This window comes from Olivibacter sp. 47 (assembly GCF_030372825.1).
Classification (GTDB): Bacteria; Bacteroidota; Bacteroidia; order Sphingobacteriales; family Sphingobacteriaceae; genus Olivibacter; species Olivibacter oleidegradans.
On the sequence record NZ_JAUCNR010000001.1, the window covers coordinates 581,938 to 697,280 of the forward strand.

The following is a 115,343-nucleotide window of genomic DNA, read 5'->3' on the forward strand; positions in this document are numbered from 1 at the left end:
GACTACAAAAAACCATCGGACAGCATGATATCGGTGTAATGATTGGTGCGGCAAGCGAATCTGCCAATTACGATATGTTTCGTGCTAAGCGCATCAATTTCGATCAGCAGGAGTCCATGCCGTTGAATTTAGGCAGCGCACAAGACCAATTAGCTACGAGCCATGGTAATGCCTGGACCATCAATTCGTTCTTTTCGCGGGTTAATTATGCGTTCAACAATAAATACCTCCTGGAGGCAACCCTCAGAGCAGATGGTAGTTCGCGTTTTGACCCTGATAGCCGCTGGGGCTATTTTCCGGGTGCAAATGCTACCTGGCGTCTGGCCGAGGAGGCTTTTATCAAAAAGCTGAACTTTTTTGATGATCTGAAGTTGCGGGCTTCCTATGGTGAAATGGGTAACCAGTCTGGCATTGGACCCTATGATTATATCGAGCTAGTGAGCCTTTACGCAGGCTATTATCCCTTCGGTAATGGCCAGCGCGGCCAACTGGCTACACAGTCCAACCTCGTCTCAAAATCAAGAACCTGGGAAACCATTATCTCGAAAAACATCGGTATGGATTTTAGTATGCTGCGCGATCGCTTGTATGGTTCGTTGGACTATTTCTGGAAAAACAATAACAACATGTTGATACCCATTGCCTACCCATCGGCATTGGGTATTGAAGCGCCTACTACCAATAGCGGCAAGCTGGCTGTTCAGGGCTGGGAACTCAATATTGGCTGGCGCGACCAAGTGGGTGATCTCAGCTATTCCGTACGTGCCAATATCAGCGATGCGAAAAATAAAGTAACGCAACGGATCGGTAACAACCTGATTGAGCTTGGCAATAACGCTACACCGGCAGGTTACCCCTTAAATTCTTACTTTGGCTATGTGTTTGACGGCATTATCCAGAATGAGCAGGAGTTGGCCGACTATCGGGCACGTTTCCCCAATGAAGGGATGATCCAAACCCAGGTAGGCATTGGTGATGCAAAGTATAAAGACCTGGACGGTGATGGCAGGTTATCTGAATTAGGCAACGGCAGCCCAGGATCAGGCGATTTAATTTATTTGGGAGACACCAACCCGCGTTATAATTTTGGTATTAACCTCTTTGCTTCTTATAAGGGTTTTGATTTCACGGCATTCATTCAAGGCATAGGCAGACGCACTATGATTTTAGAAGGTGAAGCTTCCATGCCCTTCTATTACCCTTGGTTCCAGTCGGCGCAATATTGGTATGGCAAAACCTGGACACCCGAGCGGACCGATGCCCAATACCCGGCCATTACGCTGACGGATAAACGCTATTACAACTATAATCCTTCTACTAACACCACCCATCGGGTCGGCTATGCCCGGCTTAAGAACCTCCAGATCGGTTATACTTTCCCTAAAAAATTGACCCAGCGGATCAAACTTGAAAAGCTTCGGATCTATTTCAGTGGTGAGGACCTATTCGAAATTCACAATACACCGGGCGGTTGGGATCCGGAAGATAGAGGCAATATAGAAGGTGGTGGCAGCTACACAAGCTATCCTTTTGCACGTAATTATTCATTGGGCCTTAATCTTATTTTCTAAACGTAACATGTATATCATCATGAAAAAATATCCATCAAGAATCTTTACAGCCATCGCGATACTACTGCTTATGGTCAATTGTCAGAAGATCGACTTAAGCCCCAAAGATAACCTAAGCGACAGCCAGTTTTGGAAAGGGCCGAGCGATTTTATGAAAGCGGTCAATCAATTATATACTACTGCTGAATCATTTGACGTGAAAGATGTGGATAGTGATATTGGCTATAATCAAGCTCCAGACGTTTTCAGCAATGGCACCTGGAGCGCTCCTACCAGCGATACTTTATGGAGCAATCGCTTTGCAGACCTGCGCAATTGCAATAAAATCATTGAAAAAAGTGAAAGCTATGCCGGCGATCCAAAGGAAATTGAACGCTATGTTGCGGAGGCGCGCTTTTTCAGGGCCTATAACCATTGGCGCTTAATGAAGCGCTTCAATGACATTCCGATTCTAACGAGTGTTTTGAGCACCGACTCCGAAGAGCTATATGGCAAGCGTCAACCACAGGCGACGGCCGAAGACTTCATTTTGTCGGAACTTGAAGAAGCTGCTTCTAAGCTCCCTAAACAAAGTGAAGTTCAGTCGAGCGAGCTCGGTCGTGTTACTCAAGGAGCAGCCCTTGCCTTAAAAGCACGTGTAGCTCTTTTTGCTGGAACATGGGCCAAATATCACCAGCATCGGGGCGACTACGGTCAGTTATTGGATCAAGCGATAGATGCTGCAAAACGGGTTATCGAAAGCAACGAATACCAATTATTCGAGGGCGCAGGGGACGATAGCTATCGTCAGCTGTTCATTGACCAAGGGGATGACTCACACGAGGGCATCTTCGACAGTCGTTATGCCAAAAACATCCGCATGCATTCTGCCGCGCATTCCGTTTATTGGGGCTGGCGGGGAACGCCGACCAAAAAATTGGCTGATATGTACCTCTGCAAAAGCAGCGGCCTTCCCATCGAAAAAAGCAATTCGGGCTTTCAGGGTTATGAGAAAATCAGCGATGAATTCAGTAACCGTGATCCCCGGATGTCGCAAACTTTTATCATGCCCGGCACCAACTACCGCAATGCTAATGGTCCCGACTCGTGTGTAGCAAAGTTTACCGTTCGCCCGGAAACCCGCACAGGTTACAAGCTATGGAAGTTTATGGGCGAAACGGTTGCCGGTGTTAATGAAGCAATCTATGATTACCATATTATCCGTTATCCGGAAGTCTTACTTATCTTAGCTGAAGCCACTTTTGAGAAAGATGGTGCTATCAGTGATAATGTGCTGAATCAAACAATCAATGTGATCCGTTCGCGGAAAGGCGTGGAAATGCCGGTGCTAAGTAATGCCTTTGTGAACAGCAACGCTTTGGACATGTTGACCGAAATCCGTCGCGAGCGTACCATCGAGTTAGCTTTTGAAGGTTTTCGACGAGACGACCTACGCCGCTGGAAAACCGCCGCGACAGAACTCGTTAAACCTCTACTTGGCATTAAATATAAAGGAACGCAATATGAACAACTCAAGGTATTGAACGACGGTAACCCGGGTAATGTAGATGCGAATGGCTTTCTGATTATCGACCCGGCGAATGCCCGTTTTTTCAGAACACCTAAACATTATTATTATCCCGTTCCGTTGGATGAGTTAACGCTCAATCCTAATTTATTACCCAATAATCCGGGCTGGTAACTTATAACAGAAAAAGAAGGGGGTACGCAACAAGGTTCCCTCTTCAATAAATAAATAAATTCTATGTATACAAAAAAAGCATTCTTTTTTATTTTCCTGATTTTTATAACGAATACAATGTATGACCTCGCCTACGGTCAAGCAAATGATCGAACTGGTAACGAGGCACCCCGAATCATCAATATTGTGAATTTCATCCGTCAAACAGACTACCGGGTACAAGATGCCGATAGTCTCTTGTTCGAAACGGTAAGGAAGCAGATTCAACTTGTCAATCAATATCAGTTTCCGGCTACTTTCTTGTTTCAATACGATGCTTTGATTAATCCGAAATATCAGACGCTCATGAAAAGCCAGTTACGCGAAAACTGTGAAATTGGAGCTTGGTGGGAAATTACGCAGCCGCATGTAGAAGCCGCAGGTATTAAATGGCGCGGAGAACATGCGTGGGTTTCTCATGCTAATATTGCCTTCACCACTGGCTACAGTCCGGAAGAAAGAGAAAAATTGGTAGACGTCTATATGGAAAAGTTTAAAGAGATCTATGGCCAATATCCCAAGTCGGTTGGTTCTTGGTTTATCGACTCACATACACTGGCCTATATGTATGACAAATATGGAATCATTGCTTCCTGTAATTGCAAAGATCAGGTAGGAACAGATGGGTATACGCTCTGGGGCGGATATTGGAATCAAGCCTATTATCCTAGTAAACTGAATGCCTATATGCCAGCACAAAGCAAGATGTCTCAGATTCCGGTTCCGATTTTTCGCATGCTCGGGAGCGATCCTATTTACCAATACGATACCGGCTTGGGAGATTCCCGTCAAGGAGTAATCTCTCTGGAGCCCGTTTACCAGGAGTCAGGTAAGAATAAAAAATGGGTCGAGTACTTTTTGGAATCTGTTGTGAACCAGCCCTGCCTAGCCTTTAGCTATGCACAAGCTGGTCAGGAAAACTCGTTCACTTGGGATGGAATGGAAGCAGGTTTAACCATGCAATTTCCCTTATTTGATTCATTATCGAAAGCCGGGAAAATCCGGATAGAAACATTGGCAAGTTCCGCGGCCTGGTTCAAAGCAAGGTTTGATATGACGCCAGCAACGGCCGTGACAACGATCGATGATGTGCGGGATGAAGGGCGTAAAAGTGTATGGTTTAACAGCCGTTACTACCGTACTAACTTGTTGTGGGAAAAAGAAAGTTTTCGATTCCGGGATATACATCTATTTGATGAAGAATTTGAATCCAGCTATTTGCGGAAAGCAGGTACCGGGAACCAATTTTTTTATTATGCGCTACCCATTGTAGATGGTTTTAACTGGAGTACGAAAGAGGATCGCGCGGGACTCCGCATCGTGAAAATAGGTTCTGGTGGAAGAAAAGTGAGCCTCTCTTTAAAAGACCCAACGGTAACAGAGAAGGAAAAAAATGTATTAGAGGTAAGCACGCGGGATGAAGCGGGAAATATTTTTACGATCATTTTCCACGAAGACCGCTTTGAAGTGAACTGTAAACCGAAAGAAAAAGGATTCAATTGGATATTGGAACTACACACCGCGGTATCTGCGAACCTGCCTTTCCAATCTATTACGCGCAAACAAGTAAAGGCGGAATTTCGAAATTTTTCTTATAGTCTTAATTGTAACAAGGGATCAATTCAACAAGGTGCCGAAACAAATGAGGCGGTTTTCCAGATAATGCCTGCGGCACATCAAATCGTTCTGGATTGCACTAACCCTTAGTATTTTTAGGAGGTGGTGCATTATGGCAGCTTCATTGTAAATAACTTAAAATGAGTGAAACGAGTTCATGCCAAAGGCAGCATGAATATTGTTAGAAACAGACACAAAGAATAAAATAATTACGTTAATGAAAATTACCTTTATAGTATTTCGACTAAGTTCTTTAAAATATTTTCTTTTAGGAGTCGCTCTTGTGTTCATTAATTTAGGAGCAAACGCACAAATAGCTTCTTCTGATACCGCGCTTCAGCTAAAAGGCAATCGCTTTGTCACCTTATGCATCATGATACGCACTACCCCCTGGGAGGTGTCACGTGATGTCAAATTGCATCCACGTGATGAGGGAGATTGGCATACCTTAGAGGGTGTGCGCGCTTTACGGGAAGCCTTTGCAAAGAACAATTCCGATGGCCGTTTGACTTGGGGATTTACATTAAATGCCTTGGAAGACCAACGCGAAAATTTTAAGCGAATACGTGATTATGTAGTCGACTGTCATAAAAAGTATGGTGATGAAGTATCATACTTTCCAGGTTATTTCCCCGCTATGTATCTGCCACGTGAGCGGGTAAATCGCGAAATATCGGAGGCGCTAACACTCATTTCCAATATGGTAGGAAATGGTTATCGTCCACAATCAATCATGGGCGGATTTTTATCGGCAGACAACCTTAAATACCTTGCAGAAAAGGAAAATATTCATGTGGCGCATGCTGTGATATGGAGCCAGCACAATATTGATGGCGGTGGAGCGGATGGTTCACCTTCCTATCCTTTTTATCCTTCTACAGAGCACTTTTGCAAACCCGCGCAGGGGAAGGCTGATTTTATTGATTGTGTAAACTTGGATGGCTGGACGGTAGACTTTATCTGTGCCCGCCAGAGCGGTGCCAATGGTCACGAAATAACCGGCTATAACAGTCGCCGAGGTGTAGGTCCTATTGAGACTTATAAAGGCTGGGGTTTAGACCTCGGACACCGGGAAGTCATGCATACGCAGGCTATTCATTTTGACAAAGGCATGGAGTTAAATGGATTTGGCTGGGTAACCAACATTTGGGAGGCGCAAATGGTGCATGAATTTGGGCGGGAGTTTATCTGTGAGGCGATGGAAAAATGGGTAACGGATACAAAAAAGCGTTGGCCGGATACGCACTTTACCAGTTTCGGCGAATTTGGTAATCTCTGGAGAAAGGAGCATGCCTCAAATGAGGATTGGAATTATCGATTTATAGAAAAGGGTTCTGGATTAGGTGATTCTTATAATAACCTGGAAATTAAATGGTTTATGAATAAATCATTTCGTTTGGCTTTACTCCGTAATTGGCATAAAAAGGAGTCCCCTACCTATGTTATTGATTTTACACGATATGACCTTTCTGCACGGGAGCCGGCAGACCCCTCGCCAAACAAACCAGGTAAAGACTGGAGTCTGATGAATGTGCTGAACCAAAAAGGTTTAAGGCCCCAGGATAAGCCTAAACAACTGAGCGAATTGGCTACGAATGATCAGCAGTTGATTAAAAAATACTATCCAGAGCTTTTTAGCAATTAGACAACTTACCGTATTCAGTTACATGATTTTTTGGGGGCTTTGGACTAAAGACCAAGCCACCAACTGAAAAAAATGTATAATCTTGTATTACTATGACGACTTACCAATACTTTATCTACTTCTTACTTCTCTTTGTCAATGCCTATCCCCTTAGGGGTCAAGTGGCTCAATTGCCTACTCCGTGGACCGAAACGGCAAGCCGGGCGGAAGTCCCTTTAGCGGAATACCCTCGACCGCAATTGCAGCGAGCGGAATGGTTATGTCTTAATGGCAAGTGGGATTATCTCGGGGGAAAGGATGCTCCGGACGCTTTTCAGCCACAAAAACCGGCCGTTTTTGATAACGTAGCGGAGAAAATTCTTGTTCCTTACTGCCCGGAATCGTTTTTGTCGGGCATACAACGGAAACAGGAAATAAACATGTGGTATAGGCGGATTTTTGAAGTACCTGCTGCCTGGAAAAACAAACAGATCATTCTTCATTTTGGTGCGGTGGATCATGATGCAACCATCTTTGTAAATGGAGAGCAAGCCGGCAGCCATGCAGGAGGTTATGATGCGTTCTCTATAAATATTACTCCTTTCCTAAAAAACGGCAAAAACACCCTCATTGTAGCAGCTAAGGATTTAAATGATGGTAAAACACCATCAGGCAAAAACGGTCCGCGGGGCGATTATACCTTCACCTCCGGTATCTGGCAGACGGTATGGCTCGAACCGGTAAATAAACACTTTATACAGGGTATTCGTTTACTTCCGGAGCTTGACCATGGACGACTAAAAATATTTGTAGAAAGTGATGGAGCCAAAAAGATATCCGCGGCTGCTTATGATGGTAAACAACTGATTACCAAGAGTGATGGAGTGAGTGGTTCGTATTTTTACCTGCCCATAAAAATCCGAAGCTCTGGTCGCCAGACAGCCCTTTTCTCTATGACCTAAAGTTAAGTCTTTATGGTAAAGATGGTGGTATCTCCGACGAAGTAACGAGCTATTTTGCTATGCGGGATATTAAACTGTGCAAAATAAATGGTGTGGTAAGACCGCTTCTGAATGGAAAGTTTGTGATGCAACTGGGGTTGTTGGATCAGGGTTATTGGCCGGATGGGATATTAACGGCGCCGACTGAGGAAGCCTTAAAATCCGACATCGAGTATACGAAAAAGGCAGGATACAACCTGATTAGAAAGCATATGAAAACGGAACCGCAGCGTTTTTACTATTGGACGGATAAATTGGGATTGCTGGTTTGGCAAGATATGCCTGCCATTTGGTATCCTAACGAAGATACGACGATATACCGGGAAATGTTCCGAAAGGAACTGAAGGCAATAATTGATGATCACTATAATTCGCCATCTATCATCGCCTGGGTTCCCTTCAATGAAAACTGGGGAGCCTTTGACGTAAAAAACATCACGGATTGGGTGAAACAATACGATCCGTCGCGACTGGTTAATGGGAACTCCGGCTTTAATAATAATCCCAGCTATCAGAAGGCTTACGGCGACCCGGGCAATGGGGACTTTGTGGATACACACATCTATGTGGGACCTTACGGCGCTTCGGTGCCTGACAGCGCGCGGGCAGCCTCTTTAGGTGAATTTGGGGGTGTGGGATTATACACCCGAGGCCATATGTGGCCCGTAGAAAATAATGCCTATGCTTATGAGCCTACGCAGACAGCGCTCACGGACCGTTATATACTACTTCTAGAGCAAGTAGATCAGCTCATGAAGTATAAGGGGCTCAGTGTGGCCATATATACGCAAACAACGGATGTGGAACATGAAGTGAACGGTGTGTTGACTTATGATAGAAAAGTGGAAAAAATGCAACTAGAGCGCATTAAGGAAATTAACGAAGCTGTTATTAAGGATAGTTATGAATTGAATAAGAGTATCGGACAAAATGGACAGGACTGATTACACCCAATATTTTATTGAAAGATTTTGGAAGTCGACCGAGTATGAATATCTTTATCTTATGCATTAGCATTTATACATTAAACCCGAATTAACAGTTATGGAACGCAGGAAATTCCTCCAATCTTCGCTTGTGGCTGCTGCAAGTGCATCAGTAAGTATCAACCCAACAATGGCAAATGATAAAGCGCCGACGCAAAAAGAAGTATACGAATGGCGCGAATATGAAGCGCGATTTGGTTCTGATATAGGTCAGCTGGAAAATTATTTCAAAACAGCCCTTATTCCTGCATTGAATAAATATGGAGTAAAAAAAGTTGGTGTCTTTAAGGAATGGAGACCATCGGATCCCGCCAAAATTTATTTATTGATGCCTTATTCTTCGCTCGATAATTATCAATCCGTTAATGCAAAAGTAAAAGCGGACGTCGATTATATTAAAAATAGCGCCGCATATAACAGTATACCTGCTGATAAACCTGTCTACAATCGCTTTACGTCGTCTTTAATGGTTGCCTTTGATGGATTTCCTACAATGGTTGTCCCTTCAGGTGAGTCACGGATATTTGAATTAAGAACATATGAAGGTTATAGTGAAGACGCCGTAAGAAGAAAGATTAAGATGTTCCATGATGGAGAATTTCCTATTTTTAAACGCGCAAATTGATGCCTGTATTCTTTGGTGAAGTGATTGCCGGTGACAGGCTACCCCGTATCACTTATATGCTCACGTGCAACAGCATGGAAGAACGCGATAAGGGGTGGTCTGCTTTTGGGGCAGACCCTGAATGGAAAAAATTACTAGCAGATCCGCAGTATGCGAATACCATTTCTAAAATTAGCAATAGCTTTTTGATTCCAACTCCTTATTCACAGGTATAGTGTCAACCGAGAACCAATTATTGTTAGATGGCAATTGAATTAATCATTACGGCCATCTAACAATTGGCTGCGTCTCTACTGCACGATACGGAATAGGCCCTTTGTCAGTTCTTTTTTATGTCGTAATCTTTAAAGACTGAATGTGTCCATCTGCGATTTCAAGATGATAGTTTAAAACGACAGGGCTACCGGGAAAGGTTCCTGATACTTCTGCTTTTAAAATACTTGTTGTCTCTTTTTCTTCAAAGTGAAGAGGCTGCATTACGGGTTTGTAATTTTCATTAGCATTGGCAATCCATTGTTCGATGTCTGTTTTTCCTTTATACGTTTTCCCTTCATCAAAGACAGTAGCAGTTTCAGAAAAACAGTTAGCATAAGCAACACTGTCGGCTTGATTTTGTGCTTCAACTAATTTGGTTATAACCTTAGGTAGCTTCATATTCGTATCATTTATGGTTAACTAATTTTTTGTATTTCTTTTAGATGCAATTTCATGCTGCAATTATATGGTTGGGATAGTGCCCCCATCTATGACGTATTCTGTACCCGTTAAATAGCCGGCTCTTGGAGAAACAAGAAAACCAACCAATTCTGCAATCTCTTCAGGTTGAGCTGGTCTTCCATAAGGAATACCACCTAACGCATCCATTACACTTTGTGTAGCTGCTTCGATGGAAATATTTGAGCTTTCAGCAATACGTTCCATCATTCGCGCTGACGATTCTGTCATTATCCAACCCGGGGAAACGGTTAACACACGTACACCTTTAGCGGATACTTCTTTTGACAGCCCCTTGCTGTAATTAATTAGGCCTGCTTTTGCAGCGGCATACGGAAGAGTGGAATCATAGAGCGGCAACCTGCCTTGAATAGATGCGATGTGAATAATTACACCGCTTTTGTTGTTAAGCATCTGCGGTAGAAACGCTTTATCTAAGCGAACCGGAGCGAGTAAATTGGTTTGTATCGTCTCTTCCCAATCCCTGTCAGTTAATGCGACAAAGCCCCCCCCCGGGGTTTCGGAACCTCCAAGATTGTTTACGAGGATATCGAGTTTCCCGAATTTTTCAAACACTTCAGCCGCAACTTTAGCAGCGCCCTCCGGTTTACTTAAATCTACCGAAATAAAATACTGCTCTTCATTGAGTGATTCGGGTCTGTTTCTAGCCGTGATGATTACTTTTGCACCCGCTTGGTTTAAACGTTCAGCAATGGCTTTGCCTGCTCCTTTTGTTCCGCCGGTTACCAAAGCAATCTTGCCTGATAGTTCGTTTTGATAATCTAAATTTTCCATGTTCAATAACTTTCAATGCAAAGTTGAGAAGTATGATACGTCCCTACAAGTACGGCATTACGATTCATATAGGGATAAATTATTCCCCTATTGTACGCCGAGGAACATAGGCTTATTTTTGTGTCATGTACGAAAGAAAAATAATACCTAACTTAAATTGCGGACTTGACCTGGTTGGTGAAGTATTATACGGCAAGTGGAAGATACGCTTGCTTTGGTTTATCAATGAAGGTCATATACGACCAAGCGAATTACAACGCAAAATACCGGATGCTTCGCGCAGGGTGTTGAACATTCAATTGAAAGAATTGGAAGAGCATGAACTTATAAGCAAGAAAATCTACCCGGTAGTTCCGCCAAAAGTTGAATATAGCCTTACTGAATTCGGAAAGAGCTTGATCCCGGTAATTGATACCTTAGGACGATGGGGAGACGAAAATGGAGAGCAGTTAAGAACCGTTATAGCAAAAAGATTTACCCCGTAAACTCGATTGAGAGTAAAAAAAAAGTATTAACCAGATTCGTATCGCAGAGGTTAACATAATTTTTACGATAGATTTACGTTGATATCATTAACTTTACGGATATACGGAGTGGTTTAGCTATAGACAATAATGACCACTTTCATGTTTAACTTCATTAATAAACCAATTGTGCCTGTAATTGAATTAACCACTAATATTCGAGCGGAAATTGATATCTGCTTTGATTTGTCGAGAAGTATTGATTTACACTGTATATCCACCGTAGGAACTGATGAAAAGGCTATAGCCGGTACTACTTGTGGATTGATTGGCTTTAATGAAACCGTCACCTGGCAAGCTAAGCATTTTGGAATACGCCAGCAACTGACCTCGAAGATAACAGCATTTGAACGTCCATTCCATTTCAGAGATGAGCAATTAAAAGGGCCGTTTTCTTACATCAAACATGATCATTTTTTTAGAACAGTTGGCAATTTCACTACGGTTATTGATCATTTTGATTATGGTATTCCTTATGGTGTTTTTGGCAAGTCTTTCGACCGGTTAATTCTCAACAACTATCTTCGCAGGTTCTTAGAGGAACGAAATCGTATTATAAAGGATTATGCGGAATGCGGAAGATTTATGGACCTATTAAAAACAGGTTCATAAGCGTATCGTATTCAGTAGGATACTCTTTGTATGAAGACCGATTGGTCAATTTATCGCTGTCATGCAAAGGTAGAAGCAGGAACCTAACAGCATTAACGATTGAGCTTTAAGCTCTTGTTTATCATATTTGACATGAAGACCTTACACTCACGATTAAAGTTAACAATAAAACAAAGGTTAAAACGAAAACCTGTATTTCGGAAATCACCATGCACAGGATGATCAAAAAAAGTAACATGACAGCGTTTGTTACCACACTCATCAGCCTTGCAAAACGGTTTTTTTCCACCAAGTGAATTAGATTGATACAGCCATTGAAAAACATGGCCAAGCCGCCTGAAAGAAACCACATCACACTTGCGGTTGAGCTTAACCCGGTGCGATCAAAAAGTGGATATAGCAGATGCGCTATTGCAAAAGTAAAAATCAATCCTACCAAGATTTTGTACGAACGAACCATTTCCTTTCTTCTTTTTTACAAAATTGATTATCAACTAACTTTTTCGTATATCGCTTCTGTTAATGCCCCTCCCAAATAGGCCGTTTGTGGTTCTAATACAATGTTCTGCTGACTTGTTGCAAATCGATCACCCATATTCACAACAATGTCGACACAGGTATCAGGATAAAAAACTTCATAAGCTCCGTTCGTACCTTTGAGTGTCCAGTAAGAGTGAATATAGGGTTTCAGCTCTTCACAAGGTTTGAAATATTCGAATGGCATACTAAAGATTGCTTATCCTGCCAAAAGGGCTTCTTCCAAAGTTACATTTTTTAATAACTAAATTTAGTGATGGGCTTACGCCAATTAAAAAACTATCAAAATTAAACGTGCATAACGACGAGCTTACTTTTGTTATTACGAAAACGTCTTCTCATATACTAAGGCTGGCTTAAAACGCTTCGCCAAGGTGCCGGTAGCTTTACTTAGGTCAATATCGACTATCAGCACACCGCTTTCTCCATAGTTCTGCCTAGCTAAGCAAGAACCGTCGGGCGCTATGACAGCACTGGCCGCTTCTTGGTACTTAGCGGCATAATTGACGCTGGCAAAGTAAATGGTGTTTTCCAAGGCGCGCATCATCATTGCTTTTTCGTAATAGGGATTTTCTTTAGCGCCGAACTCGGTGAGGAGCATTCCTTTTTCATTACTGCCGACAAAATGCGGGTGAAAAACGATCTGTGCACCTCGTTGAGCAGCCCACCGTACCGACTCAGGATATCGAAAACCTTCATGACATATGGTGATTCCAAACTTGACCTTGTTCAGCTCAAAAATTTGCCGCTGCTCGCCTGCCGTCCATAAATTATCTTCTGTAGGATCTAACTGATTTTTTGTTTGATAACCTAACAATTCTCCTTTATTTGATATAACATGAGCTAGATTAAACACTTGTGATCCAAGATACCAGTCCATGGGAAGAATAATAGCGATATGATTTCTTTTAGCTATATCGCAAGCCTCTGCCAACGCCCACTTTAATGCGTCAGCTGTACGATCTTCTTTTGAATAACCCATTCCCGGATAACCAGGGATGAAAGATTCAGGGAAACAGACCACTTCTGCTTGTTGCAGCCCAGCATATTCAGCTAAAACACGTAACGAAGCAAGTCCCTCGCGAAGAGATTTAGGAAAAAATGGCGACGCCAGCGCTATTTTCATGAGTTGAATGGAATAATACGCTAAATATAACAAAGTTTTATCATACCTCCTCTATCATAACAAGTGTTCATTCCATCGTTCATTTATTTTTAGAGTAAATAGGACCACCTTCCAATAAACTTATAAAATACCGGCTTTACCACTTCCAAATCGATAACTTAAACCGACCTCGTGAGTGGCATTATCGATTCTTCGTTTAAGTGGATTATCATTGGAGTTAAATTGATAACTATACCCCAGCTTCAATGGCCCCACCATGATTTCAAGCAAGGCAGATAAATCACTATTAGTGCGAGCATTTAACCCCAAACCAGCCTTCTTCTGCACGTATATCATTGCAGAAAAATCTGCCTGTAAGGGCACTCCCGGAATATAACTTGCCAGGAATGCGGGTTTTATGTCAAAACTCTGATCAAGCCGAAGCACAGCACCGCCCATGAGGTGATATTGATTGCTGAAATTATATTGTCGATTTATATCGCCTCCAGATCCTAAATCTGACAGGGCAAGTCTTGGCATGGAAAGACCGACATAATAACCTTCGGGCCGATAAAGCAACACACCGAAACCCATCAAAGCGGTACTTTCGCGAATATCAGAACGAAACGCAGGGTCATTTGGATCTACTTGACTAAAACTTCCGTTATAAAAGCTGACCCCTAAGCTCATGGACATTGCCAAGTACTCGTTCTCCGAAAGCCGAACTGACTTCGCCAGAAAGGCACTTAATTCCGTTGCGTTTTCAATGGCCAGACTTTCATGGCGCACATTTAATCCTATCGCCGCATTAAATTTGTGCCAAGGTGCATGCGCAGTCATCCAATAGGAAGTTGGCGCACCTTCTAGGTTAACCCATTGCTTGCGGCCCAACAAAGCAACCTCGCCATCTGGCCGTAACAAACTTGCAGTAGGATTCAAGGCGGTTGGCTGATTAGCGTATTGATTATACGTGGGAGCCTGTTGAGCTTTTGCGAATGTAAGGTGCAGCAATAGGACCGCAATAACTGATATGAATTTTATACTGTTCATGTTAGCTTATATTTTCGCTGCCTTCATTCTTAAAAAGAAGGCGTCTATCTTTGATGACCACTTAATATCGGACTACGAAATAACCTTTTTCATGCTTCCAAGTTCCGTCCACTTTTACTTCCAGGAGATAATAATAGGTTCCTGGAGGAATCTGGTTATTACCAGGACCAAGCCCTCGGAACACTTTGTCTTCATTATTGTAACCGCTCATCTCTATGATTTGCATACCGTTCCGGTCTACAATGATAAGTTTGTTATCAGGATAGTCTTTAACTCCTTCGATCATCAGAAAATCATTGATACCGTCTCCATTTGGTGAAAGCGCTTTGTGTACTTTTATGGGTAACGCAGCTCCCTTATCTATTACTTGCACCCGGATGCTTACAGGGTTTGCGGCTTCATAGTTGGCGTCTCCTTCCTGGAAAGCCGTTATCATTACGGTACCTAACCGAAGGACATTAAGGGTTGTCCCGGAAACAGTTGCTACCTGTGGATCGCTTACTTCTAGCCGAATCGGCAGGGAGCTGCTTGCACTTACCGTTAACGGGAGACGGCCTACGTTACGGGCTACTTCTCCTAGTTCCGTGAAACTAATTTCTTGCGAAGCTTTTTTAACGATTAGTTTCCTACTTACCGTTGGCTTGTTGTTATAATTAGCGTTATCCGGAACGGTGGCCGTAATAATAGTTTCACCAGCGCCAACAATATGGATACGCCCGTCGACACTGATTGTCGCTACGTTGGTATTACTGCTAATGTAACTAACCGCCTCCCCACTATTAGCCGTAGCCTGTACATTAAAATCGTTATCGCCGTAGGTTTTTTCCGGTAATTCCGCGAAATCGATACTACGCTCAACAGTCCTTATTTGTAAGGTTGCTTTTAGCGTGAGTGGGATATAATTGCTACCGCTTACCTTAGCGGTTACTTCCTGCATTCCAACATCGGTGCGATTGTTATTCTCATAACTGACACTTGTGCCTACTGGCAAAGTCCCCGAGATGGCCAGTGATTTTGCGGTGCCGTCGTATACAAAAGATCCATCTTGGAAACTGATGCCGGTGATAGCGGCCTTGGTTACTGTCAGATTGGCGGTCAACACTAGATCGGTATAATTCGCTCCGTTGATTGTTGCTATTACCTCTTGTGTACCTACATCTGTGCGACCATTGTTTCCATAGCTAACAGTAGTGCCTGCTGGTAAAGTACCTGCTATTGCTAATGACTTGGCCTTACCATCGTAGGCAAAACTTGCATCTTCCAATGTGATACCAGTAATGGTGGCCTTGCTGATTGTTAAGTTTGCTTTCAGCACCAGGGTTTCGTAATTATCACCGTTAATGGTGGCCGTCACTTCCTGTGTTCCTACATCCGTGCGATTGTTATGCTCATAACTGACACTTGTGCCCGCTGGCAAAGTCCCCGATATAGCCAGTGATTTTGCGGTGCCGTCATACACAAAAGCCCCGTCTTCCAACGTTACACCTGTAATGGTGGCCTTGCTGATTGTTAAGTTTGCTTTCAGCACCAGGGTTTCGTAATTATCACCGTTAATGGTGGCCGTCACTTCCTGTGTTCCTACATCCGTGCGACTGTTATTTTCATAACTGACACTCGTGCCCGCTGGCAAGGTACCTGAGATGGCCAGTGATTTTGCGGTGCCGTCATAAACGAAAGATCCGTCATCCAACGTTACGCCCGTAATGTTGGTCTTGGTAATTGTTAAGCGCGCTTTCAGTACCAAGGTTTCATAATTATCACCACTAATCGTAGCACTTACTTCCTGTGTACCTACATCCGTGCGACTGTTATTTTCATAACTGACAGTCGTGCCCATTGGTAAAGTGCCCGAAATGGCCAGTGATTTTGCGGTTCCGTCGTATACAAAAGATCCATCTTGGAAACTGATGCCTGTGATAGCGGCCTTGCTAATCGTTAAGTTTGCTTTCAGCACCAGGGTTTCGTAATTATCACCGTTAATGGTGGCCGTCACTTCCTGCGTACCTACATCCGTGCGACTGTTATTTTCATAGCTTACGCTTGTGCCCACCGGTAAGGTACCTGAGATGGCCAATGATTTTGCTGTTCCGTCGTATACAAAAGATCCATCTTGGAAACTGATGCCTGTGATAGCGGCTTTGGTAATCGTTAAGTTTGCTTTTAATATCAGTGTTTCATAATTATCACCGCTAATCGTGGCCGTTACTTCCTGCGTACCTACATCGGTGCGACTGTTATTTTCATAACTGACACTCGTGCCCGCTGGTAAGGTGCCGGCGATAGCCAGCGATTTTGCGGTGCCGTCATACACAAAAGACCCGTCATCCAAGGTTATGCCCGTAATAATCGTCGCATACTGAAGACTTAGTGTATTGGATGCTAGGTTACCATTGCTACCGACATTAACCGCCATATCAGCTGGTATGTAGATCTGCACAATTCCCCCCGCCGCGGGTGTCACTAAGAACGAATAAGAAATATTATCGTTTGTTTGTAAGTTACTAAGTGTTGCATTGCTTCCTATAATATCCTCAAGTGTAAATCCAGTAACGGCTTCACTGAACGTTGCAATTACGGTGAAAGGACTACTAACTGGAGAACTGGCCTCCGTAGAAAGCGTTACGCTTGGTTGTATGGTATTGACGAAAATTCCTGCTGTACTCGGTACATTATTCAACATAGCGGAAGCCTCATTGCCAGCAGCGTCCTGCATAACACTTGCATTGCCGATAATTCCGGCCAAGGTGATCCCATCTAAATCTAAGTCTCCGCTTTGCACGGCGTAGCTAAACGCAAGCGTGCTAGTTCCTGAACCTGCAACATAGGCCGCCTGAACAAGTGCTGCTCCAATAGTTAGGTTCAGGTAAGGGTTGCCACTAACGGTAACAGGCTCATTGAAATTCACCGTAAAGTTTAGTGAACTTCCCATTCTATAATATCCATTATTTGGTACAATAACCAAGGTTGAAACGGGAGTAACTCCATCAACGACAATATCATGTTGACCGGCAAGGGAGTTTGGACCACCAGTATTTGGCAATGTGAGATCCGCATCAACTAAAGCCCCGTTTCTTATCACCGCACCATTGAGTCTCAATGCGGTGGTTGATAGGTAATCCAGGTCATGACTGAGATCACCTGCTTGCACCGTGTAATTAAATGTTATGGCATCGGTACCCGATCCGGAAACATATTCGGCCTCCCTGTTCACGACACCTGTATTTAATGTCAGCGTGGGGTTTCCCCCTGCCGCTTGAACGACGACAATTTGATTAAAAACAACTACGATACTTATCTCATCTCCTAATTTATACAAACCGTTTGAGGCAGTTGTATTTACCATATTTATTCGTGGGTTTCCAGCAGTTACTGCTATTCTAAGCGTTGCGGTGTCACAAAGTGAAGGCGAGCCATTATCACATACTTGATAGATTACACTATCTTGACCGAAAAAGTCTGAATTTGGCGTGTAGGTAAAACTGCCGTCTGCATTCAGCACGACTGTGCCATTCACAGGCGCCGTCACCAGTGAGGCAGTCAACGCATTCCCGTCGGGATCGTTATCGTTCGTCAAAACGTTACCCGTTGCAGGTTCATTTTCAGTTACAATAATTTCATCATCAACTGCAACCGGAGCGTCATTTGTTGAATTTACGGTAAACTTGACAGTCGCTGTATCGCATAAGGACGGGCTACCATTATCGCATACCTGATAGTTCAGGCTGTCTAAGCCGACAAAATTAGTGTTTGGTGTGTACGTGAAACTGCCGTTAGCATTCAATACCACCGTTCCATTAACCGGCGCCGTCACCAGTGAGACAGTCAGCACATTCCCTTCAGGGTCTGTATCATTCGTCAAAACATTCCCTATCGCTGCTACGTTTTTCGCTGTACTGACAGCATCGTCTACAGCCATCGGAGCGTCGTTCACCGGCGTAATATCTATATTGATAGTACCAACGACTACATTATTTGCACCGCCTGAACCGGTGTTACCGTTATCATTGATGGAAACTTCTACCAGAGCCGCATTGTCGCCTGACAGGTTATGATCAGGTCGGAAATAAATATTACTAGGCACATTGATGTAATTATTAAGATCTATCAGATTTCCCGTCAATGTTAACTTTCCAGTCAAATGGCCCGTTATGGAGATTCCAGTTCCTGCTGCAATATCAAATATTCCGCCAGTGGCGTCCAACGTTAAGGAGACTTGTCCCACACCCGCATCAACATCCATTATTGTCGCCGACGAAATATCCAATGCATCTTCGGTAGCGTCTTCTCGCACGGTAATATCGGCAGGTAGTCCCACAATTACCGGTGCATCGTTTACCGCTTCAATTTGAAAGTGTGCCCATGCTGTATCACATCGAGAAGGTGTACCATTATCGCAAACCTGATATCGTAAACTATCCAAACCATTAAAATTAGCACTTGGTGTATAAGTAAAGCTACCATCCGCATTGAGTACGATCGTGCCATTTACGGGCGCCGTCACCAAAGAGGCGGTCAGGGCGTTCTCTTCCGGATCACTATCATTCGTCAAGACATTCCCAGTGCCGGGTGTATCTTCCCTTACCGATACGGCATCATCCATCGCGACAGGAGCCTGATTAGTCATTACTTCAATATCATCCAACATAACACCTATGTTGAAACCAACTATTTCAAGCTCATCCATATTCGCCAAGAATGGATAGTCGCTTGAACTTATGGCAATTTTATGGATGGGTATAGTGGGTTGATAGTAAGTCCGGATGGTATCAATAAGAACACCATCTCTTTTTACATAAATTTCAATCATCTGGGTTTCATTTTGGGTAGGCCAAATGTTAAATTGCCTTATACCAAAATTATCTCCAGAGGTACTTTTTAAAGTGGCAGAATGAAGCGTAGCGCCAGCCAACGCATCATAACGTAACACTTTTGTACTTAAACTAGTGCCAATTAACACCCTGATTTGACTACCATTGCCATTTCCCGTTGCAATGGCTGAAAAGCCATTACCAACCTCCCAGGTGGCTGGTGCCGTATTTGTGCTAATGGCGTGAACCTCTCCTGCATTAAAGCCCTCCCAGTCATAAACACCGGAATTGAGTACTTGTGCATGTACAATAAGACCACTGAATAACAGTCCGCAAAGCGTTATTAGGTAGTTGAAAAATTTTGTAGGGTAAAAGTATTTCATATATACTTGTTAAAATATCGACTAGACGCATAAGTAAGGATTCTGCCACCCGGAACTATTTTGATAGGCCGCTTGCAGCATCTCAGGGTGCTCCCAACTGATACCTGGATCCTGGTCAATTACCTTATTTTCTACTAGGCCTGTTTTACGATTGATTTGTGAGAGCCGGACATATACCGGGTGACTGGACTGATAAGGCGTCGTTTTAAGGTTGATTTCCCCTCGTGGACCGAGGCAGGTGATCGCTGCCAGCACACTAGCCAATGAATCGCGTGTGATCTTCTTATCTTCATGTCCACGAATCGCTTTTGAAAGACATAAGCCTACTTCGTAACCAAGCATGCTATACACTATCGGTTTCTCGTCATAGTTACTCTCATAAGCCTGTATAAAATCCTGATTAGCGCCTGTTTCTAATGTGTAGGTCCAGGTTATAGCACTGGTTAGATTTGTCACGAATAGATCGCTTGTTTCCAAGCACTCATCCGTCATAAACGGAGCCACACTTAATGCGGTGCGAGAGGATATCTTACTTTCCTGATAATAGCGGAGAAACTGCTCTCCTTCTTTTCCCGATAACATGGCGTGGGTGTGGTTTGGCATCAACATTTGTAATTGATTGATGAGAAGCAGGGTGTTTGGCATGGAAGTCATTCCATTTATAAAATTAAGCTTGACGTGGCTAGCTCCAGCCGCATGTAAGCCATAACGATAACATTCGTGCATATTATACCCTGCCTCATAATACGATAGGCTTACACATGGATCCGCGCCGTATTCCCGTTGCGCCCATTTCCCCATCACCCACTCGCTTTTCCAAAGATCGAGACTCGTATAAAAGAGATAATCTGACCGGAATTGATACGTAGGAACAAAACCACCTAAATTGGCTATCGCGACGGGTATACGGTATTTATTGATGATTTCTAAGCAGTTTTGAGTAACCTTGGTACCTACCACACCAATGATCATATCGACTTGATCGAATAAAGCCAGTTTATTTAGTGCATTTTCGACAAAGGACTGACCGCCGGTTTGAATAAACTCCTCAATAATTTCGATACGGCAGTTTGGTGTCCTTTGCGCCAACGCAAGCATAACACCTTGCTTGAAATCATTGCGAAGATTTTTGAACACCCCTGAATAGGGTATTAAGAATCCTATTTTTAACTTTTGCATATCAAAGGTAAAAGGGGATTATTCTCTCGAAGGAAATACACCTTGCAGTGCAATTACAAAATTGAGTACTTGATAAGGCTGCATGATGTTGAACGGTATATTGCCGCCTGCGAATCCTACAGCTACGTCTCCTCCACCGGTTGCTGATACGCCACCGAGATTGACCAAAGTGCCCGCATTTGCCTGATCGATAAAGCCATTTAATGATGCTGCGTTATTGGGGTCATAGGGTGCTGCCAATACGCTACCAGATGTGGCTACATGTGTTTGTGCTTGGTTCGTGGAAACACCAACGGAAACGCTCCCGGGAGTTGGCGTGAACGTTGCTTGATGTGTATGCATTGGCATTTGGGCCGATGTCAAGGTGATGGTTTCTGTGCCCGCTGTTTGTCCAAGCGTATAATTGGACCCGCCTGGACTTTGTCCTTGGCCAATTACCGCGCGACCTTGCAAGTCCGGCAATGCAAAGGTAGTTGTACCATTCCCACCATAAGTAGTTCCAAGCAGTGCAAACAGTGCGGAGTTTGAACTGATGGCTAAGAGCTGCCCTTGACAAAATGCCCAACCCCTTGGGGCAAAATTGGGCGCCCATATCATTATTTCGCTTAAAAGAGGATCTGCTGCCATAATTTTTGAGTTTAGTATGTGTTACGTATATTGACTGCTATTGTGGATATGAAATATTTCACACAATTTCCACAACAGCACAAAATGAACACAAATTTTGCTCACTTTGTATCCCTCCTTTGGGGGGGATCGCATGTGTGGAAATTAAGGGTTGTGCACTGTGGCTAAGAGGAGGAGCTAGCGTAGCCTGGATATACTTGTTATTTAGTGTAGGAGCTGATACAAGGCATAATTTATTAAACAAAGCTTCTTACACATGAACTATTTAAATTTTCGGCTGATCAATGCATGTCTACTATTGACCTCTAGCTTTTGATAGATATTTTTAATATGATATTTAACGGTCTCTACAGCAATATCCAAACGCAGTGCGACTTCCTTATTAGTTAGTCCTTCCTCAATAGCACTTACGACTTGCTCTTCTCTCGGTGTAAGTTTTTCTTTTGGATCAGGCGTCACCCTGGGGTTGAAATACTCCACCACCAGTCGTGCAATACCTGGCGACATCGGTGCTCCCCCATCGCAAAGTGAAATAACAGACTCTTTGATTTTTTGTAAAGGCGTTTGCTTTAAGAGGTAACCGGAAGCGCCATTGCACAAGGCTTGAAAAACCCTTTTTGCGTCATCATAAACAGTCAGCATAATTACCTGACATTTTGGTGCTCTCTTTTTTATGCGGGAAATCCCTTTAATTCCGGATTCTCCAGGCAGCCCGATATCTGACAAAACCACATCGAGATAAGTATTGTCTGTCCACTGACTCATAAAGTCTTCTACCGAGCCCGCCGCTAAAAGACAAGAAAAACCTTGCTGTTCTTTGAAAAAATTTAACAGGGCTGTACGAATATGCTCGTCATCCTCAATTATCCCTAAACGTATCATGCGTTAAAACTATTTATTATTTTTGGTTCTACATCCCCCCCAATGGGGGTGCATGCATTAGTTTTAAACTACATAAGTATTATATGCACCTGAAAATATTGATTCTCTTCAACAATAGACAACTGTGCATTCATTTTAGCAGCGCGCTCCTTCATATTTTGGAGTCCGCGTCCACCTTGGTGATTTACAAATAATTCCTTAGGATTTGAACAGGTATTTTTAATCGACAAGTGTATAGTATTGTCGATAACCAGCTCGATGATTGCTTCTGAACCATCGCCATACTTGATCACGTTGGTCACAGCCTCTTTAAAAATAAGAAAAAGGTTCTGCCTTACAATTTGTGACAAGCCGTTTGAGGCATAAGCTCCCCGAATCTCAAACTTATACTGAAAATCTACCTCCTCCTGAAGTTTATACAGGTAGTCTTTCATACGGATAACCAGGTCTTTTATTGTATCAAAACGCGAATCGATCGACCAAACCATGTCGCTCATGGTAGATAAGGCTTGCCTACTAGTATCTGCGATTTGTTGCAATTGCTTATTTTCTCCACTCCACCCGTTTATTTTGCTGTTCAGCGAATCGGCTTGGTAATAAATGCGTGTTAAAGAACTTCCCACCTCATCATGAAGATCGCTGGCGATGCTAATTCGTAAACGACGTTCTTTGATTTGTATATATTCACGATATTTAAAGATTGCCCAAATAATGATCGCGAAAAGCAATACGAGCAGGCATTTAAACCAAATTGTTTGATAAAAGGTGGGATTCACTTGAAGTGGCACGATTAGGCTAGCGTTAGTCCACCGCCCATCCGGCAGACGAGAAGCAAGGTGCAGCTGATAACTGCCGGGCGGCGTTTCAACGAAGGTAATTTCCTGCCGACGCCCCAAAGGCAGCCAATCCAAGTGTCCATCCAATCGATAAAAAAACTGTAGCTCTTTGGCCAGCTCACTCACCCCGCCAAAGCCAATCGTAAAATAGCGCGTCCCAGCTTCTATTATAAGCCTTTTATCTTGTTTATACGGGAAGGTGTAATGCCGTTCCAATCCCTGGCCTGCTCGCTCGGTAGTAAAGCTGGTAATATTTAGGGGAGTGGTTTTCGTTAATCTTCTTACTTGCGGCACACGAGGCGCCTCCGCATTAAAATAAAGCAAACCATTGATGGTTCCCAAGTAAAAGGTATTGCCCTGCTGAAAAGCAGCCGCCTGATTAAATTCATTTGCTGGCAATCGATCCAGTCGAGAGTAATTAGCAATCTGCTTTGTCTGTTTGTCAATCATACTTAAACCATTATGGGTGGCTACCGCGACATGGTCTGCCTTGGTTAATATACTATACACAATATCATCAGCCAAGCCATCTTCATTGGTGATTTTCTGCCGTACCGCTCCATTCCCGTCTAATATCCAAACGCCTTCTCCATGTGTTCCTATCCAAAACGTATCATCTACCGGCGTAATACAATACACTGCGTTTCCCAAGGCATTTGTTTGCAAGCTGTTAGTTTGGCAATCCCAGATAAATAGCCCTTCGGGCGTACCGATCCATAATTTTTTTCCAACGGGTGTTACATGTAATATCTTTAATCGTGCAAGTTTAGGGTGTTTCACTACCCGGTATGTTTTTGAATAAGGATTAACCATATATAAGCCTGCATAAGTGCCTACCCATACAGAATCATGCGAAACACGCGTCAACGTTGTCATGGCTTCAACTGGCAGTTTTTCGCTTTTTGCCGCCAAACTAAGCCTAATAGATGAAAGTCGTTTTTTTTTCGATCGAACCAGAGCAAGCCACTTCCTTCCGTTCCTAATAATAAGGTGTCTTTACTCCATGGAAGTATCCGATAAACAAACTGCCCACCGAGTGTTTCCTTTTCTCCGGTCCGCTCGTTTATGGCAATAAATCGATCTTTGTACGATCCGACATAGAGCGTGCCGTCACTGTGCTTATAGATGCTTCGTATACTATTGATTGACGTACCATTGCTAAGGAGCGTATGAAATCGATGATTAGTGGGCAATAACTCTAAGACATGATTGTTAAGCGACATCAACAAGCTATTACCTAAATTTTTAAACCATACGATATGATCATCTTTTAGGTTGTCGGGGTAGGTCATTTCTTGCTTGCTTACATGGTTGGTCGGAAAGTTATATGTAAACAGCTGTTCTTTACCGATACTTGCTTTATTCGTGAATATCAAGATGTGATCATTATTGAAAGGTGCCATATATACGGTACCGTCCTTACCAACCTGATTCCTTTCCAATGCCGGAATTTGGTCAAAAGTTCCGTTTTGAGTATCAAAAAGATACAAACCACGATCTTTAATGTTTAACAAGCATTTTCCCGAGGGATGAAAGTGCACTTGTTCAATCTCTGTATTATTCAATTCAGGTAAGCCAAAGTATGTCGGGGGTGATAAATAACCCTCCCGGATTCGGAGACGGATCATTTTCCCTGCTTTCGTGGATACCCAAAGTTCTCCGGCATAAGGTTCTGAGATGGAAACGATAGAAGGCTTGTTGAAATGGTTTGGATAATCCCGATTGATATCAAGCAGAAGTTTTAGGCTATCACCGTTGACCTGATAGAGTCTACCATCAAACGACCCTGCATATATATTGCCGTTGCGCCCTTGCCCAATACACTCTATATCCGGTTTATGAACATATTGGTCTAATTCCGGGTTTTTTACAAAATTCATTTCCCAACTTCGCAAATCGAAGCGTACGAGGCCATTTTCAGTTCCGATCCAAAGGTTGTTTTGCCTGTCGGGAAAAAGGGTCTTAATTCTACTGTTCGGAATAGCGGGTTTACTTTTATTATTCAGGAAGATAGTTTCGTTTCCGTCGTATCGACATAATCCACCGCTAGTAGCCATCCACAGAAGCCCCGCACTGTCTCTTATAACATCCGTAATAACTTGGCTCTGCAAATTTTCGGGAAACTTGGCATCTCGAAAAATAAATCCCTCTTCTTGGGAGTACACGTACAACATACGTGTAAGCAAAACAATAAGCAAGAAAGGTTTTCTAATATACATGAATAGGTAGAATGGAACACATTCATCTGATCTGGTGCGAAACTTTAATTATAAATTAAGCGAAATATTGTCCATCTTTTTTATTCATTCTGTTCATTTTTTTTACACATAAAAATTGGGTAAAAAGTGTTCTCCAAAGTCTTTCTCCAAACGAATCGATAGAAGAACAGTTTTTTTATTTTCTTTTATACTTTCCTGCGTTTATATTTGTCGGCATCGAATGACCAACAATGAAACGAATTATAAGCATTTTCACTTTCTTTTCACTAACATTATCCTTTAATAACCAGCTGTTTGCTCAATCGCAAAACACCTATCAAAACCCGTTGCCGGTTGCATTTGGTGACCCTTACGTACTGCACGTATCGGGCGACAAATATTATATGTACGGCACGGGTGGAGTTGCAAAAAATGGATTTGCTGCTTATTCTTCGACCGACCTTGTGAATTGGAAAGATGAAGGCCAAGTATTTTATGCCGGTAACCCAAATGGTTGGAGCGATTCTACCGCCGCTTGGAACGGAGCCTACTGGGCACCGGAAGTATATGCGCATAACGGCAAGTTCTACCTATTTTACTCCGCTCAATGGAGCGATAACCCTGGCAAGGAGGTTGAAAATTTTCGCATTGGAGTAGCTGTGGCGGATAAGCCTACGGGGCCATTTGTTGACTTAACCGATAAACCAATTTTTGATCCTGGATACCCTATTATCGATGCGAATGTACTTTTTGATGACAGCGGTAAGATTTATCTTTATTATTCCCGCTGCTGTTATAAGCATCCCGTGGAAAGCGAAGTAGCTACCTGGGCTAAGAAAAAGGGATGGTTTGATACAATAGAGGAAAGTTGGGTGTATGGTGTTGAGTTGAAACCTGATTTCAGCGGCGTTATAGGCGAGCCCGTCTTATTATTAAGACCTCCTGTAGAAATGAGCGATAAACAGGCGGAGTGGGAAAGTCGTTCGGTTACGTCAAAGGAAGTTAATCGCCGGTGGACAGAGGGCTCCGCTATTTTTAAGAAGGGAGACACTTATTATATGATGTACTCGGCCAATTACTTTGGGGGTAAGAATTATGCCGTAGGATACGCGACTTCCAAAAGTCCGCTCGGCCCATTTACCAAAGCGGCTAATAACCCTGTATTGCAGAAGAACAGCGAACGTGGTGGTGTGGTAACAGGAACCGGTCATAATAGTGTGACCTACTCGCCAGACGGAAAGGAAATGTTCTGCGTGTATCACGCGCGGACCTTATCAACGGGTGAAGAACGTGTTGTTTTTATTGATAGAATGAAGATAACAGAAGACGGGAAATTGATAGTAGAGGGACCGACTACGACACCTCAACTAGTTCCAAGCAGATAAAAAAAGGAACCTCCTGCACAGTGGGTTCCCTTTACTTTTGATCAGGAAACGTTGGCTCAGTCTAACGTGTCGAGTTGTTTAAGATCGAAATCATCATTAATCACTTCGCCGTTGGGTTTTACCAAGACAAATCTGGGTAGCTCAGAAAGATATAGGGTATTGATTAAGTCCTGTTGTGCTTCGTTTCTCATTCTATAACTATATTTAAAATCCAGGCCTTCCGTATTCTCTTTCCACTTACTGAATTGGCTTTCCATTGAAATCGGCAATATATCAATTCCTCTTTTCTCCAAAACTGGCACTTCTTGTTCCAATTGCTTAACCGCCTTGGCGGACGCTTGATCTGCACTATTCCAAAATGACAGCAGCAAATATTTACGATCCTTAAAAGAATCCCATGGAATTTCTGAAAGCTGTGCATCGGTTGCGACTACCTGTTTTTGAAGATCTAACCGTTGTATTTTCGTTTGCACCTTTTCGAGTCGTTTGGCAAAGTCTAGGCCATACTTGCTCTGCTTTACCTCAATTGGCGCCTGTTCTAACAGATTCCCGTATGCTTTTGCGTATTGACGCTGTTTTCCCGCCCGTGATAACAAATAAAATGAGCTGATTAATGGCTGGTGTTTTTTGATGAAATCTTCAGTAATTGAAGCAGGACTTTTCGAAAGTTCTTTCTTACCCGAAACTTTGGTGACGCCTGCCCCGCCAAGGCTGTAACTTTCTGTCTGTCCTTCTACTTCCGCTTCAAGTTCGGCAAGTACAGTATGCCATTTATTTAATAACTCTTGTTCTTTTCCACCACCTTGAATCGAAAAGGCAGTTTTGCTTATGGAGCCTGGGTGATTAAAGGGCCGTTGTACAAGCTTCAGATCTGTAGAAGCGGATGCTAAAACCGGGATGGAGGCTTCCCAAACTAACCCACTGGTACCGCGTTTTGTGGACTTTCCTTCTATTTTTATAAAGTAAATTTCGTTAAGATTAGCGGTATCCAGCTTGAGTTTGAATTTCCCGTTCTCAATAGGGACGGATATAACGGAATCCTTCTCATTGTCCTTGAACAAAGAAACTTTTTTTATTTCGGAATTCGCTGTTTCGCTAATAATCGATAGCGCGCCTTTCTCGGGTGTATAAAGATATTTTTGCTTTTTAGTGTCCGTCTGTTTATTTTGTTCGCGGTGTTGGCATGACGATATAGTCAGTAAAAAGCCAATCACAATAACGTAAGGGCTCGATCTAAAGAATTTCATATGCTAATATACCAACATGTAATCATATTGTTTGTGTACTTGCGAAAATTGTAAACATCCATTTAATATTTATATAAGTTTGCACGGATATCTAATTACAGTAACTAAGTTATGATTCAAAAAGAAGACACCGAAATATTTTATCCAATGGATTTGACAGCTTGGCGGGCATGGTTGGAGAAAAACCATCAATCAAAATCATCCGTCTGGCTCGTTCTTTATAATAAATCTTCAGGCAAACCTTCCATTTCCTGGAGTGAGGCGGTAGACGTTGCTTTGTGCTTTGGATGGATAGATAGTAAAAAGATAAAAATAGACCCTGAAAGATCCCATCAGTTTTTCAGCAAGCGAAAAGCTAAAAGCACATGGTCAAAAATCAACAAAGATAAAGTGGAGAGATTGATAGCAAGCGGCTTAATGACACAAGCTGGTTTGGAGTGTATTGAAAAGGCGAAACAGAATGGGTCCTGGACGATTTTAGATGAAGTGGAAGCACTTAAAATTCCGGCGGATTTAGAAGCTGCATTTATGATTCATACCGGGGCAAAATCATTTTTCGAAGGGCTGAGCAAGTCCGCAAGAAAGGCAATGTTACAGTGGTTGGTTCTAGCCAAGCGGCCTGAAACAAGACAGGAACGAGTACACCAGATTGCTGCACTCGCTTCAAAAGGAATGAAACCGAAACCGTTTTAACTTGTACTTACTCGGCATACCTATCAAAATCATTCCGAAATTAATTCCACATCCTTTTGCAAATAACGCACAAAACACTGATAAAAATTAGTGAAAAATAGAGACATATTGTGCAATTCGATTCCGCTTGTTTGTTTTTATTTGCCTACAGAGTGAGGGGTTTCTTGCAAGTTTGTTAAAAACCAATTATGTCCTATAGAACCGGATTGGGGCCTCTTCTAAAATTACGGACAAACGAAGGTGTTCATGAACTGCACCGGTAGCGTATAAAGTACGATTATTTCACCATTATAATGTCCAAATTATGAAAAAGATTACGATCAATTTATGTTATCTATGTCTCTTGCTCTTGTACGCTTGTGAAAAAAACGTTAAGATGCAGCCAAACCCTGAAACAATGGATATGATGGGTTTTATTATAGATAGCACTTTTACCAACCCTATCATACCGCGAGGCGCCGATCCATGGGTGACGCACAAACATGGCTTTTACTACTTTACATACACGCAGGGGGGCAAATTAGTCTTGTATAAAACAAAAAACATGTCTGAGTTGGCATTGGCGAGCGCCCACGATGCGTGGATACCCGAACAAGGTATGCCATATTCCAAAAATCTATGGGCGCCGGAATTACACTACCTTGATAATAAATGGTATATGTATTTTGCTGCAGACAATGGGCAGAATGCAAATCATCGAATGTATGTCGTAGAAAATGCGGCAGCAGATCCTACGACCGGAGAGTGGGTGCTCAAGGGAAAGGTGGCCGACCCGTCCAACGAGTGGGCCATTGATGGTACCGTACTTGAATATAAAGGGCAACGCTATATGTTATGGTCGGGTGGAAACGCCGGTGCTGCTCCGCAACGTATCTATATTGCAAAGATGAGCAATCCATGGACCATCAGTAGCGAAAAGGTGGCTATCTCCAGTCCGATACATCCTTGGGAAATGAATGGTAGTGCGATTAACGAAGGTCCCCAGGTATTAATAAGTCCGAGTGGTCGCGTACACGTGGTATATTCAGCAAGTGGTTATTGGGTTGACACCTATTGCTTAGGTTTACTAAGCCTGAACATAGATGGAGATCCAATGAATCCCGATGACTGGGTAAAAACACCGCAACCCGTTTTTTCTATGAATGCCGAAAGCGGCGCTTATGGCCCCGGCCACAATGGTTTTTTCAAATCGCCGGACGATAGCGAAGACTGGATTATTTATCATGCACGGAGCTTACCTGGAGGTGGGGATGGAAACGGTCGGAATGCCCGCATTCAGCAATTTACTTGGAATGCAGATGGAACCCCCAACTTCGGTATACCCGTTAAGATTGGTGTACCTATTGCAAAACCTTCTGGCGAACCCATTCGAAAAGTATATCGTACTGATAACTGGTCTATTGCAAGCTTTAGTTCTGAGGAGACTGTCAATAATCGTTTGGCTAGTAAATTGATTGATAATGACGTAAATTCGTACTGGATAACGCGATACTCATCCAATCCAACAAACTATCCCGATCATTGGATTACCGTTGATATGGGGGAATCCCTAACAGTGGATGGCTTTATGCTCGCGCAGAAAAGCGGTGATCGAAAAGTTAAAGAAATAGAAATTTTAATAAGCGACGACAACAGTTCGTGGGAAAGTCTGGGAACCTTTGAATTGGCTAATGTAAATTTGGTTAAACAATACTTAAATATAGATGTAAGGCGTACCTGTAGGTACTTTAAGTTAGTCCCGTTGGCTGGTTATGATAGTCAGCAGCAACCCGGACTTGCAGAAGCGGGTGCCTACATTAAAGGAGAGTAAAAATTTAAGTCCCCTGAATTAATCGGGTTGAAAAAAAAATGAAACTATATTGTAAGTTTATATGTCTTTTCTGTCTGCTATTATTGGCAGGCAATTTGCGTGGTCAAGAAAAACCTAATATCATTATTATTCTTACAGATGACATGGGATTCAGCGACATAGGCACTTTTGGAGGCCAGTTTGTTCCCACCCCCCATTTGGATCAACTGGCTAAAGAAGGCACTAAATATACGCAGTATTATAGCGCCGCTCCTATTTGTAGCCCTTCTCGTACCAGTATCCTGACGGGTATGTTCCCTGCTGAATGGAATTTCACGACCTTCCTGAATGATCGGCGAAGCAATGCGCGTGCAGAGCAAGCAAACTATTTGAATGTAAACGCCCCCTCATTGGCCAAAGTATTAAAAGCAGCGGGATACGCCACCGGGCATTTTGGAAAGTGGCATATGGGCGGTGGCCGCGATATTAAAAATGCACCGGGCTTTAAGAAATATGGTTTTGACGAGCACGCCAGCACGTACGAAAGTCCGGATCCTGACCCTGCCCTAACTGCAAGGGACTGGATCTGGTCTGATGAGGACAGCATCAAACGTTGGGACCGAACGGCTTACTTTGTAGATAAAACGCTTGATTTCCTCCGTCGGCATAAGGGTGTACCTTGTTTCGTGAACCTTTGGCCGGATGACATGCACACGCCATGGGTACCGGAAGAAAATCGTCGGCAATCGGGTAAATTCCCAATGAATCCGGACGAAGAGAAGGCTTTTAAGCTGGTATTAGCTGAATTTGACAAACAAATGGGCAGGTTGTTTGACGGCTTAGAGAAACTGGGTTTAGCTGAAAATACGCTGATCATTTTCACCAGTGATAATGGTCCGCTACCGAGCTTTAAGGGCAGCAGGGCGGGCGGCTTGCGGGGCACGAAACTCTCACTCTACGAAGGTGGTATTCGTATGCCTTTTATCGTACGATGGCCGGGCCATACACCTGCGGGTCAGACGGACAGTGTGTCGGTCTTGAATTCAAGCGACTTGTTTCCCACCTTGGCACGTATTGCCGCTGCTCCACTACCACCTAATTACAAAGGAGACGGCGAGGATAGAATGAAGGTATTCTTAGGAAAGCCCTCCTCAAGAGAAAAAGATATGTATTGGGAATATGGGCGAAATGATTATGCTTTTAACTATCCCAAAGGAAGAGACCGGAGTCCGAACTTAGCGATCCGGTCGGGTAAGTGGAAACTGTTAGTTGACTACCAAGGTGATAATGTAGAATTATATAATATCGTGGATGATAAATATGAAACTAACAACGTTGCCGCATGGCATTCGGATATCGTAGCTGACTTAAAAACGAAGCTTATTACTTGGCGGGCTTATTTACCTGAATTAACAGCCGACCGCGCTAATCCTTAACATGAATACGGTTGCTCGATTTTGACGCAAGTCAATGTTTTTAAAAGTTATTTAATGCAACTTTGGCTTGTAATTCACGGTGATGTCTGACATGCTAAAGGACCTTATACAACGAAAAACACAACTTGAAGAAAAGCAAGTTCTCGAGATACTGAGGTATTTCAAGCCACTTGTCGCCAAAAAAAACGAATTATTACTTGCAGAGGGTGCTGTAGCAGATAAGTTGTTTTTTATTGACAAGGGATGTCTGCGGCTCTATTACAATAATGATAACCACGGCGTATCGACAAGATTTATGGCTTTTGAGCATACTTTTTTAACGTCAATTGTTAGTTTTATTTCAAGAACACCGGCACCTGAATATATACAGGCTGTAGAAACTTCGGAATTATTCGTGATCTCCTACCATGATTTTTTTCGATTGCGGACGACGATCCCGGCATGGGACAAAATGTATATTTATATCCTAGAATACGGTCTCACCGTTATTACATCGAAGCTTAGCGGATTACTTACGCAGAGCGCAACAGAACGTTATCGCAACTTACTAAAAAATAACCCGGAACTTGTACAGCGGTTATCAAATGCAAACTTAGCGGCTTATTTGAATATATCACCCGAAACACTCAGTAGGTTAAAATCAAATTTATAATAGTAGAATCAAAGCGGCATACCCGTTTCAGAAACAAAATTGATTTAAGTAAATAAGCAAATCAGTCATGAGAAGTGATGAAGTAAAAAAAGGATACCATAGAACGCCACACCGGTCTTTATTTAGAGCCACCGGATTAAAGGATGAAGATTTCGAAAAGCCCTTTATCGGTGTAGCCAACTCATTCATAGAGATTATTCCCGGACACTTTTTTTTGAACAAGGTGGCGAACATCATTAAGGAGGAGATTCGTGCAAACGGATGCATCCCTTTTGAATTCAACACCATTGGAATTGACGATGGCATTGCTATGGGACATGACGGTATGCTGTATTCGCTTCCGAGTAGAGAATTAATTGCCAGTTCAATAGAAAGTGTAATGAACGCACACAAATTGGACGCCATGATTGCTATACCAAATTGTGATAAGATAGTACCTGGTATGATCATGGGTGCACTACGTGTAAACGTACCTACCATTTTTGTGAGTGGAGGTCCCATGGCAAAAGGTTATAAAAAAGATGGTACTCCCATCGATCTCGCATCTGCATTTGAGGCAGTGGGCAAGCACGAGGCTGGGGTTATTAGCGAGGAACAACTTCGGGATATCGAATGTAATGCCTGTCCAAGTGCGGGCAGCTGCTCGGGTATGTTTACGGCTAATTCTATGAACACCTTGATGGAGGCAATGGGCATAGCCCTACCGGGTAACGGAACTATCCTTGCCCAAACAGTCGAACGGGAGACACTTTATAGAAAAGCGGCTCGACGCATCTGTGAGATTGCAAAAGAAGAGACAGCACGTAAAAAATTCACCCTGAAAAATATATTGAACGAAAACGCCGTTCGAAATGCCTTTGCTGTTGATATGGCAATGGGTGGTAGTTCCAATACTGTTTTACATATGCTTGCTATTGCAAATGAGGCAGGTTTAGATTTTCAACTGAAAGATATTAACGCAATTTCACGGAATGTTTCGCACATTGCTAAAATCTCACCAAGCCTAACGAATGTTCATATGGAAGACATTAATCGGGCAGGTGGCGTTAGTGCTGTGATGAAAGAGATGACCAAAAGGAGTAATAATATTCTTATAGACAATTTAACAATCAGCGGCGAAAACCTTTTACAACTTATAGTAGGAGCCGAAATTAAGGACAAAAATATTATACGTACCATCGATAACCCATACAGTGAAGTGGGTGGCTTAGCAATTCTGTATGGAAATCTGGCCGAACAAGGTGCCGTTATCAAAACCGCAGGGCTTACGGGTTCTAGGGTATTTACTGGCAAAGCCGTTTGTTTTAATGGTCAACAGGAAGCCGTCGATGGCATAATCGGCGGAAAAGTTAAAGAGGGTGATGTGGTAGTTATCCGTTACGAAGGTCCAAAAGGCGGTCCTGGAATGCAAGAAATGCTGACGCCCACAAGCTTGATTATGGGCATGGGCTTGGGAAGCTCTGTTGCACTAATAACAGATGGTAGATTTAGCGGAGCAACTAGAGGTGCCTCCATTGGACACGTATCTCCGGAAGCGGCTGAGGGTGGTATGATTGGTTTAATAGAGGATGGGGATGAAATTCATATTGACGTAGACAATTACATCTTATCGGTTAAGTTAAGTGATGAGGAAATTGGGAAGAGAAAAGCGAATTTTGTGCTCCTCAAAAAAAGCTGCAATCGCGATGGCTTAGCCAATACAGGGCTTTAGTAACAAATGCCAGCAAAGGTGCGGTCTTAAGAAGTGACCTGTAAAGGAAAGGCGATAATTAGACATTGATGAGGATGTAAATGTCCGAATTATAATTTCGGAGTAAAATTGCACTGAAAAATTCTATTTGGTTATTCCGTCCTTTATTTTTGGAGATGCGACATCAGCTTATACGCCATGATCAATTTTGGCGAAAAACGTGGATCAGAAGTTTTTCATATTTTGTATTTTTACTCTATCCAACCCTTAGCAAAGCGCAATTAATTGAACGCGACAGTGCATTTACTTCATCTGAAGCAATTACAGGTCACCCCGGTTTTTCTATACATCGCGATAACTATTTCATCACGGGTATTCCGATGAATCAACAACCAACACGAAATAACTCGGATATTAAGTATCAGATTAGTTTCAAACAACGCTTACGCAAAACACCACTACCCGGTGGCCTATTTCCTTATATTACCTACTCACAAAAAGCATTTTGGGATATCTATCGCGATTCTAAACCATTTGACGAAATTAACTTCAACCCCGGGCTCGCACTAGTAAGACCTTTTTTTCTAAAAGGGCATCGTTTGGCCTACGCTACGCTATCGCTGGAACACGAATCAAACGGACGTGATTCTGTTTATTCACGTAGCTGGAACTTTATGGCCTTTTCCTTGAGATCGCAACTAGATGAACGCTGGATTGTAGGGCTTCGGTTCTGGTTGCCTATGTCTTATAAGGATGACAACCCTGATCTAATGGACTATGTAGGTTATGCCGAGGCTAATGCTACTTATCGAATTAAACCCGACAAATGGTCAGTCGATATAACTGCAAAAAAAGGAAAAGGATGGAATAGACGAGGATCAATCCAAGCTCAGTTGAATTGGCGACCCTTCAAGGATGAAAACCAATACCTCATGTTACAATGGTTTCAAGGTTATGGCGAAAGTTTAATAGACTATCGGGAACATACAAGCATGATCCGCATAGGATTCATGCTGAAAGCAACTACATTGGGGATTTATTAACACCGGTATTAAACTGTGCGGAAATAGGAAAATATGGCAACCAAAACTATGTTTCATAGTCCCTTTATTGAACCCTCAATACCCCTTCTTTTCTTATTGTTACAGCTTGCGTTTACGCACACGTTTGCGTAAATCCACGCAATCGATTGATCTCGAAACCAATTTGTTTTTTTATATAGGCTTGAATATGTTTGCTCACGCAGTAACCAATTTGACCACAATAAACTAGGAAAAATCGTGAACTCGTCTTTACCGTAAGGACGAAGTATTCGACTGAATGATTGTGTGTATTACTAAATTATGAAGAACTATGAGAGAGCGTTAAACTTATTCTTGTAGGCGGACGTCACGCCAAACAAAGCAACAAAATTATTAACAAAAACCCTTAAACTATGCTATATGATTAGTACCGGATTCCTATTGCCTAAAAAAAGGCACATTTCAATCAATCTTTTATATGTTTTCCTTGTTTCATTTTGCACGGCAGGAAGCAGCATATCCATTCATGCACATGCAAGTAAGCGACTATCGACGTTTTTTCGTCAAACAAGTGTATATGGCACAGTCACCGATGAACGTGGCGCCCCCATAGAGGGAGTAACAATTTCTGTAAAAGGAACAACAATAGCCGCTAAAACCAATAGTGAGGGAAGATACCAATTAAACGTGCCCCCTAAGGCTGTTTTGATTTTTAGCAATTTGGGCTTTGAGACACAAGAACTCAACTTCGCAGGAGAACGCGAACTTAACGTAGTATTAAAAGATATGATCAGCGATCTTGAAGAAGTTGTTATTGTTGGATATGGAACGCAGAAGAAAGTAAATCTTACAGGGGCGGTTAGTTCGGTTAACGCCAGGGAACTGACGAATATTGCACCGGCAAATCTGTCTAATACACTAGCCGGTCGAGCCCCAGGTGTAAACGTCACTAATACTTCCGGACTCTCAGGTGCCACTTCCCAAATTAGAATAAGGGGTAGTTTTGGTGAACCACTTTATGTCATTGATGGTATTGTACGAGACAAAGCCGCTTTTGACGCTTTGGAGGCATCTGAAGTAGACCAAATGAGCTTTTTGAAAGACGCTGCAACGGCCTCTATCTACGGATCGAGAGCTGGAAATGGGGTTGTGCTGGCAACGACCCGAAAGGGAATTGAGCAAAAACCTACCTTCAATTTTCAATCTAATTATACAACGTCCAGCCCGACCATGCCACTGCTATCTGACCTCACAACAGCAACGGATGAATTAATTTACCAAAATCGGGTGGCGGAATTTAACGGAACACCTCCACCTAACGGACAAGAAGAGTTCGACTATTTTAAGGATAAAAGCTACAATGTACACGACATGATCTGGCGAAATCCAACTAGTCATCGCCAAGCGTTGAGCGTTAGCGGAGGATCCGAGAAGATAACCTACTATTCATTACTAAGCTATCGCGGCGAGAACGGATCGTATAAAACGGTAGATCATGGTAAATTTAATCTTCGCAGTAATGTCTCGGCTAAAATCAGTGAAAGTATCTCTGTTGATTTGAATCTCTCTGCGTACCAACAAAATCTAGATCGCTTTTATTGGCCTTTTACCGGCGATGATGACTTTGATGTGTCCGATTTATATCGGGTAACCTTCAACTGGCCAAAAACTTATCCTTTCTACGTCGAAGCAGATGGGACACCAGCCAATTATGTAACTCCCTATCCTATCCAGACGCCAATGGGGAGTTGGCAGGCTTGGAGCGTGATCGATCAGGTCGTAGGTGATCGCTATATCAAGACCCGACAACGTCAATTCAATCCGATACTAGCGGTTAACATTAAGCTGGATAAATTTATTCCGGGCCTCTCTACAAAAGTGGTAGGAAGCTATCTGGGTGAAGACTACATGCGAAAAAAATATTTAACGTTCCAAAAGAACTATGTCTTCAATCAAGCAGATCCGGATGGTAATCGCTTTTTGCCTGGGCCTCCTGACCCGAATAAGACAAACACTTTTACCTTCAGCCAAAATCAGCCCTTTATGAGCTATGAACTAACGAACGATTGGAGCTATCAGTTCAACTGGTTTGCAAATTATACGCGGACCTTCAATAAACACAGTGTAGATGCATTATTTGTTTTTGAGCAGGCTGAGAATGGCGGTTATGCATCCTATGCAAGAGCCGAAAATCCGCTAACTTCATTAGATCAGATGTTTGCTTATCCTACCGACAGGCAATTCCGCGAAGCGAACGGGTGGGAAGAAATAGGCGCCCGGCAATCATACATAGGAAGAGTAAACTATAATTTTGACAGTCGATATATCGCTGAGTTTTCTTTCCGTTACGACGGGAATACCTTATTCCCTGAAAATAAGCGTTGGGGCTTTTTCCCATCAGTCTCTGCCGCTTGGCGTCTGTCAGAAGAGAGCTTCTTCAAGAAGTTCACCAATGCTTTTAATGAACTGAAGATTAGAGGTTCTTACGGAACCACCGGGAACGACTTAGACGTCAATAACGAAAAGATAAATCCTTTTTCTTATGTAGCAAGGTACATTAATTCCGGCGGGTATATGTTTGGCGATCGCTTTTACGGAGCCATCGCACCAGGGGCGACGCCCAATCCGAATCTAACTTGGGCAACCTCTACGAGTTATAACATCGGTTTGGATGCGGCAGGTTTTAATAATCGCTTGAGTGGAACGCTCGATCTATTTTTAAGGAAAGAAACGGATATTCTCGGCTCTCGTTTAGTGACTTTACCTGATAATTATGGGCAGGCGCTAGCACCGGAAAATTACGCAGCTAGATCCTGGAGAGGCGGCGAAATCACTTTACAATGGAACGACAATGCGGCCAATAATGAGGTTAACTATTCCATTATGGCAAATGCGGGTTATGCAAAAGACCGCTGGGATATTTTTGACGAAAGTGCGGCTTATGGACCTGGTGGCTATCGCCACTTCGAATCGCGTATTGGACAACCTGCCGAAAGGATTATCGGTCTAAAGACACTGGGAATTATAAGAACCCAAGAACAACTGGATGAATTACTCGCACAAGGTTTTAAACAATTTGGACGTGATCCCTATTTAGGTGGTTTATACTTCGAGGATGTACGGGGTGATGGGTACGCTCCGGGACCTGACGGAAAAATAGACGGTAATGATAATCAGTTGCTCTCGACAAATGCGGCTCCTAGGATTAACTATGGTTTTGGCTTCAACATCGCTTATAAGAACTTCTCTTTACAAGCGCATTTTCAGGGCGTGCTCAATTACGATCGAATTATCAGCAACCAAGAAGGAGCAGGTATGAGGCAGCACGGAGGTACTGTAAGACCTTATTATCCTGTATGGGCATCTGACAAGGTATGGACACCGGAAAATCCAGATGGTGAATATCCTCGCCCAATTGGGCAGAATTGGTATGAATCCGGAACAGGTGCGTCTTCTTTCTGGATCCGAAATGGGGGCTATCTCCGTTTGAGAACACTTAATGTGGGATATAACCTGCCGAAATCTTGGGTATCTGCACTAAAGCTGGAAAACGCGCAATTATACTTTAACGGAACCAACTTATTTGTGCTGTCAGATATGAAGGAGTTTCAAGATCCCGAGCAAAAAAATTACGACTCCTATCCTATTATGAAGACCTTCACTTTTGGTTTGGATGTCAGGTTTTAACGAGGCAAATAATACGGTAACAAATAGAAACAAGATGAAAAGGAATATATATATTATTTTATGCTTTATAGGTGTTTTTGCAAGCTCTTGCAAAAAGGTACTTGATATTGAAGATATCGACAATTACGACCCACAGCAGGTTTGGAATGACCCCAATTTGGCAAACGCTTATATGGCTAATATCTACCCCATGTTCGGCAACTGGAATCCAGGCGCCGATTCGGATAGCGAGCAGTTGATCGGCATTAATTTTTATCCCGATCGGGTGACGATTTCGAATGGCGAGTTTAAATCATGGAATTACAGTAATATACGTTTAATAAATCAAGCTATCAGGGATGTCAATGCCGGTGCTTTAGACCAAGCCACAAAAGACGGCATAACTGGTCAAGCTTTGTTTATGCGTGCTTATGCGTATTTTTGGATGGTAGTATATCATGGCGGTGTACCCTATATCACCGTACCGCAAGATCGCTATGAAGATGACCTTTATGTAGCGCGGAACTCTACAGCCGAGTGCTTCGATTTAATTATTCGTGATTTGGATGAAGCAATTGCTAAGCTCCCGGAGCGCATCGCTACCTCATCTACTGACTATGGAAAAATTGACGCTAGTTTTGCGCTCGCTTTTAAAGCAAAAGTACTTCTTTATAAGGCCTCTCCTCAATTCAATCCTACTAACCCTTGGAACAATTCATACTGGGAAGCCGCTTATCAGGAAAACAAAAAGGCCTTTAATGATTTGCAGGCAAGGGGTTATCGATTGACGGAGGACTATGCGAATATCGCTTTAGTGGAAAAAGGCCCCGAAGTAATCTTTGCCGTGGTAAATTCCTATCCCAATAAAGTCGCCTCATGGGATTATGGTGTCCGACCGGGATCCGAAAGCCGTGGCCCCGCCTATGCATGTCCAACTTGGGAGTTCATAAAAGAATTCCCGATGAAAGATGGCAAACTATATAACGATTCCACGAGCGCCTATCATAAAACGGAGGCTGCCTTTCTCCAGCAATATTGGGAAGATAGAGACCCCCGTTTCGATAAGTCGATCGTTTGGAACGGAAAACCCTATGCTGTTTCCGGCAAAACGGGAAAACGGCAATATACATCACTAGGCATAGCACATGAATTGGATGATTTTGGTGTGAATCCAAAAGCTGGTGTGAATTCAACCAATCTCAATAGGTACAGTGGTTTTTTTATCGAAAAAAATAGTTTGCTGAAACTGACACAGGCGGAGGTGCAACAATATGATGTCGATTTTGTGCTAATGCGTTTCGCGGAAGTTATGCTGAATTATGCAGAGGCCGCTAATGAAACCGGGAGAATCGGTGAAGCGATGGATATTTTAAAGCAAATACGCCAACGGGCCGGTATTGAAGCCGGTGGAGACAGTAACTACGGAATCAAAGCAATAACGAGAGATCAAATGCGTGAGGCGATTCTGGCAGAACGTAATATAGAGTTCTGCTTCGAAGGACATCGCTTTTGGGATTTACGTCGGCTACGGATGTTAAATCGTTTAGACGGCACCACAAAACATGGTGTAGAAGCGATTGCGATTAATGATGATGGATCAGAAATGGCGATGGGACAGGCACGGGCACTTGCCGATAAATACGAACTGATGGAAAACAATTTTAAATATAGCGTTTTACAAGTTCCCCTATCAGGCGTTAAAGTAAACTCGTTACCTGAAAGCTATTATTTCTTTCCGATTCAGGAAAGCATAATCGATAAAAATCCTAAAATTGAACAGAACAATAACTGGGGTGGTACGTTTAATCCGACCTTAGAATAAATCAAATAATGATTTCAATCGGTAAAGTTTCTATATGCAAACTTTACCGATTGAAATCACCTAATTGAACTCTCTTTAGCGTTTCCTTTACTCAAAATTGATCAGTTTCAGAACCGCATTTCTCTTACGGATAATGGTACTATCGGCTTTTTTGGCTAAACGTTCTTTATCGGTAAAATAATACTTATATCGGGCTTTTGTCATGCTAATATTATAGTCAGGTATCTTACCCTTTACATCTACGCCCATTTTAAAAGGGACCGGAGATTTTAGTACCGAGATATGATAATCATAGGACAGATCAATATGTTGTATGCCTCCTACTGCTAGGCGATAACGGTCAATTTCGACCAAAGCGGGTAAAATCTCTAGCTGCCGATCTTTAATTAACATTTCTACGTTCAGCGAATCGATGTATGTGCTGTCTCGTTCCTTGAACTTGAAGGTTTTGGCCAGCTCCCTAAACGCTTCATTGTCTTGCACGGCCAAGTGGGTAGCTCGCAACGCGGCTACACTTCTTACTGATCCGATATCGATCTCCATATCGTTATTCAGATTAGCAGAGCCTTTTATACTGAAATCTGCATTACCTTCCAGTGATTTTATAACAGGGAAAAGAGTGTCTAACGTGGGGGCAAAATCCTTCAATTGATTCATTTTCATGTTACGTACGTCAATCACGTATTGCATTCTAGCTTGACCATTCGCCAGTGGTTTATAACGCAGTTTGGTTTGCAGAGAAGCCTCACCGGATTTTAAACTGAAATCATGTAAATTCAACTGCCCGTTATCAACACGGGCTTGACCTTTAAGATTGTTCAGCATTAATGATCCCATTTTCAATTGCTCTATAAAGGAGTTAAAGGTAAAACGAATATTGGTAGGTAATGTAAAACGAGTAGAGTCTGCTATAGGTGTTACGGGTGGCGCGGCGGTCAACGCTGGCGCCGCCATACGCTCTATAACTCCTGCGTTAGCGCTTTCGGCTTGCAATACGCCCATTAACTCGTCAATATCCAAATAGCGGGCATGCAGATTTAAATCAGCATACAAAAGCGTATCCCGCTTGTCTACCGGAAAGATGTTGCGTACCTCGCCGTCGAGCTTCATCTTGAAGTCGCCAAGCGCCACAAAAGCATTGTTTAGGTGAATATCATGTCCTTTTACAGTAATAAGGGAACGATTAACCGACAGCGGCATACCGACATTAGGAATGGCCGCCTTAAGCTTCGAAAAGCTAAAGGAGCCTATTGGCCACCATTGCTTCTGCTCATTTTTCTCGACATTGAATTGGTAAGACCCTTTATCAACGATCAGTGTCATTTGTCCATAGTGCAGGGCTAAATTCTGCGCGTCGAAGCTCGTAACAAAATGAGGAGCACGTGGCAGCTTACCTGGGCCAACCGCAGCAGCGATGGAAGCTTTCTCAATGCGTACATTCATACTGTCTGTAGATTGATAGTGAAGAGCCGCCAAATTGATCTTCGATTTCAGCGGTAAGCGTTTGTCGACTTTTTTAGATCCTGAAAGCTGCGCATGAAGTGCCTGCACCGTAAGCTTATGTTTTTTTCCGTATTGTAGATTAAGCCTATCTATATCCAATTGTCCGGACAATCCATTCTTTTCATCTCTTTTCAGGCTCAGTGCAGTATAAGGTGTATGAAAAAGAAGCTCCTCTTTAGCCATGTTTATTTGTAGATCCGCGAGCTTAGCATTACCTTGTAATGACAGATCGCGATAATCAAAGCCCGATTGAGCCGTATACGTAATTTTTCCCGCGAGATCTATGAACGCTCTTCCACCGAGCTGCAATCCCTCGACAATAGGAAATGTTGACCCAATTTTTGTAAGATCGATATTTGCTTCGACATCCGGTTCAATTTCCGGGTTATCCAACAGGTTTTGTGCTGATACGCTACCGCTAAGGTGTATGCCCGTTCCTCTTATTAGCATCTTATTGATACGTACTGCGGAACGTTGGCGCTCATTAAAGTCTAAAAGACTTTCTACATCTGCCTCTAGGGCGGTAATTTGGCCCGGAAACTTTTTATAACGCAGAGAACCGCCATGTATTTTAAGCTGTGCCCTTGATACAGGCAGCTTGCCTTCACCGTACACGCCATTTGTCCGCAACACTAAAAACACCCTCCCGCCAACATCAACATCTGTTGTCTTAAGGTATCTTTTTGGCACCATTTTCCATAAATTTGCCAGCGATGGCACCTTCATTTTAGCTTGCAATGCTACATTTACAGCTTTTCTGCCATTGGGTCGTTCAAAGACGCCGTCAAGCAGAAAGTCTATATCGTTCAATTTTAGCGTTCCATTGGTAAAGCTGAGTTTTCGACTTTTCTTATCAAGCTTCATATCTGTATCCAAAAGGCTGTTCAATTGCCGGATAAAGACAAATCCACCCTTCGTGATCGTTAGCTGCTTACTATCTGAATGTAATTTTAACAGGAGGTGATCCTCGTCGTAAACAAACCCAATTTTAAGAGCCAAATGCGGGATTCGGCAATCAAGTCTTGATCCTTTGTCTTCATAGTGAAAACTGGCATCTTCGATGCGAAGCGATTTAATATGAATTTTTTTTATTGCCGATTGGACATCGCTTGTGTCAGTAGCTTCAGCCGTTTCCTTCTTCAGAATATCATAATTTGCGTTGCCGTGCTGATCCACTGCCAAATGAAGTCGCGGCCTGCGCAATGTAATTCGCTCAATATCTATTTCTTTTTTTAAAAGTAATTTAGTCATGTTGACGGCGCCCCGAAAGTCACTGAAAACAACTAGGGTATCTCTCCTGTCTCTCGAAAGAATATATCCGTCATGTAGACGAGCACCGAAACGTGGAAAAGAAGAAAAAAAAGTTAATTCGACGCTTTTACAAAAAACCTGTCCATCCAATTGTTGATTAATCGCCTTAAGTGCTATGGGCGTTATCTTCTCAGGTTTAAAGAGAAAATTAGTAATGAAAGTTATGGCAAGCAGAATCAAAGTGCAGGCTAAGCCCAAGCTAATAAGAATTTTTTTTAGGATGTTCGACATATATTCTATTTCCTGTTCTGCCGCAAGGCGTTTAACCGATTCAGCCTCGGAGAGCTGCAAACAGGCCTTATATTTTGCGTCGCCAAATTTAATACTATTTTCAAAATGCTTTTTAGCACATCAGATACTCCTATACACATAAACGACTTGGTTAACTTTCTGCGGCTTCTTTTGTTACTACATCCCGATGCGCTCTCCCCCAATTAATCATTTCCTGGATAATATTACCGAAAGTTCTACAGTATCCTGTTGGTTCATATTCAATCAATACCGGCGTGTCTACATAAACCGTTCGTTTCACCAATTTATTTAATTCCATCTCCTTCAGTTCTTTAGATAACATACGCGTAGTAATTCCTGGAATACTCCGTTCAATTTCCCGAAAACGCCTGTTACCGTTGCAAATGGAATTAATGATAGGTATCCGCCATTTCCCGCCGATAAAGTATAGGGTGTCTTGCAAAGCCCTGAGTTCTTCTTCTTGATTTCTTTCCATTTTTATTTATGTTACCTGATATACTCTGTTATACTGATTACAAAAGTATACCATTTTCAGCATATCTTTATCAAAAAAATAAAAAAATGAATAATTTAAAAAATAAGATAGCCCTTGTAACCGGCGGGAATAGTGGCATTGGCTATGCAATTGGGAAAGAACTGGTAGCGCAAGGCGCAAAAGTCGTTATTACAGGAAGACGTAAAGAGGCAATAGAGGCCGCTGCCCATGAAATAGGTGCCAGTTCTTTCTTAGCCGACCAAGCGAACCTCGATGACACCATACAATTAACGGCTGCTGTTAAAGAGCAATTTGCTAAGATAGATATCTTAGTTATCAACGCAGGAATTACCGGAACCTTGGGACCGATTGAAGAAGCGAGTGTAGAAAATTTCGATCGTGTGATGAATATCAATTTTAGGGGAGCCTATTTTACGTTGAGCAAGTTCATTCCCTTACTAAATGATGGTGCTTCGGTTGTGATACTTTCCTCTATAGTAGCCGCTACTCATAAACCAAACAGTTCTATTTATCAGGCCAGCAAAGCGGCTTTAAATTCAATCGCAAAAACAGCAGCCGCAGAATTGGCGCCAAGAAAAATCAGGGTAAATATTGTAAGTCCGGGTCCGCATAGAACGGAAATAATGAGGAAAACAGGCTTGGAAGAAATGGCGTTAAAAAGCATTACAGAACAGCTAATCAACGATATTCCATTGAAAAAAATGGGTGAACCGGAAGATGTTGCCAAATTGGTCACTTACTTATGTGATGACGCGGCCTCTTTTATCACCGGTACGGAAGTTATTGTGGATGGTGGAATAACACTTTAACCCAGGTGGCTTATATAAAGTAAAAAAGCAAACCATAAAGGTTTGCTTTTTTACGCTATAGGGAAAATATCGTATATTTTATGGGATACAGTTTTCTAAACTGGATGTAGACCATCGTTAATACGCTAAAAGCAACGAGTGCATCAACCGTAGCAGGAAAACCGATTACACTTATCTTAGAAAAGAAAGCGAAGATAATATCAAAGAACATTCCTGCAAACACCCATTCTTTTAGTCGAATGAGCTTATTAGGAAGCAAGAGTACGGCAACGCCTGAAAGCTTAAAAACACCTAATAGGTAGATAAAATGTGATGGATATCCCAATTGCTGCGTGATACCCCATACAATTGGATTTCTCGTCAGTTCGAAATAGCCACTCGCTCCAAACCAAAGCGACATAAAGATAACTCCTGACCAGTAAATAATTTTTGTTGTTTTCATTTTTTATTTAGTTATTGAATTTAAGATGAGATAGTAATAGCTTCGCCGAGTGAGTTAGCGGCTAGAAGACCGGTTTGTACCCCATGATATAGCTTATTCTTTTTTGCTGGTCTTCCGGCTTATTATTTCCGTTTTGCAGCGTCCCTTTATTAAGCTGATACGATATGGCACCCATTCCATCACTTTCAATCGATTCGACACTTAAGAGTTCACCGTTTATGGTACCTCCAACATATTGGGGATTATCATGCGAACGCCAGGTAACCAAGCGTAAAACACTACCTGCCGCAGGTAAGCTATCGCCTTTTGACAAAGTCTGATAGGCTTTTTCATTACCATATAAGGCAGCCATGGTTTGGTTCTTTTTACTCACGGAAGAGGCAATAAATTTTAAGGCCCCGGGGTCAAATACAACACGACTATAACCCTTGTTTTCCGCTTTGTCGACACAGCTGCTAAGCAACGTACCAATAAGCACTAGCATAAAAATCATTTTATTCATGTCTTATTATTTTTGAGATTAGTTCTTTACGATTTACTTTTAAGGGTACGTCAAAAAGATACCCGGTAGATTCCGCTAGCTGGCGGTGACAGCTGATACAGGATTGCTGTGCAAATAAGGCTGTTTTACCAGTGGGAATTAATTGTTGGCCACTGAATTTGGCAAAGCCCCAACCCTCTGTATTCTTATATTGCTCAGCATCCTTCACCATGAATTGTGCATTGATGAATTTACCTGCTCGGAGTTCGCCGTCGGGCCCTTCTGTTTGCTCCCAAACGGCCTTCACTACTAAACTGCCTTTAGGCCAGGGGTGAAAATTTTCTTCTTCAATCGCTTTTACGGCGATCTCGTTTCCAAAAATTACCCGGATAGAATGGTCAAACAGCGTACTCATGCTGATCACCTTCCAGTTTTTAAAAGCGTCCGTATATTTTATACCATTGGGCGAAACAGAAAACCTTTCTTCCGAAATAGTTGGAATTGCTTCCGGATGTGCGAAAGAGCTATTTGCAGTAGTGTCCTTTCTTGATAAGGATAAAGTGTACGCGTTAATCACTGCTATATCTTTTTTTGAGATTTTTGCGGTAGGATGCAATAAGGTATATGGCGATAGAGGCATTTTCCCAGCCTTTAGCATGTTGAGTATGGCGTACATTTTCCCTTCATGTTCTGCTGGCGAGTATTTTCCCCATTCGGAAAAATTTAATACTTCTCGTGCCCGATTCACATCTTTTTTTACTATCCAAGAAACTGGGGCAGTCCGCTCTAGCCAGTTCAGCTTTTGCTCATTAGAATGACATCCATAACATGACCGCTCGAGAATGGCCCTTACTTCTTTCGGAGCTTCAATAGCACCGGTGATCGGTTTACCCGCTAAAGGTTGGTTAAAAAACTGAATGCCGATAAACAGGCTAATTATCCCGAGTAATGCCAGGTATAATCGCTGTTTTCTCTTTCTTCTTATTGCTTCCATAATCTGTGTTTTTTCTATTTTCAATAGCGAAAATAGTGATGGAAACGTCGGAAGGAAACGAATATCTTGGTGGATTAGGCAAATTAGGGCCTGTAGACGGAATTTTGGGGCTTGGCCAGACTATCGATCTTCCAACCAGTGCAGAAATGCTGCTGTTTTTTCCTTTCCGATTAAAAGCTTTTCGGGTGTAGCGATATGCAAGCGAACAAACAGTTTTCTGGCAAAGTAATGTTCTACTTCTTTTATAGCCGTAAAGTTGATAAGGTATTGCCTATTTAATCGATAAAACTGTCTGCTCGATAACTGATTCTGTATTTGATCCAATGATTGGTTAATGGCATACTCATCTCCTTTGAAAGTAACGATAGATGGAGCGTTATAATTAATATAGATATAGGCAATTTGTTCGGTTTGTACCGTTTGGTATTTATTGTTCTTAAAAACCAAAAAACTTTTTTTTCCATCATCTACATTCATTCTACGAATCAGCTCTTGCAGATTGGTTCCTGTATGTTGTTGAAAGAAATTTTTAAAGTTATCGATTCTTCCAAAAGCTGTTTCAAGATCGGCTTCAGCGAATGGTTTCAGTAGATAGTCAACACCGTTAGCCTTTATTGCTTCTAAGGCATACTCCCCGTAGGCAGTACAAAATATAATAGGACAGGTAATATTCACGGATTTAAAAATCTCGAAGCAAAGTCCGTCGGACAATTGAATATCCATAAATATCACTTCCGGCATCTCGTGATTTGCTAAATAATTTATGGATGCCTCTACACTTTGCAATTTAGCCAATATGCAGATAGAAGGACGCAATTTTACAATCATATTCTCTAAAGATTTGGCCGCTTTGATCTCGTCCTCAATGATGATTGCTTTCATAAATAACTGGTAATTTAATGGTGAATGTGTTATCGGTGACTTCAATTACTATTTCCCTGTCTAAAAGATGTTGGTAGCGCTGGTTAATATTCTCAAGTCCTAATCCGGTGGAAGACTCCGGTTCTCGCTTCAGCTGGATATTGTTTTCTATCACCAAGTAATCCGTATCCAAATAAAGGCGTATTTGTAGGGGCTTTTCTAAGGAGACAATATTATGTTTTATGCAATTCTCTATCAATAACTGCAAAGTGAAAGGTGGAATCGGTGAAGTATGTACTTTTTCCGGCAAGTTGGTCGATAGTTCAATCCCGTTCTCAAAGCGTGCTTTCAACAGATACATATAGGCTTCTAATATCTTTAATTCTTCTGAAAGATCAATCAAATCAAGTTTTCTGCTTTCTAACGTGAAACGATAAAAGTCGGATAGTTTTAAAATAAAATTGACTGCCTGCGGATCTCCGCTTTCAACCATATATTTGAGTGTGTTTAAACTATTAAATAGAAAATGTGGATTTACCTGTTGCTTTAATAATTCGTATTGGGCCCATACATTTGCAGCTGTTGTCCGCTCCAGTTCTACGCTGACCTGTTGATTAAGATAACTTTGATACAAAAGGTGGATAAACATATAGAAGGCACTGCTAATGAGGATACTACGCACCTCAAACATCAGCATCACGGGACCAAAAGGCAGATGTGATAAGAGATATTGCTGTATGCAAGCAAGCAAAAACATGAGCACCAAACCAAAGAAAAGCCCTTTCAGCAGCTGCTTTGTCGAGAAACCACCTTTCGGGTTATTGGCCGTATATCTTGGCAAATTATAGACATTGTAATACCATATAATCAAGGCAAATAGAAAGGTTACGGATGAATCGACTAAAGCCTCGTAAGGGCGAAACTGGTGTTCTGCAATTTTAGGTACGGCCGTGAGCATTCCTAAAAAAAGCGAGCTGAACCAGATGAGCTTATGGGAAATTTTAAATGTCCTCACTGCTTTCATAAAAAACTAAAAAAAAGCTTCATATAGCTAGCTGATTAAATCAGATCGCTAGACAAACAATCTGTTTGATATTTCTTTCGGAAAAAATTGCTATTCATATAAATGGATATGGCATCAAACTTAACAAATTGGATTGATAATACTTCTATGAATTTATCGAAATGGACCGGTTTACATCTGATCTGGACAATACGCAGGCCGAACTAGACAAGTCTAAAACCGGGTACAAACTGCCATTCGAAATAGGTAAAGGAATAAAATAAGTTTGACAATGAAAAATGCCAAATTCAAGACCTAATCTGCCTTATTCAACCATTTAATGATTCTCTGGGAGTTCATCCCGAACTACTTTTGTTCCACTTACCAATCACAAAGCGACGGTAAGGAGTAGTGTTAAATTCATATTTTATCATGATGGAACAAATAGTCAAATATGGGCGTCGGCGCTTTTTAAGCGTCGCTGCATTAACCGTTGTTGCGGCAGAAATGAGCGGCATAGGTCTATTGAAAGCAGAGAACAGTAAAATTCCTTTTTTAACTGAGAATGGCATAAGCCCTCGATTCCGAAATTCATCTTTTGATATAATTAAGCAGGTAAAAGCCGGCGTATTGGACCTTGGTTATGCCGAAGTTGGTCCAACCAACGGTCAAGCAGTTATTTTATTACATGGCTGGCCTTATGATATCCACAGTTATGCGGAGGTTAGCGCCTTATTGGCAAACGAAGGTTATCGAGTTATTGTACCTTACCTACGTGGCCATGGCAGTACAAGGTTTCTTTCCGACCAATCACCCAGAAATGGACAGCAGTCAGCAATTGCGATGGACATTATTGCGTTGATGGATGCACTGAAAATCGATAAGGCTGTTATTGGTGGGTTTGACTGGGGGGCCCGCACGGCCAATATTATAGCTGCCTTATGGCCGCAACGTTGTAAAGCGATGGTTTCTGTAAGCGGCTATCTAATTGGAAGTCAACAAGCAAATGCAAATCCCCTGTCGCCAAAAGCAGAGTTATCATGGTGGTACCAATTTTATTTTGCAACCGAACGTGGCCGCAAGGGCTATGAAGCAAATCGGCGCGATTTTGCAAAGCTTATTTGGCAAACGGCTTCACCCAAATGGGAATTTGATGATACCACATTCGAGCTGTCTGCACCTGCCTTGGATAATCCCGATCATGTTGCAATCGTCATTCACAATTATCGTTGGCGTTTGGGTCTTGCGGCAGGTGAAAGCCAGTACGACTCCCTTGAAAAACAGCTGGCTGAGGGCCCGGTGATAAATGTTCCAACCATTACCCTCGAAGGCGATGCAAATGGCGCTCCTCACCCCGACCCTGCTATATATGCTGCCAAATTTAATGGTAAATACAGACATAGAACTCTTCAGGGGGGTATTGGACATAATTTACCGCAGGAAGCACCTGAAGCTTTTGCCAAAGCCATTATAGAAGCTGATGACTACGGCAAAGCTTCACAATAGCTGATAAATCAACAAATATATTCACGACAAATCTCAAAACAAATGAAAACAATATGTAAATGGCTTAATACCATCAAATTAACCCTTGTAGCTACACTTCTGATAAGCTGTCAATTACTTATAGCCACGGGAAATGCTTATGCACAAGGCGTTCCTGTAAAGAATATCGTACTGGTGCACGGCGCTTTTGCGGATGGTTCGGGTTGGAAAGGAGTTTACGACATTCTTACTAAAAAGGGCTACCATGTCAGTATTGTCCAGAATCCATTGACTTCACTTAGGGACGATGTTGCCGAAACGCAAAGTGTTATTGAAGCGCAGGATGGCCCGGTAATTTTAGTAGGTCATTCTTGGGGAGGCACCGTGATTACCGAAGCAGGTTTACACCCAAAGGTAAGTGGTTTGGTATATGTAGCTGCCTTTATGCCAGATAAAGGTGAAACAACTGGAAAATGGGTTGCAGCCGCGCCTGCAGCACCTGAAGCTGGGTTTACAGCAGCGGACAGGTTTGGGTTTGTATATTTTGATCCGATGAAATTTCATGCTGGTTTTGCCGGTGATTTAAGTAAAGCGCAGAGCGACTTTATGAACGCTTCACAGGTACCGATTATCGGAAAGTGTTTTGAGGAGCCCGTTGAAAACGCGGCTTGGAAAATGAAACCAAGCTACGCCATTGTTGCCACGGAAGATAAGGCCCTCAATCCGGAGACGGAGCGGGTTATGTATAAGCGCGCGCACGCTGATGTCACTGAAATTAAGGGTAGTCATGTAATTTTTATTTCACAAGCGGAAGCAGTAGCAGAGGTGATTATGAAAGCAGCAACTCAGCTATAACAAGTTAACAGTACATATATTAACGATGTGCCGATTCCTTTTCACGAAGTCCAATTTTATTAGCCTATTGCCTTAACTAAAAACAACAATATGAAAAAAATTATCTTATCAGTACTAGTCGCGCTTCAACTATTATCCTGTAAAAAAGAGGACGGTCCGCAAGAAGGCTCCAATATGGATGAAATAGATTATCATCAAACAGCAAGCACCCAATTTATTAAAGTAGGAGAAGTTAAATTTGCTTACAGGGTTTTAGGCAAAACGGATGATATACCGCTTGTTATGGTTTCTCCTTTGGGTAGCTCTATGGATGATTGGGATCCTGCCATTACAAATGGCTTAGCCGAAAAGAATAAAGTAATCTTATTTGATCTTGAAGGGGCTGGCTCTTCAAGCGGCCACACGCCCGAAAATATACCTGATATGGCTAAGGGTGTGGTAGCCTTTATAAAAGCTTTGGGGTATAAGAAAGTAAATCTTCTGGGTTTTTCAATGGGCGGATTTATCAGTCAGCAGATTATATTAACTGAACCTACCCTTGTAAATAAACTGATTTTAACCGGAACAGGACCCAAAGGTAGTGAAGGGCTTTCGAAGTTACCAGAGCTGCTGGAAAGCACGGCAAATCTGAGTCCGGAGGAGAGTTTTTTACATGTTGGTTTCACTAAATCCGACGCTAGCCGGCAAGCAGGAAAACGCGTCTACGAAAGAATTCAAAAGCGTGTAATCGATCGCGATCTTCCCTTGAGTGCACAAAGTGCCACAGCAGAATTAACCGCGGTACTGAAATGGGCTACCCCCTACCCGGATGCGCTGAAAGAGTTGGCAACAGTTAAACAACCGGTTTTGATTGCACAAGGTCAGGAAGATGTTCCCACTCCGGTGATAAATGCTATAAAGATGTCCGAGCATATACCAAATGCGCGGCTGATCGTCTATAAAGATGCGGGTCATGCGGCTGCTTTTCAATATGCACTTGATTTCGTACAGCAAGCAATTGAGTTTTTAAACAATTAAAACGAATGAAAATAATAACTGCTTTCATGTTGGCCCTTTCCTTTAGTGTATCAGCCAACGCCCAATCCTTATCCCCAGGGGGGATAAGGTCATTACAAGAATTGGCACCTAGTAAATTATTATCTATAGGCGTCACAAAATCCGCATTTCCGCAATCGCCGAGCTATATCAGTAAACAAGCGGATTTTGTATATTTTCCCTTTAGCGAACCCGTGGAAATCAACCAATACCCGCCAATTGGCCAGCGCTTGGACTTAATAACGTCTTTTGCAATTGGACGGGAGTCATACGATAAAGCTGCACTCTATAAACAACATTTGAAGTTGCCGGGTAAGTTTGTCTTTAGCGGTTCGCTGGAAGTTATACCCTGTAATGACCTCAGTTATTTTATTCCTGAACCAATTGCTCGGAATTATTAACTTTACTCATTCGTGCTCTCCAAATAACGTCTCTTATTTGTACAGTACCTTGTTATATGAGGTTTAGATTTGTCGTTCAGTAACGACTGAATATAGCGATGGTGAAGATGCATTTTCATTGAGCACGACAATGCCTACGTCATTTTTTACAACAAATTTGTTTGGAAAAATGAACATTCGGTGCGATACACATTAAATTTGACCAATCAATTTTACATTTTTCAACAGATAATTTATACCTTGTACATGTGAAATAATATGCTAGTGTACTTGTATTTTTTCTATAAAAGAACCTTAAGAAGCGGAAGAGAGACAGCTATACGACTTTTATGCAATTCGATGATATTATGTATAAAACAATTTATCTTAGTTTGTAAGTAACTATCGTAACGGAAAGTTAGTGGCATTGTAAACGCACTAAAAAACTGTCGCCAACTATGAAAAAATATAGAATATTACTTTGGGGAGCGGGCACCGTTTTACTTTTTACTTTTTTTACTGCGTTTTCCTATCGTGGCGGTATGCCTTACACCGATGATACAACGATGGGATTTCCGCTTATATTCCTCCGAAAATCAGTTGGTCAAAACGTGGAGACAGGACTTTTTGCTGAAATAAAGGACTTTCACTTTGGGTATCTTTTTATCGACATCGTTTTTTCAGTACTACTTGTTCTCGGTTTATTTAAGCTGTTCCGATTTAAATATACCGTCCCGGATGAAGAGGATAACTGATATGACAGACACTTAATGAAACCCGATATGGAAGGATCAGCAAAATTGAATCGTATTGTAGAGGCGAGAATGAAATTAAAAGCACGTTTCGCAGCAAAAATGAAAGATACGCCCTCTATGGCGGACGACAAACCCATGGGGACGGGTAAAATAAATCGGCATGGGATGCCAACTATTCCTATAGGACAGGTTGTAACTACCAAATGGCCGGTTTTAGACCTCGGTTATCAGCCCGATATTTCGCTAGATCGTTGGCGTTTAAGGATAGACGGCAATGTAAAGCATCCGGTTATGTTAACTTGGGAAGATTTTATGGCACTACCACAGACCCATGACATATCCGACTTACACTGCGTCACTACTTGGTCCAAACTGGATATGAGCTGGATTGGTGTCAGTATGTTGGATTTAGCTGCACTTGTGCAACCTCACGAAGACGCAACTCATATTCTTTGTCATGGCTATGATACTTATACTACTAACCTTTCATTAGAAGAGGCCTTGAAGCCAGACGTGCTTTTAGTGCATACCTTTGAGAACCAACCGCTGGCGAAGGAACACGGCGGGCCTTGTCGTATGATTACACCTCAACTTTATGCTTGGAAAGGCGCCAAATGGATAAAAAGAATTGAATTCCTGAACCAGGACCAACCAGGCTTTTGGGAGGAGCGTGGTTATTCGAATACCGCTTATCCTTGGCGTAATGATCGTTATGATTAACCAAAGAACGATTCTATTCATCAAATTTTGATAAAAAAGCCACCCGGATCCAAAAGGGTGGCCAAATCAAAAATGAAATCTATTCGTTTCCTATGCATGGAAACTTCTCAAAAATAACCTTGACCTATTGAATTGAAGTAAGAAAACAAAGAAACCGTTAATATTTTTAATTAACACTATATTAAACAAACTGATAATAAACAACATAAACAAATAAAACTAATATTATCATATATTTTGCACGGTATTTGTTATAACTTCATGTCGCGCAGTTCCTTTTGCCGTTAGAGGCTAAACAATATAAAGCTTTTTTTCACTTGTGTAATTTGTGCGAAGTTATGCTATACCGCTATGACTAAGAAAAAAACAATGTTATACGTTGAAGACGATTCAGAGATGCAAGGTCTGATTATGGATATTCTCGATTATGAAGGTATTGAAGTTATCATGGACACCGGGAAAAACTTGTATAGATTGCTGGATGAACATGAGGTAGGCATGATTTTAATGGATGAAAATCTGCGATGGTGTCAGGGAAGCGATCTTTGTAAGCAGCTTAAATCCTTAAGTAATTACCAGCATGTACCGGTAATTATGATATCCGGACTATGGGATATTCCATCAATTGCACTGGAATGCGGAGCAGATGGATATATACGTAAACCCTTTGATATGTATGATATTATGTCGACAATCAATCTACACTACGCGCATTCATAGTCTAAGCTGATTATTCATGACGGTCTATCGCCATTTTGATTTTCCACCGTTTCTGCAATACTTAGGTACTGACATTTATCAGAGCAGTAGCCGTATTATCATTATTCCGCCTATAAAATTGTACTGAATTAGTTAACAAATAAGTTAAAACAGTTACTTTTACGTCATGTCTGATAGAATAAAACCGTGGACTCTTTTAGAAGACGAGGATATTTCGCCAAGCGTCTGGTATCCTCTACATAAGCAAAAAGTAGAATTACCAAATGGTCTGATCGTAGATGATTACTTTTTATCTCCACTGGGCGATGTGGTGCAGGTTTTAGCTTTTACTCCTGACAATCAGGTGGTACTTACTCGTCAATATAAACATGGGCTTGGCGAAATTCTAATTGAAGTGCCCGGAGGAATGCAACAAAAGGATAAAACGCTAAAACAATCAGCCGTAGCCGAGCTTGAAGAAGAGTGTGGAATCAAAGCCGCTGAGGAAGATTTGAAATTTATCTGTCGTTTTGCTATTAATCCAACTAAACTCAAACAAATAACCTATGGCTATATCTTATTTAATGCTGAATTCAATGCTGTACAACGTCTGGACATCACTGAAAATATAGAAGTAATTACGTTACCGGCATCGGAAGCGCTTCGTATGGTTGAAAATGGTGAAATTTGGGTTACGGATTCAATGAATTTAATATTAATGGCAGCAAGAAAATATCCGGCTATTTTTAATGTCTAAGAATCCTTTGCTTACGACTAGGTCATTTGTTGATTAGCTATATCTCCATCTAAACCGTTAATAGCGGTTTTTATTAAATATATTAAAAACTGTCTCAAATTTATTTTGAACTCTTTCTGCAAACACATAACACCGAAACAAGAAGCATGTCCACCTATTCTGTATTGAAACGCCATATACGTAATACCACCTAAAATAATCGGGAATAGAAACTCGAGGAGAAACGGCTTTCCCGTTGAGTCAGTTAATTCGGATGTTTTCATCATCTTCAACATGCGTCGTTCACGAGCCGATACCATTTTCGCGATCGCAGCATCTGTTCCCATAAATTCGGCAACTGCGAATTCTCGGTATAGGGGATCTCTCATAAGTGCATCAAAATGTTGAACGATAAGGTGCGCTAAGAGTTCAAATCGCATAGCTTCCTCCTGTCTCGCCGCTAAAGCGACTATTTGGGGTAAGTTCGCAATAAGGTAGTCGTGTCGGCTGTACAGTTCTTTTTTTACACCATCTAAACTACCGAAATGATTATAGATCGTCCACCGGGTGAATTTGGATCTATCGGCGAGACGACTTATTTTTAGTGCTTGAAGACCTTTTTCTCGTATGATATTGGCAGCTGCCTCTAAAATAATAGCTCTTGTGCGCTGTGCGTTTTTTTTCTCTATCTCCATCGTAACCCTATCTATAGGTGTATACGAAATTGCATGGTTTGCCTTGCAATTAACAGTTAACTTTACGAACAGTGCTATAGCATCTATCAATTCGTTTTCTTGGTCTACTTTTCGCATGCTGAGCCATGCGAGCTTATACTTCGATTTAGTTAATTTGTCTTAGGTTTGGCCTCATATCACGTCGAATGGTATCCAGTCTACAGACTGACTTTCTCAAACGGCTACCAGACGTTGCTGATGTAATGTTGTTTCTCTTCGGAAAGTTTGCCGTATTCACTACGGGTAGACATAGTTTGAAGCGAGAGCATAACACTTTCTTAGCCAATTTTCAATAAACAGCATAGTACTGGAATACCTTCGATCATGTTCCAAATTGACAATAATATATTGTTCAATATGAAATATCCTTGAGCAAATGTAAGTATTATAATCACTCTGAACGAGCCTCCACCAGATGCAGATCACTTTCATTAAATTATTGCTACACTTTTCTGATTTTGTTGATAAAATCATTTATTACAACAGATAATCAATAACTTACAAAAAATACCTCGGTTATATCCTAAAAGAACGGGTGACAATTGCGCACATCAAGCACTAAAGAAGCCGAATTATCTATTCTACACTAAATTGAATTTGTGGTTGACTGATGATTTATTAAATACCTAATATAAGTCGTCACGAGCAACAGATTTCTTCATACCAACTTGGTAGCAAAAATTCTTGGCAAAACGATGTTGAGCGTATATGCAAGTTGGTATAAGAAGATAGGCGGTTGATTAAATAAACATGCCTATCAAATTCATTCCCCTCAAATTAGCCTAGGATAAATTATAAACAACATGGAAAAGTTTAACAAAAGTCTTTTAGAAAGTTATTTAAGAATCGAAGCAGAGTGTATCTGCACTATAGACGCACCGCGCGAAAGTAACCAGCATCTTCGAGATGGTGACGAAACAGTGAGCAGCATGACCTTTACCACATCGAATTTCATTTAATACTCACCTTGCTAAAATAAAGGAATATGCGATGCTTGATATGCGCTATCGTGGAGGATGAGCCGCTCGCTGTACAAATGCTCAAGGGCTATATCAGTAAACGGTCCGATTTAACGTTGGTAGCTACGATTGATAATGTGTACGATTTTCATGTGATTATAAAAAGAATTACGCCGGATATCATCTTCCTTGATTTCAAAACACCTGGTTTTGATGGCGATGTTGACAAAATACTGGATCAAATCTCACCTAATTCAATTGTTATCAACACATCTGCTTCACCCCTATCCCACTTCAGAAATAAAGAAGAAATAGAAAACAATAATAAGGTTTATGAATTATTGAAGCCCTTTTCGCTTGAAAAATTCAATGAATGCATTGACTTTTTGTTAGGAATAGGACACTTCCAGTAGACTCTGCATGCGATGTTAAGTAATATTGAACATTTAGGTTTCTTTTTATTAAGATTGCCAAGTTTACCATTGCAGGAAATTCAAAGGATCAATGCCGATAATACGGCCAGCCTAGCCGAAAACCTACATGATTTGCTCAGTCGTAATCCGGAAGTATTGGAAGCTATTTCATTTGCCAGCAAAGATCTCTATCATACCTATCTTAGCTGGTTAGAGAATGGATATATGCCAGATCTAAAGCTACTGGTTACTCTGTATAAATATGTCTCTCGCATGGCTTCTCGCGCTACTCCCTTTGGTAGTTTTGCCGGTGTCTGCATGGGGCATATCAATGATAATACGAGTACATTAACGCTTACAGGGCACGCAACTATCTATGCTCGTGTGAGTCTAGATCACTTGATGCGTCAACTTCATCAGCTACAACAAAGTCAGGATTGGCTAAACGACATTGTATTCTACACGAATAATAGTATTTACGCAGTAGGCGGTTATTTCAGGTATATACGTTTTGAAACCGTAAAAGACAAAAGGACTTTTTTTCAGGTTAAACTTAAGATAAACCCTTTATTGAAATTGCTTTATGATTATGCCAGGGAAGGGAGAACTTTCAGTGAACTCATAACCTTTCTTATGGACTTTGATATTGAGAGAAACGAGATAACAGCCTATCTATCTAAGCTCTTAGATAATCAATTTCTAATATCGGAATTAGAGCCCACGATTTTGGAAGACCAAGATATTCACAAGCTTACTCATAAGTTAAAGGGAACGGATGCCGCAGTTGTAGAGATGCGAGACCTATTAACTTTGTCATCTTGCTCCAACAGAATAGCTACCTTAGATGAATTCCCATTCAACGTTGTGCTACCACAGGTTGATAAAAAATTCATCGCAAAGGAGGTCAACCTGAAACAATCTGTAATACAGCTAATAGCTAGAGAATTGTGTGAGCTACATCCGTTGTTTACATCATTAATACCACAAGAACTGCAGGTTTTTATTCAAAAATTTAAAAGGCGATACGAGATGATGGAGGTACCACTGCTGGAAGTACTTGATGGGGATTTGGGTATCGGCTATGGAAACCTCGATAATCAATATAAAAGCGAACATCCTTTAATTAACAACCTGGATATAAGCGAGGGTAAGAAACAGCTCACATCGACGCTTGAAGAACAAGTGATGACTAATGCGTTGTTTTCCGGTTCACGGCATATAGATCTGGAAACAATTTATCCTCTTTTGGAAAAGAGACAGGAGAACAGTGCTGTTGCGCCGACCTGCTACGCCATTGGCAATCTTTTGACAAAAAAAGTAGAGGATTTGGATAACGGCAATTTTCAATTTCACCTAGCCGCATGTAGTGGATCGTCAGCAGTAAATTTGATGTCGCGCTTTGCTTATATGGACGAGGCGCTGAAGAATAACCTTCGAAGCTGCGCTATTTATGAAGAACAATGCTTTGATAATGTGATTCTGGCAGATATCAAACATATACCGGAGAATAAAATAGGTAACATCTTGCGGCGGCCGAAGCTGTACAGTTATGAAATACCCGTATTGGGACTTACTTGTACAAAAAATAAAAAACAAATCCCTCTTTCGGACCTTACAGTAACTGTGAGAAACAACCAGGTTATTTTGTTCTCCAAAAAACTAGACAAAAGGGTTATTCCAAGGTTGAGTTGCGCTCACAATTTTAGACAAGGAATCTCCGTTTATCGATTTTTATGCGATTTGCAATATCAAGACACCCCTTTTTCCATCTATTGGAACTGGGACAAATATAAAAGGGCTCCGTTCTTACCTAGAATCAGCTATAAACATCTTATCTTATCTCGCGCGCGCTGGTATATAAAGCAAAGGCGCCAGTTCGATATAAATTGGTTTAGGCAGCTGCAAAAGGATCTACGATTACCGAACGAAATATTGATCGCTGAAGGCGACAATGAATTATACATTGACATCAGAACCAGTTGGGGAATGCAGTTATTGAAAGACAAACTGGCGTTGGGGGATGTAATATTATATGAGTCTTTAGTGCACCATAGCACTATTATTAAGGATACAAACGGTAATGCTTTTGTTAACGAAATTATCATTCCTTTCAAATCGATTGTAAAAAAGTGCGCGTTCATCGAAATGACCCCGTTGAAGAACAAGGAAGTGAAACGGAGTTTCTTGCCTGGAAGCGAATGGATTTATATAAAGCTTTATTGTCCACAGAAAACTGCGGATGAAATATTGGCTGAAGATATCATGAACTTAGTTAGACAGCTTAAAGAATGGCAACTCATCGATAAGTGTTTCTTTACGCGCTATCATGACCCCGAATTCCATATCCGTTTGCGCCTACACGCACCCAATAACAGTAAAAAGGCTTATAATAAACTACGAGAAATTTTACGCTTCACTATGGAACATTTGGCCTCTCAAAACAAAATTTGGACAGTTCAATACGATACATATGTGAGAGAACTTGAACGTTATGGCGTTGATAATATCGAGCATTGCGAATCGATATTCTCAATTGATTCAGCGGTTGTTTTGGATTTTTTGGCAACGCTGCCCAAGGACGACGTAAATGTGCGATGGCTTTTTGGATTAAAGGCCGTTGATCAACTATTTAACGCTTTCGGAATAAATCTATCAGAACGTTTCGAATTAACTGAAGAATGGAGTTTAGCGCTGGCCAGAGAATTTAAAATTGATAAGGTAAAGCAAAAAAAGATGAATCTAAATTACCGAAATCATGCCGCTTCCATTGATGCTCTGCTTTGGCATCAAGAGCCTTCCCGGATTTTCGCGAAAGATCTTCTTGAAAAGCGATTCCAAGGTATTACCCATATATTACAAAAATGGAAGCCAAATAAGATTGAGGTAAATAAGCTAATTGGAAGCATCTGCCATATGTTTTTTAACCGACTTTTCTTTTCGGATCAGCGAGCCAACGAAATGGTCCTATATAGCTTTTTGGCTAAAAATTACCGATCAAGGATAGCTCGATCGAAGAATGAAAGCGCTACCACCTTTGCAATTACGACAGGAGAACTATGTCCAAGTTAGTGATTCACTAATTTTTTATAAACCTCATCCCGATAGGTAACACCTATTGGGATATCTTTTATACTCCCTCTCATAATGATCTTGTCCGGATCGACTGCTCGCACAAAGTTTTTATTGATAATATAGGACTTATGGGTCCTCAGAAACACATCCTGTGGTAGGTCGTTGGTGATTTTTTTTAATGAGTAAATGATCAGGAACTCCCGTTCAGTTGTGGATATTCTGATATATTCCCGGTCGCCCTCTACGTATTGTATTTCGTGATAGGGAACCAGATAGTTCCTATAATTGTCTTTAATAGCAAACGTACCAGTCTGCACTTTTTCTACTACATCATTTCGAGTAAGATGGCTCTGTGCTCGCGATAAGGCCTTGAATAACCTTTCAAATGAATAAGGCTTCAGTATATAATCGAATACTTCCAATTCAAAGCTTTCCAATGCATAGTCTGCTCGTCCTGTAATAAATATGAAAAGCGGTCTTTTAGATAGCGATTTCAGGAAATCAACCCCATTAATACCAGGCATATTAATGTCTGAAATGACCACATCGATGTTGTTTTTGCTTAAAAAAACGATTGCATCCATCGCCGTTTCGAAACTAGCTTCCAAACTTACAAAGGGGATCTGAGTGATATGTTCACTTATGCCTTTTCTCGCCAACGGTTCATCTTCAATTATTATACATCGTAGCATATTTCAATTAGATTTCAGATTAATTTTCAAATGTACTGAATATACGTTTTTTTGTACCCCATAGGACAAATAATACTTGTCCTTATAATGTAAGTCCAATCTTCGGAGAATATTGGACATACCCACCCCTCCTACGGATTGACTATCATTTGGTTTAGCGATGTGTTGGGTAGATTCTACTTCGTTCTCTACCTGCAAAAATATCCAATCGTCGTTTACGTCAATGTTAATGTAAACGAAATTATTGTTAGGGCTTTTATCCGGTCCGTGCTTGAAAGCATTTTCCACAAATGGTATAAGCATCAATGGACTGATTTTATAAGGCTCTTTTATATCCGTAATATACGCTTCGATCTGCACGCGTTCACCGTATCTAATATGCATAAGCGCTATAAAATCTTTAAGGAATTCGAGTTCCTTTCGTAAGGGAATAAAATGATTTTGGGATTCGTATAGCGTATAGCGCATTAACGTCGAAAGACGCAGAACCATATCTCGGCCTTTATCATAATCCGTATCGAGTAGTTGATAGATATTGTTTAGGGTATTAAATAAAAAGTGTGGGTTTACCTGCGACTTGAGAAAATTAAGCTCAAGCTCGAGGTTGTCGCGCTCTAGCCTTGTTTTAGTAAGTACTTGTTCTAACATGATTTTCACGAATTTCGGCCCAACGGGGAGTGAAATAAGAAAGATAAAATCAAGCACAAAAATGTAAACATTCTTCACTATACTTAAAGGTCCATCTGTCAGTACAAGCTCAAGATACTTACCGAATCTCGGTCCATAGTTTTTGAATGTAGCCTGAAAGATAAAACATGCAGCGTAAGTTGTTAAGGCCCAAATTACATACAAGACTGCTATCCATAACAGCACAAAAGGGATACCACGTGGATTGGAGAAAACAGACACAACTTTTCGAGAAGATAGTGAATAAAAAGCAATCATCACCACTAATAACTCTTTTATTACAAATATCCATACGTGCTCGGCGTTACCGATCAATCTATAGTAGTTAAAATAATAAACTACAGCGATTAATAGCCAAAAGAGACTATGATAAGCTAAACGTAAACCCAGCCGCGAAAATACTGAGTCACTTGACGTTGGAATACGTAGCTCACTAACATTCATCTTATTGACAGGTTAAGTGCCATAAAAATAGGCTTTATTTCCAAAATGCGTTATATCGGAATGCTTAAAAATAAAATAGTTTAGCAAATAGTTCCCCATTCTTGAACAACTATTTTTAGACCATTCTAATACGGTTTGGTTATTTTAGCGAAACTCTCGACAAGAGGGCATACTTTACAGCACAGTTTAATAAAGGCCGCTTGAGAAAGCGGCTTTTATTATGATGTAAAATCGCTCCCTTAACTTATCGTTCCATCTATCAGATCGATATAACGTACATGGGGGATGCTGTCCACCATAAGATAAGTATGATTATTAAATCGTTTAGACATTTTTTTTACGTAAAAACATCCAGAGTACGTATAGCAAAAAGCAGACGAGCCCTAGCATCATATCAATAAACAGATTGGTAGGGATTAAACCTACAGATGTATCTGTACCATGAGAAGATACAAAACGCTGCACTTCGAGGTAAGAGAAGGGCTGTCCAAACTGCAAACCTCCATGCTGCAACCAAAGGGAAAAGTTAGGTCCCAACAGTAAAACAATGATTAGACAGATCAATATATAGGATATTCTATTTCTCATGTTTTGATTTAGAAAGCAGATGGCATCTAACCATAAACTTTGTAATGCAGTTATGACGATCACTTTTCAATCGGAGATGGCCTCTGTTGATGATACGACTTTGTTTCTGTTTTATTTATAGCAAAAATAAGGAACCACTAATTTCAGGGAAAGAAATTTACACATAAACAGCCCTACCTTACACGAAAATCTGTGTCAGCTACATAACAACCCCACATGGAAAGCGTATCTCAATGAAGTGAATAAAATGTCATTCACCCTGACAGCTTGTCTGCTAAAGTCCTATATAATGTGTATTCAGCTTTCGGCATAAGATTTGATAGTAGAAGGACAGGTTTAGGTTGATTAGAAAAGTCCGGCGATCCCAAAAGCCGGGCTTTTCGCTTTTATTAAACTTAGTTTGTGTCAATTACTCAGAAGCATACGCCCATACGCAGGTTTATATAGCTGTAGCTTATCCATAAACCGTATTCCCTAAAATCTCAAGATAGGCTTTTCTCTTCCGCAACCTTTTTGCTTGATCCGAAAAACCATGTATCGAAAAAAGAAAAGCCTTCAACCGGGGAGATTGAAGGCCTTTACTAACCAATTATAAACCTAAATTATGATGACACAAATATCGCATTAAAGAGACAATGTTGCAAAATGATTAACATATTTTAACAAAGCTGGCAGTAAACGCCCACTTCTGCAACATCAACTATCATACGCGCAAAAATTCGATTACTCTTTTACGGTTATAGCGGATCCGTTTAATAAACCACTGACAAACAGGTTGCTTGTAAACCATTCAAAAGAAAACCTTGCGGTCATCGCGACGGCAAGGCTGAGCATTGGTGTTTAATGCGATATAACTGTTGTCTATTAACCCTCAACGTTAGCTTTTGTTTTGAGGTATAGAAATTTTTCTTTCGTTTTATTAGGTATTCGGCCCATTGCAAGCTAGTTCATAAGATTATAGTTTATACCACCTGAATTTCGTAGGCTTGTAAGCCTTTAGGTCCCTTTCGGGTTCTGAAATTCACAACATCATCAACTTTGATAGACGCAGGTGCCTCGGCAATGAGGAAAAACACACGTTCTCCAAATTCGTTGTTAATAAAGCCCCAACCACGCTGTTCATTATAATACTTCACCTTTCCTTTATGCACATCGTCTTCCTCCACCATTTTGGGTGTGCTAATCTGGATCTCTTCGACGTTAATCTTTTGTTTTCTAAATTCTGCAGGTTTTTCAGTAGTCAAGTTTCCATTCTCATCCACATACGCCAACATATCTTCCAACGATTTTCCCTTGTCAGATTGACTACTCCTATTTTCCTTTCTTAGCTCTTTATCCTTTTTCTTTTGTTCGCGCTTTTTAATATTTTCTTTCTTTCTGAATGTTTCTTGACTTCTACCCATACGTTATTATTTATGAATTAATAAATGAAATTGACCGTGTTTACAATGAAAAAGGAGACCTGCGGAAAAAGGAGACCGGAAACAGAGTAAGTGAGGTTTTCGTCAAATATACGAAAATATTTGTACATCTCCTATGAAGGAGAGCGTATAAGCTAAAGATGTTGCAACAAATCGCGTCCCGAAGACGAATTTTTAATATGTAGAAGCGCCTTTGTTTTCAACTGCCGGATACGCTCCGGTGTAAGTTTTAACTGATAGGCGATTTCGTCCAGCGTTTGCGGCTCACTATTGCTTAATCCATAAAACATGGTAAGAATTTGCCGTTCACGTGATGAAAGTTTCTTCAGCACCAAATCAATCCGCAGAAAGAGCGAGTCTTGAATCAGTTGCTGATCAGTGGCAGGATCTGAACTAGCTAAACTATCCAACAATCGCTCTTCTTCCGAGAATACTGATGGAGCATCTATCGACAGCTGCCTTTCAGCATTTGCAAAAGAGGCAATAATACGATCGGAGTAGTTCCCAGCTCGACGGCTAATTCTTCCACGCTCGGCTCGCGTTCTAGGCGTTGTTCCATCTCAGCCTGGGAACGCCGCAGTTTGATCAAGTTGCTAATCTGATTTCCCGGAAGTCGGACCGCTCTAGACTGAATGGAAATAGCGGACATGATACTCTGTCGAATCCACCATACTGCATAAGAGATAAATTTAAAACCCTTCGTTTCATCAAAGCGTCTAGCAGCCTTTACTAAGCCGGCATTCCCCTCATTGATTAGATCTTCCAATACCAATCCCTGATGTTGATACTGCTTTGCTACAGAAATCACAAAGCGCAAGTTGGCCTTGGTTAAACGTTCGAGCGCAAGTTGATCTCCCTCTCTTATTTTTTCAGCTAAAGACACTTCTTCGTCGGCACTGATTAATTCAAACTTGCTAACCTCATTTAAATACAGACTGAGGGAACGGTTATTACGGTTGGTAATTGAATCGGATATTTTTAATTGTCTCATTGATTTTTTTTTACGGATACGTTATGCCTAAAAGCGAAAGCATTCTTCGACTAAAAAGAATGCTCTTACATATGCGGATAGCTTAGGCTATCTTAAGTTCGATGGCGCTTAGGCCTTTAGACCTTTGTACTACCTTGTAGGTAACTTGATCGTTTTCATGAATTTTTCCCCGTTGTGGTATTGTAAAGCCAAAACCGCGAGATCCATTAAAAATTCTTACTATTCCCTCCTGCATAATGGCTTTTGTTAAGCTTATTACTTCTTTCCTTTTGTTAAGTTAGATTTTCCGGTTGTTATTATTTCTGTTTTTGAAGAGGTCTTTTTACTGTTTTGATAATCAGAAGAACCCTTCTTCTCGGTGCTTTTGGGTGTTTTTTTGTCTCTGCTCATGGTATATTTATTAATTATTTCCCATTAATCGTTCTAACCGACGGATATTATCCTCAAGTAAATTTTTGTTTAGATCATCATAATGGTCGATACGGTATTGCTTTAATACTGCTATCACCGCATCAGCCTGTGCAATAAGAGATGATATGTAATGTAGTGCGCCACTTTTTGCATGTTCCATCGCCGTAATCTTATCAACGAAATCCTGCTGAATAGAACGCATTCCGGTAAGCGAATATGCTTGATTGGTTAACGAATAATACACTTTCACGGGATGGTTGTCTTTCCAAATTGTCTTGAAAGGCTTCATATTAATCCGAGTGAAATCATTCGAAGACATCTCAGTAATTTCGGTATTATTTATTGAGACCCGGTAGTACCGATAATAGCTCTTCATCGTAAATTGTTTTTAAGTAAAGTATATTCTTTTAGGAAGGAACTTGCCAGAGCATCCATTCAAAAAATGAATGATGAGATGCATTGCTTCATTACCATAATGATCTTATTCTATTAAAAATTACCGCTCAGTCGATATCGATTGCTAAATAATTTGATAAAAAAAGAAGTATTGTTCCAAGGGTTCATGATCTGTAGCCTCGAGCTACCTAGTAGCCCTATATCAACCAATTTTACCCTTTTCTTTTGGAGATATGCAATAAAGGTAATAAAATAATTGACAACCAATGAATTGTACCACTTTATTTTTTTAGTCTCCCTCTTTAAATCATTGCTTTTTTTGTTATTACCAACCAAAAAAGTTATCTTTACATTTTAGAGTACAGTTAGCATTCTACAGGTTACCACTTTCCTTCTTTCTACACTGCCAAAGTGGGCTTCAAATTTTTTCTGCATTCTTGATTTATTTACACAATTAGTTTTATGGTTATTTTCATTTTTTTTATCGGACTATGGTATCTGTCCCTTTTTTCACAAACCTTCTTTCAACATCGATATGCAGCACATGGCTCCTTTACGATGAGTAAGTTTTGGGAGCGTTTTTTTTTCATCTTCGCCTATCTCACCCAGGGTTCTTCTTACATGAGCGCCCGAGCCTACGCCATTATGCATCGCATGCATCACGCTTATACTGATACCGAGAAAGATCCTCATTCTCCTCGGTTCTCATCTAATATCTTCAGTATGATGTGGCGTACACGAAATATTTACGGGAATATTGTTAACAATAAAGAACCGATAGAAACACGGTTTCTTAAAAACTTGCCTGAGTGGAAAGGATTTGATCGCTGGGCACATTCGGGAGTATCGCGACTTCTGTGGGTAGCTGCCTATTTCGCTTTTTTTCTATTTTTTGCCAACACCTATTGGTGGTTTTTGCTGTTGCCTATTGTAATCACGATGGGTGCGTTTCATGGCGCGATCGTTAATTGGTTTGCGCATAAATATGGCTATATAAATTTCAGGTTACGAAACACCGCTAAAAATTTATTGGTTATTGATGTATTGATGCTCGGTGAATCGTACCATAATAATCATCATAAGCATCCTTCATCTGTAAATTTCGGAAATCGCTGGCATGAAATAGATCCTGTTTATCCCATCATTGTTTTGTTGAAGTGGCTTCGGATTATTCGCTTTCCCAAACTTACTCCAGTAATTTAACTCATTAAAAGCCGAATAACGATCTGGTTTATTGCTTTTTTGGCGGTTTAGTGCTAGGCGCCGCGAAGTGTCGATGCAGCTTCCGGAACGAAATCATTGTACCGAACAGAAGCAAATGTTAAGTTATGTTAAGATTTGGGCTATGCTGAAAATCTACCGACTAAAAGACGTACCTTACACCAATTAAAAATATGATGTTATTAGATAAAGTGTTAGATCCGCCATCGTATGGATGGACGGATCGGGATGGGGCCTTCAGTAAACCTACAACCAAGCAATTACTCCGCGAGTTTTTAAAACGTATTAATATATTTCAATCCAAAAAAAATTGGTTACCTCTATTTAGCTGGGCTCGCGTACTTTTACTGATTCCGCTGCTATTTCTTTTTATATTCAACTATTTCAGCGTCGCTTTATTAGTTGCCGCGTTTATTTACAGCATGATCATTATGGGAACGCACGGAACGATCTGGCACCATCGGTATTGCACGCACAAAGCCTACCGTTTTAAGAATCGATTTTGGCGGGTGCTAACACAAAACCTAACGATCAGCATGATTCCCGAAGAAATTTATGCCATCTCGCACCACGTGCATCACGCGAAATCAGACAAGCCGGGCGATCCTTATAATGCCAATGGCGGTTTCTTATATTGCTTTTTAGCAGATGTAAATCATCAACCTATTGCTAAAGACCTCAGTGCAGAGGAATATAAGCAAACTGTGCAACTAATGGCACACACCGGTGTAAAAGCTAATTGCTATAGAAAGTATCAGAAATGGGGATCAGTTGTACATCCAATGCGTGCTATCTCTGCTTGCTTAGTAAATTGGTTGGTATGGTACGGTATATTTTATTTAATTGGCGGTCATGCGCTGGCTTGCGCACTCTTTGGTGCCGCAGCTTTCTGGGCAATAGGCGTGCGAACGTTTAATTATGAAGGACATGGAAAAGGAAAAGATAAGCGTAAAAAAGGCTATGATTTAAACGAAAAAGATATGTCAATTAATCAATTATGGCCAGGTTTTGTTGCAGGGGAATGGCATAATAATCATCATTTATACCCGAGCAGTGCGCGTTCAGGCTTTTTAAAACATCAGGTAGACTTGGCTTGGTATTATATAAAGTTCTTGCACTTTATCGGTGGCGTAATCACTTACCATGATTCGAAAGCTTCTTTTATGAAGCGATATAACGGGGCATAAAATAACGACTACTCCTGTTGGAGAGGCAAAAAATAGCCAGCGATCTAGTTAAGAGGCTGGCTATCTTTATTTGTATAAAGCTACTTTGCGGGTGTAATAACAACCTTTCTGAATTCAATCGGACCATGGTCTCCTTGAAAATAGATCGGACCAGGCTCACCTTCATTACTGTCGAGCGCACCACCGGTAATACCTGGTATTTCTTGATTCGCAATAATCGTTTTACCATTGGCTACTATGGTAACCATCCGCCCCACCAGTGTAATATCGTAACTCTGCCATTCGCCCGGACCTTTTACCGCCATCTCACTTGGCACTAAAAAGCCGTAAACTCCACCGAACAAATGACTATTGGGATGATCTGTTTTTGGATTGTCAATGATTTGTACTTCGTATCGGCCTCTCAAATAAACACCACTATTGCTCCCCTCTTTATACCTAAATTCCACGTGTAGCTTAAAGTCGTTAAACTTTTTCTCCGACACCAGGTTTGCACCCGATTCCGGACTCGTCAGAATTCCATCTTTCACTACCCATTGATTTTTGTTCCCAAGTGCCGTCCACCCTGTTAAATCTTTTCCATTGAACAGCTCGATTGGTTTTCCCCAAACGGGTTCAGCTGTTCTTGTTAGATAGGGGGCTCTTACTCCAGTAAAAGACTGCTTTACACCGGCGCTTGTAGTGATTGTCCCCTGAATGCGATCGCCCGATACAGTTCCTTCTAAGACCAAGTCACGGTCTTCGCGCTCCCATTGTGGAGGAATAGCAAAACTGAATTTTCCATTCTCAAAATTAACTTTAGCAACAGGCCGTGCACTACCTCCTGTACTAACAAAACGTCCCACCAGTGTTTTAAAGCCCGACAACTCCACTTCCAACCAAGATGGTGCCGGTTTGCCATTCTCTTCGACGGTGATATCCCAACGACCGATGAGCTCCCCTCCTTGCACCGCATTGCTGTGGATAGGCGCTACCTGTGCCTGTGCGCAAAAAGGCTCGATTGCAGCAAACAATAAACCACATGCTAAGCCTAAAAATAGTTTCTTCTTCATAAATATGGTATTCAATAGTTATTATGGTCAATAAAGATATCGTTTTTTACCCATACACGAAATTTTTAGACTGAATAGACTTTTCTTAACCATAGCTTCCATTTTTCAAATGGGTGTTTTCGGTTTAGGAAAATGCTTAAGCTACATTTCCAGATATCCCTGAAATGTGGTAACGAACTTGCCAACATCAACCCCATCACACAGCGCATGATGTACATGTATAGACATGGGAAGCAAGATCTGATCATTTTGAAATAGGTATTTCCCAAAGGTGATTTTTGGTATGCCATTATCTTGCCCCCCATATAAAGCATGTTCCATTTGTGTAAAGGAAATGTAGGGCAGCACCGAATAGTGTATAACATCCCGGCAATTTGCATCCGTTTGTAATCCACGCGACTGCTTTTCTAAATTAATTTGTTTTTTTAGTTCTACTTGAAAGCGCTCAAATTCATCGTAAAAATCAAAATAGGCAAAGCCGAAAGTTTCGTCAGGCCTGATGACGGTAATGGACCCGCCAATTTCGTGATACTCCAGGACGTTGTTGTCATGTATGCGATAACGAAAAGCCTGCACTTCGTTAACCGCCCGCAGCGATAAGTATAAATAATAGCAAAAAAACGAGACATTATAAGTCTTACAATATGCAAAAGCTTTCGTACAATTTAACTGCGTGGTGACACCCCAGAACGGTTTTTCAAAGGATCTAAAAAAGTCGTAATGAGCTTGCCGTTTCCAGTTCAGCGTATTGACTTGGTTATAAGAAACTTCTTTTTTCATGCGACAAATATCTATTTTTGCTCGTGGAGCCTTGGTGCAAAAAAGGATTTTAAACAGCGCAAACGGATTTTTATGTATACCTTATATAGCCATGAATTCACCCAATTAGTGGACCGGCAATTTGCTGATTCGGAAAAAGGCCAGTATAAAGCGTTAAAGCATGTCGGTCAATTTAATGCTATAACGCGTACGTCCAACAACAGCAATTTTAACATACTTCAATTCGAGTCGTCCTTTCAGGAGGAAGTACGTGTCGTTAACTTTCGAGACTTCAATCATACCAGCTTCCACTTCCAACTTGAAGGGCATTCGAACGCGCGTATCTCTTGTTTCGGGGATGCGCTACCCATGAAGCAGGGTGAATTTAATGTAATGAATTGTATTGATCCTATCAGTAATTTCTCGTTTCCAAAACAGAAAGACTATAGTTATATATGCCTAGGGATTAATCAACAATACCTTACATCACTATTGGAACAGTGCGGAGCCGAATGGCAGAAAATAGCTAAAAAGCTAGCAAAAGACCAACCCTTTACTTTATTTGACAAACCAAAGCATTTTGGCTCCTTACTAAAACAAACCCTTTACGCAATCATTCATCCTCCGGTGGCCGATTCTTTAATTTCTACCTATGTCCCCCATAAAATTGAAGAATTGATATTACTTATCCTAAATGAATCATCGCTTAGTCAGAAAAGAAACACTTTTCCTTTCAGTCAACGCGACGTCGACTTACTTCACGATTTAAAAATATACTTAGACGATAATTTCCTGAAGCAGCATAACCTTTCCGGGCTGGCCAGACAGGCCGGTATCAATGAATTCAAACTAAAGAAAGGCTTCAAAATCTTATTTAACTATTCAGTGTTTGGCTACATCAACCATTTGCGTATGCAATATAGTTATAAACTCCTCCAAGCAAGAGCTCTTCCTTTGGGTGCAATTGCGGCCTTGGTTGGCTATCAATCTGATGCCTCCTTTATACGTGCCTTTAAAAACTATTATGGGTACGCGCCGAATAAAAGTAAGCCCCTTGGAAATGGTTGTTTTCAGGGATTATAGAAATGAGTTTCCTGTACTAATTTTGATGTAGAAATCATACATCAACAATGGCTACCTGGAGCTTTAGCTACACTTTTTTTATTTCAGTTGTTTTCTGTTGCTCCATGCACGCCTGTCAAAGCAAAACGAAGGTGATCGCAACCACTGTAGAAACCAATTCCCTTCAGCTATATCCTTATCTTGGCAGCAATGGACTTTATGGTTACGCTGACACGGCGATGCGCTTGGTGGTTTCCCCATGTTATATTACTGCGAATAAGTTTACTCATACCGGTTTTGCCGTCGTACAAGATACGACACTGCAATATGGTGTCATCAACACTCTTGGGAATATCGTTGTGCCTATAAAGTATAAACATATTTATCTTCAAGAACTGGACAACTACACGTTAATGTGGACGGAAGAGACTTATACTACGCGATGGCGTTTCTGGAATTGGCGCTTTCTTCCCGGTCTTTCGCTTATGGGATCTTCAAAAAATGATAACCGTTTATTTGACACCAAGGTTAACATGTCTAAACTAAAAATCACTATTATTGAAAACAAGCAAGTTATTTATGATAATGAAGTACAGACTTCTGAAAGCTATCGTTACCACATGGAGGTTAATAATTTGGGCGACGGATATTTTTTACACAAAAGAAAATTATATCAACTAAATGATGGCAAAGCAAAGGTCATAAGCAACCATATTGAAAATGTTATTGGATATGACCAATTGTTTCAAGTTAACGGTAACAACTATTATATCACCGATCGAAATAACCGAAAAACAGATGGACGGATATTTAGAAAAAAGACAGTTTAATTTATACTGTTAAAGGCGAAAGCCATGCCATTAAACTGCATAAAGACGACTACCTTTACCAAAATATCGCGCAAGTGTTTGAAGATACAGAAGGCAAGCAGTACCTCTTCCCTGAAATGAAGATAGCATTTCCCCAATCTGTCGAAACTCTAATTGATGATCATATTTTAGCTGATTCGGTATTACAGCAAGCGATGTTATTAGCGCCCATTGCCGGAACAAATTGCTTCTTAGTACGCTCGTTCGACCAAATAACCGGCCAGATTAAACACAAAGTTCTTCAATCGGATGGAAGGTGGGTGTCCCAACCTTCCGGCGAACATAATTTTACATTACGTTATCCTACCGGCGATATCGTATGGCCCGAATTATCCACTGTAATCAATCCAAATGCTTTGAAAGATTTTCGTGCCATTGCTTACGAAGATGTATCCGAAAATATGCATTGGTTGATCATAACTCTTAAGCGAGGCGATCACCAGAGACAAGGCCTTTGGAATAAACAGGAAAATCGTTGGATTTGGAATCCCGATAATTATAGCATCCGCTGCTTGGATGCCGAAAAGGGGTTATGGTCTTTTAGGCCTGAACGTGAAAAGGCCTACGGTATTTATCGTCCAAAAACAGGTGAGGTTTTAATTACCCCGACCTATTTTGACATCAATAGCGATGGGATGGTTACCTTACAGGAGAACGGACAATATATACGTTTCTACGTCGATTTTGAGAGCTTACAGGAATATCGGGATAAAATCAGGAAATAAATCAGTTATGCATTCTTAACAATTTTCACTAATCGCACAAGAACCGGTGATGTTAGTAAAAGAATAAGACCTATGGTGATATAGTTGAGATAGGGCTTCAACATTGGCACTTTGCCTATTAAATATCCTGTGAGTGAAAACCCAACTACATAAAAAAGGGAACCTACAGCGGCATACAGTAAAAACTTATTGAAATGGACCTTAGTAATACCGGCAACAATAGGCACAAAAGTACGAACCACAGGAAAAAATAAAGCAACAGCAATTGCTAAAGAGCCATGTTTTTGAAAGAACCGCTGTGCACTTATTAAGTAGGTTTGCTTAAAGAATCGGGAATCTTGTCGCGTATGCAGATATGGTGCTATTTTTTTACCGAATATATATCCCGTTATATTGCCGGCAATAGCAGCGATAGTTAGCAGCATACATAGTGTCGGCAGGTCATAATGATATCTACCGGCTGCAATTAGCACACCGGCGGTAAACATAAACCCACCACTCGGTAAGAAAAAGAGAAAAATCAACCCGATCTGTCCATAAACAGAAAAAATCAAAAACAACATGCCCCCCTGGTTTAGCAACGCTTCCGTATCAAACATGACACAAACATACTAAATTCAGTATTTGCAAAAGAAGAATATGGTCTTACGCGCAGGAGGTAATTGTGTTGATACGCAAAAAACAAGCAAAGGAGCCTTTCATCCCAAAAAAAGCACTATTCATCCCAATTAATTGCGTCAGGACAGTTAATTATTTAGCATTGTACAAAATAAGAATATGAAACTAAGAAGAATCGAAGCCATTGTCGCTACCGTTATTACACTGGTTGTTATGGTAATAATGTTTGGCAAAAAAACGAAAAACTGGGAAGCTAGGACGTCGCTATTTCTAGAAAAGCCCTTTGAAGAAAAGGGAATGACTTTTAACTTTTTTGAAAACCATCTTTTGCCGACCCTATTATTTGTAGCACTTTTCTATATAGCTTTTCTCACATTCAATAATTTCATTATTCCCAGATACATAAACAAAGCGAAGTACGAAATGGCACTCTTTACATCTTTTCTTACGCTTTTTATTTTGTGGTTTGGCTTTGCCTACTGTGAGTGGATGCAGCATCGATATAATAGACTAACTGTTTGGGCCTATTTTGGCGAAAGCGGGAGGGTAATCAGCTCTATTGTTTCTATTATTCTATTTATTAGTACTTATACGTTAGCGAAACAAGGGCGTCTCTTTTTACTTCAAAAAAAATTAAATCTGTCATCGACACTTCTAAAAGAAAGTTTAATTGCTTTCTCCGTTATATCATCTGCCTATTTGTTCCTTCTGGTTTTTAATGGAAGTATGGCCTTTTTCTGGCTTATAATTTCCATTTATCTATTTATTATGTATAGTATAGAAATGTACGGATTACTCCCATTTTGTAGCAAAGCCAAATACAGTTTAAAACAATACCTCTATGTACGATTGCCTCTTTCGTTTCTTATTTATGCACCATTTGGATTTGTAGTGGTTAGCGGGCTAGGATTCAACACTAATGCCTTTTTCGCGTTATGGTGCTGTACTTGTCTAATCTCTATCCCGGTTATTAAACACCTATATCACCTAAAGCTGCAACATCATACAAAATTAGGTAATCTTGAAAATGCCTTAGGTAATAGTACGGCTAATTTGAGCTTTTTACGTTCGCAAATTAATCCTCATTTTTTATTTAACGCATTAAATACTTTATATGGCAGCGCGCTGACAGAGGGCGCAGAGATGACCGCCACGAGTATACAGAAACTCGGTGATATTATGCGCTTTATGCTTCATGAGAACATACTAGATAACATACTGTTGGTTAGGGAAATAGAATATTTACACAACTATATAGATCTTCAGAAACTGCGGACAGATTTATCGCAAAATGTTATCGTGGATTACAATATTCAACAAGTTACTAAGGACCTTTTTATCGCCCCTATGTTGTTGATCCCTTTTGTCGAAAATGCCTTTAAGCACGGTATAAGTTTAAAAGAGCCGTCGTGGATTAAAGTCAATCTTTCTATGCAGGATGATCGCTTATTTTTTGATGTATACAATAGCGTGCATTTAAAGCAGATAAATGATCCCGAAAAAAACCGCAGTAGTATAGGTATTCCCAATGTAAGGCAGCGCTTATTACAACTCTATCCTAATAAACACGAGCTTACTATACGTCAAACTGATATGGAGTATTTTGTTCACTTAACCCTAACATTATGAAATTTAAAGCTTTTCTAATTGATGTAATTCTTATCTTTTCGTCTTTTCTTTCATTTGCACAATTCAAAATCAGCGGTTCTGTGATCGGCGATAAGGAGGTGAATCTAAAATTGGACGTCCCAGTAATCTACGATCTCGACCCATTAAATGCAAAAGAAATAGCTGTTGAAAGCAACGGGAACTTCAGCGTCAACATCCCACTAACAGACCGACGATTTATTGCTCTTCATCTTGATAACGATCAAATACTTCTATTCGTCCAGCCTCACGAAGATTTATTTTTAGTGATCAATAGTAACAATAGAACGATTGCGGACTTCAAAGGAAGTCTGGCGGATGAGAACTACTTACTGCAAGCTATTGGTTTTAACAAAACTCCTTTTTTCATGGAACAGCAAGGAGGAAAGTATAACTATGCATCTACAACGGCTGAAGAAATACAAAGCATGGTAGTTAAACCGTGGTTTAAAGAACGTGAGGAAAAGTTACTGCGTATAACACAGAGCTCGATCTCTCAAGCAAACAAGGAGCTTTTTAAAAATGAGGTGCGATTCCATGCGCTAGCAAGCTTGACAGATTTTACAGGGTCAATTGTCCGTTGGAGGAAAAGCGAATGGAGAAATTTTCAGCTGGCATTATACGATACCTGTGTCACCGAATCTGGAGGAACAGTATCATGGTCTTCAATACTATAAATTCATTGACCGATACATTAGTTATATGCAATCCAAAGCGCTTGATCAATACTTAAAGGACACAACAATCAGCCGTCTGCTTTTTTTCAATTTAAGTTTAGACAGCATAATGAGGCTAGCTAAAGTAAATGGTGAAAACTATGTGGCATGGTTGTCTGTTAAACAAAATGTCAGTCGTGCTACTGCTGAAAGGTATCTTGCGCAGCAAATCCTAAACAGCTATCGCTATAAGGATTTAAAATCGATGAAAATTTTAATGGTTGATTTTGAAGCATATTTTGCCGATAGTCGTTATTTACCCCATCTCCGGACTTGCATAGCGAAGCTTGATGAAAAATTGATGGCTAATAAGCGTAACGCTTCTATTAAATTTTTTAATGAAGGCAACCATATAAAATCTATTTACGAAATCATCAAACGATATCGAGGGAAAGTGGTGTATTTAGCTATTTGGGGAACCTGGTGCGGCCCCTGTAAAGTAGAATTATCTTACACATCGCAATTAAAAGATAAATTTAACAATAAAGATATTGTTTTTATATATTTAGACATGGACGACGACGACAAAGAGGATGAATGGCGTAATTTTGTCTGGATTAGTAATCTACAAGGCCTCCATATACGTATGAATAATGAGCATATTCAGCGAATCTGGGCAGAGCTTCTTCCAACCGGGGACGGTCTATGCGGATTATATCCTAGTTATTTTATATTTGACAAAAATGGAATCTTGATCAAAGAGAAGGCAAAGCGTCCGAGTGATCAGCAACTACTCTATACACAACTGGAAAAACACCTATGATATGATTAAAGCAATCGCTATCGATGATGAGCCTATAGCCTTAGGTATTATACAAAAGCTTGCAGAGAAAGTACCTTTTCTGCAAATAGATAGTACATTTACTAATGCTTATCAGGCCATAGAATACTTGCAAGTGGAAAAAGTAGATCTATTGTTTTTAGATATAAAAATGCCTGACATTTCAGGTATCGACTTTTATGATGGCTTATATAAAAAACCCTTCGTAATATTTACAACCGCTTATGCAGAACACGCTCTAAAAGGCTTTGACCTAGATGCAGTGGATTATCTTTTAAAGCCCTTCTCCGTCACTCGTTTCTTGAAAGCATGTCATAAGGCTAAGAATCTCTTACAAGTAAAAAATGGCGTTACCGAAATGTCTCACGCTATTTTAGTTAAAAGCGGTATAGAACAAATCCGCCTATATCTGAACGATCTGCTTTATATAGAAGCAACTGGCAATTATGTCAGTTTTGTATGTAAAAACGAAATTGTCAATAGTCGGATGACCTTAACCGAGTGTGAAGAGTTGCTTCCTAAAAGTCGTTTTATCCGCATTCATAGATCATTTATCGTAAATACAGACGCGGTAACGAAAATCGAACGTCATCAATTAACCGCTCAAGGCTATATTCTTCCCATTTCATCTTCGTATAAAAACAAGTTGCCTAGGCTTTAATAGAAATTGGCAAATCATGCATACTAGCCTGTATTGTCCATCGATGGATTCGAAAGGTACAGAAGCCAATTATCTCAAATTAATACAACTGGTTCAAGCGTTCAACTAATTATATCTGTATCAACAGGTTGATATCCAAGGCATCTACTTATACTTAGTATTTGTCCTTTATGATGAAACTCATGAGTAATAACATGGCTAAATAGGTGAAAAGGACTTAGTGTACATAGACGGCCATTTCGCATAAAAGTAACGCCCAATTTTTTCTGCCTGCTTTTTTTTATGAAGGCATCAACATGAGCATCTATGTCCAAATAGATAGGAATAATGTCTTTCATAGAGCTAACCACTTCCTCCTTCAAAAAATCCGTGTTTAATGCCATGCCACGACATACGATCCAAGCTTTGTAGGTATTACTAACAAGCTCCGCACACTACCTCCATTACCAAAAAAAGAAATTGGCTTTACAAAATCCTCGGTTACGAACGTGCTGCAATAGTCAAATAGTTTTTTCCGTGAATGCTTCACCAATTGATATTGGTGCTCCATATATTCATTTAATGATTCCATTGATTCCAATTATTGTTTGTATGTGAATCTTTCTCTCCATTACATAAGGTTCAAATGTCTGTTTTATAATTCAACGCAGTAGTTGTGCCAATTGTTACATCGATGGTGGTACCTGTAATACTTTTCGCCATATCTGACACTAAAAACGACGCTGCAGAAGCAATGTCGTGCATAGACGGTAACTCTTTTAACATCGTATCAGATTTCATCTTTTTGATTACTTCTATGATTCGATCACCACCAAAAGCTAAGGCCTCCTTAAAGGGGCGCGAATCTAAGGATCCTGCCGATCGTATGTTAACTACTCTTACCCCTAAAGGTCCTAATTCGGCTGCCAGATTTTTGGAAAAGGTTTCGACAGCCGAACATATGGGCCCGAAGCCTCCGACTTTGGGGTAACCTATTCCGCCGGGAGTTGCCGTTAAAGTTAATATCACCCCGTAACCTTGTTTAGCCATGATTCTCCCGGCAGCCGTAGCAGTTAGAGAATGAGTTTGCATCGCCGTCGTTATCGGACGAACAAAGTCGTCTAACGACATATCAATCAGATCAACATCCTGCAGCACTTCAAACCCCGCAAGATTAAAGGAAGCATCGATTCGCTTCGTTTTCTTTAGTGTCTTGACAAGGTGTTTTTCAATAGCCCCCTTGTCTAGGGCATCAACTTCGGCTGCTTCGGCAAAACCGCCTGCTTCATTTATTTCTCGTGCGACTTCTTCTGCCGGCGTCAAGTGGCGGTTGCTTAAGAACAGCTTTGCACCGGCTTGAGCCATTGTTTTGGCTACGGCGCCGGCAAGCGACTGGCTGGCTCCGTAAATTACTATTACTTTGTCTTTTAACATAATTTGGCTTTTTAATATCAGCACAAATATACAAGTCGAAAATTAGCTGGCCCTACTATTACGCTTTTATGAAGTGTATTGTGAATTTTAAAAAAGTTTAGTTGCCTTTTCTAAATTTTTCGTAACTTGTAATCACGCTATAATAACATTTATTTAAAGATTTGCTAAAGTAGTTTTTGAATTTTTGCGAGCGGACAACTTACCCTATTCTTTGGATATAAAACAAAAGTACTGGCATGCAAACGACAACAAAAGACCTATCCGAACTATTGAAGGCCCGTGATCAAATGATGGCGGCAATAGCCTTTACCATTGCAAAGGATATTAAATCTGAGAAAGCAGTGGAAGTAACTCAGCAGAAAGAACAAGCAATTTCGCTTCATTTGTTAGATTTAATTAACATCGATGTAAGTGATGAATACCAACACCGGGCTCTCTGAGCTAATGTTTACTCACCACCCGCCCCAATGCCTGTCTTATTAGCCAATAGGCATATAAGGCCTTTAACCTTGTCTCACGGATGATACAAATTGCGTCTTTATAGGACCGCATCAAAATCCACCATGGCATGAAGCATGTATCGTCAGTTGGCTAATTATGTAAATGTGTAATTAATTAGTTTATTATTTTAAAACAAAAAAGCTTTTTTTGCATTTTATACTATACATTTATTAGAGGCAGCTAATGTCCTCAAGGATATTAACATTTATAAACCAAAACGATTATGATATCCCCAATTAATCTCTGTAAAAGAAAATTGATGGGCTGTGTGTTCATTGGGATGACAGTCCTGTTGACATCTTGTGAAACAAAGCCGATAGAGCCCAGTGAACTTCTTTCCCAAAAACAGACCTTTAGCTCACTTAAGCGAACTAGTTCACCGTTACCTTCGTTACATGTAGACGGCAATCAAATTAAAGATGCTTTCGGAAATCCTGTTACACTTAGGGGTTTTTCACTCCTTCCAAACGAAAGCAACGATGAATGTACCACCTGTAGCCCACGACCGATTAGTGAAATGTTAGCATTACAGGCTAATGCTGCCCAAGGATGGTTCTCGCGAGTTGTGCGCATCGGTGTTCATCAAAGTTACAGTGATCCTGCCAGTGCTTTTGCAAATCACATTGATCCTTTTGTGCAACAGGCCATTTCGTTAGGCTTATATGTTATTGTTGATCTTCATCTTGTCGCAAATTATGGTGATGGAGGGACGCCACAGTCAAAAGTGATCGACTTCTGGCGTTATGTAGCGCCACACTATGCCAATAATCCGGAAGTGATTTTCGAGGTGTACAATGAGCCAATTAGTCCCGATAATTGGACGACATGGAAAAATTTTATTCAACCTGTTGTCGATACTATCCGAGCAGTTGCACCTAATAATCTCATCCTCATGGGTAACCCACAATGGAGCACACGGGTCAACCAAGCCGTTTCTGACCCTTTTGATGATCCAAATATGGCTTATGTGTATCATATTTATCCTAATCAGCCGGCAACTACTAGCAGTTTGGATGCTCGATTTGGTAATGCTGCAAATAGCATTCCTATTGTTATAACTGAATTTGGATGGAACGCTGACCCAAATTATTCCGACAATGTCACTTATGGCACATCCGGCGGTTGGGGCAAACAGTTCCGTACGTATATGGATGGCCACGCCCATATCGGTTGGCTTAACTACATTTTTGACAATTATTGGAAACCACAGATATTCGACTGGAACTGGAATTTAATGAGCGGCGAAAATCAAGGAAAGTTTATACGGGACTGGCTTTTCGAATTGCAAAATCACAATCAGGCGGGCGGTTTTACACCCGGACCACAAACGGCGTTTAAGGTGCATAACATTCCTGGCAGAATGGAAATTGAAGATTTCGATGAAGGCGGCCAAGATATCTCCTATCATGAAACGACCTTCGACAATCAGGGAGGAAATGTTTACCGTAACACGCCGGTTGACCTAGGTACCACAAATGATGGCGGCGGTGGATATACGCTTGGTTATATAAATACGGGCGAGTGGCTTGCTTACACCTTATCAAATACAGTTGCCGGCACCTACGACATCAACCTGCGTGTAGCAAGTGGCGATGCAGCCACCGGAAAAAAAATCACCGTAAAGCTTGATAACGTTCCACTCGGAACAGTCGATATTACAAGTACCGGTGGTTGGGAGACCTATCAGAACTTTACGTTAAGTGATGTGACGGTACCATCGGGCAGTAATAAAATTCTTCGACTGGAATTTGAAGGCATCGGCTACAATGTAAACTGGGTTGAATTTTTGTCGAATCCCTAATTTACTCTTCTTGTCTCTATCAATATCATCAAGAAAAATAATTGTAATTGTAAGCTGTTTTTGTAAATTGCACGTAAAAGCAATCCGATTCCATCGCCACTTAGTACGGTGAATTGGATTGTTTTATGCTTAAACTTCAACAACTAATAAGCCGAGCGCAGCTAATGAAGGAACAGAAATTACGATTCACTGCCCTGGATGTATTTCGGGGAATGACAATATGTTTCATGATAATTGTAAACAGTCCAGGGTCAGGTGCAACACCGTATTGGCCTTTGAACCATGCAACATGGCATGGTTTTACTCCTACGGATCTTGTCTTTCCTTCATTCTTATTTGCCGTTGGGAACGCACTTTCATTTTCTGAAAGGAAATTTCAGTATCTCTCATCCAAACAGGTACTTTTGACCATTTTCAAAAGAGCGGCATTGATTTTTTTATTAGGCTTTTTAATGTATTGGTTCCCCTTTTTTAAAATAACGGAGCAACATGAAATCATATCTTTCCCTTTACATGAGACTCGTGTATTTGGCGTTTTACAGCGTATTGCCTTATGTTATCTTTTTACAGCCCTAGCGGTGTACTATGTTCGAAGAAAGTATCTTGTTTGGCTTGCGATTGCATTATTATCAATATATTGGGTCATCCTACTAATTTTTGGCACGGATGCGCCCTATTCATTAGAGGGAAATGCCATATTCAAACTCGACCTATGGCTTCTTGGCGAGTCTCATTTATATCATAGCCACGGAATTATTTTTGATCCGGAAGGTTTGTTGAGCACAATACCTGCTATTACCAATGCAATTGCAGGGTATTTGGTCGGTAAGTATTTACAAGAAAAGGGCGGAACGGTACAGAGCCTTGGTAAATTGTTGATTATTGGCGCTATCGGTGTATTGATAGCCTTGGTATGGAACCAGGTGTTTCCTATAAATAAAAAAATATGGTCCAGTTCATTTGCGCTATTAACGATTAGCTTAGACCTACTAATTCTTCCTTTGTTGGTTCCAATTTCAGAAAATGGTAATGGCGTCCCAAGAAAATGGACTAATTTCTTTATTATCTTTGGAAAAAATCCGCTATTCGTTTACCTATTATCCGAAATTGTTTTGATCAGCCTATTTTTAATACCTTTAGGTGGAACTTCGTTGTTTGATTACATCAACATACATTTGTTTCAGAAATTACTCCCCGGTCCGGCAGGATCGTTATTATTTGCACTATGCTATATGCTTTTCTGTTGGAGTGTTGGGTGGCTACTTGATCGCAAGAAGATTTATATAAAAGTCTAACGAGAATGGGCACATCACAAATATGATGCAATTACTCTGCTGGACGAAATCAAGTAAAGACTTGTTTTTACCCTTATTAAAGATTTGTACATTCGCATTAGCTTTAATTCTGCTAAGAAGCGTGGAGTGCATGCTCTGAAGTTGATCGCACTGAAATAGTGAGGAAAAGTAATAATACGTTAAATGCAAAAAGAGTATATATACCCTATTGCCATGACAATTGCCGGCTTTGACGGTAGTGGTGGCGCAGGAATTCAGGCAGACATCAAAACCTTCTCCGCATTGGGATGCTTTGCTACCTCGGTGTTAACAGCACTTCCCATTCAAAACACACAAGGGGTTCAAGCGATTTATGCCATCCCGGATCGGGCCATACAGGAACAGATAAGGGTTCTATTGAGCGACATTTTTCCGAAAGCTATAAAAATTGGAATGGTGCACACAGCAACTTTAGTGGATGTCATCGTGGAAACCCTTTCAGAATATCCAAAAGTTCCACTTATTTTCGATCCCGTGATGGTAGCAAGCAGCGGACATCGACTAGTACAAGACGCAACTGTAGCTACTATTGTGGAAAAGCTAATTCCGAAAACCGATCTTATTACCCCCAATATCGATGAGGCTGCTGTACTTGCCGAAATGAAAATCAGCTCCCTGGATGATATGTATATTGCCGGCGAACGGATTTTGAAGCTGGGAGCTACGAATGTTTTATTGAAAGGAGGCCACTTGCAGTCATCTACGCTTACGTCCTTATATTTCGACAATCAAGGTAAAGTCCATTCCTATGAGTCAGCTAAACTGGAAACGAATAATCTACATGGAACAGGCTGCACGCTATCATCTGCTATTACAAGCTTCTTAGCCCGGGATTTCCCTATGGAAAGCGCAATAGTTGCGGGACAGTGCTATACGTACAAAGCTATCAAAAACGGAATGGATGTCTTAACGGGTAAAGGGCGCGGCCCTTTAAATCATTTTTTCGATCCTGAAAAATTAATAAAAAACGCTTTTCTTTCGGAGAGCGAGCAAGATCAAAAAAACAGGTAAAGCCCGTGTGAATGCTATTAATTATTAACGCCTGAGCAACCGATATGTTCGACTTTCACACGAGGCTGTCTAGGCAAGGCTACTACTGCAATTTAGGATCGAAATCAAATATTAGTTTCCCTTCAATGGCGTTAAAGCCCACTCTATTCAGTTGTCCTTGAGGTCCGTGATCCACAGCCCGGTCAAATTTGGTACCGATGGCATTAATCGCGTGCAAAAATGAAATGTCACCATCAGGAAAATCGGGAGAATTGTTTTCATTCCTTGCGCCTTTTGGTTTTTCCGGCGTGTACAACCGCAAAAACAGTTTATCACTTCCGTTATATACAATAAAATCCTTTGCTTTATTTTTTATTACAACCCAGTTGAAATCGCGATAATAGCCCTTAAACTCCGGATAATCCCATGATTCGCCCGTGACCGTATTATTGTACTTTTTGTTCCAAACACCGAAGCTATTTCCCTTCATCCGATTTTTCCATACCCTATAGGGGCCTCGTCCCATATACCGAACACCGGTAATTAAATTTTCAGGAAAATTGAAGTTAATTCCTAAAAAGGGATACTCGTTATGCGGATTGGAATTATAAACATTGTATGCATATTCCAATGTTAATAAACCGTTCGGAGCCAATATATAACGAACCTTCTTCCAAGCACCGGTATACTGAACATCCACATAAAGACTGTCTCCTTTTTTGTAATGTTTCATACCTACATAAGATGCCTTTCCTACCGCCAATTGCGGGCCGTTAGTCAAAGGAATTACCGTGCCGTTACTAATCACACTTTGCAGTAAGCCACTTTTTGTATCAAAGGCAATGGTAGTTTTATTCAATTGTAAACGTAAAGTATTATTAGCTTCGTCAACGGAAATAGGCCAGCTTATTTTTGTGCTGAGCCATCTTTCATTCATTTCAATTGGTGATTTTAGTGACCAAGTCCAAGTGAAAATCTCCCGACCATAAGGATCTTTAGCGGTAAGTGCTAACACATCGGTCTTCGCTAAATCATGCTGAAAGGGTAAGCGTAAATAGCCGTTTTGCTGAGGCTCTACATTGGGTCCTTGTAAATCACCTTTCTCAAGAATTTTCACGGTGGTATCCGATTCATATGGTGTCGGTAATTGCCGACATTCATAGCTAAACCTAATCTGATTGAGATTGGTATAAAGGTAATCATTGCTGAGCGGAAGTAAGCCATCAAAGTTCTGGGGAAGCTTATCAAGAGCTATCTTTATAGGTGACCAAATCTCTTTAATAGTATAAAAACTCCCTTCTTTTTCACGATAAGGTCCAAGTATTCCATCGGGTGCCAAGTTACCTTTTATATCCATGCGTCCTTCCTGATCCAACCGCACAACCCCTTCGTCTGCAAAGGACCATAAAAAGCCTCCCGCAGATAATGGTTTACTTCTCATCAGGTTCCAGTGATCTTCCAGCCCGGCACCGTGCCCTCCGTCATAGAGTCCGTGTAAGAATTCAGTAGGAAAAAATACTTCTTTTCCATTATACAATGATCCGACACAGCAATCATAAGCTCTGTAATGCTGCGTGTCGGTACCTTCAAAATTATTCCATGGGTGTATAACGGTGCGCTTTTGTGGGTCATATTTTGCGTAATCGGCAACGAGCTCGTGATTATTCCCCCCTTCGTTTCCGTTAGCCCAGATAACGATAGAAGGATGATTTACGTCCTTCATAACCATTTCTTTAAGTAATTTACGTCCGACGCTGGTATCGTATTTTTTTGCCAGCCTGTCAATTCATCAATCACAAACAGTCCGAGCGAGTCGCAAATATCTAAAAAATGAGCGTCCGGAGAATAATGAGACATACGAACCGCATTCATATTCATGTCTTTTATAAGATTAACATCTAACTCACTGATTTCCTTGCTCATTGTTCTGCCAGAGGTAGGCCATGCGCTATGTCTGTTAACGCCTTTAAAACGCACTTTCACGCCGTTCACGAAAAAACCTTCTCCACGTCTCAACTCAGCGGTTCGAAAGCCAAACTTTTCGACCTTGCTGTGAATGATTTTGCCTTTATAGTCTCTTAATCTAACAACTACCTGATAACGGTTGGGAAATTCAGGCGACCATAATGCAGGTTTAGTTACTTTATTATTCAGTGTTACTTTCCCTGATTTGTGATCGAGTTTCGCTTGAAATGCTTCGCCAACAAGCTTTCCGTCTAAATCGCTTATCTGCGCTTCCACATATCCATGTGCTAACTTTCCTTCTGTGTATACGTCCATCACGAAATTGCCATCTGCTCTAGCATCAATAGCTGTCCATTCTATATGTGTCTGCGGCGTAATTTCTAAATATACGGGACGAAAAATACCGCCGAACACCCAGAAATCTGACATCCGTTCGGCACGATTGACCGAAGTATCGGCCGATATTTTGCTGACTTTAACTTCCAAAAGGTTATCACCCGTTTTCTTCAGTAATTTAGTGATATCATATTTAAATCGATAAAAGGAACCTTGATGAATAGCTCCCGCGATTTTACCATTAATCTTCACTTCTGTATCGGTCATTGAACCTTCAAAGACTATTTTCATGGTTTTATTTTTCCACGTCGGGTTGCTGGGAAATCGATACTTATAATAACCGATTTCGTTTTTACTGAAATCTTCTTCCCAACCATAGTGGTAGGTTCCAAAACCCTGGGTTTCCCAATTCGAGGGCACTTCAATCGTCGTCCACTGCCCACTTTTTGCACCGGAAGAAACCATAAAATCCCAATTTTTAGTATGATCTTTGTCCGTTCCTGAAAGATATTTGACCACTGTTTCCTGACTAAATACCGTTGATCCCGACAGAAAGCACAAAAGGAAGAAGCTTATAAGACCTATTTGTGGTCTACTACAAAAAGCGATTACGGAAATTCTATATTGCTGAAGCATAATTATTGGCTCGATAATGATAAGTGTTAGTTTTACAATTTTCAGCATTTTTGTGCATTAAACAAAATATTGTTTAGATTATCCGCCAAGCGCGACTAAGACCCAAATGTATAGCGTTGTTGCAGACCTTATTGAGTCGGGAAAAATGGGGAGATTTAGTTCATATGCAAAACAAAACAGTTCATTTATCCTTTATAAAAGGAATGTCTTAAATACACCCTAAAAATGGCATAAAGAGCCTCTTCTATTCTCATAAATAGGTAATACCTTTGTTATACGATAATAAGACAAAAAAAATAGCTAACAAAAAATAAAACACTGAATTATGAAAAACAATGTTATATGCTGGTTTGAAATATATGTCCGGGACCTAGAAAGGGCAAAGACGTTTTACCGGACAGTTTTAAATAGAACGTTCTTTGATGCTGAATGCGCACCAGGCGAAGCGCCTCAAGAAATGAAGATGACTTTCTTTTCTTCGCCTGATGAGGAGACCGATAAGGTAAGCGGCGCACTGATAGAAATGCCCGGCACAAAAGAAGGCGACGGTGCTTGCGTCAATACCATCGTTTATTTTCCCTGCCAAGATTGCAGTATAGAAGAGAGCCGTGTAGAAGCGGCCGGAGGAAAAGTTCATAAATCGAAATTTTCTATTGGCGAATACGGCTATTGTTCTCTGTGCATGGATACAGAGGGCAACCTCTTTGGCTTGTATTCAATGGAGTAATGAAAGAGAATTTAACCCTTTAGTAATGTGTAACACATAAAACATTAATAGTTTTATAGCTAACAGCTAATAACCTCTAATTAAAATAAATAATATGAAACTCAATCCTTATTTGAACTTCGATGGCCAGGCAGAAGAAGCATTCAAGTTCTATCAATCAGTTTTTGGCGGTGAATTATTTATCCAAAAAATGAGTGCGGCTCCAGGAGGTGAAAATCTTCCTGACCATGAAAAAAACTATGCGATGCATGTCTCTATTCCCATTGGTGAGGGACAATTTTTAATGGCTTCCGATTGTCTAAAATCAGCAGGTCATCAATTAAACGTAGGAAACAACAACTATATCTGTATCACACCTGATAGTCGCGAAGAGGCGGATAGATTATTTAACGGATTGTCGGCTGGAGGAAAAGTCGAAATGCCTATGGCAGACATGTTTTGGGGCGATTACTTTGGTTCATTTGAAGACAGGTACGGTGTTCGTTGGATGATCAATTATAACGAAAAGGCGAAATAACAAATCTTAAGTATTGAAGGAGTGGGAGACGAATCATCTGCCCACTTCCTAACGATTATTCGCCGCTTCCTGAAAAACTCGCGAACCTTCAAATGCCAGAATTGTTATGGTAAAAACAAAGATATTTTACCATGGCTAAAAAATGGTTCCTTGCTGCCAACAAAAAGCAAACGGACGGCAATAGAATGGAAGCACCGCAAAGGATCAATGCGAGTGACGGAATCAACACCTCAGCTTCCCTCGAGACACTCCCTCACGTTTTATTCGCAGATGATGATGCCAATATGCGGGAATATGTTAGTTGTTTACTTAAGACACAATATCGAGTAACCGTAGTTCAGAATGGCATTATGGCTCTTGAGCTAGCAAAAACAACACGACCCGACCTAATATTAAGCGATATTATAATGCCTGGGATGGACGGAATACAGCTATTGCAGGCGTTACGTCAAGATCCGAGAACACATGATATCCCACTCATTCTACTTTCCATAAGAGCGAGCGAAGCGTCAAAAATTGATAGTTTCGACGCCGGTGCTGACGATTATTTAGTAAAACCTTTCACTCCGCCCGAATTATTGGCACGAATTAAAGCGCATATCACGCTTAAGAGAACGAGAAACCAAGCCTATCAGGCTATTAAGAGCAGTGAAGAGCTTCTACAGTCTGTTTTTAACGGCGTGCCAAGCTCGATTGCTGTATATAAAACATGCTATGCTGCAGATAATTCCATCGATGATTTTGAAATGTTCTTATTGAACGATTTAATGTGCCAATCACTTAATCGACCAAAGCACGATATTATTGGAAAACGTTATCGCGAATTATTTCCTACTGCTTCGAAGCTCGATGTATTGGACCTGTTTAAAGAAGTTGTTTATACGGGGCAATCAACTAGTTTTGAACGATGGTACGAAACAAATGGAAAAATCGCTGCTTGCGATTTAAAGCGAATAAGCTTCATGATTTGTTGATCGTAATAGCGGACGATATGACAGCAGAAAAGCAGTTACAGATAAAGAATGAGCAAATGAAGGCAAAACAGTTAGAGATGGAAGCGCGACAACAAAGAGAAATTTTTCGCGTAACACTTCGGACCCAAGAAGAAGAAAGAAGGCGGATTTCGGAGAATCTACATAATGGACTCGGACAGATGCTATTTAGCATTAAGCTGAATTTAGATACGATTGATTTAAGCGATTCCCTTTTTTCGACTGAGGAGAACCGAAAAAAATTAAAAAATGCGGAATTACTTCTTGCCAATTGTATTCGAGAAAGCCGACGAATTTCTCATGAGCTTATGCCCAGCATTTTAGAAGATTTCGGATTGGAGGCTGCTATTGAAAATATCTGTAGTCAACTTACCGGCCCCTGCAATTTCGTTGCAGAAATCGAACCCATAGTCCCACCGGCTGACCAAGAGATTCAGCTAGCCGTTTATCGTATTGTTCAAGAACTCGCCTTGAACATCGTTAAGCATTCGCAAGCTACCGAAGCCTCTATTAAAATCTATGATTCAAATGAAGGTTTTATCAATGCAACTGTTTCGGACAATGGTATCGGTTTTGATATTCAAAAAGAAGACAACAATGCTACCGGCTTACTCACCATAAAGCACAGAGTAAAAATGTTAAGGGGAAATATACATTGCAGTTCCCAAATTGGTATAGGTACTGACAATAAAATTTCGCTTCCGAAAACTATCGATACGTATTAGCAAATACAAAGCTTCCCTCATTATTTAGTTTCAACTCTTATTTCACCCCCCTTAAGAAACAAATCGTGCGATACAAAATAACCTTTATTTGGTTTATCATTGACTATAATGTTTTTCAGCGCCCGTCCTTCACCGGCTTTTATTATAGTCAATTCTTTTCCGGCGGCTCGATGCCATTTCACTTTATCGAAAAGTGGCACGGTCACAAGGTAAGTCGGATCCGTTGCAGAATATGTGTATAGACCCAATGCACTCAGTACATACCATGAGGACATTTCACCTGCATCATCCATTCCACAAAGGGCTAGCCCCTCATCACCAATACCATAGAGATTATTTAAGATATAATCGATAATGCGTTGCGATTTTTCGGGCTTCTCTATAAAATAATAAGCGAAAGGTGCTTCATGGTCAGGCTGGTTTCCATGGCAATACTGTCCGATCATTGTTTCAACGTTTCTTGCTATATAAGTTGGATTCCATGGGATGGTAAATAACGAATCTAGTTTTGACTCGAACGCTTTCTTTCCACCGTATAATTCAATCAGTCCTTCCATATCATGCGGTGCAAAAAAAGACACTTGCCAAGCATTGGCTTCTCTATACATGTATTCATAATAAGGGTATTGCGGATTGAAAGGGGTTATCCAGTCTCCATTGTCTAATCTGCCCCGCATAAGCTTTGTCGTTGGATCAAATACGTTTCTGTAGTTCTTTGAACGGGCTATCAAACGCTTATAATTGACTTCATCGCCCAGTTTTTTTGCCATTTGCGCAAGCGAATAATCATCATAAGCGTACTCGAGTGTTTTTGAAACACCCGCTTTCCCTTTTGTTTCAACATGCGGGTTTGCGATGTCAGGATCCGATATATAACCTTTCTGTATATACTCATCTACATAAGGGCGGGCACCATTTGACGCATTTGCATTCCGTAATAATAGTTTGTAAGTTCCTTGAACATCAAAATCATTGATGCCACGTAAATAAGCGCCAACTATAGAAGAAGCTCCATGATCACCATGAAAGAAAGTTGGAATAAACCCTGTTTTATCTCCCACGTCTTTCATTGATTTAATGACATCCAATGCGACCTGCGGAGCAAGTAACCCGAGGAGTACGTCCTTATTCCGGTAAGTGTCCCAAAGGGAAGGTTCAGTATAATAGTTGAAATCTGCTTTATCCACGTTTCCTTTTGCGTCGGTAAATTCTCCATTCACGTCGCTACGTAAAGCAGGCCATAACAAAGACCGGTATAGGGATGAGTAAAACATTTCTTTTTGTTTTTTTGTTCCCCCTGTTACTTCTATAGAAGATAATATTTCGTTCCATTGACGGCTAGCCTCCTCTTGAATTTCAACAAAGCTTTTATTACCTATTTCCTGTAAAAGGTTTTGTTTAGCGTTTTCCATGCTAACAAATGACAAACCTATTTTAAGTTCAACAGGTGCTTTACTTTCATTTGTTAAATGAACAAGAGCGAAGCCCTTTGACTTTTCTGTTTGATTCTTCTGGAGCTTTTTTATATCCGTATTCAAAACGGCATAAAAATATATGCGCTCACCTGTTTGTTGATATCCTTGTAGCGTTCTACTATCTATTTGATCAATTTGCCACGCCGACACTCGGTTATTTGCCTTGGCAAGATCGAAGAGTATCTGTCGGTTCATGGTATTTTTATAATCATATGAATGGTACCCACAGCGAAGCGTTGTGGTCAATTTAACATCAACCTGATAATCATCTAAAAATACTTGATAAAATCCAGGTGCGGCTTGCTCGCGTTTATGTGTGAACTTCGAACCGAAAGAATCATCGGGATTAGATATGGGAAGTATGGGAATATTACAAAGATTCCAATGCCCTTTATTTGTATGAGTAAAACCATAAATTACTGTATCTTCATATTCGTAGCCGGCGCCTGAACCATATTCCGTAATCGGACTCAATTGAACCATAGCATTAGGCAAAGAAGCTCCCGGAAATGTAAGACCTGCCCATGACCTCCAACCTGTAGGAAGCTCATAACCAAGAATTTTTGAATCCGTAAGTGGCGCAGTACCGATGAAAGGATTTACATACTGTATATAATTCTGTTTGGTTTGCCCCCTACCGAAAAGAGCGATAAACGATAGAATCATTGTAAAGATTAAGGTTTTTTTTGCTTGGCTATTCATCTTATATTTATGCTTGGCTTTTCAAATATATACATTCAGGTTCTTATACTTACAATGCACCAGAAATGTTACAAAATCGATTTAGCAAACTCAGGAGATTACATTTGAAAAGGACGTTTATGAAGACTTGTCAAAAGAAAAGCCTTCAATCGGGGAGATTGAAGGCTTTATTAACCAATTATAAACCTAAATTATGATATCACAAAACTACGCCATCGTTGGCTTTTTTGCAAAACCTTAACAATCTTTAACATTTCAAGATCATGTTCTCCGATTAATCCAGCTCGTAGGTTCAAATTAGCAGTAGCAACCTATGATCATGCGTAAAATGCCGCGAGGAGGCACAGTTATTTCATATATTATGGTAATATGTGGTAAAAAAACAGGAAATACCCCGTTTATTTCTCTCCTTTTTCCTCTAGTTTTTACACTTTTTTACCCAGTTCTTTGTGTTAACAAAATTATCAACCAAATGAGAAATAATATTGACAAACACTATGGCGAGATCATCGAACGCACTATCAGACGTAATGGTTACAGCATTAGCGAACTGTCGCGATTGATGAAAGTAAATAGACGATCTATTTACAATTGGTTTAATCAAGCTAAGTTTAAATCTGAAATTATTTTTAAGATCGGTTGTGCTTTGAAACACGATTTTTCGAACGAATTTCCCGAGTTATTCTCACCTGCGGATTTCCAGCAGGCATTTAGCAAAAGCAGATCTTTCAGTGACGATTTTTTAGCGAGTGAATTGGAAAAAATAAATTATTGGAAGGATAAATATATATCCTTGTTAGAGGAATATAACGAAATTTTGGCTATAAAAGGCAAGGATGCGCCTACAAGTGCCTACATGAGTCTAAAGCAACTGTAAGGAACAAACCAAGATTCTCACCCTTTATCATTCATGTGCACATCATAATACAGAAAAGGCTATTGCAAAATTACAGTGGCCTTTTATCAATATGTTAAATCTCCGGTATAAGCCTGTTGATCATCAGGGACAGGAACTTGATTGATTCTCTCAACCGGCGCTTTTAAGGCCTGATATTTTTTGATTCTTGCAAAAGCTATAAGCGCCACCAATCCTAATGATATCCAAAGTAGATCAATTAGCAGAATATCCGTTGCATGTCGAGCCCAGGTATTCCATAGCCAATTACCGGAAAAAACGCCGTTAACAACAGGAACCAGCAAAGCTAATATACCGCCTAAAAGTAAAGTCTCTGCATTAGTACGCCTGAGATTTCTCCTAAGAATATAATATAGGCTAATTACCAGCCAACTGCAAAAGTAAATTTGGTAGATTAAGGTTTGATTTACGTTACCAATGAACTTGATTAGGATAAATGAAAAAGCGGTTACAGGGAACATCGTTAGACAGATGGCTAAAAAAACGTTAGACAACCAAAAATTAAATTTTCTCTTATAAGAAGCGACACTGCTTTTGTCGCGCGCAACCAGCCAGATCAAGATACCGGATATAATAACCACACAACCCGCTATTCCCAAAATAAAATTAACAAGTTTTACAAAATACCCCCCATAGTCACCAAAGTGCAATCGATATATAAAGCTTTTAACCGATGCAATGTAGGTTGGCGTATCGTAGGGTGAACGATGGGTCAAGACCTTTCCCGTCTTCAATTCATAAGTAATTTGTCCGGTTCCTGCAAAGCTTTGTTTACGATCTGCCTCTGACTCGATCGACAGTAACATACTTTCATCGCCATAGTTCTTAATAGCTACACGATTGAAGAAAGCACCTGGCCATCTTTTCTGTGTTTGATCCATATATTCTTGAATATTGGGCGTTGACGTTAACGGCTTGCCGATGAAAGTAGCTTCAGCAGCTGTCGCATATTCCAAATCTTGAAATACTTTTTCCATATCGCCTTTATAGAGTAGTTGGCTAAAGGGTGCCAAAAAAACGGTATTAATGATTAAGATAATACCGGTAAGGGCAAAAACGAATTGAAATGGAAAACCGATTACGCCCAAAACTGTGTGTAGATCTGTCCACAGGGTCTTCCATTTAGACCAGGGTCTGAATAGATAAAAATTGGAAACCAACTTGTCCCAGTGTAGCAATAAGCCCGTAATTAACGCAAACAGGAAGAGAAAGGCCACCAGACCTGCAATCAGATAGCCAATGGGGTATCCTATTCGTAGGGGGATCGCCTGATTGAGTTGGGCCAAAAAATGCAAACGATAGAGAAACTCGCCCATATCATACGATTCTTCATAACTTTTTTCCTTACGCTCAGCAAAATCATACCCTATATAAGCCCGCTCTTTTGCTTTAGGATTATGGAGCGTGTCCTTAGAAGGCGCTATATTTATATAGCAATGACTCGTGTTGGGGTAAAGGTAAAAGTTAATATCTCTACCTGCAAGATTGTATTTTGAATCAAGGGAATCCAAGAGTAGTTGATAGGGTAATCCGTGAGATAGTTTTTCATTTACTGATTTGCCGCTTTGCCAAGCGCTGATCTCGTCTTTAAAAAAAGAAAATGAACCGGCGAAAAAAATAACATATAATAGCGATGCTATGATAATGCCGCTTATCGTGTGGGTATGGAAATAAATATTGTAGTTTCGGTTATTCATAACGTGCTATTTTAGTAGGTAGGGTAATAAAAAGACGATGGTTAACGCTAAATAGATGATCCACGGCTTCCACCACGACCTCGAGAGGAAAGCGAAAAGCAATAGTAAGGCCCAAAGCACATAGCCTACTACGGCGCCAGTTACAATAACATTCTTTTTTTCGAGAAAACAAGCGAGCATTAAGAAGAACGAGATCATAACACCGTATCCACCGAAAAAACCCGCACTGATTTTCATCCATCTTTGCCACGGTGAAGAAGTTAAATATTTTTTATTAGCTGGCATGACTAAAAGATAAAGGTTTCAAGAACAATGGAAAAAAAATAAATGGCAAGTAAATGGTGCCATCGAATATAACGTAACGGTGACAACACCACAACAAAACTGGCGCACACCATCAATAGCAGCATTGCACAGAAAATACCAGCCCCTATTCCTAATCGGTTAATCAACAAAACCGATGTCACCAGGATCAAAATTAAGCTAAGCATTCGTGTTAAAATAATTCGTTCTCTGAAGTATATTGCCCGGGCCGGTTTATTCTTACTCGGAACCCGTTGAGAAAGATTATATAAAAGGTAGAAGGCAATAAGAAGTAAAATAAAAACTGTACTGTACATAATCGCCTGATTTTTTACTATTATTAATTAGATTGATTACAAACAATACAAAGGTAAACAAAAAAGTGTCTTTAGCAAGCTTTAAATAAGTATTTTCCTTCCAAGCAAAAAAAGCAACCTGTAACTTGACTAACAGATTGCTTCATATTACTTTAGGGCAACTTTCTTTGCCAACATTATTCAACGACTCCTCCGACAGGGAAATTACTTGTCAGCCGCTATACTTATTTTGTAGGGATTTTGCTGAAGATCGGCTATACGTTGAATTGATTGCGAAAAGTAGCGATCCAACTCTTGTAATTTTGATAACGCTTCTTGATTCGCTATGTCGGCATTCTTCTTCCGCAGCCTCGCTACTTTTCTTTGTTCCAATGTGAGCGCTTCCTTTAATGAACGTTGCATGCGAGCGATCTCTTTTGCTTCATAAGCTTCTCGTTTAGCAAGTTCCTTTTGAAATTTTTTTTCAATTTCTTCAATCGCCTTTTTACTTTCTTCTACTGCGATTCCCTTTCCGATATTTTGCTCATGCACATTGATAAAATAGGCTTTATCACTTTGGAGTTCCATTCGGTTTCCTTTACTGCCTTGAATACGGGCAACCATGAGGTCGTACTGGTTCCAAAGAATATCAATGTTTCGCTGATGAAATTCAATTTGACTTTTTAGATCGTCTATCATTTTGGCTGGTATCACTAATTCCGGCCCACTTCTGAAATTCTCGTGAGCGCCACTTGTCGTTTGATTAGCAAGTGCGTTACCAGCGCTTGCAATTGCTATTAGACTACTTAATACTAACGTTTTCATACTTTCTTTATTTATTGTTAATCTTATTTTCCACATTGGAACGATCGAGATCATCAACCATGTTTTAGCCCCAATGACCATTTATGCCAATAATTCACATTATCGTTCCAAAACAATAAACAACTGATTATCAATTAAATAAATTATAAAATATTAGGTTACACTGTTCGAAAATGAACGATGGATTGTTCGCTATTGAACAATTTGATTGACAAACAGAAAGATTGCTACTTAGTGAGAGGGTCCACTTTGTGTAACAACTGCTCAATATATTTTTTGAGAATGCTTTGGTCAGCATCTGATTGCGTGTAGACTAACGCGGTTCGATAATAAGCTACTGCTTTTTGATTATCCAATCCCGTATACAGATTTCCCAGTAATGAATAGTAAAAAGGATTATCTGCAAGGTTTAATTTTTCTGCCTCCTTAATAGCTTCTTCCTTTCCATTACTTTTAGCCAACGCATAGGTTCGGTTTAAGGCTGCTATGGGTGAATATTCCAAAATGAGTAAATGATTATATAACTGTAAAATATTCTCCCATTTTTCTTTTGTATCTTCTTTATGCGTGTGCCAATAGGCAATACCTGCTTCTAAGTGATATTTGGTTAGTTGACTACCTTGGGAGGCTCGGTTCAGATAATAAATCCCCTTTTCGATCAGCTCTTTGTTCCAGAGTTGCTCATCTTGATCGTCATACAAAATCATCATTCCGTTTTGACGAATACGAGCGTCAAATCTCGATGAGTGGAAACACATAAGTGATAACAAAGCACTTACTGCGGGTTTGTCTGTGTGATGGTTCTCCATCAACAAATAGGTTAAACGCATAGCCTCAGCACAGAGATCCCGACGCAAGACGGTGTGATGAGAGATAGAATAATAACCCTCTGAAAACAACAGGTATAATGCCGTTAAAACGGTATCCAATCGAGCATTAATTTCAGTTATTTTAGGTTGCTCAATCTTAATATTTTCATCTTTTAACTTTTCTTTGGCTCGCTGAATTCTTTTATAGATTACCTCTTTGTTTGTTAAAAAAGCGTTTGCAATTTCTTGTGCACTAAAGCCACATAACAGATTGAGGGCTAAAGAAATTTGCGCCTCGCTTGAAATACAAGGATTGCAGACCGCAAAGATCATTGCCAGCTGGCTATCACTAATGTTTTTTTCTGATAAATCAATTTCCAGTTCTTCAACTTTATCGGTAATGTGCTTTAAATCAGGTGATAATTTCTGCTCAAATAAGTTACTCCGTTTTAGGTGATTTTTTGTTTTATTTTTAGCAACCGTGTATAGCCATGCGGTGGGATTATCAGGAATTCCTTTTATACTCCATGATTCACTGGCAGAAAGAAATGTATCGCTTACGATATCTTCCGCTATTTCTATATGTTCTATACCAAACAGATAACAGAGTACCGAAACCAGCTTACGGTACTCTGTACGAAATAAATGTGGCAAAAGCTCGCTGTTGTGCATTGTCCGGTCAAGCAGCTTTATTCATGATAATCGGCCGGCACAGCTAGCCTTATTTCTACATTTCCCCCCATCTGTAAGATGGGGCAATCTTTTGCGATCTCAGTAGCTTCGTCATAATCATACGCTTTTATAATGATTAAGCCACCAATGGATTCCTTGATTTCGGCATAAGGTCCGTTAATCACGGTTTTGCTACTCGTAACCACCTTTCCTTTGGCATCCCAACGTTGCAATGGTCTAGCGAGTTTATTTTGTGCGGCGATATTCCCCAGCCAATCCTGCCAAGGTTTTATACTAGCCTGCAATTGTTCGGGCGATGGTGCCTCTTCGCCAATAAAGGATCTACGGAATATTAATAAAAACTCATTCATTACTTTCGTTTTTTGATTTACAATAAAAAATTCTTTTTCGACTTCATCGGTTCAAAGATAAAGTTTACGTAACTACTGTTGAAATGGACATCAAAGGAGCTAAGCCATGTCTTCATTATTTCTATTTATCTGCTTTAACGAGAAGACATTTGAACTTTAAAAATTGGACAACAGACGAAGTTTTTTATATTCTCTATATACAGCCGGCTAATTTAGAAAAGATTATTTATTGTTGCATTCATCAATAAACAAGGAGTTCAGCGGTTATCGGGTCGGATAACCGTGTGTTTTTTGAAATGATGGCATGAGTCGTAAAAGTGCCGAAAAATAGACCCATGGGATAAAAAAAATTGTAGGAAAAAAAATGAACCAAGGTTAAGAAGCTGCTGTTAAGCATATCTGAAAAGAAAAGGCCCAACGTTTGGAATTTGCCAGGCACTTTATACTAAGTGTACAAATATCGCATAACCCGGCTTTATACGATAGCTAAGATTTGATAACTCCTCTTATTGAATGTAAGGCACTCCCCAACACGCTTTCCTAACATCGTCTGTCCAAAAGGAGATACAGGAGAGATAACAAAAAAGCTATAGGGTGAAAGTTCAACTGTCCCAAGGGCAATTGCCAAAAAAATAAGCCATCATTGGTTTGCACTAAACTTCCCAATTGAACAATATCACTCGCTAACGCAACAGAAACACCATCAAGTTGATATTTTAACCGGTTTGCTTCTGCCAATTGACGTTCATTTCTATTGATTTCTTGTTGCATCATTTCGCGCGTAGTTTCGTATTTATCTCCCGCGCTACTTTTTGTATCATCCGTTGCTGCATCTTTTGCATAGCAAATCCCTTGCTCTGCATGATCAATACGCTCGTTCACGATCTCATGGCAACGTTTATACAGCTTAGTTTTTAATTCATTCAATTCTTTATTCATAGGAAGCTAATTTCGAAAAAATAATTGCTTCCTGATCCTTCTCTATTACATAATTGTAAATCGGTAGGCTATCCATATCGGCCGTGTTATAGAGAACCATCATACCGTTTTAATAATTTCTAAAGTCAATCTTCCAGCTGAACGCATTGGAATTCCATTAATAAAACACCTATAACCGTACAGGTCATCCCAACAAAACATTAGTTCCGAACTTTGGAAGCACCTACGTTTTCGGATCAACTGATAAAAACCGCTGCTATAATGCGGAAATCGAGATCGTCCTCGTCTGGATATTGTTTGCCGCAAGAATATGGTTATATTCTTCCAATAAACTGATGTACTTGTCCTTCCAATAGTTTATCTTTTCACGCTCCTCATCTAAAAATCGCATATGGAACATCTTGCTATCATTAAAAACTTTCTGAAACTCCTCAGCAGAAAAAAGCTCAGGAAACTCATTCGAAAAATCATGTTTTAAAGCGCAGCCTATTTTGAAAATGATTTCAGGCTTAAATTTAGGCTGATTAAACCAATTGTAAATAGATCTTCTATTTACTTTCATCAATCTCGACAATTCGCTGATACTATAGCCATTGCGACGGATGGTTCTTTCAATAATTTCACCGTAATGCTTTTCCATATTTTTAATTTTAAGCGGTAAAAACAATTTCTATACAAAGAAAGGCGACAAATCCGTGATTAACTAGAGGAAAACCCTTCAAAAAACACAGGAAATACCCTGTATTTTAGAATAAATCATAAAATAAAGGCAACAAACAAACAGAAAAGATAAAAATATATTAACAATAACTTAATTTCGATAAACAAAACGCAATACTGATAAACCCAAAAGAGCTTACTGTAGAAAAGCAATGGCAAACCGGCTGGGTAGCAAAAAAAATAAAGCCGGTTATTCTTCAAAACTGCTTTCTAAACTCCTCAGGCGTTAATCCGACATATTTTTTAAAGAACTTGGTGAAATAGGAAGGATCGTTGAAATTTAATTCGTACGCAATAGCGGAAATCGGGAGTTCCAAATTAACAAGTAAACGTTTTGCTTCCAATACAATACGATTTCTAATTAATTCACCCGCTGATATACCCAACATATCTGAACAAAGTGCATTTAGGTAATTGGGCGTTACATATAAAAGTGCCGCATATTCTTTCGGCAATCGCAAAGTTTGAAAGTTCTGATCTATTAACCGCTGAAAATTCCGAATGACTGTTTGATTAACCAAAGAACTACCATGGCTTTTCCCTATATGGGAGGCACCAATACATAGAAATAGTTCTAATGCTTTCACGCGTAAAGCATCTAGATTCATTGGATTAATAGTTTCCCGAAGACTAATCATTTCTTCAAAAATCTTTTCAATCTTTCCTTGAAGCGATAAGGGAATATCCAAGACCGAATCCTTAGCTATTCCATTAAAAAAAGTAAAATCGTTAAGGTAATCCGACCGCATTAAAAACGACTGGAAAAAGGAGGTGGAAAAATTCAGTACATATCCTTCTATCTCGCCTTCAAAATTCCAGTGATGCACTTGACCCGGCACCATAAAATAAATCTGAAAAGGCTTTACCTGAAACTGTTCAAAATCGATTGTATGAATACCTTGTCCTTGTCTAAAATAACCTACATGAAAGAAAGCGTGTCGATGGGGAACCAACAACTTCTGATGTTCCAGGATGTAGGGAGCAAACGGCTTAACTAAAACATCATTCTGCGTAACCCCCAAACCAATAATATCATAAACAGGGAAAGCCTTCATATGTCTCACAAAGGTATCGCTTATTCGTCAGTCATAATGCATAAATAATACTTCTACAAATTATTTCTTCTGCTGTTGAACAAAATCGGGTATATAACGTAGTCCCGGGGTTAACCAGAACAGCAAGATGACACGCGAATATCGATAATTTAATGGCGAAAGCAAAAGCGCTGCTGCAAGTGCTGCACCTAAATACAGCCAGGGTGACTCCAAATTACCGGTTAGTAAATAGGTACCTACACAGGCGGCGATTAACTCGGCCACGTTCATGGCATAGCTCACAAACATAGCAACATAAAAATAACCGGGCTCGCGCTCAAACTTCAAACCGCAATGTGGACAGTTTTCATTCATTTTTTGAATTTTAAGCCCGTAAGCTTTCCCGGTAAACATGGCGCCTGTACGACAACGTGGACATTTCGCTTCTAGCGCAGCGCTCCACTCACTGATTTCTTTCGAATTTTCCATATTTCTTTTTACAACCTGAGGGACATCTTTATCCTTTATTTGCCAAAACTAAACAACGCACTTTATAACCGGTGGTGTGATTTACGGAGCTAATGGTATAATTTACCGATTCGATGGCATGATTTCTTGAAACCATAGGTGTTACGGCTCAAAATGAGGCAGACCAGAGCATACCAAATAAATAGAAGTAAAAAATATACCATTAGTTATCAAATAAATAATATGATCTATATAAACTGTTTATACATAATACTAGCGAAGATTAGTTGACATTAATAAAATAACACATAAAGCTAGAAGCTGCATAATCACCTATTTAGAGAACACATGGCTTAACGCGCATTAGAGAATCTCCTCTTCCTGGCATTTTTTTGTAAAGACTAGAAGAACATCTATATTAAAAGTTTATAAAACAACATAAAATAACTGATTTTAAACAATTTATAATGTTTTGTAACAAAGAAAAAGCTTTTATTGTACCGACTGTCTTTTTATTAAACTGGCCGGATTGAACCTCCATTCGAACGACGTCTTCTAATTGGTCTCCATTTTATCGTATTTCATTTGGATAAATTTTACCTTTATGAATAAAATCAAAAACTATGGCATGGAATCCGGCTCTCTATAACAGGTTTAAAAAGGAAAGGTATGCACCTTTTTATGATCTTTTAGCACTCATTAATTCAAAGCAGGGAATGACCGTTCTTGATTTAGGATGCGGCACCGGTGAATTAACCAAAATGCTTTCTGAAGAACTCCAAAACGCTGAAAGCGTATTAGGAATAGATTCATCGTCAGAAATGCTGGAAGAATCTAAACACTACCAAAACGAACGTGTTTCTTTTGAGCGAAAGACAATCGAAGAACAACTAAACGAACCAAGTCAATGGGACCTAGTGTTTTCCAACGCGGCAATCCAATGGATTGACGATCACGCCCGTTTAATACCGAAAATGATTTCTATTCTGAAATCCGATGGACAGCTGGCTATTCAAATGCCTTCTCAAAAGGAGAATGTGCTGAATCAAATGTTATTGGATATGGTTCAGGAAGAGCCGTTTTCAAGCGCATTAAAGGGATGGAAAAAGATCTCTCCTATATTGAGTATAGATGAATATGCCCAAATCTTATTCGAAAATGGTTGTAAAGAAATGAATATTATTCAGAAAGTTTATCCTTTAATAGTCCACAACAGCAATGAGCTCCTCGAATTCATCTCAGGATCTGCATTAATACCTTATTTCGAACGTTTTACTGACGATATCAAAACCTTATTTATCCAAGAGTATCAAAGACGTGTACAGCAGAGATTTTCCGCCTCCCCTATCTTATATGCATTTAAAAGAATACTGATTAAAGGTGATTTTTGAGTCATTTAGTGAGTTTTCATTAGTTGGCCTACTTAGCTTTTTTATTCTAATTCTTTTCTTAACTATTAATGTAACTCTCCAAGTGGCTGATAGTTTGCTTCTGATCTTCAATAATATATTTAACAAGATCGCCTATCGATATAATCCCTATCAAGTTACCGTTTTCTACTATCGGCAGGTGCCTGAAGTGCCGATCAGTCATAAGCTGCATGCAATGATCAATGGAATGATTCGGTCCAACGGTATGTGGATTTGATGTCATTACCTCATGAATGGCAGTATTTGCGGAGGCCCTGCCTTTGAGAATAATTTTTCGGGCGTAATCCCTTTCCGTAAAGATACCGAGTAACACACCTTGATCAACGACCAACAATGCGCTAATGTTTTTTTCCATCATAATTCGTAAAGCCCCCAAAACGGAATCATTGGGAGATACCGACACGATGGATTTAGCCTTATTTTCAAGAATATACTTAACTGTTTTCATAACGTAACTTAGTTTTGTAATTGGCAAACAAAAAGTATGGGGCTTGATAAGCAAAGGATCGGCTAAGGCAATATAGCAACATGCATAATTACCATAAAATTAATACTTTTAATGAAAAAAGTCAACTAATTCTACAGCTCCTGTGTCGGCGATTCGTAGCGATTTCCATATTTGCTTACGGTAGATCACGCAATTCTATCCAAACCGGGGCATGATCGCTTGTTTTTTCCCACCCACGCACATAACGATCCACTCCGGCTGCAACCAGTCTTTCAACCAGTTGTGGGCTGAGCAAAAAGTGATCAATACGTAAGCCGGCGTCGCGGCCATATGCATTACGGAAATAATCCCAAAAAGTGTAAATCCGCTCGTTGGGATATAATTGTCGAATTGCATCCGTCCATCCTTGCGTCATTAAATCGGAGAAAGCCATACGCACCTCCGGCCGAAATAATGCATCGTCTACCCAACGTTCCGGTTTGTATACATCGAGTTCGGTGGGGATCACATTATAGTCGCCCGTTAATATCACAGGAATATTCTTATTCAATAACTCCTGTGCGTGATTGGCTAAACGCTGAAGCCACTTGAGCTTATAGTCAAACTTAGGTCCGGGAACCGGATTACCGTTTGGCAAATAGAGACATCCTATATGAATGTTATTGATACTTGCTTCGATATATCGGCTATGTGTATCCTCCGGATCTCCCGGAAGTACACGTCCAAACTCTATTATATCTAGATGTCGAGCGAGGATGGCCACGCCATTCCAGCTTTTCTGGCCATGCCATATAACATTATAACCAGCTTCTCGGATTGCCTGTTCGGGAAATTTTTCCTGAGGGGCTTTTAACTCCTGCAAGCAAACGACATCGGGCTTCGCCTCTTCCAACCAACGAAGCAATACGGGCAATCGGCCATTAACACCATTTACATTGTATGTAGCTATTTTCATCTTTGTATTTTTAAGCCTCTTTTATTTTTAACGTAATAAGCCGGTTAACAAGTAACCGGCTTTCACTTTAAATTCACTTTTATTGGACCCAGTAAATCCTATGTTATTGGATAACTTTCAAAGCGGCCTGATAATTTGGTTCTTGAGCAATTTCGGGCACCTGTTCTTCATAAATGATTTTGCCCTGAGGATCAATTACTACTACGGCGCGACTTAGTAAACCTCTCATTTGGCTGTCTGCAATTTCAACACCGTACTCCTCACCGAAATTTGAACGGAAATCGGACAACATAACAACATTTTTTATCCCCTCGGCCCCGCAAAACTGTGCTTGAGCAAAAGGTAAATCTTTAGATATACATAACACGGTCGTGTTGGGTAGATTAGCTGCGTCTTCGTTAAATTTACGTACAGACGCTGCACAAACACCGGTATTAACGCTGGGAAAAATATTGAGGATTACGTATTTTCCTTTGAAGTCGTCCAGCGTCTTTTCAGATAAGTCAATAGCGGTCAGCCTGAAGTTTTTTGCTTCGCTCCCAACGGAAGGTAATGTACCAACCGTATGTACGGCATTGCCCTTTAATGTAATAGATGTCATTTTTGTTATTTTATTTAATTGTTGATTTATAGTCGATGGTGACTGAGCATAGCTCTCCCCATATAAAGTAAAAATAAAACAAAAGAGCATTAAATATTTCATCATACTATTATTAAATACAAGCAAGTTAGCGGATTTGTTCGAATTCCTCATCGCTTTATTATTAACATGGCTATTATTTTACAAAAGAATGTATGATGAGTCATTCGTACGAAGTGAAATAAATCGATATACTATTGGTTTGAAGGCAATTGCGCCGAATCAAAAATCTTGCTCACAAACACCAATAGCATTCACCCCGGCAGGAAGATGATGATGACAATTGTTATGGGAGACCTTTTTTAAACTTCTTTATGCATTCTATGGCACAATGATTATTTTGCCGGTTGCAAATAAAAAAGCTATGTATGACACCTTAAGAATATTTTTTCATAAACTAATACCTAAATTAGATGATGAAACCTGGAATAGTTTTGTTAGCCTTCAACAAGTCAAACACTACAAGAAGGGCGACATAATCAGTGAAGAAGGAAAAACAAACAACATTGTGTCTTTTATTCAAAAAGGAGCAGTAATGGTTTATAACCATCTGGATAATAAAAAATGTGTTTATAATTTCTTCTTCGAAAATGAGTACACAGGCGACTATGAAAGTTTTCTGACACGTAAACCCGCTCTATATGGTATCGAGGCAGTTGAAGACTGTATTTTGTTTCAATTACACTACAACGGTTTACAGTTAATGTATGAGAAGCATCCGGTGTTTGAACGAGCGGGTCGACTAATTGCCGAAGCTCAATTTTTGAGACTGACAACAAGAAACGCGTCTTTATTAGCTGAAAAGCCTGAAGAACGTTATCTAAACCTTATTAAAGCGAAGCCGCAGGTTATACAACGCATACCTCAATACCACATTGCATCTTACCTAGGCATTACACCGGAAGCCCTGAGTAGGATTCGGAAGCGGATAATGTGAAAACTACGCACTATAAGCAATCGTTTATTGACTTCGATCAACAAAAAGATCCGAAAATGCCATTTTTTTTGTAAAAAAAGGCATATATGAAAATCGTTTTTTTCCTATTCATCACATTTTACCTTGTACAGACCAAGGCTCAACAAGTAACTCAAATTGTTAAAGGCAATGTTAGCGACGAGGCTTCTAAGCAATCATTGCAAGGTGTTACGATTCGACTTGCTTCTAACCTTTCCAAAACCACCCTAAGTGATTCCTCTGGTAATTTCAAATTAACGGACATTCCGCTTGGCAGACAGCGATTCATTATAACCGCTGTTGGCTATGAACCTCTTTCATTAAATAACATTATTGTAACAGCAGGCAAGGAAGTGGACTTAACAATCAGTTTGCGTGAAAGTTTAATGAATTTGGACGTCGTCGAGATCACAGCTAATGAAAATAGCGGGGGACGTAAGGTTAACAACGATATGTTAAGTGTGAGCGCCAGAACTTTTAATATGGATGAGACGAAACGTTACGCAGGTTCGTTAGGCGATCCCGCGCGAATGGCTACTAATTTTGCAGGTGTTGTTTCTACCAATGATACTCGAAATGACATCATCATCCGAGGAAACTCTCCAAATGCTATGCTATGGCAATTGGAGGGGCTTAATATACCAAATCCAAATCATTTTGGTTCTCTTAATAGCATGGGAGGCTCCGTTAGTATGCTGAACAGCAATTTGATTGATCAATCTGATTTTATGACAGGGGCTTTTCCTGCCCAATATGGCAACGCATTATCCGGTGTGTTTGATCTAAAACTTCGCAACGGAAATAGTGAGAAACACGAGTTTGTAACGCAGATGGGGTTCAATGGCTTTGAAGGTGGAGCAGAAGGCCCTATAGGCAACAGTAAGGGGGCGAGCTATTTGATAAATGCCCGCTATTCCACCTTATCGCTTTTTCAGAATTTAGGTATTGAGTTTGGCACCGGCGGAGCCACTCCTGAATATATGGATTTAAACTATAAAATTAACTGTCGTATCGGGAAGCATGGTAATCTTTCCTTATTTGGCATTTGGGGAAGAAGCAGCATGGATATTTTGGCAAGCGAATATGATCCCGAAGGTCAATCCTATGGCAACGAATATAGTAACCGTTATCCCCGTTATCAGACCAGCATAAGCGGATTAAGTTATAAATACCAACTGAACAAAAAAACCGCTATCAACTTTATTCTGGGTTATAGCCGTACGAACGAGCAATTTGATCGAGATTCGGTTAATCAAGAAAACATCAACCAAACGATACCTGACTGGCATTGGCGTTTTAAAATAAACAAATTCTCCGGCGTTCTTCACCTCCATCATAAATTCAATGCAAAGCATAGCTTGGTAGCGGGTATCACAGAGGATTTCACCAATTACACTCTTTTTAACAGGAGGATGCGACATGGAATAAGTGAAATGATACTGAACAATCGGAATGGTGACTTTGGCTTAATGCAAGCCTTTACTCAGTGGAAATTCAGAATGACAGATCATTTTAGTATGGTCTCCGGTTTGCATTATCAGTACTTAAGCCTTTCACAAACGAATAGTTTAGAACCTAGAATCGGTGTTAAATACGAGGGCTTAGGATCCCATGTTTTTGGCTTTGCATACGGCCTACACAGTCAAATGGACAATATTCTCACCTATGCTACAGTTACGACAACGGCGGCCGGCAATCGATATACTAATGAATCGTTGGGATTTATACGCAGTCACCAATTTATTTTATCACATAATTGGAACATACGTTCCAATACCCATCTTAAAACAGAACTGTATTTTCAGCGGCTATTTGATGTTCCGGTCACGAAAGCTCCGAGCTCTTTTTCAACATTAAATCTTGGCGCCGAAACCATTCCTGTTTTGCGCGATAACCTGATAAATGAAGGAGTTGGAAGAAATTATGGCTTAGACATCACGCTGGAACGTCTTTTCAATAAAGGCTTTTATTACTTGCTAACCGGATCCTTTTTCAGTTCTAGGTATCAGGGAAGTGATGGCATATGGCGCAACACTGCATTTAACATGAAAAATGTTTTTAACTTATTGGGGGGTAAGGAATGGAAAGTAGGAAAACAGGAAAACATATTCGGTTTAAGCGTAAAGGTTTCTCGGGTGGGTGGACGTTATTTATCGCCGGTAGACATCGCTTCTTCTGTTATCGACGGCGAAATTCAGTACGAGGAAACAAGGGCATATTCTTTACAGCAGCCTGCTTATTTCCGGGCAGATGTAAAAGTCTCCTATCGCAAAGAATTCACGCGGGCAACTATGGAACTCGCTCTCGACCTGCAAAATGTAACCGATAATAAGAATATTTTTCGCCAGGAGTGGAATGCTCAACAGCTTAATGTTATCAACGTCTACCAGCAAGGCTTTTTTCCCGTTCCTTTTGTGCGATTCACATTTTGATAATGTTATCGATGCTTTACATACTGAGATAAGCATTGATACTTATCTCAGTATGCTCCTTATTCAAACATCAGCCCATGCGTTTATTCTTCATTCGTACTTCACGGCGATTGATAAATAATTTGGGCAAGCCTCAGACAATATTTATATTTAGCTTTTATTTGTCGGTGTGAAAAAACACGAAAGGCTTTCTACATACTATCCATTGACCCATAAAAGCCAAATCAGATGGCTTAGAATCCTCATAATCAGCATACTGTTTGGCTGTAGTGGAAAAGAGATGCCTGAAATATATGTTGATCAGCAGACAGAAGTGTATCTTCGAGATACCAACATCATAAAAAAAAGCTACTTGCAGGCCTTAAGTTTTGCCAAATCTACCGGATTAGCTGTAACAGCGCTCACCGACGAAGAATTCAAAAAGATTGGGGTTCGCCGTAACCAACTACTCATAACAGCCGACACGATAGGTGCCCGTGAAGAATCTTGGGGCTTTAGTTTTCAAGGCCCGGCAAGCAATCCAGGACAATGTATTTTTTCACTTACTTATACGGGCACTTTAAGTATACAAACACCAAATCGTTCGGTTAAATACAATCTGGAAAACCGGAAAATGATTGATCAGGAAGCGGGAATTCCGGAAGCTTTTTTGTTACACTTCAAAGCGCTCCCAATAAAACCTTCAACCGAGGAAGAGGAGAACATACCGACAGACGTACAGCTGACAGGACGGGGTGTACTGCTTCAACAACCTTATGTCGAATGGACTTATCCCGACTCCAGTATGGAAAGAATATGGTCTAACGGGAGGGAATGGGGATTTAGCGAGCTGCCTTCGAGGAAAAATCATGCTGCCCCAGGGGCACTGGTCCTTGCTTTTGAAAAACCCACCGGTTCTCAACGCTTGGTCATGACAACGAAGGAACTGCAGATCGACAAAAAAGTTGACCGAACGCCGTTTCAATTCGATCAACACCGGTAATCCAAAACATCTTTGCTTCAAAACCCCCGGAAACGGGGATTGACAACCTTTGAATCTTACGTATCTTTGATCATGCAACGCATTTCCCGCACGATTACCATCTCAAACCGTATCCTTTATCGAATACCTAGTAAGCTATTATTTATCAGCATCAACACAGGCTTACATTTATTTCAACATGTGCGGTTCACCTTTACTTTATGTTTATTGCTTTCAATAGCATTCAATACTTCTTATGCCCATTTATCGGAAGACTCTTTACGATTGGTTTTAGACCGAAAAGAGCTATCTAGCCAAGATCGATTAGAAACAATGGCTAGGTTAGCTGAATTTTTATATTATAGAAGAGATCCCAGATTAGCCTTCGAGTTACTAGATAAAGCACTAAAATTATCAAAACGGCTTGATAATATTGATCAAACCACGAGCTTATACGCGCTTCTTGCCATGCAGCATAGCAACGATGGAAATATACAGCTCGCCTTGTCAAGTTTAGATAGCGCCCAATTTTATGCAAAAAAATCAGCGAACAAACGGAGCAAAGCCTTAGTCCAGCTCTCCAAAGGGACAATTCAGCTTGCGCAAAATGAGCCGCATGAAGCCATTGCCAGTTTATTGCTTGCTGCCAAAGACTTCGACGGGGATCATGATTATTCCTATGAAAGCAACCTTTATACAACAATTTCCACCATTTATGGCCAATGGTCTGATCTTCCCAATCAAGACAAATACGCGCGAATAGCGCGTTATAGCGCTGAAAGGAGTAAAGATCTCGATAAGTTAATTGCTGCGTATCGATGTACAGCCAATAACTTTATGGCGCACTATGAAGCCAACACGATCCGAAAACAATTGTTGGACTCTGCGCTTGTACGAAATAAAGCGGCTTTCTCTTTGGCAAAAAAGAACAAAGATCGTATTATTCATGTTACTGAAATTGCCGCATTAGCCAAAAATATTGCCGCTATTTACGAGCAATATTTTCCGGAAAGTTCACACGATTCTGCTCGTTATTACCTGGAAATCGCTATTGAAGAAGCTCAATTCAGCAAAGAAAACACAGTGCTTGCAGACAGCTACGTCATGCTAGCGAAACAACAAATTGAAAAAGGCAATTTGACTGAGGCCGAGATGCTGGTGGGAAACGCAATAATGGCACTTCATCGAGACCCTACTGTTAATAATGAAATTGAAGCAAAAATTTTCTACTGCCTTGCCGTTATGAAGGAAAAGCAAGAAGATTTAAATGGCGCTCTTCGCAATTACAAACTTTATGTAGATGCCTACACTACATTATTCAATACGGAAAAAATGAGCTTGGGTAAACGTTTAGACGCTCAATATGAGGCAGGAAAAAAAGAAAAGGCACTCCTGGTATTACAGCAGCAAGTTCAATTTAACCAGAAGCTGAATCGCATTTACATCGCATTCAGTCTGACAAGCTTTTTAACGCTCCTCTTTCTTTTTTATGCCTATAAGCAGCGGGTGAAGGCCATGAAGCAACAGGATAAATTGCACCAAATGGAAGTAAATAAAATCAGGCAGGAACATCGCATTTCCCTTTTATCCGCCATGCTCGATGGCCAGGAGCAAGAACGGAGCAGGTTAGCACGTGATTTACATGATGGTTTAGGCGGATTATTATCAGGAGTAAAAATAGAATTGGCAGGTTTCATGCAACTTTTAAAAAACGATAGTCAACAACAGCTAATGAATAGAACTTTACAGCATTTGGACGGAGCGATTGGAGAGCTCAGACGAATTGCTCACAGTATGATGCCTGAGATACTCATGCGTTACGGACTGGGAGAAGCCATACGTGAATATTGCCAAAAATTGAAATCTTCCGGTATTAACATCCAGTGTCAAATCTATCACTACACCAATAAAATGGAAGCCTCCAGGCAATTGGTACTGTACAGAATCATGCAAGAACTGGTAAATAACGCAGTAAAGCATGCACATTCATCTCTTATCCTGGTTCAACTACAGCAGATCGAGCAGTCTGTAACACTTATTGTGGAAGATGATGGAAACGGCTTCGATGTGAAAGCTTTATTAGCAGCCGGTAAGGGAGCGGGTTTAACAAATATAGAATCCAGGGTTGAATTTCTGAATGGAACGATGGATTTCCATTCAGAAATAGGAGCTGGTACAACGGTTACCATTGAATGTAACGAAGTATAAGGACATTAAACAATTTAGTCGTTACCGGTAAAACCATATTGCCGCCATACATCTTCCGGGACTCCATCCCACGGCCCGGGGCGGTTACCGACATAACCAATATCCTTCACCCCAATTTCACTGGTAAAAAAACCGGAAGCGGTGAGATTTCGCATTAAACTAAAAAAAGCCACCCCCTGCTGCATTTCGGGTCTTGCCTTCAGCGGATAGGCTATTTCATCTATCAGCGTTAGCTGATCCCTTTCACTGCATTCAACAAAAGGCTTATTAAAACGCTTTAAACACTGTACGTCCAGCCATTTTAAACCTCCCCGCATGGGTAATTTGTAGTCAGGAATGTCTTTTACCATGAACTCGATAAAAGCCGGTACGCCGGCCTTTGAAGCACTTTCCGAAAAATCGTCTTTAGGGATAATAATATCTGCAAGCACCGTAATAGAGGCCATTTCGTGTTCCGAAAAAAAACGCTCCTTATTTAGTTCCGTATTACGGGCATGTTCGAATTCCTGCACACCAGGTAATTTACCTGAATTTTGTACAGACTCTTCCACCGTTTTGTTAGCATCTCCTTGTCTACATGATTCTAACAAAAGGCCTGTACCCACCGTAGTAAGCCCTATCGCTTTAATCGACTCTCTCCTGTTCATTGTCGTTAAATATTAAGTTTACTTCTTTGTTCTAAAATATGTTCTGCCGTTCGCATAGACAGTGCCAAAATCGTCCAGGTAAGATTTTTATCTCCCTGTTGTACAAAAGGTGCAGCATCTACTACAAATAAATTTTTGCAATCATGTGATTGGCACCATTTATTTAACACCGATTTCTTTGGATCGTCACCCATACGAACCGTACCTCCTTCATGAATGATTTTTCCCGGCGCTTCTAAACCATAAGATGTATCTGCGCCATAGGTAGGAGATGTTATGATCGCACCCATTTCGTGCATAATAGATTGGAAAGTTTCCTGCATGTGCTTGGCCTGAGCCACTTCTTCCCTACCCCATTTATAATGGAACCTTAATACCGGAATGCCGAACTTATCCACTTTATTCGGATCGATTTCGCAGTAATTATCTTTATGTGCTAAGGCAGTACCTCGTCCTGCCATTCCTACATTTGCACCATAAAAGCGCCTATAATCATTCTTTAATGAAACACCATAACCACCTTGTTCCTTCGTTTTACCATGTTTATCAGGTACCTTTCCATTCACCGACGGAACCCAATCCAGAAAACCATAAGAAGGCATGTGTAAGCCGCCGCCATACTCTATGTGATACCCACGCGGAAAGTCCAATTTTTTGTTATCGAGCCACCATGGTGAATAAATATGTACACTGCCTGTTCCGTCTTCATTATAGCGCTTTCTCTCCATTAATTCCGGAATAAAGCCCGACATGCTTGAACCTGTCGAATCATGTAAATACCTTCCTACTAATCCGCTGCTATTACCCAGTCCGCCGGGATGAGCCTTCGATTTTGAATTCAGTAAAAGCCGGGCAGACTCACAAGCACTGGCGCCTAATATCACCAATTTACCCCGTACGCTATATTCTTTCAAATCTACCGTATTCACATAAGAGACACCGGTAGCCAAACCCTCGTCATTGGTGAGTACTTCACGTACCATCGCGTTATCGATCACCTTCAAATTATTGGTTTTCATTGCCGGAATTACCAAACAGGAAGACGAAGAGAAATCGCCATAAACTTTACAGCTACGCCCACATTGTCCGCAATAAAAACATGTTCCACGCCCCTTCATCCCGGGAAGCGCCTCCGTCAATACGGAGCCTCTGCCTGGAATAACAGTGACACCGGCTTTTTTTGCGCCTCGTTTAATAAACAACTCATTTAAACGGGGTTTTGGTGGTTTCAGAAAAATACCATCGGGTTCATTTGGTAGCCCTTCAACTGTACCATAAATACCAATCAGTCGATCCACTTTATCATAAAACGGCTTTACCTCCTCGTAAGTAATGGGCCATTCGTCAGTCACACCGTCGGTAGGCTTGAAATCAGCTGGTCCCATTCGAAGAGAGATACGTCCCCAATGGTTTGTTCTTCCACCAAGCATACGCGCCCTAAACCATTGGAAATCAGTTCCGTCAACCGTAGAGTACGGTTCACCTTCCAGCTGCCATCCTCCGTAAGCGGCGTCAAAGTCGCCAAAGGGCCTTACCGTGGATGCGCCGCGTCTAGGTGATTCCCACGGCCATCTAAGTTGCAAAGCATCTTTAGCTGGGTCAAAAAAGGGACCCGCCTCCAACATTAAAACTTTAAGTCCCGCATTCGCTAGAACGTATCCCGCCATGCCCCCGCCGGCGCCGGAGCCAACTACAATTGCATCATACACTTGGTCCTGCTCCTGAATTTCAAAATGTTTCATTAAACGTAGTTTAGTTTATCGTTAATGCCTTCAACGAAACGCACACAAAAGTTTTATTCCGATTTATATATATTCCGTATTAGACATGTTGGTTGTTAGCCCCTAAAGATAGATGATTATTTTGGAAATTCTATAAACATGCAATAAAAAAATGCATTTTTAGCCATGCTAATATGTTTTAGGTGATCATGATTAGCAAGCGTTTTGTCACAAACGTCACAACGCGTCTATTGGAAAGCTTGTATCTACAAGCTTTTTTAGCTAGCTTTGTGTTGGGTTTAGTTACAAAAGAGATTGGTGCAACGCCAAATTGATAGCCAACTCGTTAAATCCTAAGGGAATGGTTTCCGTTCCCTTTTTTGTTAGCTTATAAAACCTTTTACATAATCTTTAGTCAATGCTTCTTTTGGGTTCAACAGCACTTCTTCGGTTGGCCCGAATTCGATAATTTCCCCCATATATACGAAGACAATAAAGTCGGACACCCTTCTGGCCTGACGTAAAATATGAGTAACAAGTACGATGGTATAGTTTTCTTTCAGCTTGATGAGTAAATCCTCGATTGTCTTCGTAGAAATTGGATCGAGTGCAGAGGTTGATTCATCCCCCAAAATAATCTCCGGTTCAACAGCAAGTCCCCTAGCGAGGCATAATCGTTGTTGTTGCCCAATAGACAGAGCACTGGCAGACGTATGGAGACGATGCTTCACTTCTTCCCAAAGTCCAACTGCTTGTAGGTAATGTTCCACTAAGACATTCAACTCTTTCTTATTTTTTAAACCATGTATACGTGGGCCATAGGCGATATTATCATAAATTGACATCGGTAATGGAAATGGCCTTTGCGCGAGTAGTCCCATTTTTTTTCGTATGTGGGTAACTTCCGTTTTTGGTCCGTAAATATCTTCTCCGTCCACTAACACACTTCCGCTTATATTTACTTCCGGGATATCGTCCAGCAACCGATTAAGGCTTTTCAATAAGGTTGTTTTGCCGCAACCTGAAGGGCCTATGATAGAGGTGACGCTTTTATCAGGAATATTTATGTTGATGTTTTTTAACAAGTGATTACCACTGATGTGTACATTTAAATCTTTTACACTGATATGAGGGGTTTGCGTCATGACTTTTTGCGTCTTTTATTAGTAAGCAACGTGCTTAAAACCACAATAATTAAAATGAAAATGGATAAAATGAATGCAGAAGCGTAGGCCCTGCCTTGTACTTCCGGAATCGGGCTACCCAATTGAAAAAATATGGCCAAAGGTAAGGTTGCCGCCGGCTCGTTCAGTGAAGTGGGAATGTTATCGCTGAAACCTGCAGTAAACATAACAGCGGCGACATCTCCTACGCCTCTTCCGAAAGCCAATAAAACAGCTGTTAAGATACCGGCTTTAATTTGTCGAAAATAAATTTTTGCCATCTCCCAACGCGTTGCTCCTAAAGACAGCACGGCCTCTTTTAATTCCTTAGGCACATGAATAATCACTTCGTCCAAGGTTCTTACCATTATAGGAATAACCAATAAAGCCACTGCAATGACGCCGCCCAATAAAGAGGCCCTAACTCCTAGATAAACCATCAAACTGAAAGCAAAGGCACCATAAACAATGGATGGGATCCCGAACAAGACATCAAAGGAAAGTTTGGCAAAACGTGCAAAACGATTTTCTTTTTTTAGATAGATATTTAAGTAAATTGCCACAGGTAAGCTGATGAGCATACCTAGCAATGTTGCGCCACCGGCGACGTATATCGAGCCGATTATTGCGTTCAGGACGCCGCCCGATCGTCCAAAATAATAGCCACCATTCGGGGTTTTTGTTAACATATCTAAACTTAAAAAAGGCAAGCCTTTTATAATAACCGTGCCAATGATTAAAAAGAGCGATAGCCCTACCAAAATAGTCGAGCCTATCATGAGACCCTTAAAGATAAGTTCTTCTATTTTTCTTCTACGCATTTCGAACGCTTATTTTTTGGAGGATTAACCTGGAAATTATATTAAAGATCAAAATAATGACGAATAGAGCCAAGGCTGA

General features: G+C 40.6%; 108 protein-coding genes (1 of these 108 running past the window's edge). 55 read left to right on the top strand and 53 right to left on the bottom strand.

Annotated elements, in window-relative coordinates:
• From QT327_RS02520 to QT327_RS02560, 9 genes are all read left to right on the top strand, one after another.
• On the top strand, positions 1–39 hold the end of the coding sequence (locus QT327_RS02520; RefSeq protein ID WP_289551932.1) for a SusC/RagA family TonB-linked outer membrane protein. The gene continues 1,812 nt to the left of window position 1, outside the view; only the last 39 of its 1,851 coding nucleotides appear in the window; its start codon lies off the left edge, out of view; it ends in the stop codon at positions 37–39.
• Positions 39–1,571, top strand: a complete 1,533-nt coding sequence (locus QT327_RS02525) for a SusC/RagA family TonB-linked outer membrane protein (RefSeq protein ID WP_289551935.1) — start codon at positions 39–41, stop codon at positions 1,569–1,571. Before QT327_RS02520 ends, QT327_RS02525 begins: the two co-directional genes overlap by 1 nt.
• Before the next feature lie 19 nt (positions 1,572–1,590).
• Complete coding sequence (locus QT327_RS02530) at positions 1,591–3,252, top strand: RagB/SusD family nutrient uptake outer membrane protein (protein WP_149105938.1); 1,662 nt, start codon at positions 1,591–1,593, stop codon at positions 3,250–3,252.
• A 63-nt stretch (positions 3,253–3,315) separates the two neighbouring features.
• Positions 3,316–4,998: a hypothetical protein gene (locus QT327_RS02535; RefSeq protein WP_130858369.1), complete on the top strand. Its 1,683-nt coding sequence runs from the start codon at positions 3,316–3,318 to the stop codon at positions 4,996–4,998.
• 127 nt (positions 4,999–5,125) lie between these two features.
• Positions 5,126–6,553 carry a DUF3863 domain-containing protein gene (locus tag QT327_RS02540; RefSeq protein ID WP_289551937.1) on the top strand — a complete coding sequence of 476 codons (1,428 nt, stop codon included), beginning with the start codon at positions 5,126–5,128 and terminating at the stop codon, positions 6,551–6,553.
• 92 nt (positions 6,554–6,645) lie between these two features.
• Positions 6,646–7,494, top strand: coding sequence for a sugar-binding domain-containing protein (locus tag QT327_RS02545; RefSeq protein ID WP_289551939.1), 849 nt, complete (start codon positions 6,646–6,648; stop codon positions 7,492–7,494).
• A gap of 59 nt (positions 7,495–7,553) precedes the next feature.
• A complete protein-coding gene (locus tag QT327_RS02550; RefSeq protein WP_289551940.1) occupies positions 7,554–8,477 on the top strand; it encodes a glycoside hydrolase family 2 TIM barrel-domain containing protein in 924 nt (307 codons plus the stop codon).
• Between the two features lie 100 nt (positions 8,478–8,577).
• Positions 8,578–9,144 (top strand): NIPSNAP family containing protein, encoded by a 567-nt coding sequence (locus QT327_RS02555; RefSeq protein ID WP_289551942.1) that lies wholly within the window; start codon positions 8,578–8,580, stop codon positions 9,142–9,144.
• Positions 9,144–9,359: an NIPSNAP family protein gene (locus QT327_RS02560; RefSeq protein WP_289551944.1), complete on the top strand. Its 216-nt coding sequence runs from the start codon at positions 9,144–9,146 to the stop codon at positions 9,357–9,359. Before QT327_RS02555 ends, QT327_RS02560 begins: the two co-directional genes overlap by 1 nt.
• Positions 9,360–9,474: 115 nt before the next feature.
• On the opposite strand, the gene QT327_RS02565 is transcribed toward QT327_RS02560, so the two are convergent.
• Entirely contained in the window at positions 9,475–9,798 is a 324-nt protein-coding gene (locus QT327_RS02565) for a nuclear transport factor 2 family protein (protein WP_149105941.1), read from the bottom strand.
• A gap of 63 nt (positions 9,799–9,861) precedes the next feature.
• Positions 9,862–10,653: an SDR family oxidoreductase gene (locus QT327_RS02570; RefSeq protein ID WP_289551946.1), complete on the bottom strand. Its 792-nt coding sequence runs from the start codon at positions 10,651–10,653 to the stop codon at positions 9,862–9,864.
• Positions 10,654–10,778: 125 nt separating this feature from the next.
• Between QT327_RS02570 and QT327_RS02575 the strand changes: the two genes are divergently transcribed.
• Positions 10,779–11,138: a winged helix-turn-helix transcriptional regulator gene (locus QT327_RS02575; RefSeq protein ID WP_013667682.1), complete on the top strand. Its 360-nt coding sequence runs from the start codon at positions 10,779–10,781 to the stop codon at positions 11,136–11,138.
• Positions 11,139–11,279: 141 nt separating this feature from the next.
• Positions 11,280–11,789, top strand: coding sequence for an SRPBCC family protein (locus QT327_RS02580; RefSeq protein ID WP_149105943.1), 510 nt, complete (start codon positions 11,280–11,282; stop codon positions 11,787–11,789).
• 490 nt (positions 11,790–12,279) lie between these two features.
• Here the strand turns inward: QT327_RS02580 and QT327_RS02585 are convergent, their stop codons facing one another.
• The 9 genes from QT327_RS02585 to QT327_RS02625 all read right to left on the bottom strand — a co-directional run bounded on the left by QT327_RS02585 (position 12,280) and on the right by QT327_RS02625 (position 25,415).
• Positions 12,280–12,513 (bottom strand): DUF6597 domain-containing transcriptional factor, encoded by a 234-nt coding sequence (locus QT327_RS02585; RefSeq protein ID WP_149105944.1) that lies wholly within the window; start codon positions 12,511–12,513, stop codon positions 12,280–12,282.
• A 135-nt stretch (positions 12,514–12,648) separates the two neighbouring features.
• Positions 12,649–13,452, bottom strand: a complete 804-nt coding sequence (locus tag QT327_RS02590) for a carbon-nitrogen hydrolase family protein (protein WP_149105945.1) — start codon at positions 13,450–13,452, stop codon at positions 12,649–12,651.
• Positions 13,453–13,572: 120 nt separating this feature from the next.
• Entirely contained in the window at positions 13,573–14,481 is a 909-nt protein-coding gene (locus QT327_RS02595; RefSeq protein WP_149105946.1) for a PorP/SprF family type IX secretion system membrane protein, read from the bottom strand.
• A gap of 61 nt (positions 14,482–14,542) precedes the next feature.
• Positions 14,543–19,672, bottom strand: coding sequence for an Ig-like domain-containing protein (locus tag QT327_RS02600; protein WP_289551947.1), 5,130 nt, complete (start codon positions 19,670–19,672; stop codon positions 14,543–14,545).
• Positions 19,673–19,693: 21 nt separating this feature from the next.
• Complete coding sequence (locus QT327_RS02605) at positions 19,694–20,851, bottom strand: ABC transporter substrate-binding protein (RefSeq protein ID WP_289551948.1); 1,158 nt, start codon at positions 20,849–20,851, stop codon at positions 19,694–19,696.
• A gap of 18 nt (positions 20,852–20,869) precedes the next feature.
• Complete coding sequence (locus tag QT327_RS02610) at positions 20,870–21,478, bottom strand: phage tail protein (protein WP_149105949.1); 609 nt, start codon at positions 21,476–21,478, stop codon at positions 20,870–20,872.
• A 261-nt stretch (positions 21,479–21,739) separates the two neighbouring features.
• Positions 21,740–22,360, bottom strand: coding sequence for a response regulator transcription factor (locus QT327_RS02615; RefSeq protein ID WP_289551949.1), 621 nt, complete (start codon positions 22,358–22,360; stop codon positions 21,740–21,742).
• 68 nt (positions 22,361–22,428) lie between these two features.
• Entirely contained in the window at positions 22,429–24,072 is a 1,644-nt protein-coding gene (locus QT327_RS02620; protein WP_289551950.1) for a sensor histidine kinase, read from the bottom strand.
• Positions 24,069–25,415, bottom strand: coding sequence for a ligand-binding sensor domain-containing protein (locus QT327_RS02625; protein ID WP_289551951.1), 1,347 nt, complete (start codon positions 25,413–25,415; stop codon positions 24,069–24,071). Before QT327_RS02625 ends, QT327_RS02620 begins: the two co-directional genes overlap by 4 nt.
• 230 nt (positions 25,416–25,645) lie before the next feature.
• On the opposite strand from QT327_RS02625, the gene QT327_RS02630 reads away from it, so the two are divergent.
• Positions 25,646–26,779, top strand: coding sequence for a glycoside hydrolase family 43 protein (locus QT327_RS02630; RefSeq protein WP_130858380.1), 1,134 nt, complete (start codon positions 25,646–25,648; stop codon positions 26,777–26,779).
• Positions 26,780–26,835: 56 nt separating this feature from the next.
• Here QT327_RS02630 and QT327_RS02635 read toward each other — a convergent pair whose 3' ends face one another.
• Entirely contained in the window at positions 26,836–28,026 is a 1,191-nt protein-coding gene (locus QT327_RS02635; RefSeq protein ID WP_289551954.1) for a thioredoxin family protein, read from the bottom strand.
• Positions 28,027–28,137: 111 nt separating this feature from the next.
• Here QT327_RS02635 and QT327_RS02640 point away from each other — a divergent pair, with 111 nt between their 5' ends.
• From QT327_RS02640 to QT327_RS02675, 8 genes are all read left to right on the top strand, one after another.
• Positions 28,138–28,719 carry a YdeI/OmpD-associated family protein gene (locus QT327_RS02640; protein WP_130858382.1) on the top strand — a complete coding sequence of 194 codons (582 nt, stop codon included), beginning with the start codon at positions 28,138–28,140 and terminating at the stop codon, positions 28,717–28,719.
• A 304-nt stretch (positions 28,720–29,023) separates the two neighbouring features.
• The gene (locus QT327_RS02645) at positions 29,024–30,529 is read left to right on the top strand and encodes a family 43 glycosylhydrolase (protein ID WP_013667690.1); all 1,506 of its coding nucleotides are present in this window, start codon (positions 29,024–29,026) and stop codon (positions 30,527–30,529) included.
• Positions 30,530–30,567: 38 nt separating this feature from the next.
• On the top strand, positions 30,568–31,944 hold the full coding sequence (locus QT327_RS02650; RefSeq protein ID WP_130858384.1) for a sulfatase-like hydrolase/transferase: 1,377 nt from the start codon (positions 30,568–30,570) through the stop codon (positions 31,942–31,944).
• Positions 31,945–32,026: 82 nt separating this feature from the next.
• Positions 32,027–32,596: a Crp/Fnr family transcriptional regulator gene (locus tag QT327_RS02655; RefSeq protein ID WP_130858385.1), complete on the top strand. Its 570-nt coding sequence runs from the start codon at positions 32,027–32,029 to the stop codon at positions 32,594–32,596.
• 67 nt (positions 32,597–32,663) lie between these two features.
• On the top strand, positions 32,664–34,307 hold the full coding sequence (gene ilvD / locus QT327_RS02660; protein WP_289551956.1) for a dihydroxy-acid dehydratase: 1,644 nt from the start codon (positions 32,664–32,666) through the stop codon (positions 34,305–34,307).
• Between the two features lie 155 nt (positions 34,308–34,462).
• On the top strand, positions 34,463–35,329 hold the full coding sequence (locus QT327_RS02665; RefSeq protein ID WP_207303817.1) for a phospholipase A: 867 nt from the start codon (positions 34,463–34,465) through the stop codon (positions 35,327–35,329).
• Positions 35,330–35,728: 399 nt separating this feature from the next.
• Positions 35,729–38,995 carry a SusC/RagA family TonB-linked outer membrane protein gene (locus QT327_RS02670; RefSeq protein WP_289551957.1) on the top strand — a complete coding sequence of 1,089 codons (3,267 nt, stop codon included), beginning with the start codon at positions 35,729–35,731 and terminating at the stop codon, positions 38,993–38,995.
• Between the two features lie 34 nt (positions 38,996–39,029).
• Complete coding sequence (locus QT327_RS02675; RefSeq protein WP_289551959.1) at positions 39,030–40,796, top strand: RagB/SusD family nutrient uptake outer membrane protein; 1,767 nt, start codon at positions 39,030–39,032, stop codon at positions 40,794–40,796.
• Positions 40,797–40,883: 87 nt separating this feature from the next.
• Here QT327_RS02675 and QT327_RS02680 read toward each other — a convergent pair whose 3' ends face one another.
• Together QT327_RS02680 and QT327_RS02685 are read right to left on the bottom strand one after the other, a co-directional pair.
• The gene (locus QT327_RS02680) at positions 40,884–43,901 is read right to left on the bottom strand and encodes an AsmA family protein (protein ID WP_289551960.1); all 3,018 of its coding nucleotides are present in this window, start codon (positions 43,899–43,901) and stop codon (positions 40,884–40,886) included.
• Positions 43,902–43,992: 91 nt separating this feature from the next.
• A complete protein-coding gene (locus QT327_RS02685; RefSeq protein ID WP_130858390.1) occupies positions 43,993–44,337 on the bottom strand; it encodes a winged helix-turn-helix transcriptional regulator in 345 nt (114 codons plus the stop codon).
• Positions 44,338–44,423: 86 nt separating this feature from the next.
• On the opposite strand from QT327_RS02685, the gene QT327_RS02690 reads away from it, so the two are divergent.
• Complete coding sequence (locus tag QT327_RS02690) at positions 44,424–45,167, top strand: glucose 1-dehydrogenase (protein ID WP_130858391.1); 744 nt, start codon at positions 44,424–44,426, stop codon at positions 45,165–45,167.
• Between the two features lie 55 nt (positions 45,168–45,222).
• Here QT327_RS02690 and QT327_RS02695 read toward each other — a convergent pair whose 3' ends face one another.
• The 5 genes from QT327_RS02695 to QT327_RS02715 form a co-directional block, all read right to left on the bottom strand.
• Positions 45,223–45,609, bottom strand: coding sequence for a DoxX family protein (locus tag QT327_RS02695; protein ID WP_130858392.1), 387 nt, complete (start codon positions 45,607–45,609; stop codon positions 45,223–45,225).
• Between the two features lie 61 nt (positions 45,610–45,670).
• Positions 45,671–46,111, bottom strand: coding sequence for a hypothetical protein (locus QT327_RS02700; protein ID WP_130858393.1), 441 nt, complete (start codon positions 46,109–46,111; stop codon positions 45,671–45,673).
• On the bottom strand, positions 46,104–47,084 hold the full coding sequence (locus QT327_RS02705; protein ID WP_130858394.1) for a heme-binding domain-containing protein: 981 nt from the start codon (positions 47,082–47,084) through the stop codon (positions 46,104–46,106). Before QT327_RS02705 ends, QT327_RS02700 begins: the two co-directional genes overlap by 8 nt.
• A gap of 120 nt (positions 47,085–47,204) precedes the next feature.
• The gene (locus tag QT327_RS02710) at positions 47,205–47,966 is read right to left on the bottom strand and encodes a LytR/AlgR family response regulator transcription factor (protein WP_149105956.1); all 762 of its coding nucleotides are present in this window, start codon (positions 47,964–47,966) and stop codon (positions 47,205–47,207) included.
• Entirely contained in the window at positions 47,947–48,969 is a 1,023-nt protein-coding gene (locus tag QT327_RS02715) for a sensor histidine kinase (RefSeq protein ID WP_149105957.1), read from the bottom strand. The genes QT327_RS02710 and QT327_RS02715 overlap by 20 nt, the downstream gene beginning before the upstream one ends.
• 411 nt (positions 48,970–49,380) lie before the next feature.
• Between QT327_RS02715 and QT327_RS02720 the strand changes: the two genes are divergently transcribed.
• The 8 genes from QT327_RS02720 (at position 49,381) to QT327_RS02755 (ending at position 55,634) form a co-directional block, all read left to right on the top strand.
• On the top strand, positions 49,381–50,454 hold the full coding sequence (locus QT327_RS02720) for an alpha/beta fold hydrolase (RefSeq protein ID WP_210421322.1): 1,074 nt from the start codon (positions 49,381–49,383) through the stop codon (positions 50,452–50,454).
• A gap of 42 nt (positions 50,455–50,496) precedes the next feature.
• On the top strand, positions 50,497–51,288 hold the full coding sequence (locus QT327_RS02725) for an alpha/beta hydrolase (RefSeq protein ID WP_149105958.1): 792 nt from the start codon (positions 50,497–50,499) through the stop codon (positions 51,286–51,288).
• 90 nt (positions 51,289–51,378) lie between these two features.
• Positions 51,379–52,305 carry an alpha/beta fold hydrolase gene (locus tag QT327_RS02730; protein WP_149105959.1) on the top strand — a complete coding sequence of 309 codons (927 nt, stop codon included), beginning with the start codon at positions 51,379–51,381 and terminating at the stop codon, positions 52,303–52,305.
• A 5-nt stretch (positions 52,306–52,310) separates the two neighbouring features.
• On the top strand, positions 52,311–52,724 hold the full coding sequence (locus QT327_RS02735) for a hypothetical protein (protein ID WP_149105960.1): 414 nt from the start codon (positions 52,311–52,313) through the stop codon (positions 52,722–52,724).
• A 437-nt stretch (positions 52,725–53,161) separates the two neighbouring features.
• Positions 53,162–53,458: a hypothetical protein gene (locus QT327_RS02740; protein WP_149105961.1), complete on the top strand. Its 297-nt coding sequence runs from the start codon at positions 53,162–53,164 to the stop codon at positions 53,456–53,458.
• Between the two features lie 27 nt (positions 53,459–53,485).
• Positions 53,486–54,178, top strand: a complete 693-nt coding sequence (locus QT327_RS02745; protein ID WP_149105962.1) for a sulfite oxidase-like oxidoreductase — start codon at positions 53,486–53,488, stop codon at positions 54,176–54,178.
• 369 nt (positions 54,179–54,547) lie between these two features.
• On the top strand, positions 54,548–54,898 hold the full coding sequence (locus QT327_RS02750; RefSeq protein WP_157622287.1) for a response regulator: 351 nt from the start codon (positions 54,548–54,550) through the stop codon (positions 54,896–54,898).
• Positions 54,899–55,064: 166 nt separating this feature from the next.
• Positions 55,065–55,634, top strand: coding sequence for an NUDIX hydrolase (locus tag QT327_RS02755; protein WP_130858402.1), 570 nt, complete (start codon positions 55,065–55,067; stop codon positions 55,632–55,634).
• Between the two features lie 17 nt (positions 55,635–55,651).
• Here QT327_RS02755 and QT327_RS02760 read toward each other — a convergent pair whose 3' ends face one another.
• Positions 55,652–56,308 (bottom strand): TetR/AcrR family transcriptional regulator, encoded by a 657-nt coding sequence (locus QT327_RS02760; RefSeq protein WP_149105964.1) that lies wholly within the window; start codon positions 56,306–56,308, stop codon positions 55,652–55,654.
• Positions 56,309–57,150: 842 nt separating this feature from the next.
• Between QT327_RS02760 and QT327_RS02765 the strand changes: the two genes are divergently transcribed.
• From QT327_RS02765 to QT327_RS02775, 3 genes are read left to right on the top strand one after another with little or no spacing between them, the layout of a single operon-like run.
• Positions 57,151–57,306, top strand: a complete 156-nt coding sequence (locus QT327_RS02765) for a hypothetical protein (RefSeq protein ID WP_013667701.1) — start codon at positions 57,151–57,153, stop codon at positions 57,304–57,306.
• A 26-nt stretch (positions 57,307–57,332) separates the two neighbouring features.
• Positions 57,333–57,719: a LytR/AlgR family response regulator transcription factor gene (locus QT327_RS02770; RefSeq protein WP_130858404.1), complete on the top strand. Its 387-nt coding sequence runs from the start codon at positions 57,333–57,335 to the stop codon at positions 57,717–57,719.
• Between the two features lie 12 nt (positions 57,720–57,731).
• Positions 57,732–60,788: a lantibiotic dehydratase gene (locus QT327_RS02775; protein ID WP_130858405.1), complete on the top strand. Its 3,057-nt coding sequence runs from the start codon at positions 57,732–57,734 to the stop codon at positions 60,786–60,788.
• On the opposite strand, the gene QT327_RS02780 is transcribed toward QT327_RS02775, so the two are convergent.
• The 8 genes from QT327_RS02780 to QT327_RS02815 all read right to left on the bottom strand — a co-directional run bounded on the left by QT327_RS02780 (position 60,785) and on the right by QT327_RS02815 (position 66,401).
• Complete coding sequence (locus tag QT327_RS02780) at positions 60,785–61,483, bottom strand: LytR/AlgR family response regulator transcription factor (protein ID WP_013667704.1); 699 nt, start codon at positions 61,481–61,483, stop codon at positions 60,785–60,787. The two genes, QT327_RS02775 and QT327_RS02780, sit on opposite strands and share 4 nt — an antisense overlap.
• Before the next feature lie 3 nt (positions 61,484–61,486).
• Positions 61,487–62,614: a sensor histidine kinase gene (locus QT327_RS02785; RefSeq protein WP_013667705.1), complete on the bottom strand. Its 1,128-nt coding sequence runs from the start codon at positions 62,612–62,614 to the stop codon at positions 61,487–61,489.
• A gap of 324 nt (positions 62,615–62,938) precedes the next feature.
• Positions 62,939–63,202, bottom strand: coding sequence for a hypothetical protein (locus QT327_RS02790; protein WP_013667706.1), 264 nt, complete (start codon positions 63,200–63,202; stop codon positions 62,939–62,941).
• Between the two features lie 962 nt (positions 63,203–64,164).
• Positions 64,165–64,605: a cold-shock protein gene (locus QT327_RS02795; RefSeq protein WP_013667707.1), complete on the bottom strand. Its 441-nt coding sequence runs from the start codon at positions 64,603–64,605 to the stop codon at positions 64,165–64,167.
• A 152-nt stretch (positions 64,606–64,757) separates the two neighbouring features.
• Positions 64,758–65,033 carry a sigma factor-like helix-turn-helix DNA-binding protein gene (locus QT327_RS28105; RefSeq protein WP_354004745.1) on the bottom strand — a complete coding sequence of 92 codons (276 nt, stop codon included), beginning with the start codon at positions 65,031–65,033 and terminating at the stop codon, positions 64,758–64,760.
• 35 nt (positions 65,034–65,068) lie between these two features.
• Positions 65,069–65,614, bottom strand: a complete 546-nt coding sequence (locus QT327_RS28110; protein WP_354004746.1) for a sigma-70 family RNA polymerase sigma factor — start codon at positions 65,612–65,614, stop codon at positions 65,069–65,071.
• Between the two features lie 255 nt (positions 65,615–65,869).
• On the bottom strand, positions 65,870–66,004 hold the full coding sequence (locus tag QT327_RS02810) for a hypothetical protein (protein ID WP_013667710.1): 135 nt from the start codon (positions 66,002–66,004) through the stop codon (positions 65,870–65,872).
• Between the two features lie 10 nt (positions 66,005–66,014).
• Positions 66,015–66,401, bottom strand: coding sequence for a hypothetical protein (locus QT327_RS02815; RefSeq protein ID WP_013667711.1), 387 nt, complete (start codon positions 66,399–66,401; stop codon positions 66,015–66,017).
• A 482-nt stretch (positions 66,402–66,883) separates the two neighbouring features.
• Between QT327_RS02815 and QT327_RS02820 the strand changes: the two genes are divergently transcribed.
• Both QT327_RS02820 and QT327_RS02825 read left to right on the top strand, forming a co-directional pair.
• The gene (locus QT327_RS02820) at positions 66,884–67,624 is read left to right on the top strand and encodes an acyl-CoA desaturase (RefSeq protein ID WP_130858407.1); all 741 of its coding nucleotides are present in this window, start codon (positions 66,884–66,886) and stop codon (positions 67,622–67,624) included.
• Between the two features lie 191 nt (positions 67,625–67,815).
• Entirely contained in the window at positions 67,816–68,829 is a 1,014-nt protein-coding gene (locus QT327_RS02825) for a fatty acid desaturase (RefSeq protein WP_165447086.1), read from the top strand.
• Positions 68,830–68,909: 80 nt separating this feature from the next.
• Here QT327_RS02825 and QT327_RS02830 read toward each other — a convergent pair whose 3' ends face one another.
• Together QT327_RS02830 and QT327_RS02835 are read right to left on the bottom strand one after the other, a co-directional pair.
• A complete protein-coding gene (locus QT327_RS02830) occupies positions 68,910–69,881 on the bottom strand; it encodes a 3-keto-disaccharide hydrolase (protein WP_013667714.1) in 972 nt (323 codons plus the stop codon).
• Positions 69,882–70,022: 141 nt separating this feature from the next.
• On the bottom strand, positions 70,023–70,661 hold the full coding sequence (locus tag QT327_RS02835; RefSeq protein WP_130858408.1) for a CatA-like O-acetyltransferase: 639 nt from the start codon (positions 70,659–70,661) through the stop codon (positions 70,023–70,025).
• Positions 70,662–70,733: 72 nt separating this feature from the next.
• Here QT327_RS02835 and QT327_RS02840 point away from each other — a divergent pair, with 72 nt between their 5' ends.
• From QT327_RS02840 to QT327_RS02850, 3 genes are all read left to right on the top strand, one after another.
• Positions 70,734–71,723, top strand: coding sequence for a helix-turn-helix transcriptional regulator (locus tag QT327_RS02840; RefSeq protein WP_165447087.1), 990 nt, complete (start codon positions 70,734–70,736; stop codon positions 71,721–71,723).
• Positions 71,724–71,854: 131 nt separating this feature from the next.
• Positions 71,855–72,532, top strand: a complete 678-nt coding sequence (locus tag QT327_RS02845) for a WG repeat-containing protein (protein ID WP_289551969.1) — start codon at positions 71,855–71,857, stop codon at positions 72,530–72,532.
• A 74-nt stretch (positions 72,533–72,606) separates the two neighbouring features.
• On the top strand, positions 72,607–73,296 hold the full coding sequence (locus QT327_RS02850; protein WP_289551970.1) for a hypothetical protein: 690 nt from the start codon (positions 72,607–72,609) through the stop codon (positions 73,294–73,296).
• Between the two features lie 5 nt (positions 73,297–73,301).
• Here the strand turns inward: QT327_RS02850 and QT327_RS02855 are convergent, their stop codons facing one another.
• On the bottom strand, positions 73,302–73,859 hold the full coding sequence (locus tag QT327_RS02855; RefSeq protein WP_165447088.1) for a DedA family protein: 558 nt from the start codon (positions 73,857–73,859) through the stop codon (positions 73,302–73,304).
• Positions 73,860–74,073: 214 nt separating this feature from the next.
• On the opposite strand from QT327_RS02855, the gene QT327_RS02860 reads away from it, so the two are divergent.
• Genes QT327_RS02860 through QT327_RS02875 form a run of 4 tightly spaced genes read left to right on the top strand, consistent with a single transcriptional unit; the run spans position 74,074 to position 77,719 of the window.
• A complete protein-coding gene (locus QT327_RS02860) occupies positions 74,074–75,543 on the top strand; it encodes a sensor histidine kinase (RefSeq protein WP_289551972.1) in 1,470 nt (489 codons plus the stop codon).
• Positions 75,540–76,238, top strand: coding sequence for a hypothetical protein (locus tag QT327_RS02865; protein WP_130858411.1), 699 nt, complete (start codon positions 75,540–75,542; stop codon positions 76,236–76,238). Before QT327_RS02860 ends, QT327_RS02865 begins: the two co-directional genes overlap by 4 nt.
• Positions 76,192–77,040: a TlpA family protein disulfide reductase gene (locus QT327_RS02870; protein ID WP_289551973.1), complete on the top strand. Its 849-nt coding sequence runs from the start codon at positions 76,192–76,194 to the stop codon at positions 77,038–77,040. The genes QT327_RS02865 and QT327_RS02870 overlap by 47 nt, the downstream gene beginning before the upstream one ends.
• A gap of 1 nt (position 77,041) precedes the next feature.
• Positions 77,042–77,719, top strand: a complete 678-nt coding sequence (locus QT327_RS02875) for a LytR/AlgR family response regulator transcription factor (RefSeq protein WP_130858413.1) — start codon at positions 77,042–77,044, stop codon at positions 77,717–77,719.
• A 101-nt stretch (positions 77,720–77,820) separates the two neighbouring features.
• Here QT327_RS02875 and QT327_RS28115 read toward each other — a convergent pair whose 3' ends face one another.
• Together QT327_RS28115 and QT327_RS02880 are read right to left on the bottom strand one after the other, a co-directional pair.
• On the bottom strand, positions 77,821–78,102 hold the full coding sequence (locus tag QT327_RS28115; RefSeq protein WP_130858414.1) for a DinB family protein: 282 nt from the start codon (positions 78,100–78,102) through the stop codon (positions 77,821–77,823).
• 238 nt (positions 78,103–78,340) lie between these two features.
• Positions 78,341–79,132 (bottom strand): SDR family NAD(P)-dependent oxidoreductase, encoded by a 792-nt coding sequence (locus QT327_RS02880; RefSeq protein ID WP_289551975.1) that lies wholly within the window; start codon positions 79,130–79,132, stop codon positions 78,341–78,343.
• 236 nt (positions 79,133–79,368) lie between these two features.
• On the opposite strand from QT327_RS02880, the gene QT327_RS02885 reads away from it, so the two are divergent.
• The 4 genes from QT327_RS02885 (at position 79,369) to thiD (ending at position 83,779) form a co-directional block, all read left to right on the top strand.
• Positions 79,369–79,572: a hypothetical protein gene (locus QT327_RS02885; RefSeq protein WP_130858416.1), complete on the top strand. Its 204-nt coding sequence runs from the start codon at positions 79,369–79,371 to the stop codon at positions 79,570–79,572.
• A 284-nt stretch (positions 79,573–79,856) separates the two neighbouring features.
• Complete coding sequence (locus QT327_RS02890; RefSeq protein WP_289551977.1) at positions 79,857–81,434, top strand: cellulase family glycosylhydrolase; 1,578 nt, start codon at positions 79,857–79,859, stop codon at positions 81,432–81,434.
• Between the two features lie 164 nt (positions 81,435–81,598).
• Complete coding sequence (locus QT327_RS02895; RefSeq protein WP_130858418.1) at positions 81,599–82,729, top strand: acyltransferase family protein; 1,131 nt, start codon at positions 81,599–81,601, stop codon at positions 82,727–82,729.
• Positions 82,730–82,912: 183 nt separating this feature from the next.
• Positions 82,913–83,779 (top strand): bifunctional hydroxymethylpyrimidine kinase/phosphomethylpyrimidine kinase, encoded by an 867-nt coding sequence (thiD, locus tag QT327_RS02900; protein ID WP_130858419.1) that lies wholly within the window; start codon positions 82,913–82,915, stop codon positions 83,777–83,779.
• A gap of 82 nt (positions 83,780–83,861) precedes the next feature.
• Here thiD and QT327_RS02905 read toward each other — a convergent pair whose 3' ends face one another.
• Complete coding sequence (locus QT327_RS02905; RefSeq protein WP_289551978.1) at positions 83,862–85,481, bottom strand: beta-galactosidase small subunit-related protein; 1,620 nt, start codon at positions 85,479–85,481, stop codon at positions 83,862–83,864.
• Complete coding sequence (locus QT327_RS02910; RefSeq protein WP_289551980.1) at positions 85,478–86,743, bottom strand: glycoside hydrolase family 2 protein; 1,266 nt, start codon at positions 86,741–86,743, stop codon at positions 85,478–85,480. The genes QT327_RS02905 and QT327_RS02910 overlap by 4 nt, the downstream gene beginning before the upstream one ends.
• Before the next feature lie 277 nt (positions 86,744–87,020).
• Between QT327_RS02910 and QT327_RS02915 the strand changes: the two genes are divergently transcribed.
• The 4 genes from QT327_RS02915 to QT327_RS02930 all read left to right on the top strand — a co-directional run bounded on the left by QT327_RS02915 (position 87,021) and on the right by QT327_RS02930 (position 89,656).
• Positions 87,021–87,422: a VOC family protein gene (locus tag QT327_RS02915; protein WP_130858421.1), complete on the top strand. Its 402-nt coding sequence runs from the start codon at positions 87,021–87,023 to the stop codon at positions 87,420–87,422.
• 94 nt (positions 87,423–87,516) lie between these two features.
• The gene (locus tag QT327_RS02920; RefSeq protein WP_013667730.1) at positions 87,517–87,939 is read left to right on the top strand and encodes a VOC family protein; all 423 of its coding nucleotides are present in this window, start codon (positions 87,517–87,519) and stop codon (positions 87,937–87,939) included.
• A 131-nt stretch (positions 87,940–88,070) separates the two neighbouring features.
• Entirely contained in the window at positions 88,071–88,913 is an 843-nt protein-coding gene (locus tag QT327_RS02925) for a response regulator transcription factor (RefSeq protein WP_289551982.1), read from the top strand.
• Positions 88,914–88,930: 17 nt separating this feature from the next.
• Positions 88,931–89,656, top strand: coding sequence for a sensor histidine kinase (locus QT327_RS02930; protein ID WP_289551983.1), 726 nt, complete (start codon positions 88,931–88,933; stop codon positions 89,654–89,656).
• A gap of 20 nt (positions 89,657–89,676) precedes the next feature.
• Here QT327_RS02930 and QT327_RS02935 read toward each other — a convergent pair whose 3' ends face one another.
• Positions 89,677–91,833: a GH92 family glycosyl hydrolase gene (locus tag QT327_RS02935; RefSeq protein WP_130858423.1), complete on the bottom strand. Its 2,157-nt coding sequence runs from the start codon at positions 91,831–91,833 to the stop codon at positions 89,677–89,679.
• Positions 91,834–92,305: 472 nt separating this feature from the next.
• On the opposite strand from QT327_RS02935, the gene QT327_RS02940 reads away from it, so the two are divergent.
• Positions 92,306–92,710: a helix-turn-helix transcriptional regulator gene (locus tag QT327_RS02940; protein ID WP_013667733.1), complete on the top strand. Its 405-nt coding sequence runs from the start codon at positions 92,306–92,308 to the stop codon at positions 92,708–92,710.
• Positions 92,711–92,796: 86 nt separating this feature from the next.
• Here the strand turns inward: QT327_RS02940 and QT327_RS02945 are convergent, their stop codons facing one another.
• The 10 genes from QT327_RS02945 to QT327_RS02985 form a co-directional block, all read right to left on the bottom strand.
• On the bottom strand, positions 92,797–94,446 hold the full coding sequence (locus QT327_RS02945) for a PepSY-associated TM helix domain-containing protein (protein WP_130858424.1): 1,650 nt from the start codon (positions 94,444–94,446) through the stop codon (positions 92,797–92,799).
• Between the two features lie 6 nt (positions 94,447–94,452).
• Positions 94,453–94,731, bottom strand: coding sequence for a hypothetical protein (locus tag QT327_RS02950; RefSeq protein WP_130858425.1), 279 nt, complete (start codon positions 94,729–94,731; stop codon positions 94,453–94,455).
• Between the two features lie 539 nt (positions 94,732–95,270).
• Positions 95,271–95,870 carry a hypothetical protein gene (locus QT327_RS02955; protein WP_013667737.1) on the bottom strand — a complete coding sequence of 200 codons (600 nt, stop codon included), beginning with the start codon at positions 95,868–95,870 and terminating at the stop codon, positions 95,271–95,273.
• A gap of 227 nt (positions 95,871–96,097) precedes the next feature.
• Entirely contained in the window at positions 96,098–97,333 is a 1,236-nt protein-coding gene (locus tag QT327_RS02960; RefSeq protein ID WP_289551984.1) for an RNA polymerase sigma factor, read from the bottom strand.
• 35 nt (positions 97,334–97,368) lie between these two features.
• Positions 97,369–97,722, bottom strand: a complete 354-nt coding sequence (locus QT327_RS02965; RefSeq protein ID WP_013667739.1) for a YciI family protein — start codon at positions 97,720–97,722, stop codon at positions 97,369–97,371.
• Between the two features lie 475 nt (positions 97,723–98,197).
• Complete coding sequence (locus QT327_RS28120) at positions 98,198–98,269, bottom strand: hypothetical protein (protein WP_354004805.1); 72 nt, start codon at positions 98,267–98,269, stop codon at positions 98,198–98,200.
• The gene (locus tag QT327_RS02970; protein ID WP_289551985.1) at positions 98,263–98,661 is read right to left on the bottom strand and encodes a 3-oxoacyl-ACP synthase; all 399 of its coding nucleotides are present in this window, start codon (positions 98,659–98,661) and stop codon (positions 98,263–98,265) included. Before QT327_RS02970 ends, QT327_RS28120 begins: the two co-directional genes overlap by 7 nt.
• 256 nt (positions 98,662–98,917) lie before the next feature.
• A complete protein-coding gene (locus QT327_RS02975) occupies positions 98,918–99,301 on the bottom strand; it encodes a helix-turn-helix transcriptional regulator (RefSeq protein ID WP_013667743.1) in 384 nt (127 codons plus the stop codon).
• Positions 99,302–99,578: 277 nt separating this feature from the next.
• Entirely contained in the window at positions 99,579–100,436 is an 858-nt protein-coding gene (locus tag QT327_RS02980) for a helix-turn-helix domain-containing protein (RefSeq protein ID WP_013667744.1), read from the bottom strand.
• Positions 100,437–100,496: 60 nt separating this feature from the next.
• The gene (locus QT327_RS02985) at positions 100,497–100,904 is read right to left on the bottom strand and encodes a DUF983 domain-containing protein (RefSeq protein ID WP_013667745.1); all 408 of its coding nucleotides are present in this window, start codon (positions 100,902–100,904) and stop codon (positions 100,497–100,499) included.
• Positions 100,905–101,506: 602 nt separating this feature from the next.
• On the opposite strand from QT327_RS02985, the gene QT327_RS02990 reads away from it, so the two are divergent.
• A complete protein-coding gene (locus QT327_RS02990; protein ID WP_130858427.1) occupies positions 101,507–102,274 on the top strand; it encodes a methyltransferase domain-containing protein in 768 nt (255 codons plus the stop codon).
• A 58-nt stretch (positions 102,275–102,332) separates the two neighbouring features.
• On the opposite strand, the gene QT327_RS02995 is transcribed toward QT327_RS02990, so the two are convergent.
• From QT327_RS02995 to tpx, 3 genes are all read right to left on the bottom strand, one after another.
• Positions 102,333–102,761, bottom strand: a complete 429-nt coding sequence (locus tag QT327_RS02995; RefSeq protein ID WP_013667747.1) for a CBS domain-containing protein — start codon at positions 102,759–102,761, stop codon at positions 102,333–102,335.
• Positions 102,762–102,936: 175 nt separating this feature from the next.
• Positions 102,937–103,716: an exodeoxyribonuclease III gene (gene xth / locus QT327_RS03000; protein WP_130858428.1), complete on the bottom strand. Its 780-nt coding sequence runs from the start codon at positions 103,714–103,716 to the stop codon at positions 102,937–102,939.
• Between the two features lie 103 nt (positions 103,717–103,819).
• The gene (gene tpx, locus QT327_RS03005; RefSeq protein ID WP_130858429.1) at positions 103,820–104,317 is read right to left on the bottom strand and encodes a thiol peroxidase; all 498 of its coding nucleotides are present in this window, start codon (positions 104,315–104,317) and stop codon (positions 103,820–103,822) included.
• A gap of 403 nt (positions 104,318–104,720) precedes the next feature.
• On the opposite strand from tpx, the gene QT327_RS03010 reads away from it, so the two are divergent.
• The 4 genes from QT327_RS03010 to QT327_RS03025 all read left to right on the top strand — a co-directional run bounded on the left by QT327_RS03010 (position 104,721) and on the right by QT327_RS03025 (position 110,912).
• The gene (locus QT327_RS03010; RefSeq protein ID WP_165447091.1) at positions 104,721–105,293 is read left to right on the top strand and encodes a Crp/Fnr family transcriptional regulator; all 573 of its coding nucleotides are present in this window, start codon (positions 104,721–104,723) and stop codon (positions 105,291–105,293) included.
• Between the two features lie 86 nt (positions 105,294–105,379).
• Complete coding sequence (locus QT327_RS03015) at positions 105,380–107,743, top strand: TonB-dependent receptor (RefSeq protein WP_289551987.1); 2,364 nt, start codon at positions 105,380–105,382, stop codon at positions 107,741–107,743.
• Positions 107,744–108,023: 280 nt separating this feature from the next.
• A complete protein-coding gene (locus QT327_RS03020) occupies positions 108,024–108,725 on the top strand; it encodes a hypothetical protein (RefSeq protein WP_130858432.1) in 702 nt (233 codons plus the stop codon).
• Positions 108,726–108,797: 72 nt separating this feature from the next.
• A complete protein-coding gene (locus QT327_RS03025) occupies positions 108,798–110,912 on the top strand; it encodes a sensor histidine kinase (RefSeq protein WP_130858433.1) in 2,115 nt (704 codons plus the stop codon).
• A 14-nt stretch (positions 110,913–110,926) separates the two neighbouring features.
• On the opposite strand, the gene QT327_RS03030 is transcribed toward QT327_RS03025, so the two are convergent.
• From QT327_RS03030 to QT327_RS03045, 4 genes are all read right to left on the bottom strand, one after another.
• Positions 110,927–111,559 (bottom strand): gluconate 2-dehydrogenase subunit 3 family protein, encoded by a 633-nt coding sequence (locus QT327_RS03030; protein WP_130858434.1) that lies wholly within the window; start codon positions 111,557–111,559, stop codon positions 110,927–110,929.
• 5 nt (positions 111,560–111,564) lie between these two features.
• Positions 111,565–113,301: a GMC family oxidoreductase gene (locus QT327_RS03035; protein WP_013667755.1), complete on the bottom strand. Its 1,737-nt coding sequence runs from the start codon at positions 113,299–113,301 to the stop codon at positions 111,565–111,567.
• Positions 113,302–113,663: 362 nt separating this feature from the next.
• Positions 113,664–114,425 (bottom strand): phosphate ABC transporter ATP-binding protein, encoded by a 762-nt coding sequence (locus tag QT327_RS03040; protein ID WP_013667756.1) that lies wholly within the window; start codon positions 114,423–114,425, stop codon positions 113,664–113,666.
• Entirely contained in the window at positions 114,422–115,264 is an 843-nt protein-coding gene (locus QT327_RS03045; RefSeq protein WP_013667757.1) for a PstA family ABC transporter permease, read from the bottom strand. The genes QT327_RS03040 and QT327_RS03045 overlap by 4 nt, the downstream gene beginning before the upstream one ends.
• Positions 115,265–115,343: the final 79 nt, after the last annotated feature.

Coding starts and splice junctions, on each gene's coding strand:
- QT327_RS02525 (WP_289551935.1), top strand. CDS start 39: ATGATTGGTGCGGCAAGCGAATCTGCCAATTACGATATGTTTCGTGCT.
- QT327_RS02530 (WP_149105938.1), top strand. CDS start 1,591: ATGAAAAAATATCCATCAAGAATCTTTACAGCCATCGCGATACTACTG.
- QT327_RS02535 (WP_130858369.1), top strand. CDS start 3,316: ATGTATACAAAAAAAGCATTCTTTTTTATTTTCCTGATTTTTATAACG.
- QT327_RS02540 (WP_289551937.1), top strand. CDS start 5,126: ATGAAAATTACCTTTATAGTATTTCGACTAAGTTCTTTAAAATATTTT.
- QT327_RS02545 (WP_289551939.1), top strand. CDS start 6,646: ATGACGACTTACCAATACTTTATCTACTTCTTACTTCTCTTTGTCAAT.
- QT327_RS02550 (WP_289551940.1), top strand. CDS start 7,554: ATGCGGGATATTAAACTGTGCAAAATAAATGGTGTGGTAAGACCGCTT.
- QT327_RS02555 (WP_289551942.1), top strand. CDS start 8,578: ATGGAACGCAGGAAATTCCTCCAATCTTCGCTTGTGGCTGCTGCAAGT.
- QT327_RS02560 (WP_289551944.1), top strand. CDS start 9,144: ATGCCTGTATTCTTTGGTGAAGTGATTGCCGGTGACAGGCTACCCCGT.
- QT327_RS02565 (WP_149105941.1), bottom strand. CDS start 9,798: ATGAAGCTACCTAAGGTTATAACCAAATTAGTTGAAGCACAAAATCAA.
- QT327_RS02570 (WP_289551946.1), bottom strand. CDS start 10,653: ATGGAAAATTTAGATTATCAAAACGAACTATCAGGCAAGATTGCTTTG.
- QT327_RS02575 (WP_013667682.1), top strand. CDS start 10,779: ATGTACGAAAGAAAAATAATACCTAACTTAAATTGCGGACTTGACCTG.
- QT327_RS02580 (WP_149105943.1), top strand. CDS start 11,280: ATGTTTAACTTCATTAATAAACCAATTGTGCCTGTAATTGAATTAACC.
- QT327_RS02585 (WP_149105944.1), bottom strand. CDS start 12,513: ATGCCATTCGAATATTTCAAACCTTGTGAAGAGCTGAAACCCTATATT.
- QT327_RS02590 (WP_149105945.1), bottom strand. CDS start 13,452: ATGAAAATAGCGCTGGCGTCGCCATTTTTTCCTAAATCTCTTCGCGAG.
- QT327_RS02595 (WP_149105946.1), bottom strand. CDS start 14,481: ATGAACAGTATAAAATTCATATCAGTTATTGCGGTCCTATTGCTGCAC.
- QT327_RS02600 (WP_289551947.1), bottom strand. CDS start 19,672: ATGAAATACTTTTACCCTACAAAATTTTTCAACTACCTAATAACGCTT.
- QT327_RS02605 (WP_289551948.1), bottom strand. CDS start 20,851: ATGCAAAAGTTAAAAATAGGATTCTTAATACCCTATTCAGGGGTGTTC.
- QT327_RS02610 (WP_149105949.1), bottom strand. CDS start 21,478: ATGGCAGCAGATCCTCTTTTAAGCGAAATAATGATATGGGCGCCCAAT.
- QT327_RS02615 (WP_289551949.1), bottom strand. CDS start 22,360: ATGATACGTTTAGGGATAATTGAGGATGACGAGCATATTCGTACAGCC.
- QT327_RS02620 (WP_289551950.1), bottom strand. CDS start 24,072: ATGACAACGTTGACGCGTGTTTCGCATGATTCTGTATGGGTAGGCACT.
- QT327_RS02625 (WP_289551951.1), bottom strand. CDS start 25,415: ATGTATATTAGAAAACCTTTCTTGCTTATTGTTTTGCTTACACGTATG.
- QT327_RS02630 (WP_130858380.1), top strand. CDS start 25,646: ATGAAACGAATTATAAGCATTTTCACTTTCTTTTCACTAACATTATCC.
- QT327_RS02635 (WP_289551954.1), bottom strand. CDS start 28,026: ATGAAATTCTTTAGATCGAGCCCTTACGTTATTGTGATTGGCTTTTTA.
- QT327_RS02640 (WP_130858382.1), top strand. CDS start 28,138: ATGATTCAAAAAGAAGACACCGAAATATTTTATCCAATGGATTTGACA.
- QT327_RS02645 (WP_013667690.1), top strand. CDS start 29,024: ATGAAAAAGATTACGATCAATTTATGTTATCTATGTCTCTTGCTCTTG.
- QT327_RS02650 (WP_130858384.1), top strand. CDS start 30,568: ATGAAACTATATTGTAAGTTTATATGTCTTTTCTGTCTGCTATTATTG.
- QT327_RS02655 (WP_130858385.1), top strand. CDS start 32,027: ATGTCTGACATGCTAAAGGACCTTATACAACGAAAAACACAACTTGAA.
- ilvD (WP_289551956.1), top strand. CDS start 32,664: ATGAGAAGTGATGAAGTAAAAAAAGGATACCATAGAACGCCACACCGG.
- QT327_RS02665 (WP_207303817.1), top strand. CDS start 34,463: ATGCGACATCAGCTTATACGCCATGATCAATTTTGGCGAAAAACGTGG.
- QT327_RS02670 (WP_289551957.1), top strand. CDS start 35,729: ATGATTAGTACCGGATTCCTATTGCCTAAAAAAAGGCACATTTCAATC.
- QT327_RS02675 (WP_289551959.1), top strand. CDS start 39,030: ATGAAAAGGAATATATATATTATTTTATGCTTTATAGGTGTTTTTGCA.
- QT327_RS02685 (WP_130858390.1), bottom strand. CDS start 44,337: ATGGAAAGAAATCAAGAAGAAGAACTCAGGGCTTTGCAAGACACCCTA.
- QT327_RS02690 (WP_130858391.1), top strand. CDS start 44,424: ATGAATAATTTAAAAAATAAGATAGCCCTTGTAACCGGCGGGAATAGT.
- QT327_RS02695 (WP_130858392.1), bottom strand. CDS start 45,609: ATGAAAACAACAAAAATTATTTACTGGTCAGGAGTTATCTTTATGTCG.
- QT327_RS02700 (WP_130858393.1), bottom strand. CDS start 46,111: ATGAATAAAATGATTTTTATGCTAGTGCTTATTGGTACGTTGCTTAGC.
- QT327_RS02705 (WP_130858394.1), bottom strand. CDS start 47,084: ATGGAAGCAATAAGAAGAAAGAGAAAACAGCGATTATACCTGGCATTA.
- QT327_RS02710 (WP_149105956.1), bottom strand. CDS start 47,966: ATGAAAGCAATCATCATTGAGGACGAGATCAAAGCGGCCAAATCTTTA.
- QT327_RS02715 (WP_149105957.1), bottom strand. CDS start 48,969: ATGAAAGCAGTGAGGACATTTAAAATTTCCCATAAGCTCATCTGGTTC.
- QT327_RS02720 (WP_210421322.1), top strand. CDS start 49,381: ATGATGGAACAAATAGTCAAATATGGGCGTCGGCGCTTTTTAAGCGTC.
- QT327_RS02725 (WP_149105958.1), top strand. CDS start 50,497: ATGAAAACAATATGTAAATGGCTTAATACCATCAAATTAACCCTTGTA.
- QT327_RS02730 (WP_149105959.1), top strand. CDS start 51,379: ATGAAAAAAATTATCTTATCAGTACTAGTCGCGCTTCAACTATTATCC.
- QT327_RS02735 (WP_149105960.1), top strand. CDS start 52,311: ATGAAAATAATAACTGCTTTCATGTTGGCCCTTTCCTTTAGTGTATCA.
- QT327_RS02740 (WP_149105961.1), top strand. CDS start 53,162: ATGAAAAAATATAGAATATTACTTTGGGGAGCGGGCACCGTTTTACTT.
- QT327_RS02745 (WP_149105962.1), top strand. CDS start 53,486: ATGGAAGGATCAGCAAAATTGAATCGTATTGTAGAGGCGAGAATGAAA.
- QT327_RS02750 (WP_157622287.1), top strand. CDS start 54,548: ATGTTATACGTTGAAGACGATTCAGAGATGCAAGGTCTGATTATGGAT.
- QT327_RS02755 (WP_130858402.1), top strand. CDS start 55,065: ATGTCTGATAGAATAAAACCGTGGACTCTTTTAGAAGACGAGGATATT.
- QT327_RS02760 (WP_149105964.1), bottom strand. CDS start 56,308: ATGGAGATAGAGAAAAAAAACGCACAGCGCACAAGAGCTATTATTTTA.
- QT327_RS02765 (WP_013667701.1), top strand. CDS start 57,151: ATGGAAAAGTTTAACAAAAGTCTTTTAGAAAGTTATTTAAGAATCGAA.
- QT327_RS02770 (WP_130858404.1), top strand. CDS start 57,333: ATGCGATGCTTGATATGCGCTATCGTGGAGGATGAGCCGCTCGCTGTA.
- QT327_RS02775 (WP_130858405.1), top strand. CDS start 57,732: ATGTTAAGTAATATTGAACATTTAGGTTTCTTTTTATTAAGATTGCCA.
- QT327_RS02780 (WP_013667704.1), bottom strand. CDS start 61,483: ATGCTACGATGTATAATAATTGAAGATGAACCGTTGGCGAGAAAAGGC.
- QT327_RS02785 (WP_013667705.1), bottom strand. CDS start 62,614: ATGAATGTTAGTGAGCTACGTATTCCAACGTCAAGTGACTCAGTATTT.
- QT327_RS02790 (WP_013667706.1), bottom strand. CDS start 63,202: ATGAGAAATAGAATATCCTATATATTGATCTGTCTAATCATTGTTTTA.
- QT327_RS02795 (WP_013667707.1), bottom strand. CDS start 64,605: ATGGGTAGAAGTCAAGAAACATTCAGAAAGAAAGAAAATATTAAAAAG.
- QT327_RS28110 (WP_354004746.1), bottom strand. CDS start 65,614: ATGAGACAATTAAAAATATCCGATTCAATTACCAACCGTAATAACCGT.
- QT327_RS02810 (WP_013667710.1), bottom strand. CDS start 66,004: ATGAGCAGAGACAAAAAAACACCCAAAAGCACCGAGAAGAAGGGTTCT.
- QT327_RS02815 (WP_013667711.1), bottom strand. CDS start 66,401: ATGAAGAGCTATTATCGGTACTACCGGGTCTCAATAAATAATACCGAA.
- QT327_RS02820 (WP_130858407.1), top strand. CDS start 66,884: ATGGTTATTTTCATTTTTTTTATCGGACTATGGTATCTGTCCCTTTTT.
- QT327_RS02825 (WP_165447086.1), top strand. CDS start 67,816: ATGATGTTATTAGATAAAGTGTTAGATCCGCCATCGTATGGATGGACG.
- QT327_RS02830 (WP_013667714.1), bottom strand. CDS start 69,881: ATGAAGAAGAAACTATTTTTAGGCTTAGCATGTGGTTTATTGTTTGCT.
- QT327_RS02835 (WP_130858408.1), bottom strand. CDS start 70,661: ATGAAAAAAGAAGTTTCTTATAACCAAGTCAATACGCTGAACTGGAAA.
- QT327_RS02840 (WP_165447087.1), top strand. CDS start 70,734: ATGTATACCTTATATAGCCATGAATTCACCCAATTAGTGGACCGGCAA.
- QT327_RS02855 (WP_165447088.1), bottom strand. CDS start 73,859: ATGTTGTTTTTGATTTTTTCTGTTTATGGACAGATCGGGTTGATTTTT.
- QT327_RS02860 (WP_289551972.1), top strand. CDS start 74,074: ATGAAACTAAGAAGAATCGAAGCCATTGTCGCTACCGTTATTACACTG.
- QT327_RS02865 (WP_130858411.1), top strand. CDS start 75,540: ATGAAATTTAAAGCTTTTCTAATTGATGTAATTCTTATCTTTTCGTCT.
- QT327_RS02875 (WP_130858413.1), top strand. CDS start 77,042: ATGATTAAAGCAATCGCTATCGATGATGAGCCTATAGCCTTAGGTATT.
- QT327_RS28115 (WP_130858414.1), bottom strand. CDS start 78,102: ATGGCATTAAACACGGATTTTTTGAAGGAGGAAGTGGTTAGCTCTATG.
- QT327_RS02880 (WP_289551975.1), bottom strand. CDS start 79,132: ATGTTAAAAGACAAAGTAATAGTAATTTACGGAGCCAGCCAGTCGCTT.
- QT327_RS02885 (WP_130858416.1), top strand. CDS start 79,369: ATGCAAACGACAACAAAAGACCTATCCGAACTATTGAAGGCCCGTGAT.
- QT327_RS02890 (WP_289551977.1), top strand. CDS start 79,857: ATGATATCCCCAATTAATCTCTGTAAAAGAAAATTGATGGGCTGTGTG.
- QT327_RS02895 (WP_130858418.1), top strand. CDS start 81,599: ATGAAGGAACAGAAATTACGATTCACTGCCCTGGATGTATTTCGGGGA.
- thiD (WP_130858419.1), top strand. CDS start 82,913: ATGCAAAAAGAGTATATATACCCTATTGCCATGACAATTGCCGGCTTT.
- QT327_RS02905 (WP_289551978.1), bottom strand. CDS start 85,481: ATGAAGGACGTAAATCATCCTTCTATCGTTATCTGGGCTAACGGAAAC.
- QT327_RS02910 (WP_289551980.1), bottom strand. CDS start 86,743: ATGCTGAAAATTGTAAAACTAACACTTATCATTATCGAGCCAATAATT.
- QT327_RS02915 (WP_130858421.1), top strand. CDS start 87,021: ATGAAAAACAATGTTATATGCTGGTTTGAAATATATGTCCGGGACCTA.
- QT327_RS02920 (WP_013667730.1), top strand. CDS start 87,517: ATGAAACTCAATCCTTATTTGAACTTCGATGGCCAGGCAGAAGAAGCA.
- QT327_RS02925 (WP_289551982.1), top strand. CDS start 88,071: ATGGCTAAAAAATGGTTCCTTGCTGCCAACAAAAAGCAAACGGACGGC.
- QT327_RS02930 (WP_289551983.1), top strand. CDS start 88,931: ATGACAGCAGAAAAGCAGTTACAGATAAAGAATGAGCAAATGAAGGCA.
- QT327_RS02935 (WP_130858423.1), bottom strand. CDS start 91,833: ATGAATAGCCAAGCAAAAAAAACCTTAATCTTTACAATGATTCTATCG.
- QT327_RS02940 (WP_013667733.1), top strand. CDS start 92,306: ATGAGAAATAATATTGACAAACACTATGGCGAGATCATCGAACGCACT.
- QT327_RS02945 (WP_130858424.1), bottom strand. CDS start 94,446: ATGAATAACCGAAACTACAATATTTATTTCCATACCCACACGATAAGC.
- QT327_RS02950 (WP_130858425.1), bottom strand. CDS start 94,731: ATGCCAGCTAATAAAAAATATTTAACTTCTTCACCGTGGCAAAGATGG.
- QT327_RS02955 (WP_013667737.1), bottom strand. CDS start 95,870: ATGAAAACGTTAGTATTAAGTAGTCTAATAGCAATTGCAAGCGCTGGT.
- QT327_RS02965 (WP_013667739.1), bottom strand. CDS start 97,722: ATGAATGAGTTTTTATTAATATTCCGTAGATCCTTTATTGGCGAAGAG.
- QT327_RS02970 (WP_289551985.1), bottom strand. CDS start 98,661: ATGAATAAAGAATTGAATGAATTAAAAACTAAGCTGTATAAACGTTGC.
- QT327_RS02975 (WP_013667743.1), bottom strand. CDS start 99,301: ATGGAAAAGCATTACGGTGAAATTATTGAAAGAACCATCCGTCGCAAT.
- QT327_RS02980 (WP_013667744.1), bottom strand. CDS start 100,436: ATGAAGGCTTTCCCTGTTTATGATATTATTGGTTTGGGGGTTACGCAG.
- QT327_RS02985 (WP_013667745.1), bottom strand. CDS start 100,904: ATGGAAAATTCGAAAGAAATCAGTGAGTGGAGCGCTGCGCTAGAAGCG.
- QT327_RS02990 (WP_130858427.1), top strand. CDS start 101,507: ATGGCATGGAATCCGGCTCTCTATAACAGGTTTAAAAAGGAAAGGTAT.
- QT327_RS02995 (WP_013667747.1), bottom strand. CDS start 102,761: ATGAAAACAGTTAAGTATATTCTTGAAAATAAGGCTAAATCCATCGTG.
- xth (WP_130858428.1), bottom strand. CDS start 103,716: ATGAAAATAGCTACATACAATGTAAATGGTGTTAATGGCCGATTGCCC.
- tpx (WP_130858429.1), bottom strand. CDS start 104,317: ATGACATCTATTACATTAAAGGGCAATGCCGTACATACGGTTGGTACA.
- QT327_RS03010 (WP_165447091.1), top strand. CDS start 104,721: ATGTATGACACCTTAAGAATATTTTTTCATAAACTAATACCTAAATTA.
- QT327_RS03015 (WP_289551987.1), top strand. CDS start 105,380: ATGAAAATCGTTTTTTTCCTATTCATCACATTTTACCTTGTACAGACC.
- QT327_RS03020 (WP_130858432.1), top strand. CDS start 108,024: ATGCCTGAAATATATGTTGATCAGCAGACAGAAGTGTATCTTCGAGAT.
- QT327_RS03025 (WP_130858433.1), top strand. CDS start 108,798: ATGCAACGCATTTCCCGCACGATTACCATCTCAAACCGTATCCTTTAT.
- QT327_RS03030 (WP_130858434.1), bottom strand. CDS start 111,559: ATGAACAGGAGAGAGTCGATTAAAGCGATAGGGCTTACTACGGTGGGT.
- QT327_RS03035 (WP_013667755.1), bottom strand. CDS start 113,301: ATGAAACATTTTGAAATTCAGGAGCAGGACCAAGTGTATGATGCAATT.
- QT327_RS03040 (WP_013667756.1), bottom strand. CDS start 114,425: ATGACGCAAACCCCTCATATCAGTGTAAAAGATTTAAATGTACACATC.
- QT327_RS03045 (WP_013667757.1), bottom strand. CDS start 115,264: ATGCGTAGAAGAAAAATAGAAGAACTTATCTTTAAGGGTCTCATGATA.